General features: G+C 39.0%; 77 protein-coding genes and 1 riboswitch (2 of these 78 cut by a window edge). Of the genes, 28 read left to right on the plus strand and 49 right to left on the minus strand.

Annotation, left to right across the window (positions count from 1 at the left end; all coding sequences use genetic code 11):
* On the minus strand, nt 1-493 hold the 5' portion of the coding sequence (locus NYP54_RS01820) for a LysR family transcriptional regulator (protein ID WP_283156908.1). The gene continues 359 nt to the left of window position 1, outside the view; the window shows 493 of its 852 coding nt (coding positions 1-493); the start codon lies at nt 491-493; its stop codon lies off the left edge, out of view.
* A gap of 150 nt (nt 494-643) precedes the next feature.
* On the opposite strand from NYP54_RS01820, the gene NYP54_RS01825 reads away from it, so the two are divergent.
* Nucleotides 644-1,873: an MFS transporter gene (locus NYP54_RS01825; RefSeq protein WP_283156909.1), complete on the plus strand. Its 1,230-nt coding sequence runs from the start codon at nt 644-646 to the stop codon at nt 1,871-1,873.
* 9 nt (nt 1,874-1,882) lie between these two features.
* Here the strand turns inward: NYP54_RS01825 and dxs are convergent, their stop codons facing one another.
* Complete coding sequence (gene dxs, locus NYP54_RS01830) at nt 1,883-3,748, minus strand: 1-deoxy-D-xylulose-5-phosphate synthase (RefSeq protein ID WP_283156910.1); 1,866 nt, start codon at nt 3,746-3,748, stop codon at nt 1,883-1,885.
* Nucleotides 3,749-4,154: 406 nt separating this feature from the next.
* Nucleotides 4,155-4,354: riboswitch (cobalamin riboswitch) on the plus strand.
* A 27-nt stretch (nt 4,355-4,381) separates the two neighbouring features.
* On the opposite strand from dxs, the gene NYP54_RS01835 reads away from it, so the two are divergent.
* Nucleotides 4,382-6,436, plus strand: coding sequence for a TonB-dependent receptor (locus NYP54_RS01835; RefSeq protein WP_283156911.1), 2,055 nt, complete (start codon nt 4,382-4,384; stop codon nt 6,434-6,436).
* A 93-nt stretch (nt 6,437-6,529) separates the two neighbouring features.
* Nucleotides 6,530-7,168 carry a hypothetical protein gene (locus NYP54_RS01840; protein ID WP_283156912.1) on the plus strand — a complete coding sequence of 213 codons (639 nt, stop codon included), beginning with the start codon at nt 6,530-6,532 and terminating at the stop codon, nt 7,166-7,168.
* 283 nt (nt 7,169-7,451) lie between these two features.
* On the opposite strand, the gene NYP54_RS01845 is transcribed toward NYP54_RS01840, so the two are convergent.
* The 4 genes from NYP54_RS01845 to NYP54_RS01860 all read right to left on the minus strand — a co-directional run bounded on the left by NYP54_RS01845 (nt 7,452) and on the right by NYP54_RS01860 (nt 17,843).
* Nucleotides 7,452-7,943, minus strand: coding sequence for a hypothetical protein (locus tag NYP54_RS01845; RefSeq protein WP_283156913.1), 492 nt, complete (start codon nt 7,941-7,943; stop codon nt 7,452-7,454).
* Between the two features lie 7 nt (nt 7,944-7,950).
* Nucleotides 7,951-8,643, minus strand: coding sequence for an NrdJb (locus tag NYP54_RS01850; protein WP_151193767.1), 693 nt, complete (start codon nt 8,641-8,643; stop codon nt 7,951-7,953).
* Nucleotides 8,644-8,843: 200 nt separating this feature from the next.
* A complete protein-coding gene (locus NYP54_RS01855) occupies nt 8,844-11,927 on the minus strand; it encodes a hypothetical protein (RefSeq protein ID WP_283156914.1) in 3,084 nt (1,027 codons plus the stop codon).
* A 156-nt stretch (nt 11,928-12,083) separates the two neighbouring features.
* A complete protein-coding gene (locus tag NYP54_RS01860) occupies nt 12,084-17,843 on the minus strand; it encodes a hypothetical protein (RefSeq protein ID WP_283156915.1) in 5,760 nt (1,919 codons plus the stop codon).
* 193 nt (nt 17,844-18,036) lie between these two features.
* Here NYP54_RS01860 and NYP54_RS01865 point away from each other — a divergent pair, with 193 nt between their 5' ends.
* The 5 genes from NYP54_RS01865 (at nt 18,037) to hutI (ending at nt 24,469) form a co-directional block, all read left to right on the plus strand.
* Nucleotides 18,037-18,900, plus strand: a complete 864-nt coding sequence (locus NYP54_RS01865) for a hypothetical protein (RefSeq protein ID WP_283156916.1) — start codon at nt 18,037-18,039, stop codon at nt 18,898-18,900.
* Between the two features lie 102 nt (nt 18,901-19,002).
* Nucleotides 19,003-19,956, plus strand: coding sequence for a formimidoylglutamase (gene hutG, locus NYP54_RS01870; RefSeq protein WP_283156917.1), 954 nt, complete (start codon nt 19,003-19,005; stop codon nt 19,954-19,956).
* Nucleotides 19,957-19,985: 29 nt separating this feature from the next.
* The gene (hutU, locus tag NYP54_RS01875) at nt 19,986-21,686 is read left to right on the plus strand and encodes a urocanate hydratase (protein WP_283156918.1); all 1,701 of its coding nucleotides are present in this window, start codon (nt 19,986-19,988) and stop codon (nt 21,684-21,686) included.
* Nucleotides 21,683-23,254, plus strand: a complete 1,572-nt coding sequence (gene hutH / locus NYP54_RS01880; protein ID WP_283156919.1) for a histidine ammonia-lyase — start codon at nt 21,683-21,685, stop codon at nt 23,252-23,254. Before hutU ends, hutH begins: the two co-directional genes overlap by 4 nt.
* Before the next feature lie 18 nt (nt 23,255-23,272).
* Nucleotides 23,273-24,469 (plus strand): imidazolonepropionase, encoded by a 1,197-nt coding sequence (hutI, locus tag NYP54_RS01885; protein ID WP_283156920.1) that lies wholly within the window; start codon nt 23,273-23,275, stop codon nt 24,467-24,469.
* Between the two features lie 32 nt (nt 24,470-24,501).
* On the opposite strand, the gene ppk2 is transcribed toward hutI, so the two are convergent.
* The gene (gene ppk2 / locus NYP54_RS01890) at nt 24,502-25,320 is read right to left on the minus strand and encodes a polyphosphate kinase 2 (RefSeq protein WP_283156921.1); all 819 of its coding nucleotides are present in this window, start codon (nt 25,318-25,320) and stop codon (nt 24,502-24,504) included.
* A 159-nt stretch (nt 25,321-25,479) separates the two neighbouring features.
* Between ppk2 and rfaD the strand changes: the two genes are divergently transcribed.
* Genes rfaD through NYP54_RS01905 form a run of 3 tightly spaced genes read left to right on the plus strand, consistent with a single transcriptional unit; the run spans nt 25,480 to nt 28,631 of the window.
* Nucleotides 25,480-26,463, plus strand: a complete 984-nt coding sequence (gene rfaD / locus NYP54_RS01895; protein WP_283156922.1) for an ADP-glyceromanno-heptose 6-epimerase — start codon at nt 25,480-25,482, stop codon at nt 26,461-26,463.
* Between the two features lie 15 nt (nt 26,464-26,478).
* Entirely contained in the window at nt 26,479-27,753 is a 1,275-nt protein-coding gene (gene waaA / locus NYP54_RS01900; RefSeq protein ID WP_283156923.1) for a lipid IV(A) 3-deoxy-D-manno-octulosonic acid transferase, read from the plus strand.
* On the plus strand, nt 27,747-28,631 hold the full coding sequence (locus NYP54_RS01905) for a farnesyl diphosphate synthase (protein WP_283156924.1): 885 nt from the start codon (nt 27,747-27,749) through the stop codon (nt 28,629-28,631). Before waaA ends, NYP54_RS01905 begins: the two co-directional genes overlap by 7 nt.
* A 3-nt stretch (nt 28,632-28,634) precedes the next feature.
* Here the strand turns inward: NYP54_RS01905 and NYP54_RS01910 are convergent, their stop codons facing one another.
* The 3 genes from NYP54_RS01910 to greA are packed head-to-tail and all read right to left on the minus strand — an operon-like array spanning nt 28,635 to nt 30,868.
* Nucleotides 28,635-29,420 carry a LuxR C-terminal-related transcriptional regulator gene (locus NYP54_RS01910; protein ID WP_283156925.1) on the minus strand — a complete coding sequence of 262 codons (786 nt, stop codon included), beginning with the start codon at nt 29,418-29,420 and terminating at the stop codon, nt 28,635-28,637.
* A 58-nt stretch (nt 29,421-29,478) separates the two neighbouring features.
* The gene (locus NYP54_RS01915) at nt 29,479-30,372 is read right to left on the minus strand and encodes a DMT family transporter (RefSeq protein ID WP_283156926.1); all 894 of its coding nucleotides are present in this window, start codon (nt 30,370-30,372) and stop codon (nt 29,479-29,481) included.
* Between the two features lie 16 nt (nt 30,373-30,388).
* Nucleotides 30,389-30,868, minus strand: a complete 480-nt coding sequence (greA, locus tag NYP54_RS01920; RefSeq protein WP_283156927.1) for a transcription elongation factor GreA — start codon at nt 30,866-30,868, stop codon at nt 30,389-30,391.
* A gap of 474 nt (nt 30,869-31,342) precedes the next feature.
* On the opposite strand from greA, the gene NYP54_RS01925 reads away from it, so the two are divergent.
* The gene (locus NYP54_RS01925; RefSeq protein ID WP_283156928.1) at nt 31,343-32,725 is read left to right on the plus strand and encodes a D-alanyl-D-alanine carboxypeptidase family protein; all 1,383 of its coding nucleotides are present in this window, start codon (nt 31,343-31,345) and stop codon (nt 32,723-32,725) included.
* Here NYP54_RS01925 and NYP54_RS01930 read toward each other — a convergent pair.
* From NYP54_RS01930 to NYP54_RS01970, 9 genes are all read right to left on the minus strand, one after another.
* Entirely contained in the window at nt 32,722-33,981 is a 1,260-nt protein-coding gene (locus NYP54_RS01930) for a glutamate-5-semialdehyde dehydrogenase (protein ID WP_283156929.1), read from the minus strand. The genes NYP54_RS01925 and NYP54_RS01930 overlap by 4 nt on opposite strands.
* A 30-nt stretch (nt 33,982-34,011) precedes the next feature.
* A complete protein-coding gene (gene proB / locus NYP54_RS01935) occupies nt 34,012-35,097 on the minus strand; it encodes a glutamate 5-kinase (RefSeq protein WP_283156930.1) in 1,086 nt (361 codons plus the stop codon).
* 283 nt (nt 35,098-35,380) lie between these two features.
* The gene (locus NYP54_RS01940) at nt 35,381-37,423 is read right to left on the minus strand and encodes a prolyl oligopeptidase family serine peptidase (RefSeq protein ID WP_283156931.1); all 2,043 of its coding nucleotides are present in this window, start codon (nt 37,421-37,423) and stop codon (nt 35,381-35,383) included.
* 119 nt (nt 37,424-37,542) lie between these two features.
* The gene (locus NYP54_RS01945; RefSeq protein WP_283156932.1) at nt 37,543-38,910 is read right to left on the minus strand and encodes an RHS repeat-associated core domain-containing protein; all 1,368 of its coding nucleotides are present in this window, start codon (nt 38,908-38,910) and stop codon (nt 37,543-37,545) included.
* 132 nt (nt 38,911-39,042) lie between these two features.
* Nucleotides 39,043-40,287, minus strand: a complete 1,245-nt coding sequence (locus tag NYP54_RS01950; protein WP_283156933.1) for an RHS repeat-associated core domain-containing protein — start codon at nt 40,285-40,287, stop codon at nt 39,043-39,045.
* A gap of 73 nt (nt 40,288-40,360) precedes the next feature.
* Nucleotides 40,361-41,599 carry an RHS repeat-associated core domain-containing protein gene (locus tag NYP54_RS01955; protein WP_283156934.1) on the minus strand — a complete coding sequence of 413 codons (1,239 nt, stop codon included), beginning with the start codon at nt 41,597-41,599 and terminating at the stop codon, nt 40,361-40,363.
* 99 nt (nt 41,600-41,698) lie between these two features.
* Nucleotides 41,699-45,586 (minus strand): hypothetical protein, encoded by a 3,888-nt coding sequence (locus NYP54_RS01960; RefSeq protein ID WP_283156935.1) that lies wholly within the window; start codon nt 45,584-45,586, stop codon nt 41,699-41,701.
* Between the two features lie 14 nt (nt 45,587-45,600).
* Nucleotides 45,601-46,683 carry a hypothetical protein gene (locus NYP54_RS01965; protein WP_151192628.1) on the minus strand — a complete coding sequence of 361 codons (1,083 nt, stop codon included), beginning with the start codon at nt 46,681-46,683 and terminating at the stop codon, nt 45,601-45,603.
* A 143-nt stretch (nt 46,684-46,826) separates the two neighbouring features.
* Nucleotides 46,827-46,997: a hypothetical protein gene (locus NYP54_RS01970; protein WP_283156936.1), complete on the minus strand. Its 171-nt coding sequence runs from the start codon at nt 46,995-46,997 to the stop codon at nt 46,827-46,829.
* Nucleotides 46,998-47,214: 217 nt separating this feature from the next.
* On the opposite strand from NYP54_RS01970, the gene NYP54_RS01975 reads away from it, so the two are divergent.
* Both NYP54_RS01975 and NYP54_RS01980 read left to right on the plus strand, forming a co-directional pair.
* A complete protein-coding gene (locus tag NYP54_RS01975; RefSeq protein WP_283156937.1) occupies nt 47,215-47,913 on the plus strand; it encodes a carboxylesterase in 699 nt (232 codons plus the stop codon).
* 136 nt (nt 47,914-48,049) lie between these two features.
* Nucleotides 48,050-49,312: a hypothetical protein gene (locus NYP54_RS01980; RefSeq protein ID WP_283156938.1), complete on the plus strand. Its 1,263-nt coding sequence runs from the start codon at nt 48,050-48,052 to the stop codon at nt 49,310-49,312.
* 176 nt (nt 49,313-49,488) lie between these two features.
* On the opposite strand, the gene NYP54_RS01985 is transcribed toward NYP54_RS01980, so the two are convergent.
* From NYP54_RS01985 to NYP54_RS02005, 5 genes are all read right to left on the minus strand, one after another.
* Nucleotides 49,489-49,950, minus strand: a complete 462-nt coding sequence (locus tag NYP54_RS01985; RefSeq protein WP_349293346.1) for a hypothetical protein — start codon at nt 49,948-49,950, stop codon at nt 49,489-49,491.
* A gap of 323 nt (nt 49,951-50,273) precedes the next feature.
* Nucleotides 50,274-51,608, minus strand: coding sequence for a nitrate/sulfonate/bicarbonate ABC transporter ATP-binding protein (locus tag NYP54_RS01990; protein WP_283157503.1), 1,335 nt, complete (start codon nt 51,606-51,608; stop codon nt 50,274-50,276).
* A gap of 80 nt (nt 51,609-51,688) precedes the next feature.
* Complete coding sequence (locus NYP54_RS01995; RefSeq protein WP_283156939.1) at nt 51,689-53,491, minus strand: ABC transporter permease subunit; 1,803 nt, start codon at nt 53,489-53,491, stop codon at nt 51,689-51,691.
* A gap of 92 nt (nt 53,492-53,583) precedes the next feature.
* Nucleotides 53,584-54,849, minus strand: a complete 1,266-nt coding sequence (locus NYP54_RS02000) for an MFS transporter (protein ID WP_283156940.1) — start codon at nt 54,847-54,849, stop codon at nt 53,584-53,586.
* A 117-nt stretch (nt 54,850-54,966) separates the two neighbouring features.
* The gene (locus NYP54_RS02005; protein ID WP_283156153.1) at nt 54,967-56,331 is read right to left on the minus strand and encodes a transposase; all 1,365 of its coding nucleotides are present in this window, start codon (nt 56,329-56,331) and stop codon (nt 54,967-54,969) included.
* A gap of 220 nt (nt 56,332-56,551) precedes the next feature.
* On the opposite strand from NYP54_RS02005, the gene NYP54_RS02010 reads away from it, so the two are divergent.
* The 6 genes from NYP54_RS02010 to gshA all read left to right on the plus strand — a co-directional run bounded on the left by NYP54_RS02010 (nt 56,552) and on the right by gshA (nt 66,934).
* Complete coding sequence (locus tag NYP54_RS02010; protein WP_151193451.1) at nt 56,552-57,436, plus strand: LysR family transcriptional regulator; 885 nt, start codon at nt 56,552-56,554, stop codon at nt 57,434-57,436.
* A 307-nt stretch (nt 57,437-57,743) separates the two neighbouring features.
* Nucleotides 57,744-61,079, plus strand: coding sequence for a beta-ketoacyl-ACP synthase 3 (locus tag NYP54_RS02015; RefSeq protein WP_283156941.1), 3,336 nt, complete (start codon nt 57,744-57,746; stop codon nt 61,077-61,079).
* A 147-nt stretch (nt 61,080-61,226) separates the two neighbouring features.
* Nucleotides 61,227-63,536: a type I DNA topoisomerase gene (topA, locus tag NYP54_RS02020; protein WP_283156942.1), complete on the plus strand. Its 2,310-nt coding sequence runs from the start codon at nt 61,227-61,229 to the stop codon at nt 63,534-63,536.
* Between the two features lie 117 nt (nt 63,537-63,653).
* On the plus strand, nt 63,654-63,977 hold the full coding sequence (trxA, locus tag NYP54_RS02025) for a thioredoxin (protein WP_117002839.1): 324 nt from the start codon (nt 63,654-63,656) through the stop codon (nt 63,975-63,977).
* Between the two features lie 79 nt (nt 63,978-64,056).
* Nucleotides 64,057-65,316 carry a transcription termination factor Rho gene (gene rho, locus NYP54_RS02030; RefSeq protein ID WP_117002840.1) on the plus strand — a complete coding sequence of 420 codons (1,260 nt, stop codon included), beginning with the start codon at nt 64,057-64,059 and terminating at the stop codon, nt 65,314-65,316.
* A 100-nt stretch (nt 65,317-65,416) separates the two neighbouring features.
* Nucleotides 65,417-66,934 carry a glutamate--cysteine ligase gene (gshA, locus tag NYP54_RS02035; protein WP_283156943.1) on the plus strand — a complete coding sequence of 506 codons (1,518 nt, stop codon included), beginning with the start codon at nt 65,417-65,419 and terminating at the stop codon, nt 66,932-66,934.
* A gap of 1 nt (nt 66,935) precedes the next feature.
* Here gshA and NYP54_RS02040 read toward each other — a convergent pair whose 3' ends face one another.
* The 15 genes from NYP54_RS02040 to cphA all read right to left on the minus strand — a co-directional run bounded on the left by NYP54_RS02040 (nt 66,936) and on the right by cphA (nt 82,984).
* Complete coding sequence (locus NYP54_RS02040; RefSeq protein WP_283156944.1) at nt 66,936-67,718, minus strand: ABC transporter ATP-binding protein; 783 nt, start codon at nt 67,716-67,718, stop codon at nt 66,936-66,938.
* Between the two features lies 1 nt (nt 67,719).
* Nucleotides 67,720-68,763: an iron ABC transporter permease gene (locus tag NYP54_RS02045; protein WP_283156945.1), complete on the minus strand. Its 1,044-nt coding sequence runs from the start codon at nt 68,761-68,763 to the stop codon at nt 67,720-67,722.
* 139 nt (nt 68,764-68,902) lie between these two features.
* Nucleotides 68,903-69,775 (minus strand): ABC transporter substrate-binding protein, encoded by an 873-nt coding sequence (locus NYP54_RS02050; protein WP_283156946.1) that lies wholly within the window; start codon nt 69,773-69,775, stop codon nt 68,903-68,905.
* Nucleotides 69,768-70,490 carry an energy transducer TonB gene (locus NYP54_RS02055; RefSeq protein WP_283156947.1) on the minus strand — a complete coding sequence of 241 codons (723 nt, stop codon included), beginning with the start codon at nt 70,488-70,490 and terminating at the stop codon, nt 69,768-69,770. Before NYP54_RS02055 ends, NYP54_RS02050 begins: the two co-directional genes overlap by 8 nt.
* A gap of 10 nt (nt 70,491-70,500) precedes the next feature.
* Nucleotides 70,501-72,576 carry a TonB-dependent receptor gene (locus NYP54_RS02060; RefSeq protein ID WP_283156948.1) on the minus strand — a complete coding sequence of 692 codons (2,076 nt, stop codon included), beginning with the start codon at nt 72,574-72,576 and terminating at the stop codon, nt 70,501-70,503.
* A gap of 29 nt (nt 72,577-72,605) precedes the next feature.
* A complete protein-coding gene (locus NYP54_RS02065) occupies nt 72,606-73,019 on the minus strand; it encodes a biopolymer transporter ExbD (RefSeq protein ID WP_283156949.1) in 414 nt (137 codons plus the stop codon).
* On the minus strand, nt 73,016-73,777 hold the full coding sequence (locus NYP54_RS02070) for a MotA/TolQ/ExbB proton channel family protein (RefSeq protein ID WP_283156950.1): 762 nt from the start codon (nt 73,775-73,777) through the stop codon (nt 73,016-73,018). The genes NYP54_RS02065 and NYP54_RS02070 overlap by 4 nt, the downstream gene beginning before the upstream one ends.
* 5 nt (nt 73,778-73,782) lie before the next feature.
* Nucleotides 73,783-74,547, minus strand: coding sequence for a DUF2470 domain-containing protein (locus tag NYP54_RS02075; protein WP_283156951.1), 765 nt, complete (start codon nt 74,545-74,547; stop codon nt 73,783-73,785).
* Between the two features lie 198 nt (nt 74,548-74,745).
* Nucleotides 74,746-75,216 (minus strand): RES family NAD+ phosphorylase, encoded by a 471-nt coding sequence (locus NYP54_RS02080; RefSeq protein WP_283156952.1) that lies wholly within the window; start codon nt 75,214-75,216, stop codon nt 74,746-74,748.
* Nucleotides 75,213-75,653 carry an antitoxin Xre/MbcA/ParS toxin-binding domain-containing protein gene (locus NYP54_RS02085; protein ID WP_283156953.1) on the minus strand — a complete coding sequence of 147 codons (441 nt, stop codon included), beginning with the start codon at nt 75,651-75,653 and terminating at the stop codon, nt 75,213-75,215. The genes NYP54_RS02080 and NYP54_RS02085 overlap by 4 nt, the downstream gene beginning before the upstream one ends.
* Before the next feature lie 76 nt (nt 75,654-75,729).
* Entirely contained in the window at nt 75,730-76,509 is a 780-nt protein-coding gene (locus tag NYP54_RS02090; RefSeq protein ID WP_283156954.1) for an acetolactate decarboxylase, read from the minus strand.
* Nucleotides 76,510-76,717: 208 nt separating this feature from the next.
* Nucleotides 76,718-77,569, minus strand: coding sequence for an isoaspartyl peptidase/L-asparaginase (locus tag NYP54_RS02095; RefSeq protein ID WP_283157504.1), 852 nt, complete (start codon nt 77,567-77,569; stop codon nt 76,718-76,720).
* Between the two features lie 47 nt (nt 77,570-77,616).
* Entirely contained in the window at nt 77,617-78,438 is an 822-nt protein-coding gene (locus NYP54_RS02100) for a cyanophycinase (protein WP_151193467.1), read from the minus strand.
* A gap of 19 nt (nt 78,439-78,457) precedes the next feature.
* Complete coding sequence (locus NYP54_RS02105) at nt 78,458-80,158, minus strand: Mur ligase family protein (protein ID WP_283156955.1); 1,701 nt, start codon at nt 80,156-80,158, stop codon at nt 78,458-78,460.
* Nucleotides 80,159-80,170: 12 nt separating this feature from the next.
* Nucleotides 80,171-82,984: a cyanophycin synthetase gene (gene cphA / locus NYP54_RS02110; protein ID WP_283156956.1), complete on the minus strand. Its 2,814-nt coding sequence runs from the start codon at nt 82,982-82,984 to the stop codon at nt 80,171-80,173.
* Nucleotides 82,985-83,259: 275 nt separating this feature from the next.
* Here cphA and NYP54_RS02115 point away from each other — a divergent pair, with 275 nt between their 5' ends.
* The 3 genes from NYP54_RS02115 (at nt 83,260) to NYP54_RS02125 (ending at nt 86,174) form a co-directional block, all read left to right on the plus strand.
* Nucleotides 83,260-84,177: a helix-turn-helix transcriptional regulator gene (locus NYP54_RS02115; RefSeq protein ID WP_283156957.1), complete on the plus strand. Its 918-nt coding sequence runs from the start codon at nt 83,260-83,262 to the stop codon at nt 84,175-84,177.
* Nucleotides 84,178-84,193: 16 nt separating this feature from the next.
* Nucleotides 84,194-85,084 (plus strand): PAS and helix-turn-helix domain-containing protein, encoded by an 891-nt coding sequence (locus NYP54_RS02120; RefSeq protein WP_283156958.1) that lies wholly within the window; start codon nt 84,194-84,196, stop codon nt 85,082-85,084.
* 211 nt (nt 85,085-85,295) lie between these two features.
* Nucleotides 85,296-86,174: a helix-turn-helix transcriptional regulator gene (locus NYP54_RS02125; protein ID WP_283156959.1), complete on the plus strand. Its 879-nt coding sequence runs from the start codon at nt 85,296-85,298 to the stop codon at nt 86,172-86,174.
* 10 nt (nt 86,175-86,184) lie between these two features.
* Here NYP54_RS02125 and NYP54_RS02130 read toward each other — a convergent pair whose 3' ends face one another.
* Nucleotides 86,185-87,903, minus strand: a complete 1,719-nt coding sequence (locus NYP54_RS02130; protein ID WP_283156960.1) for a hypothetical protein — start codon at nt 87,901-87,903, stop codon at nt 86,185-86,187.
* Between the two features lie 433 nt (nt 87,904-88,336).
* Between NYP54_RS02130 and NYP54_RS02135 the strand changes: the two genes are divergently transcribed.
* Nucleotides 88,337-89,512, plus strand: coding sequence for a hypothetical protein (locus tag NYP54_RS02135; protein WP_283156961.1), 1,176 nt, complete (start codon nt 88,337-88,339; stop codon nt 89,510-89,512).
* Nucleotides 89,513-89,522: 10 nt separating this feature from the next.
* Here the strand turns inward: NYP54_RS02135 and NYP54_RS02140 are convergent, their stop codons facing one another.
* The 5 genes from NYP54_RS02140 to NYP54_RS02160 form a co-directional block, all read right to left on the minus strand.
* A complete protein-coding gene (locus NYP54_RS02140; RefSeq protein ID WP_283156962.1) occupies nt 89,523-90,986 on the minus strand; it encodes a hypothetical protein in 1,464 nt (487 codons plus the stop codon).
* Between the two features lie 133 nt (nt 90,987-91,119).
* Nucleotides 91,120-92,592: an SGNH/GDSL hydrolase family protein gene (locus NYP54_RS02145; protein ID WP_283156963.1), complete on the minus strand. Its 1,473-nt coding sequence runs from the start codon at nt 92,590-92,592 to the stop codon at nt 91,120-91,122.
* A gap of 20 nt (nt 92,593-92,612) precedes the next feature.
* Nucleotides 92,613-93,047, minus strand: coding sequence for a hypothetical protein (locus tag NYP54_RS02150; RefSeq protein WP_283156964.1), 435 nt, complete (start codon nt 93,045-93,047; stop codon nt 92,613-92,615).
* 10 nt (nt 93,048-93,057) lie between these two features.
* A complete protein-coding gene (locus NYP54_RS02155; RefSeq protein WP_283156965.1) occupies nt 93,058-94,845 on the minus strand; it encodes a hypothetical protein in 1,788 nt (595 codons plus the stop codon).
* Between the two features lie 181 nt (nt 94,846-95,026).
* A complete protein-coding gene (locus NYP54_RS02160; protein ID WP_283156966.1) occupies nt 95,027-96,490 on the minus strand; it encodes a sphingomyelin phosphodiesterase in 1,464 nt (487 codons plus the stop codon).
* Between the two features lie 284 nt (nt 96,491-96,774).
* Between NYP54_RS02160 and NYP54_RS02165 the strand changes: the two genes are divergently transcribed.
* Nucleotides 96,775-96,924 carry a hypothetical protein gene (locus tag NYP54_RS02165; protein WP_283156967.1) on the plus strand — a complete coding sequence of 50 codons (150 nt, stop codon included), beginning with the start codon at nt 96,775-96,777 and terminating at the stop codon, nt 96,922-96,924.
* Nucleotides 96,925-97,175: 251 nt separating this feature from the next.
* On the opposite strand, the gene NYP54_RS02170 is transcribed toward NYP54_RS02165, so the two are convergent.
* The 3 genes from NYP54_RS02170 to nadA form a co-directional block, all read right to left on the minus strand.
* A complete protein-coding gene (locus NYP54_RS02170) occupies nt 97,176-105,566 on the minus strand; it encodes a hypothetical protein (protein WP_283156968.1) in 8,391 nt (2,796 codons plus the stop codon).
* 522 nt (nt 105,567-106,088) lie between these two features.
* Nucleotides 106,089-106,955, minus strand: a complete 867-nt coding sequence (gene nadC, locus NYP54_RS02175; protein ID WP_283156969.1) for a carboxylating nicotinate-nucleotide diphosphorylase — start codon at nt 106,953-106,955, stop codon at nt 106,089-106,091.
* On the minus strand, nt 106,952-107,989 hold the full coding sequence (gene nadA, locus NYP54_RS02180) for a quinolinate synthase NadA (RefSeq protein ID WP_283156970.1): 1,038 nt from the start codon (nt 107,987-107,989) through the stop codon (nt 106,952-106,954). Before nadA ends, nadC begins: the two co-directional genes overlap by 4 nt.
* Nucleotides 107,990-108,147: 158 nt before the next feature.
* Between nadA and NYP54_RS02185 the strand changes: the two genes are divergently transcribed.
* Nucleotides 108,148-108,891: an SDR family oxidoreductase gene (locus tag NYP54_RS02185; protein ID WP_283156971.1), complete on the plus strand. Its 744-nt coding sequence runs from the start codon at nt 108,148-108,150 to the stop codon at nt 108,889-108,891.
* 85 nt (nt 108,892-108,976) lie between these two features.
* Entirely contained in the window at nt 108,977-112,441 is a 3,465-nt protein-coding gene (gene mfd / locus NYP54_RS02190) for a transcription-repair coupling factor (RefSeq protein ID WP_283156972.1), read from the plus strand.
* Between the two features lie 31 nt (nt 112,442-112,472).
* Here mfd and glyS read toward each other — a convergent pair whose 3' ends face one another.
* Nucleotides 112,473-114,554, minus strand: a complete 2,082-nt coding sequence (gene glyS / locus NYP54_RS02195; RefSeq protein WP_283156973.1) for a glycine--tRNA ligase subunit beta — start codon at nt 114,552-114,554, stop codon at nt 112,473-112,475.
* A 245-nt stretch (nt 114,555-114,799) separates the two neighbouring features.
* Here glyS and NYP54_RS02200 point away from each other — a divergent pair, with 245 nt between their 5' ends.
* Nucleotides 114,800-115,343: the 5' portion of a sphingomyelin phosphodiesterase gene (locus NYP54_RS02200; protein WP_283156974.1), read on the plus strand. Its footprint extends 395 nt past the window's final position; 544 of the gene's 939 nt are visible here — the first part of the coding sequence; the start codon lies at nt 114,800-114,802; the stop codon falls past the right edge of the window.

Raw genomic sequence — 115,343 nt, forward strand, 5'->3', positions numbered from 1 at the left:
TAACATCAAAACCATGATCTTTGAGCATGTTTTTTTCACCCTCATTAAGTACGACTAAGGCAACATCTACCTCATGTTTAAGCAACAACTCAATGTGCTTTGTTTTATTCTCAACAACAAGATCATAATCAAATGATTGATCAAGCTGCATAATCTGGCTGATTTTACAAAATAGACTTTGCTCAAATATTTGTGATAAGGCAATTTTAAGCGTTGGCTTTTTATGCTTTAAAAAAGGTAGCTCCAACTGATTAATGCGATCAAATTCAAGTAACATTGGTTTAATCAGCGTGTAAAAAGCATGGCCTTTGTTATTAGCAATTAATTTATTATTGGTTCGTTCAAACAATTGAAAACCAACAATATCCTCCAAGTTTTGTAGCTGTTTAGTCAAGGCTGGAGGCGTTAAAAACATTGCTTCTGCACTTTGGCGCAAGCTTTTTAACTCATAGACGGATATAAAAACACGCAACTGTTGCAAGGTATAGTTCATTTAGCTTCTCACTAGACATCGTTCAAAATAAGTTAACACCATATTAAATATTATTCAATTTTAATTAACATCAAATTTTGTATACTGCTAACAAGTTCAAAAACCGAAGGTAATTATCATGAATCAACATAACTTAACTATGGAAACCCTATGAACACACGTATAAAACTACTGATTTATCTACTTGCTTTACTGTCTATCTTAACCGTAAACATCTACATTCCAGCAATTCCGACATTACAACACACTTTCGCTACTACCAAGGCACATATTAGTCTTACCGTTAGTTTTTATATGCTTGGTTTGGCCATTGGTATTCCTTTATATGGAGCGATCGCCGATCATATCAAAACCTCTAAAGTGCTTATTTTCGGACTGACACTTTATATTATTGCGAATGTAATCGCGATATTTTCACTGAATATATCCACCTTTATCTTTGCACGTTTTATTGAAGGTTTAAGTGCTGCCAGTGCACTTTGCTTATGGCAAGTTTTAAGCTTCACCTACTTTGAAGATAAAGCAAAACATATGATTAATTCAGGCTTTATCATCATTGGTTCAATGCCCGCATTGGCCCCCATGTTTGGTGGGTTTATCCTATCGTTTAGCCACTGGCAAGCGCTTTTTGTTACCCTAACTATTCTGGCAATTATCCTCATTGCGCTGACATTAAGTCTACCTGTGCCAAAAACTGCATTGCAAACTAAAAAACCACAGCACCAGTTGGAGCAAACACATATCGTATTGTCCATTTTAAGACAATATAAACACTTGGTTGTTGATGCACAGTTTATGGTACTTGCCTTTGCCAGTGCTACGATCTACATGTCGGTATATGTTTATTTATCACAGGTTCCTTTTTTGCTAACAAAGCTTCATTTTGCGACAAAGAGTTTTAGCCTGTTCTTTATCCCGATTTCAGTAGCGTTTATTTTGGGCGGCATCTTCTCTAAATTTTTACTGAAAAAAGGCACTTCATTTAAGCAGATGTTTATGTTACCTGTCGCAGTTTCAATCATTGTTTTTATCTTGGTTGTTATTGCTCGGCTAGTTGGTGTTACTCTATCGGCATGGTTATTAGCCATTCCATTTTTTATCTTTACCATTGGGGCGGGCATTGGTATGCCAAATTTAGTGAGCCAAGCATTGTCACTTCACCCACATCGCCGCGGAACTGCTGCATCCGCTATTGGATTGGTGCAAAATCTATTTGCTTTTGCCTTTAGCAGTCTTGGGGCATATCTTACCCGCTTTGGTTATGATGGACTTATTATTTCTTATGCCATTTGGGTGGGATTACTACTTAGCTTCTTTGGTGCTTATATTGCTATATCTCAGCGCAAGAAACCATCCCTTGAGACTTGTCCTGCTACTTAATTTATTGACTTAAACCATTGACTCAACTAATTGAATAATACCCTCTACTGAAATGCCTACTTCTGCCAGTAATGCATTTTTATCACCATGATCCTGATAATGATCAGGTAATCCGATGTTACGCACTTTGATTTTACTTAATAGGTCATTAGCAATTAGATATTCACTCACCGCAGATCCAGCGCCACCCATAATCACATTTTCTTCTAATGTAAGAAGAACCTCATGCGAATTGGCCAGCTCTTTAATTATGTGCGTATCTAATGGCTTAACAAAGCGCATGTCTATCACGGTAGCATTAAGTTGTTCAGCTGCTTTAATGGCTATTGGCAGTAACGTACCAAAGTTTAAAATTGCCACTTTTTGACCTTGGCGCACGCATTTTGATTGTCCCATTTTTAAATCAAAACTTTCTGTAATCTCGGCTCCTGTGCCCGTACCACGCGGGTAGCGCACCATCGCAGGACCTTGGTGTTTAAAACCTAAGCTTAACATGTGATAACATTCGTTTTCATCACTTGGCGTCATGACAACGGTATTGGGGATACAACGCATAAAGCTTAAATCAAAAATTCCCGCATGTGTCGCGCCATCAGCTCCTACAATGCCAGCGCGATCCACAGCATAGAGAATATCTAGATTCTGTAAACTGACATCATGAATCACTTGATCATAAGCGCGTTGTAAAAAGGTTGAATAAATCGCAACAACAGGTTTATAACCCTCACAAGCAAGACCCGCGGCAAATGTCACCGCATGTTGCTCAGCAATCGCAACATCATAGTAGCGTTTAGGATACTCTTTTGAAAAGCGAATCAAATCTGATCCTTCACGCATTGCAGGCGTGATACCAACAAGCTTGTCATCTTTTGCAGCCATATCACATAGCCACTGCCCAAAGATATTTGAATAGCTTAATTTGGCTTGTGATACACCTTTAGTCGCTAAATTTGAATTAAACTGTGGATTAACATGATGAAACTTAATTGGATCTTCCTCTGCTTTTTCATAGCCTTTACCCTTTTTGGTTAAGATATGCAAAAGCTTAGGACCGTCATGATATTTAATCGTTTTTAATGCCTCAACCAAAGCCTCAATGTCATGACCATCAATCGGACCCACATAGTAAAAATTAAGTGCCTCAAATAAATTAGCCGGCACAAACATCCCCTTAGCTTGAGTTTCCAAGCGTTTTGCCAACTCAAAGGCGCCAGGGAGTTTTTTAAGAAACTTTTTACCGGTTTCACGAATATTGTTATAGGTTGAACCCGATAGAATTTTAGTCAAATGACTGGTAAGCGCGCCAACATTCTCAGAGATAGACATCTCATTATCATTTAGCACGACTAAAACATCTGAGTGCATACCACCAGCATGATTTAATGCTTCAAACGCCATACCTGCGGTTAAGGCGCCATCACCAATAATGGCAACGGATTTAGCATTTGATCCTTTGAGTTTATCTGCTTCTGCCATACCTAAAGCGGCACCTATTGATGTACTGGAATGCCCTACACCAAAGCTGTCATAAACACTTTCACTACGCTTAGGAAAGCCTGAGATACCACCTGGCTTTTTGATAGTAATCAACTCGTCAGCACGCCCTGTTAGGATCTTGTGCACATAGGTTTGATGTCCTACATCCCACACCAAATGATCATTTGGTGTGTCATAGACATAATGTAAAGCAATGGTTAGCTCCAAAGCCCCTAAACTACTGGCAAAATGCCCGCCTGAGACATCTAACGTCTCGACAAGAAAGGTGCGTATTTCAGTCGCTAAATGTGTTAATTGAGAAACGGCAAGTTTGCGCAAATCACAAGGAGAATTAATCTTTGATAACAAGGGGTAATTTGCACGATTTGTTTTTGACATAACAACAAGCAATTTGTCTATTTTAGTTCTGTGGCATAGTATCCTTTACTATGCTGGCTTTCTCAAGTAAAACCCTTAATATTCTTTGCTTTTAATGTTATTAACTCGATAGTCAATTGTGCCTTAAGCGAAGTTTAAAAGATTACTTAGCAGCAAATGAAAGCTTCGGCTAACGCTTCAGGCAATGTTTCTATCCCCCTCACCCGCGCAGCATATGCTGCACGACCTCTCCCACAAGGGGCGAGGTAATAAATTCGCAAGGTGTATTTAAGCTTATTACAACTAAGCTCCAAAAACTACCCGCCGTTCCTTGAGCGAAGGCGAAGGAAATGTAAAAACAGGTAAAGATGAAAATTGGCTAACGCTTAAGTCAACGTTTACGCTTGCTATTTGCTCTAAAGCGCTCTAATATCAGCGCCTGTTAGGTGCTCATCGTTCTTTATACATGAGTTAAAAGGGAAATTGGTGTAAATCCAATACTGTACCCGCAACGGTAAACCACGCTTTGTAAAGATAACTTAAAAAGCGTTTGCAATCATTCACTGGGCAACTGGGAAGAAGCATTTGGGATAAGTCCGGAAACCTGCCTAATAACACAACGTTTACGGGGATATAAACAACAAAGAGGGCTTCATGCAACCATACCGTTTTCGCACCTTAAGTGCCATCATACTATTGTCCATCGTTGGGCAAATAAGCTTTGCTGATCAGCAGAATAACGACAGTGATAATAATGTCAAAAATGTAAAAAATGTCAAAGCCACTAGCGATGATAAACATTCGTCAGCAACTGAATACACCTTACCAACGATTGTTATAAATTATGCGAATCATTTAAATAATGATCAAAACAAAACACGAAATAATAGCAATACCTCTAGCGCACCTATTAACATATCCTTAATGCCTAATTATGCCAATCAAAGCATTGACCGCACCATTGAGCAAAATGCTTGGGTTAACAGCAATAATAGTAGCGCAGCAAACCCCAGTTTTTATTTAAAGGGGCAACGTGCAAGTGTTTTATTAAATGGTATTCCACTGAATCAATTCAACTCGCAAGCTCAGAATATTTCTTTGATCCCACAAGATAGCATTGAAAGTATCGCTATTGATCCCACAGCCAGTAGCGTACTCTATGGCGGCATGGGCTTGGGCGGCACGATTAATATTGAACAGAAATTTATAGCTCAAGATAAATATATGATTGGTTTATCTGGTGGCTATCCATTTGGTGCTGGCGTTAATGTCTTTATTAATCAGCTATTAGATAATGAAAAAACGTGGAGTTTACAACTTGCTAATAATAGTCAAAGCATTGATGGCTATCGCGATTATTCACGTAACAATAGCAATAATGCCTATATTGCTTTAATGCACCAAACCAATACCCAAAAGTTGTCACTGAACTTCAGTGACAGTTATCAATACTTGCATTTCCCAGGAGCACTAAATCAACAGCAAAGCGATGATAATCCATGGCAAGCAACAAGTAATGGAAAAGAAAAATATATTAATCACACCGTTAATACACAGCTTAATTTTGAACAAACACTTGATAAACAGTGGCAATTTAACCTTAAATCGCAATATCAACAGCAATGGGCTAATGCCATTTTTGCCGACTCAAACTACTCCTCTAAACAAGGTAGTAGTTTATTTTATTTACGTCCAAGCATTGTATTTGACAATGATTTTGTAAAAAACACGTTTGGTACTGAGTTTAATTATCAAACCTTCAGACAAAGCGCTACCACAAATAATGCGACACAAACCAACATTGCACTATTTAACCAAAGTGACTTTACCTTAGCTAAAAACTGGCAAAGCGGTATTGGCGGGCGTTTTGAGCATAGCTATACTACGGGTGATTTTATCTCGAGAAATAGCTCAGGCTCACAAGTAATTAATATCAGTGCGGGTGACATTTATCTGCAATACAATTGGAGTAAAAGTTTTAATACGCGTGTTTCAGCTTCATATGCCTATCAGCTGCCTTTTATTGATCAATCTAATTTAACCCCAGGGACAACGACAAGCTTTGGTTTAAATCCGCAAACGGCATGGGTTTATCAGCTTGATAATACCTATAAAGACGATAGATTAACCTTGAAAAATAGCACTTATTGGATGCTGATTAATAACCAGATTGATTACAATCCTAACTTGAAAAGTGGTGACACATCTTTTGGCGCTAATATTAACTTACCACCGACACAAACCATTGGTAATTTATTCGCACTTGATTACGCATGGCTGCCGAGTTTAAGTCTTGGCGGTAGCTTTGCTTTTAATCTAAATACGTTTAGATCCGGTTTTTTTGAAGATAGCAATAAAAATAACGTTGATATCAGTAATAATCAAGTACCCGGTCAGCCACCTTTTACTGCTGAGATCCATAGCCATTGGCAATTTAATGACAAACTCTCTTTCTGGTTACAAGAGCAATACTATAGTGCAAGCTACGCCTATGGTGATTATACCAACACCCTTGGCAAACAAAGCGGTTATTTCCTTACCAACCTTAGCGCTAAATATCAGCTAGATCATTGGCAGTTTAATTTCAATATTTATAACCTGTTTAATAAGTTCTATTACAGTTATGTTTCAACCTATAATTCAACAGACCTAAGCTACTACCCTGCTGATGGTATTGTCGCCATGCTTAATATTCAATATCAGTTTTAATAGTTTGTTATGAAACGTGCAACCCTGCTTTCTCTGATTTTGCACATAAGTGTTATATTAGTTATTGCTCTTTTATATGTCATTGCCAAATATATGAGTAACACGTCAAATAAACATATTGATATTGCCCTAACCAAAGAAAGTATGCCTGCACATATTGTTTATCTTAGCCAGACCAAACTAACTACTAACACGCCAAATAGTGTAACGAATATTTCACTAGCAGCTCCTCGGACGAATACGTTAGAACCATCACCAACAATAGCTTATACGCCGCTGACAACACAAAACGCAAAACTTAAAATTGACAATAATCCACCAAAACAAATACAACCACTACATCACGAAAACAAGAACATTGAAGCAAATAAATCATCGCCTCAACCGATTAATAAAGATCCTCATACTATCAGATTGAATACAACTTCAGCCACCTCTGCCTTTAGTAGCGCCGAAGAAATAAATAACATCATGTCAGAATTGCAAAGCGCTTTAAGTAACTATCTTGCCAAACAACCAGCACCTGCTCAATCCATTAGCGTAGTGATCACGGCAACAATTAATGATCAAGGTGTCATAGAGAAAATAAGCTTCTCGCCCTTACCACCTCAAGTGCTACAAGATCTTCTTATTCAGTTTTTGCAGTCACAAAATTATACGCATAAACTTTTATTGCCTCATAGTATTGATATCAATATTCCTTTGGAATTAATCGCTGCGTCTTCCAATTAAATATCACCGCTCCCTGAGCCTGTCGAAGGGAATCTAAAAAAAGTAAAGATGACAGTTGGCTTCGACTAACGCTCAGCCAACGTACCCCCCCTCACCCGCACAGCTTACGCCGCACGACCTCTCCCACAAGGGGAGAGGTAACAAATTCGTAAGGTATATTGAGACTTATTACGACCACATGCTCCCCCTCCAATTACCCGTCGCTCCCTGAGCTAAGTCGAAGGGAATATCAAATATAAAAAGATGAAGATTTATAGGGGCGTATTGCATATGCCCGCGCCCATTAAACACCGAAAGGACGTTTAACAATAAACCGACTTAAGCCAATCCAAAGATAAAGATAGCTAAAGAAGCTTAGCCAACCGGCAAAACTACCAAAACGATAAAGCCAACTAATTTGTGACAACATGTGGTTAATATCAGCATTTGCCTGCTGCATTAACACTTGCTGCATATAGGGAATCACAAGGCTACTAAATAACACAACGACACTAAATACCACTAATAAAACTGCTGCCACAATTAAATTTTTCTGCACATTCTGGCGAGTTAGTTGAATGATTTTTTTAGGAAAAAAATACAGTAACACCACAAATTCAGTTATATAAGCGATGATCGTTAAAGTAAAGCGCCAACTAAGATCAGCATTAATCTCAGGCAAACGCACAACAAACCAACTTATCACAGAGATCGCAAGCAGCAATGCTGCCCATTTGTTCTTAAGAAAGAAACCAAGATAAATGCAAAAGGCAAGATAGAAAAAGGCATAAATCATGATTGATTTATCCGCACTTAGAATAACCGCAATTTAAGCAAGTTAAGCAATTATCCATGCGTACCATCGCTTTGGTGCTGCATTTGCTGCATAGTTGTGACTCAGGTGGAAAGTTATTGCTTGCATCATTACTTGGTTGTTGACGTTGATCCAGCTCTTGACGCTTAGCAGCGATATATTGCTTTTGTTCTTCATCTAGCTCATCATCTGGCAACATGCCAATTTTCTTTAAATGCTTTTCAATGACATCCCCAATCTCAGAAACTAATGAAGGAATATACTTCCCACCACGCTTTAAATAACCGCCATTAGGATCAAATACAGATCGTAGCTCTTCAACTAAAAAGGTAATATCACCCCCTTTGCGAAAAACCGCTGAGATAATCAAAGTCAAAGCAATCGTCCACTGAAAATGCTCCATATTTTTAGAGCTTAAAAAGATCTCAAATGGGCGACGCATCTCATGCTCAGTGCCTTCATTTAAAACGATATCATTAATCGTCACATACAGTGCATGCTCTGCCTGAGGCGGCTTAATCTTATACGTTTCTCCAAGCAATGATTCTGGACGCTTGATATTCTCACTCATTTGCTGATGTGATTTTTCTTTTTTTGTTGGTTTAACTGCAACATTGTTTGCCCCATCATCGGGTTTGACAATATTAAAGCCTGTGATTTTTTTCTCTATTTTAACTGCCATTTTTACTCTTTTAGCTCTTTTACGTTTTTTATGTCTTTTACTCTAAACGGTTAATAAAAAATACTTGTGATAAATCGCGCATCAAAAGTCGTCTTATTTTGCCTGAGCACGCCGATGAAAACAATCGATAATTCGTTGAAGTTTTGCTTTACTTTTTAAGCGTAATAGATCTTAGTGATTGCAGTTGATAACTTCAAGAATCAATGGCTATCAGTACTTACATCCAATTGCGTTGCAGCACGCAGATTATTCATAATCTCTGGGTTTTCACTTAAATTAGCCGCTGGTAAATTAGCTAATAACTGCCATTTAGCTTGTGACTGATCATAGGTATATAATCCATTACTTGCTAATACATAAACCGTATCGTTAATCATTTTCATTCCATAAATACTGGCTTGTTTGAATGGGTTAGAATCAGCACCTAAAATCTGTCTTGCCATGTTTTCGTTCGTATAATACACCGCATGAGTATTTAGTGAAGAAAAGTACACATTGCTATTGTTATCAAATGCGATAGACATGTTAGAGCTCGTATCATTTGGAAAGGTAGCTATTTGTTGCCACACATTATTCTTAAGCACTTCAACGCAAATCATATCTTGACCATTTTGAGTACACTGCATACTTTGATAAATATCTCCCGTTGCTGTTTTACCCATAGTAAAGACTTTAATAGTGCCAAGCGCTTTAGCAATCGTTTGTGTTAATGGCGAGTTGTTTTGATTGGTTAATTTATAGGTTTGACCTTGTTCAGTTGCCATGTAATATAAGTCACCTTTTTCATCTAAAGTCATTGGTATTGCTTCATTAATCGTTGATGAAACAGGTGTTGCCAACTTATTCCAGCCATCAAAATCATTGACAGAAGCTTGCGCTATATAAGCATGTGCATCTTCTGTCATGCCAACGCTTGACAGAATAATTTGCCCAGAACCATTGATTTTGATATGTGTGCTTTGACTTAAATCTCCCAATGCATCATCTAGTCCCAAAAAAGTATTCTGACCGTTAACAGACATCACTGAAGTAAAGCGCTTACCCAAAACTGGTGGATAAACATCTGGCAAAAATGGACGCTTCAATGTTTGATAGCCATTACTGATAAAAACGACACCTTGAGGGGAAATACCAACGCCTGAAATAAAGCTATTTAATATATACTCATCAGTGTTTTTCCCAGCAAACAGCACATGCCACCCTGCTTGATTATACTGATAAACATAAGGGTTTGTTTGACTATTGACACTTGCATACAGTACACCACTTGCCGTAAAGTTAAATGTTTTATCTTCATCAGCATGGGCGCCAAGCTTGTCAATCTGTAATAAGCCAGTTGCTTTATCTCCTGCATTTATATTCTGCCCTTTGACATAAATATAACAAGTGTTATCACTTTTCGTGGCGTAAGCATCAAGCATTAATGTGTTGACCTGCCCTTTTGTAAATAACTGATCACTGTTAAAACATGATTTAGGGCAAGTATTTGCATTACACCAAGCTTGCGTGCCATCGTAGATGGAAAACTGCTTAAGATTGTTGTTAGTTAATGACACCAGAATTGACTCGTTACTAAAATTGGTATTAGTGAGCTTGATCGCTTTGACACTTGGATAAACCGTATCATCATCTTGCGATATTTCAGCATTAACCCCGCTTTTGGTTAAATAGATATTACTATTAATCGCTGCCGCCATATTGGTTTGTTTTGCCAAGCCTAAACGATAACCTTCAGCATCGGGGGATGAGTTTAATTGCGTATACTTAATTCCAACATAACACGTACCATTTGCCGCTAATGTCGCGCCCGTTGTACAGGATATTTGACCATTGACTGGCGCGACAACACTCAGATAGTCACCTTGTAGTGGTTGATTTGTCGTATTTTGATATAACTGAAACGCATCCAAACTATTAGGCAGTTGCCACGCAAAGGCACCATGATTGACAATCGCAATATTCATTACGCTGTTATGCGAATCCATATTGATATAATGCGATGCTTCTTTAAAGCCAACATCCGCACCTGCAATTGTTACATCCTGATCAGAGACTTGATCTTTGGTGCTATAAGCTATTTGATCAGAAAAATAATTAATATTGGCAAAGCGCTTATTAAAATCCTGAGCTTGATAGGCATTATCTGCAACTTGATATGACAGGACACAACTTCCGCCGGCTGCCAACAAGGTATCTTTTTGGCACATATTTTGCGTGTTTTGCCTGTTTTGTGTATTTTCAAATATCACACCTTGTGGCAACGTCAAATCAATCGTTTTAATCATCATTGCCCGAGTACTATGATTGGTAAATGTCTGTTGATATTCCCCTGGTGTTTTAATATCAAGACTTGATAGAGTTGCAGGTACTGAATAGGCATTAATGCTCACTGGAATCAAGTCTTGCGCATTATCTGCAATCACCTGAAAAATGGGCTTATCATGGTATTTGTTTTGCTCAAGCGCTTGATGGAAGTATTTAATAACTGCACCTACCGTATTGTTATCATCAGCCTTAACAAGAAGCGCTATCATCATCGTTTGCTTAGGTGCTAACATTGTTGTATTAGCCGCAATCATCTTAGTCGTCTCATTATAACGCCCATCGATAATATTTTGTAAATCCAATGCATCAAAAATCGCATCTGGAGTGTGTCTTAGGTCAATCTTCACCCCTTTGACTGCTTCGTTATTAGGATTATAAATAACGAATTGTATAACGCCTCCTGGTGTCATCGTGATCGATGATTGCAACTGCAAAGCATTTGTCATCTCACTGGCAGGTTTAAATACTGTTTTGACAGGCACGTCAATTGCTGTTTCCGAGGCGCCACTTAATGCGATCTTAACATCACCATTAATGGCAGTTGGTGCTAAGGATTCAACACTATAGTAAAGATTACAACTTTGCCCTGCTTGCAGGTTTACACCAGCGCCATTTGACCAGCATGAATCTTCATGATCAGACTCAAGATGGACATACTGAGCAACAGTTGGCGATATCGACACCGATGTGATATGCACAGATCTTGATGGTGATTCAGAAGCACCGACTTGATTCATTTCAAGCGTTTGATCCATACCTACCTTTACTTGAACTTCCACCTCTGAGCTTCGATCTATTGCCGTCTCTGACGTTAATTGCTCATGCATATCACTACTGACGGCAAGAGGACTTGCTATTGGTTCCGAACCACTGCTAGTGCCACCACTACTGCCACAACCGGCAATGGCTAATACCGTCATACTGGTTAAACAAAATACTGACTTTTTAATCCAAGGCATAGATATTCCTCTTTGACTATATTTTAAATGACAGAGATAAATTTAAGATCCATAACCCTATGATTGCTATGGATCTTATTAGACTGCAAAGTGTACTAAGTACACCTTAAGAAGATAAGTGTATAAAATACACCCTATCATTTTTGACTTTAGTGATTACTGTTTTTTGATCTGCATGCCATTGATCACAGTAATATCTTGAAACTTAGGAGATGAACCTAACATTGGGATTGGATTCTCAGTCTGCCATGGTGAGTTTTTATCATAACCCATCATATACAGTTCATTGACGGAGCCATCAGTAGTCGAATGCGTAAACTCACGCCTGCCTAACATATAGATATACTGATCGACTAGATTCACAGGATTATAGACAATTTGCAGATTTAGCACACCATAATATGGGTTAACTGATTGGCTTATTAGCTGATAGCCCTCTGTAAGCTCGCCTGCCAAACTTGCCGGATCAATTAACACCATGTCGCTTGCTTGACACTGATCATTACCTGTAATCACTGATAAAACACCATTTTCTTTACAGCCCAATACGGCTTTGTATACTCTTTTCATTGTTGAATCACCGCCCTTTAGTGACGTACCCGTCGGGTGTGTACCAAACAGAATGTCATAGTGCGGCACTGGCGTTAATTGTATTCTTGGATTAACCGCCAAGGTAAAAATCTGTCCATATTGACCTGAGCCCGCCGGTGGGTTATTGTCAGGGATAGACTCCAAGTTGTTCCACTGGTTGTTACTGTATAATGCAACATTACCATTATTTTTATACTCGGAGATCATTAACAAAGTGGGTGTATCAGGATTATCATTTTTAAGTGTAAATGGTAGCGCATTTAATTCACCCAAATAATAATACCCAGATGGTGCATCATAATACTTCTGCCACGTTGGTGAGCTTGGCGCACCTGGGACGCCAATTTCATCAACAGGAATACGATAGATCTCTTGATCTTGAGACACCGTAGCATATAAATATCCTTTATTAAACTCAAGTGATGTAATGGTGACATCCTTTGTTGAGTTAGCAACCAACTGCATTCCTTGATTAGTTAGTTGATAAAGTGTCGTATAACGCCCATCAGCATAAACATTGCCATGATCATCTGTTGCTAAATCAGCAATACTAGAGCCTTCTGTTGAGGTTTGCCCTATCTCTTGCCAATTATTAACATCAAATAAAAAGCCATCTGCTTTGTCTAAAATATTATGATATAACTTATTGTCTTTCATGAGATAGAGATTTTGTAATGGTCTTAATTCATAGCTTTTCATCTGTCCTGGCAAGCCAATTGATATATGATCAATGGCAAGTGCTGGATCATTTGTTTTATGCACGTAGACTTTACATTGACTTGGTGTAATATTCTCTCCATCAATTGTTGCCGCTGGCATGAGCACCTTACCATTATCGATATCGCACGACTCAGGACAACTAACCTCTGTACACCATGGCGAATTACTACCTGTCGTTAACACTTGATAAGCATTTTGGTTTTGTGGCATGTCAATATCTATTTCTTTAGCTAGCGATGTGTAGTTGGATAAGGTAATTGCTTGCGTGTTTAAACCAACTTCGCCACCATCAACATGACTTTCAAAGCCTAACTCATCAACAACGTGCAAATTGAGCTTACCACCATCAATCGTCAAATGAAGATCCGGAAAAACTTGCATAGTATAATCACCTGCGACAACATTACTGTGCGCCTCAATCGTTAAATTGCAACTATCACCAGCTGCCAATGAGGTTAATGCAGTACAAGAATTTGTCGTGGCACCCACCACCGCAAAGTTTGCGCTAACTAGCTGCCCTGCTTGATTATAAAAATGTATATCATTTGCTAAGCTTGTTGCAGTTGGAATTTGCCAGTTAAATGCGCCTGTATTCTCAATCCTCATATTAACAGTGCTTGTTGCACCTTGATGTGGGCTAAGCATGTATAAATTACCATGTGTTAATTGCGCCTTGTTTTGTGTAAGGTTTATCGGCACATCATATTTAACACCACCACTTAAGGTGATCTCAAGCTTTGGTTTAACACCATTATTAGCGACATAACTATCAGGGTCTGCGCTTAAGCTAACACTCTTTAGATCGCCATAATGTAATGTCAATGGGTAAGTCGTATCATCATTTACAAGACTCAAACCAACACTATCTCCTGCAATCAAAGCAATATTTTCAAGCTGTGTTTGTGAGCTTCCGCTATATTCAAATTGATAGAAATGATCCCCAGGTGACTCCACATTAATACTTAAATCAGCTAAATCAAATGGTGCTTTGACATCAACTGATGGACAAACTTTATTACCATTAGATGCTGTGGCATAAATCAAGCAACTTTGTGTATTATCAAGTAAGCTATCTTTGTTGGCATTTAACCAATCAGACACACTTTGATCCATCGCAGGTGTAAAACTAAACTGATAAGACTGTGATGGTGCTAAGCTGTTAATCACTAAACTATCACTATCTCCTGTTAAGACTTGAGGGATATGAAGTCTTACACCACTTAAGCTTTCATATTGTGACGGGTTGGTGATTTCGAGGGTATTTATCTTACCTGCGGTTAGGGTTAAATCACTTAATTGCGGCGATATATAATCAGCATTATCATCACCTCCCACGGTCAGTACTTGATGCATAAACTGTATGTTTTGCCCATCGACTGTCGCATGGACATTGATAAAGCCATTAACGGCTTCAGTTAATGCTGCTTCACTATTAAACATAAGCTTTTGTCGAATAGTGCAATGCTCACCGGATTGTAATGTCATGCCATCAACGCAACTACTTATTTCGGCTTCACTTGCAAGATTAATCGTGGAGAGCCCTTCTAAGCTAAAGCTTGGGATACTATCTAATGTGATAGCATGCGTTGCATAATTTATGAGTTGATAGCTGACGTACACCGGATTTTCATCTGACCCTACTATCGAGGATTTAACCTTGCTTGGTACAAATCCTGCATCAACGGGATCAAATAAATACGCATTTGTCGTTGTTGTGTAAATCACGTTCTTTGCATCTGCTAAATTGTTTTTAGCCGCAATCTCAAGGGCGATCTGATCAGGCGCCGTATGACTTAGATCAAGTACTAATGTACAACTTTGCCCAGGCGCAATACTACCTGCACTTAAGCAGCTAGATTGCGCGGGAGCAAGGGTTACCCCTTGGGCAAGCTCATTATTTGCTAAATCAATGATTTTATAGTCAGCACTATCATCACTGGCATGCCAATCAAATTGACCATTATTGGTAATCGTTAGTGTTTTTTGTAATGTGCTACCTTCTACTAATGGTTTTTGCATCTGGCTTAAGAAGTTAGGAGCGATATTAATATCATTACTTGTTATCTGATTATCAACACTGATTTGTTTTTGCAGTGATTTATTTTGATTGTTCAGACTATAATCAACCTGATACGTCGCACTGCCTTCTGCTGAGCTACTGACTTCAAGCGGGATATGCACCGTACTATTGGCATTAATTGTTAATGGCAAGTGAAGCTCTGGATCAAGTGTTACTCCCGTTATGCCATGCCCAAAAGTCAAGGTAGTAACAACCATTGGGTTTGTTGTTGGGTTATGCAAACTGATCGATTGATTCTCAGTCGCTGTTAATGTTTGATTATCTGCCTCTAGCGTATATTTAGTCACCGCAAAGCTTGGGTAAAATGTCAACATATTTGCTGCGGTTAAGCTTAAGTCATGTGTTGTTTGATTCGTTAATAATGAATCATAATGCGCGTCAAGATATCCCTCAGCAGCAACGCTTGAGTTAAAGCTCAGTGTAAAGATATAAGACTGACCCTGCTTTAATACTGGAATTATTAAGCTTGATTGGCTTTCACTCGTTAATAAATCACCTAAATCTTGCGGTAAATGTAATGTTAAATTCACGATATCTTGATCGCTATTATTCTTCAATGCAATTTGTATACGCTCATTATTCATGCTACTTGGTGTGACTTCACTTAAGCTCACACTCGGCAATACCGCACTGGCATTATTGCTTGCTGCCGCAATCACATTAAGCGCTGCTAGATCAAGTTGCGCAATATTTTGATGTGCTTGTGTATTAATATCGGCATCAATGCTGATTTTCCCTTGGGCAAGCGCACCAAGATCTGCCGGACTAACAAGACCGACGCTTAATACACAGCTTGCGCCACTTACCAAGCTCATGCCATCTTGACAGGCATTGGCACCGGCTAAGGAATCATTAACGCTTTTGTAGCCTTGAGGCAAATGCACTTTAATATTTGTCATCGTATCCTGATCATCATTGGATAATAATAAGCGATATATTGCCTGACCATCCGTTGTATTAAGCACGTAAGGAATCAGTTGATACTGAGGTGACAATGATACCTTTTGATCAATCAAGCTTAAACTCACTGTTTTGACGCCATCTTGTGCGGCATTGGCACCCAATGGAATGTTAATAGCAGCACTATCTGGCACATTTTGAGCAATATCTTCTGTGTAACTTACATTTAACGTGCAAGAGCCACCAGGCTTAACCACTTCGCCACTTAAGCAACTTTGCCCTGTTGAAGATACGCTTACCGAAATACCTTCACCGCTCACCTCATAATCACTTGCATTTGTCGAAGGATACCAATCAAACTCGCCATTATTGGTAATCGTTAACGTTTTAACCAAATGATCAACATACGGTAGTACATGACTATTGACACTCAATGCTTGTGCTTTGATTAACGCATCAATATCTAATTGATAATCTAACGCTTTTGTTTGGTTACCAGAGTGTGTTTGATAGTCGATACGAACTTTAACAACGCGCTCGGCAACATCGCTATCAAGCTTGATATAAAGTGTTTTGGTTGAGTTAGCTAAAACACTTAGCTGGCTTTGATCAAGGCTTATCCCTTGTTGAATAACATGACCTTGGCTATCCAATAAGGCAATACTGACATGATTGTAGTTTTGATTGGTATTATTCTTTAAGGTTATCGGATAGAGTGTTTGTGTGCTATTAAGCTCAGCTGTTGGCGCCGATTCAATTTCTAAACCGCTATTGATATCAATATTTTGAATCATGGTTCTTTTCAAGTTATCCGCAACAACATAAAACTCATTCAATGCATTGGTAATTGTCTCTTTAGTCACATCATCGGGTAAGTGAAATGTTAGTGTCGCACTTTGACCTGGGGCTAATGCGTCAATAAGCAAATGTGTATCCGTGCTTACACCAGATAAAGCAGCAGGTAATACAAGCTTTAGATGACGCAAAGTCTGGTCTGATTTATTGGTCAATACAATGCTACTATCAGCGCCTAACATAATCTCTAAAGGTGTTTGTTCAACCGAATACGTAAAGTTATCACTTGCCAAAAAGGTTTGGCTCACAGGTGCACTAAGAGAAAAGTCAGTATTACTATGCTGATACTTAATCATAAGATGTGTATCTAAATGCACAGGAGAGTGACATGATACGCTAAAGGCAAGTTGACATTGCTCACCTGTTGCAAGTGCTTTGTATGATCCGTCACTTTGTAGACAACTATTTGTTGTATCCGTATTAAAGATGGCACTACACCCTTCTGGCAGCGCATCAAAATATGCCTGCTGTATTATTGCACTGCTATTTATTGCCGTACCAACACCGGTTATTGTATTGCCTGCATTATTAGCAATCGTCACGCTATCACTACAACTGGAATCACCGTTTTCTGCTGCTTGACATAAGTAATTATTGCTATTACTCGCTGCAAGTACCGCAGTTACTGGCGTGTCATTTGAGCTTGAGCTGCTACCACCTCCGCCACCGCAACCAGAAAGCACGACGGCAACGGCAATGCAACTTAATTTAATGGGTAAACCAAATTTATTAAATGGGTTAGATAAATTAGAAATAATATTGTTTTTCATATGCTCCTCTTTGAATCATTCTGATATTTAACATCACAAATACAAAACTGGTCACTGTTTGTGCCAGGGAGCATAGTTATACTTTTTTTAAATAGGACTTATTAGTGTATAAAATACACCCTGTATTTTATACTTGTGTCCTCATATTTCTCATCTAGACTTGATACAGTCAGGTGTTAACGGATGCAGCAAAATGGATAATAAACATACAAAAGATGATAGAGTTAGTGAAAACGCCAATGATGGTAACAATCATGAAAACGATAAAAACACCTACTATCTTAATTCATTTAGTCATTTATCAGAAAAAGACATGACCGCCATCTATCGCGATTGCCAATACAATGAATACGCAATTAAAGAGATTCTGACACTTATTTCACAAGATGGCATTATTGGCTTTGATTTTTTCCGCGTGACTAAATCCTATGACTTTAATTATGTTGGCAGCACCGCACCTGATGAGCTTAAAGCTTATTTTAGACTAGGGTTTTGGCAGCTTGATGCCCTTTATGGCACACTTAATCAAGAAGCCTATCGCATTATTGATTATAGTGAGTTTCCACAGCAACAGCATGCCAAACAAAACTTTGATGAATACTTAACTCTCGTCACCGAAAGACTTTATGCTGATTATAAAGATGTCTTACTTTTTAATACCACCAAAGCATCCTTTAACTTATGTAGCTTCAAGAAAAAGGCGCAATATTTCCAACGTTTACGCTCGACAATGAATCTTATCTATAAACGCATTCATATCCAACAATTATTAACGCCTTCTGCAGAGGATATCAACCGCTTAAAAGCACAGAATACACCGCAACTTGAACAACCAAGACTTGCTTTAATCCAAGCACTTTATAATCTTACCGAAGGTGAGCTCATGCATCTTAAAACCATTGCTGCAGGCGGTTCAGCCAAGGATATTGCACGCCAATCAGGACGCTCTTATCGCTATATTCAAAATATTATTCTTGAATTAATTGAAAAGCTTCAACTTATTAACAAGGATGAGCTTGAAACCATTGCCCAAATTATTATGACCTATGAAGATTAGGAGTGCATAGTATTTTAAAGAATTTAGCAGATCAAGGTTGCGATCAAGCACTTTATTGGTAAAGATATTACACATCCTGTAATTAAGTACACTTTTAATCTTATGAAATACCTGCCTGCTGATAGTGCATCAGCCTATGCTTCTCGAATGACTGATGTTAACAATGAGTATTTCCATCAACTGATTAAAAGTATTGATCTCAATCAACCTATCGACACATTCGAAAGTGACAAACAACATTTTATCCTAATTGGTTTTTGCTGTGATGAAGGTGTTAAGCGCAATCAAGGGGTTATTGGTGCCAAAGAAGGTCCTGAATACTTCAGGCGCGCATTTTTTAACTTAGCAGCGCATCTAGCGAGTAATACCATGCTGTATGATGCGGGTAATGTCTATTGCGATAGCGACGATCTTGAATCAGCACAGGAGTTATTAGCAGAATATGTCGCTAAAGTCATACAACTCAACGCCACACCAATTGTCATCGGAGGCGGGCATGAAACGGCTTGGGGGCACTTACAAGGTCTTTATAAAAAAAAGCTTAACCCAGCAATTGTCAATTTTGACGCACACTTTGATTTGCGAGAAACTTTAACAGGTAACCTTGGCAGCTCAGGCACCCCTTTCTATCAAGCATCACGTTATTTGCAAGATCAACAACTAGACTTTAATTATTATTGCTTGGGTGTACAGCCATTTGCCAATACCAACCGTTTATTTGATTACGCTCATGCGACCAATACCCAATATTTACTTGCTGAGCACATCAACAACAACTCACTAGATTTGTCATTTATTGACAAAATTACAGCACCAAATAAGCAAATCTATATCACGCTATGTCTTGATGTTTTTCAAGCAGCGCTTGCCCCAGGGGTAAGTGCACCACAAGCATTAGGTATTGATAGCCCTTTTGTTATAAATGCTTTGCGTAAGCTCAAGCAATCTAAACAAGTGATTGCTTTAGATATCGTTGAGCTTAATCCAAAAAAAGATATCGACAACAGAACTGCTAAGCTTGCAGCAGCACTTCTTGCGAATTTTCTACAAGCTTAAACTTAAACCTTATAGGAGGAATTTATACTATGTCACGCACAATCAAAGCCGCAACAGGCACCAAACTTAGCGCTAAATCATGGCTTACTGAAGCCCCTCTTCGCATGTTGATGAACAACTTGGATCCTGATATTGCCGAGCATCCACAAGATCTTGTTGTTTATGGCGGTATCGGTAAAGCGGCACGCAATTGGGAATGTTTTGATAAAATCGTTGAATGCTTAGAGAAGCTTGAAGATGATGAAACACTCCTTGTTCAATCCGGTAAACCAGTCGGCGTTTTCAAAACACACGCTGATGCACCACGTGTGCTGATTGCTAATTCAAACCTTGTGCCACACTGGGCAGATTGGCAGCACTTCAATGAACTTGATAAAAAAGGCTTGATGATGTACGGGCAAATGACTGCCGGCTCTTGGATTTATATCGGTTCACAAGGCATTGTCCAAGGCACCTATGAAACTTTTGTTGAAATGGGACGCCAGTATTATAACGATGACTTATCTGGCAAGTGGATTCTCACAGCGGGTCTTGGTGGCATGGGCGGTGCGCAAACCCTTGCGGGTGTTTTAGCTGGTGCTTGTGTGTTAGCCATTGAGTGCGATGAAAGCCGCATTGATTTTAGATTGCGTACAAAATACGTCGACTACAAAGCCAAAACCCTTGATGAAGCAATGACTATTATCAATAAAGCTTGCGCTGAAAAGCGCGCGATTTCTGTCGGACTTTTAGGAAATGCTGCTGAGATTTTACCTGAAATGGTCAAGCGTGGGATTAAACCTGATGCAGTTACCGATCAAACCAGTGCCCATGATCCATTAAATGGCTATTTGCCAATCGGTTGGAGCTTAGAAAAGGCTAAAAAAGAGCGTCAAAGCAATCCTGATCTTGTCGTTGCTGAGGCTAAAAAGTCAATGAAAGCGCATGTAGCAGCCATGCTTGAATTTGCCAAGCAAGGCATTCCAACTTTTGACTATGGTAATAACATTCGTCAAGTCGCCTTTGATGAGGGCTTGCAAAATGCGTTTGATTTCCCAGGTTTTGTGCCGGCATTTATCCGTCCACTGTTTTGCCAAGGCATTGGACCGTTTAGATGGGTTGCTCTATCGGGTGATCCTGAAGATATTTACAAAACTGATCAAAAAGTCAAAGAGCTTATGCCGCATGATAAGCACCTGCATAACTGGCTTGATATGGCAAAAGAGCGTATTGCTTTCCAAGGGTTGCCAGCACGTATTTGTTGGGTTGGTCTAGGCGATCGTGCTCGCCTTGGCTTAGCATTTAATGAAATGGTCAAAAATGGTGAGCTCAAAGGCCCTATCGTCATTGGTCGTGATCACTTAGATTCAGGCTCTGTCGCAAGCCCTAATCGCGAAACAGAAAGCATGAAAGACGGCTCAGATGCGGTATCTGACTGGCCGTTATTAAATGCCCTTCTTAATACCGCAGGAGGTGCTACTTGGGTAAGTCTCCATCACGGTGGAGGTGTCGGCATGGGCTTCTCGCAACACTCGGGTGTTGTTATTGTTGCCGATGGCACTGAAGCTGCAGCCAAGCGTTTACAGCGCGTCTTAACCAATGATCCAGGCACGGGTGTCATGCGTCATGCGGATGCCGGTTATGATATCGCCATTAATTGCGCCAAAGAGAAAGGGCTAAACTTACCCATGGTTAACGCCAACTCAAAAAATGATCATTGCACCTCAAGTAAAAAAGAGGCATTAATATGAGTGAAGTGATGAACCACACAAATACAACGAATAACAAAACATTAAACTCACAAAGCTTTTGCTTAATTCCTGGTGAGCTTAGCCTTCAGGATATTGAGTTACTAATTACGAGCGCCTGCCCTATTCATTTAGATGATCGTGCTTATGCTAAAGTAGCAACATCTCGCAACATTGTTGAAGAAGTGTTAAGTGCTGGCAAAACAGTCTATGGCATTAATACTGGTTTTGGTTTATTAGCCAATAAAAAAATTCCAACAACTGATCTTAAAGAGCTACAACGCCGTATCGTCTTATCTCACGCTACTGGCGTTGGCAAACCACTGGATAATGATACGGTTAAGCTCATCATGCTCCTTAAAATCAACAGTCTTGCACAAGGCTACTCAGGTGTCACACAACAAACCTTAGATGCGTTAATCGCCTTTTATAATCATGGCATTTATCCGGTGATCCCTGAGCAAGGCTCAGTTGGAGCATCTGGTGATTTAGCACCTTTAGCACATATGAGTATGCCACTTATTGGTGAAGGAGATGTTAATTATCAAGGGCAACGTATCAGTGCACAAGATGCCTTAAAACAAGCGGGATTAAATACGATTGAACTTCAGGAAAAAGAAGGCTTGGCTTTACTTAATGGCACGCAAGCATCAACAGCGATTGCTTTGATGGGGTTGATTAAAGTTGAGCGTAATTTCAGTATTGCCACTATTGCTGGCGCTTTAAGTATTGAGGCAACCTTTGGTAGCATGAAACCCTTTGATCCTGTTATCTCCCAGATCAAGCGCGTTGAGGGGCAAATTATTTTCTCAAAAGTCATGCGCAATTTATTGGAAAATAGTGAGATTATGCACTCACATGATCACTGTGGCAAAGTGCAAGACCCTTACTCCCTACGCTGCCAACCACAGGTGATGGGTGCGGCATGGCAAGTGATCAATGATACTAAACGCAATTTATTAAATGAAGCTAATGGCGTATCTGATAATCCATTGATTCTGCCCGAAACCAAAGAAATTATCTCAGGTGGTAACTTCCACGCTGAAATGGTCGCCATGAGTGCCGATATGCTGAGTATTGCTTGCGCTGAAATTGGTGCGATTTCTGAACGTCGCATTGCCCTTTTGATCGATAAGCATTTAAGCGGATTACCTGCCTTTTTAATTGAAAATGCCGGACTTAATTCAGGCTTTATGTTGGCGCATGTCACTGCATCATCACTAGCCAGTGAGAATAAAACACTGGCACATCCGGCATCTGTTGATAGCCTGCCAACTTCTGCCAATCAAGAAGATCATGTTAGTATGGCAACTTTTGCCGCACGCAAATTAAATACGATTGCTCAAAATGTATTATCTATCTTAAGTATTGAAGTGCTTGCTGCTTGTCAAGGGGTCTCCTTGAGAGCGCCACTTAAAACATCGAGTCTATTAGACAGCAAATATCGCCAGATTCGTGCTAAAGTCCCTTATTACGATGAAGATCGCTACTTTGCACGTGATATCGAAAATGCCACAGATGTCATCAAGCAACATGCTTTCTATAGCGATGTTCACACACAGCTTTTTTAAATATTAAAGGTGAGTAACATGTACGATTTGATCATCCAAAATGCGCGCCTTGTGACCTTTGATCAAGACGAGCGTATTTTGGATAATGCCGCCTTAGTCATTAATCAAGGCAAGATTATTGATATCTTAGTCAAAGGTTCAGCACTGCCTAAGGCGCGCGAAGTTATTGATCACAATGGTCAATTAGTAACTCCAGGACTCATTGATTGCCACACACATCTTATCTATGGTGGCAATCGTGCGGATGAGTTTGAAATGCGCTTAAATGGTGCCTCGTATGAGGAAATTGCCAACAAAGGCGGTGGCATTCGCTCAACCGTTACAGCAACACGTAACGCCTATTTAGATGCGTTATATCACAGTGCTCACAGACGCCTTAAGCAAATGATGCAATATGGCACAACCACTTGTGAGATTAAGTCAGGTTACGGCTTAGATATCGATACTGAAATGAAGATGCTTAAAGTTGCGCAACAGCTTAATGCATCAAAAGGCATCGATATTATCCCGACCTTTTTAGGTGCCCATGCTTTGCCACCTGAGTTTGATGACAAAGATCAATATATTGATTTTATTATTACTGACATGCTGCCAGTGCTTAAAAAAGAAAATCTGGCACACGTTGTTGATGGATTTTGTGAGAATATTGGTTTTTCACACGCGCAAATAAAACGCCTATTTACTCACGCCAAAGCACTTGGGTTTCAGCTAAAGCTTCATGCCGAGCAGTTATCTGACCAAAAAGGTGCCGCTCTTGCTGCTAAATTTAACGCCTTATCAGCCGACCATTTAGAATATCTCGCGATTGAAGATATTGCTAAACTGCATGCGGCAAACACGGTTGCTGTTTTATTGCCTGGGGCTTATTATTTCTTACGTGAAACCAAATTACCCCCAGTTGCTGAGCTTTTAAATAATCACGTCAAAATTGCTATTGCGACTGATGCCAATCCTGGCTCTTCACCCTTTTTGTCATTACCATTGATGATGAATATGGCATGTACCCTATTTCGCATGACACCATATCAGGCCTTTCAAGCAACAACAATCAATGCCGCTTACGCACTTGGTATCCAAGATCAAAAAGGCAGCATTGAAATCGGTAAATGTGCTGATTTAGTTCTATGGGATTGCGAGCATTATAATCAAATTATCTATGATGCAACATTGAATTATCGTAAAGCAACTATTAAGGATGGTGAGTTGTTTGTTTAAGCTGTATTGCATCTGTTAAACGTAAACTTAGGTTACTCTGGGTAAATCTCACTTGCTAAGCCAACAATCAGTGGATCAGGTTTAATCGCAATATTCATATCTTTGTTTTTATAATCCAATCGTGATAGCACAAAGCGCATCGCATTGATACGTGCACGCTTTTTATCATCTGATTTAATCACCGTCCAAGGAGCAAGCTCAGTATCGGTATGCAAAAACATACTTTCTTTGGCTTCTGTGTAATCATCCCATTTATCCATACTAGCCTTATCAATCGGACTTAATTTCCACTGTTTCAATGGATGCACAGCACGCGATTGGAAGCGTCTTTTTTGCTCTTTTTGACTGACTGAAAACCAAAACTTAAACAGCTTAATACCACTTTGCACCAACATTTTTTCAAGATCTGGTGCTTGCGTTAAAAACAGTTGATATTGCTCAGGTGTACAAAATCCCATCACTTTTTCAACACCTGCGCGGTTATACCACGATCTATCAAAAAGAACGATCTCACCGGAGGTTGGCAAGTGACGAATATAGCGCTGGAAATACCACTGACCCTGCTCACGCTCAGATGGCTTCTCTAATGCCACAACGCGCGCACCCCGCGGGTTAAGATGCTCCATCATCCGCTTAATCGTCCCCCCTTTGCCTGCTGCATCACGTCCTTCAAAGATAATCAGCACCTTCTGACCTGTTGATCTTACCCACTGCTGCATCTTCAAAAGCTCAATCTGTAATTGCGTTTTCTGCTGCTCGTAAACCTTTCTTGGCATTTTTTCCTGATAAGGGTAAATATTCTCAGTAAAGAGTTTACGACGATTTAATAAATCAAGTGAGATGTCAGTCATATCCATGTGCTTTCTTATCTATACATATCCTCATTGTAGCGCTAAAGAGAATAACTACAAGTCAGCATCTGGCGCCCATAAAAGTTAATCACAGAAATTACAGCCAACTTGCGTTTTTTTTGTTAGAATTGCCGTCGTTTTAACACATGGAGCAAATCAATGATTATTGTTACAGGTGGCGCCGGATTCATTGGCGCAAATATTATTAAGCAGCTTAACCTACGCGGACATGAAGATATTCTCGTTGTTGACAACCTAAAAGACGGGCATAAATTTGTTAATTTAGTTGATTATGAGATTGCAGATTATTGTGACCAAACACCTTTTTTACAAGCGATTGAGTCTGACTTGGCTTACTACACACCAAATACGGGCTTAAAGATTAATCCTAACGATATTACTGCCATCATCCATCAAGGAGCTTGCTCGGCGACAACGGAGTGGGATGGTCAATATGTGATGGAGAACAACTACGAATACAGCAAGATCCTTTTGCATTTTGCGATGCGCCACAAGATTCCATTTATTTATGCCTCTAGTGCTGCTACATATGGCAATAACACAACCTTTATTGAAGAGCGTCAATATGAAAAACCGGTGAATGTTTATGGTTACTCTAAATTCTTATTTGATCAATACGTTCGCAAGTTTTTGCCACATGCGCAAAGCCAAATCGTTGGTTTAAAGTACTTCAATGTCTATGGACCACACGAGACACACAAAGGCTCAATGGCAAGTGTTGCATATCACCATTACAATCAGTTTAAAGCACATAAAAAAGTTAAACTATTTGATGCCTATGATGGTTTTGCAGCAGGTCAGCAAATGCGTGATTTCGTTTATGTCGAAGATGCTGCCAAGGTTAATCTATGGTTTTTGGATCACCCACACGTCTCTGGGATCTTTAACTGTGGCACGGGCAAAGCGGAACCTTTTAACAACATCGCCCATGCTGTCATTGATTTTTACAAAGAAGGTCATATCGAATATATCGAGTTTCCAGAGCATCTTAAGGGACACTATCAAAGCTATACTGAGGCCAACTTAGACAAATTGCGTGAAGCAGGTTGCGATGTTAATTTCAGAGATGTCAAAACGGGTGTTACGGATTACTTACAATGGCTTGAAAAACATAATAAATAAAATAAATAATAAAATATGATCTACACACTCATTCGCCTAACTTACAGCCTATTATTTTGTTTAGGTTTACCCTTTATCAGTATTAAGAAATTAATTCGTAGTCGCAAAAATAAAGGCTATCGTCAAAGAGTACGTGAGCGCTTTGGTTTTACTCCCTTTAAGACAGATGAAAGCATTTGGGTTCACTCAGTTTCCATGGGTGAGAGTATTGCTATCGCGCCTTTGGTAAAAAAACTTGCTCTAAATTATCCACATAAAACCTTTGTGGTCACAACGATGACGCCAACAGGAAGTACGCAGGTGCAAAAACTTTATAAAGACTTTGACAACATCAAACACAGTTATATCCCCTATGATATCCCCTGCTTGTTAAAGCGCTTTATTAAACGCACTAACCCTAAGCTCTGTATTATCATGGAAACAGAGATTTGGCCAAACTTACTTGCACAATGCGAAAAACACCATATTCCAAGCATTTTAATCAATGCACGTTTATCACAAAAATCAGCCGCAGGTTACGCCAAGATTGGCTTTATTATGCGTCACATGCTTAAACAAATCAGTCATATCAGCGCGCAATCTGATGATGATGCAATGCGTTTTATAGCACTTGGTATGCCCAAAGATAAAATAAGTGTTGATGGCAATATCAAATATGACTTTCCAATTGCGGATGATCTTATTGAAAATGCCCAAAATTTACGTCAACGTTTTGCAAAACAGCATATCTGGATTGCTGCAAGTACGCATCAAGGTGAAGATGAGATTATTCTTGAAACGCATCGCAAATTATTACAAACAATGCCTAATGTATTGTTGATTTTAGTGCCAAGGCATCCTGAGCGCTTTAATCAAGTCGCTGAATTAATTAAAGCACACAAGTTTAACTACAGCCGTAGAAGTCTAGATCAATACCATCATAACGATGATGTCTATCTAGGAGACACCATGGGTGAGATGATGCTGTTATATGCCGCAAGTGATATTGCTTTTGTTGGTGGCAGTTTTGTCAATAACGGTGGGCATAATATGCTTGAGCCTGCAGCACTTGCTAAGCCTGTTTTATCAGGCCCATCGGTATTTAATTTCGCTTTAGTTGCTGAAAAATTACAAAATCAGCACGCTTTAACTTTAGTCAATAATAGTGATGAATTAGCCAAGCAATTACAGACACTTTTTAATAACCCGCAATTAGCAGCATCCCAAGGCAATGCGGCATTAGCGGTTTTTCAACAAAACAAAGGCGCACTTGACAAACAACTCTCAATCATTAAAGGATTTTTATGCTAAGCAAATTCACACAAATAAAGGATGATTTTGAAGACTTTGCCAAGGACTATTTCTTAGCGCAATCCATTCAAAGCCCACGTTTGAAAGAAGCGATGGCATATAGCTTTCTTAATGGTGGCAAGCGTATTCGTGCCATCTTAAGCTTCTTAAGTGGTGCCTGTTTTAACTGTGATCCGCACAACATCAAACATATTGCTTTGGCACTAGAGGCAATTCACGCTTATTCACTGATTCATGATGACCTTCCAGCAATGGATGATGATGATTTGCGTCGTGGCAAACCGACATGCCATATTCAATTTGATGAGGCCACTGCCATTTTAGCAGGTGATGCATTGCAGACACTTGCATTTCAGGCTTTGAGTGAATTAAAAGCTATTAATATTAAACAACTGCAAAAAGCGCTTTATCTGTTGGCAACACACGCAGGCAGCCAAGGTATGGTTGATGGTCAGCAATTAGATATTGATGCTGAGGGTCAAACTCAGGATATCCAGAGCATTGAGACAATACATCGCTTAAAAACAGGTAAGCTTTTAACCGCTGCCGTTGTATTGCCTTTTATTGCTTCACCTTATTACACGGATCAAACCGTTGAAAAACACCTTATTGCATTTAATCAATGTATTGGGTTAGCCTTTCAAGTCAAAGACGATTTGCTTGAAGTAACTTCTGACACGGCGACTTTAGGCAAAAACAATATGAGTGATCTTAAACTCAATAAGTCAACCTACCCTTCCTTGTTAGGTATTGAAAAAACGCAACAATTATTGGATGAGTTATTTACTCAATCCATGGCGCATCTGCAACAAATCAAAGGGCATGACACAACATCATTAGCCCAACTGGCTGAATATATTATTAGGCGCACGCATTAGTCATTACTCTATATAGCTGGTAATAATCCGCGCCAAATTAATTAGTTGATTCTTACTCTGACAATTCAGTTTCTCACACAAACTGGCAATACTGCCCTGCACTGAGCGATAGGAACGCCCTGCATGCATCGCAATCTCTTTCGCCGTGGCACCGGTTGCAATAAAGCGTAAATACTCGACATTTAGATCTGTCAATTTCAAGCGCTGCTGTAAATTCTTAGGCAAACGCACGATATCAGGCATCACCATACCATCACTAAAGTCCTTAATCTCAATTAAGGTATGAAATCGCACCACACTCATTAATAGATCAATACAGTCTGTCAAACACTGATAAAGCTTAGTTTTATCCTCAAATGTTAGCTGATTAAAATAATCCGCATTGATATCAAATGAAAAATGATCCGTATAATGGTGATAGCACCTCACAATATATAGCACCATATTATGCGCATCTTGAGTGATCAGCTTATGTTTCATCTGATCACAGATTAATTCATCATAGGTAAATACTTTAAACACATTGGTTTGCTTAGGGATAATTGAAGGATCATAACGCCATAAGCCAAGCTCAAGATAGGGCTTAATCAGTGCTTTAGTAAAGCTTGTAATCATCGCATATTGATTTGCTTCAAAACGCCGTACCCACGTTAAGGTACTAATCGTATCTTCACAAATAATATCTAAAATTTGCCTGATAATTGCCGCATTAGTGGCACTATCATAGAGCATCGCTTCAAGGTCTTCTTCTTGTATTTTTAGCAACGAAGTGATGACATGTTTTTTCATAAACTGAAATTCATTTTCAGTGTCCATGCGACCAAGTATAGCTTACTGACGAGTAATGTCAGCTTGCATTTGCGCGACTTTGGCGCTTTAACAGGCTCAATATTGGCTCAACAGCAATAGATAATAAGATCAACAAGCAAGCAAATACCATATTGATGCTAATATGGTCGCCCATAATGATGACACCAAGCAAGCTGCCAAATAGCGGCACAAGATAGTTCGATAATGAGCAAAACCCGGCACCCGCACGTTTAATTAAACTGACATACAGCACATAAACCAACCCCGAGCAAAACACACCTAAGATAATCGATGCAATAAAAGGATATAATGCAAAATGCATACCTTGTAACGAGCCATTGCCAAGGTTTATGCCAAGCATAATAATCGTGCCAATGATAAACGCATCACGTGATAGCAAAAATGCATCTTCATTGGGTAGGCTTCTGATAATGATTAACGCACTAGCAAACGATAACGCGCCAAGCATAATCGCTAACTGTGGCAATAATGCGCTTGATAGACCTGTTGTCATTAAATCAGGCGCAAATAAAACCAATAAACCAATAAAACCGATGAGCATGCCGACAAACTTAGCCTTTGTCGCGCGCTCAACACGCGTTAATAACACTAAGATAATGGTAAAAAACGGAATCGTGCCCATCAAAATCGATGCCATACTGCCTGAAACGGACTGCTGCCCCCACATCACCAAAGTAAATGGAATCACCACTTCAAGCACACCAATTGCTGCAACTTTAGACCATGTTTTAAGGTCTCTTTTATAGCGCTTTCTTTTGGCAACCAAACAAAAGACAATCAAAAAAACTGCGGCATAAAATGTTCGTAATAAAGCAAGCTGCTCAGGCGTGTAACTGGCTAATGAGAAGTCGATTAAAACAAACTGACCGCCCCAGATAACCCCGATAAATAACAGTAAAATATAATTCATTGCTAACGATCACACCTTATCGATATTCAACCGTCACAATTTCATAATCAACCACACCTGAAGGCGTTGCGATATTGGCTTCGTCACCCTCTTCTTTGCCAATGAGCCCACGCGCTAATGGTGAGCTTAATGAGATTTTATTGTATTTGATATCCGCTTCATCTTCGCCGACGATTTGATAGGTTATTTCTTCATCACTATCAATATTTATCAAGGTAACCGTCGCACCAAAGACCACTTTGCCACTATTGGTCATATTGGCAATATCAATCACTTGCGCATTACCAAGCTTCACTTCAAGCTCTTGAATACGTCCTTCGATAAAGCTTTGCTGCTCACGCGCGGCATGATACTCGGCATTTTCTTTTAAATCACCGTGCTCACGTGCTTCAGCGATTGCAGCAATCACCTTTGGGCGCTGAACACTTTTTAAATCTTGTAACTCTGCTTTTAACGCCGCTTCACCGGCAACAGTCATTGGAATTCGTACTGCCATTTTTTATCCTTAATTCTTTTATCTTTTAGTCTTTACTTTAAATCTAAATAACTGAGGTTACGCACTTTTTCTATTTCAACACCCCGCCTCGCAAGCTTGGCACCCCTCTTGAAAAGAGGGGAATTAAAATCACCATCGCCCAATTCCCCTCTTTTCAAGAGGGGTGGCAGCCGTAGGCTGACGGGGTGTTTATAAAGTCATAGTTTTTTCTAAAATGCGTAACACCAATAAATAATAAAAAACGCCCAGCATGCAACATGCCAGGCATTGTTCAACTCTTTTACTCATCTTTTACTCACTGGCATGTATTATACCGAAGCGTGCTTTGTTTGCAATTTCTAAAATGTCTATCCATCGGATCAAAATCAATCGCTAAGTTTCGCCGTATTTATGTTTAAAAGACTTTTAAGATCAGTATAATAACTGCATTGAAATGTCATTATAAATTCAAACGTCAACATAATAGGTAATAACATGTTTACTATTAAAAAAATCTCTTTGATTGCAGCATCCTCTATCGCTTTGCTAGCCACGCAACTGTCATTTGCTCAAGATGCAGAAAAAACACAATCAACACAAACAACACAAGTAGCGCAACCTGCGGCACAAAATGAACCCAATACTTATGGCGCAACATCTGTTAATTATATGGGTGTGCCACTTAATGCCTATGGTGCTGTTTCATCAAGCGCCAATGTTCCACTTGAAGTGCAAGTGCCACCTGCACCTGCGGATTTAGTACTACCGAATATTACACCTGCAACTGCGATCTGGCACAATCAAGTTGTCACACCACCTATGCTTAATGTCAAAAGCTATCTACTGATTGATGCTAAGACAGGTAATATCTTAGCTGAGAAAAATGCCAACATGCGTATTGCACCTGCCTCTTTAACCAAGATGATGCTCCTTTATATCGTGGAGCAGAAGCTAGCTGCAGGTAGCATCAAGCTTGATCAAAAAGTACAAGTTCCTGCCATTGCTTGGCATACCGCAGGATCAAGCATGCATTTAAAAGCAGCCCAAGAAGTGACTATCCAGGACTTACTAGAAGGCACCATTGTTGCCTCAGGTAATGATGCTGCAGTCACCTTAGCAATGACGCTTGCCGGTACACAAGAAGGTTTCGTCAATATTATGAACTTCACAGCGAAGAAACTAGGCATGAATAACACGCATTTTAGTGATGTTATGGGTTTACCAGCCCCTAACTTATACACGACAGCGCGTGACTTGTCTGTTCTTGCGCAACATATTATTTATGACTACCCGCAATACTATCATTACTACAAAATGTCTAGTGTTAGCATGAATGGTTTTGTTACCCGTAATTACAACAAATTATTAGATATTTATCCTTATGCTGATGGTATCAAGACAGGCTCAACAGACTCTGCGGGTTACTCGCTGGTTTCTTCAGCAGTGAAGCCTGATCATGATCGCTTAATCTCTGTAGTTATTGGTTCAACCAGCCTTTTGCAAAGCGCTCGTGATAGCCAGACATTACTAGAGTATGGTTTTTCTAACTTCCAGACGAAAACGTTCTATCCAGCTAATTACGCCTTAGGCAATATCCGCATTTACAAAGGCGAGAGTGACACCGTCGATATCGGTGTGCAAAAACCCGTAGCAATTAGCTTCCCAAGCTATATCGATGCCAAAGATATTCAGTTTGTATTACACAAGAACCCTAAAGGTCTTGTTGCACCTGTTACAGCAGGCACTGATGCTGGCAGCGTTGATATGGTTTACAAAGGTAAAACCATTGAGACATTCCCAGTCGTTGCATTAAAAGATGATGCAACCGGCTCATTATGGCAACGCATCAAGGGCACTGTGTCTTTGTGGTTTGCTTAAGCACGAACACTGCCATTACTCACTACTTGATATTTAAATGTGGTTAATTGTTTAATGCCAACAGGTCCTCGAGCGTGAAGCTTGCCTGTTGATATCCCAATCTCAGCGCCCATGCCAAATTCTCCACCATCTGAGAATTGTGTAGAGGTATTGTGCATCACGACGGCACTATCAACATTCTGCATGAAAAATTGCGCAGCTGTTTGATCTTCGGTTAAAATCGCATCGGTGTGATGCGAGCCATAATGATTAATGTGTACAACCGCTGCAGCAACATCATCAACATACTTGATTGAAACGATACTATCTAAATATTCCGTTGACCAATCAGACTCTTCTGCTTTTTCATATTGTGAAAATTGCTGCCATAAATCCTGATCAAGGCGCAGCGCACACCCTGCTTTATCCAATGCGGTTAATAGCGCGTCAATATCCTCTATTGGCAACTGTCGATCCAATAAAATCGTCTCCGTTGCACCACAAATGCTAGGACGGCGCATTTTGGCATTAACACACACATTAAGCACTTTGCGTAAATCCACTGCATGATGAACATAGGTGTGACATATCCCATCTAAATGCTTAAACAAAGGCACTTTACTATGCTTTGTCAGATATTCAATCAGTGCGCGTCCACCGCGTGGCACAACCACATCAATATATTGATCTTGAGCTACCAGATACTCGATGGCGGCTCTTTCCTGAGTTGGCAGCATTTGTACGGCATCACTGGCAATCTCTGACTTTGCCAATCCCATCTGTATTGCGCGCATAATCGCTTGATTTGAATAAAAGCTCTCGCTACCACCTCTTAAAATTGCGGCATTACCTGATTTTAAACACAGTCCAGTTGCATCAACGGTGACATTTGGACGTGACTCGTAAATGACTGCAATGACACCTAGTGGCACACTGACTGCTTTGATATCAAGTCCTGTTGGTCTTTGCACATGTGATAGCACACAATGAAGTGGGTCGGGTTGTTTTGCAATCTCACGCAAGCCATCACTCATCGCGACAATTCGCTCATGCGTTAACAATAAGCGATCAAGCATGGCTTTACTTAAGCCCTTTGCCGTTGCATTTTCAATATCCTTGGCATTGCCTTTTAGAATATTATCCGTATTGCGTACAATCTCATCAGCGATTAATGACAATGCTTGATTACGCATATCGTTCGTGCTTGACGCCAAGTGATATGTTGCTTGTTTGGCTTGTTTGCACAGTGTTTCTATTGCCTGATATTCATTTATCACTTATCTTAACTCCTAAAACTGAATTCTCTCTCAAACCAATACCATATTATTGCGATGAACAATCACTTTTGTCTCTGGCGTATAATTTTTAGCTAATAGCACCTGCTTTAATACCTCTGCATGCAACATTGCCACACCAATTGCTACCGTATTACCTTGTTCATCCTTTATCGTAAGCACATCATCGGCTTTAAAATTACCGACACACTCCATCACACCCACACTGAGTAAACTCTTACCAAGGCGCAGTGCGCGCAGTGCCCCTTCATTAATAGTAAGCGCACCACTATGTTTCACATGATGTGCAAGCCAGCGCTTTTTAGCACTTTGATCAATTTTTTGCGCCTTAAACAACGTAAATCGTCCCGCATTTTGCAAGCTTGTTAAGGGCTTAAGTGCCTTGCCGTTACAAATCAGCATATTACAACCATTATTAACCGCAATCTCAGCAGCTAGAATTTTAGTGATCATACCACCTGAGCTGATTTTGGTGTGACTCTCTCCTGCCATTGATTTGATCTCATCATTAATCACATCAACGCTTTTGATAAACTGGGCTGTTTTATCAATATTTGGGTTAGCGGTATATAGTCCATCGATATCGGAGAATAAAATTAATAAATCAGCATTAATGGTTTGCGCAACACGCGCCGCTAAGCGATCATTATCGCCATAGCTAATCTCAGTCGTTGCTACCGTATCATTCTCATTGATAATCGGAATTACGCGAAATTTGAGCAGTGTTTCCAAGGTGTTTTGCGCATTAACATAGCGTTGACGCGTTTCAATATCATCGATATTCAATAGCACTTGCGCGCTATGAATGTCAAAGGCTGCAAATTGTGATTGATAGACTTGTGATAACTTAATTTGCCCAATTGCTGAAGCGGCTTGCTTTTCTGCCAAGGTGCATTTACGCCCCATGCAGTTAAGCACCTTACGCCCCAATGCCACAGCCCCTGATGAGACAATAATGATTTCAATGCCCTGTTTGTATAACTGATCAATATCAGCGATTAAACTTTCAAGCCACTTTTTTCTGATTTCGTAATTATCATCAACTAACAGCGATGAGCCAATTTTAATCACAATGCGTTTATAGTCACTTAAATTCATAGATAATAAGCTCTTGTGCTCTCAAGTTGCTAAATTATGGTTGTTTGTGCAACATTTATATTATTTGCTGGAGCTACGCACTTTTGCTATTTCAACACCCCACCTCTCAAGCTTGGCACCCCTCTTGCAAAGAGGGGAATTAAAATTACCGTTGCCCAATTCCCCTCTTTGCAAGAGGGGTGGCAGCCATAGGCTGACGGGGTGTTTATAAAATCATAGTTTTTTCTAAAGTGCGTAATGCCAGTTATTTATGTTAAAAGAATGCTTATTATTCTGCCACAGGCTACAGATTTTGCCTAAACCAATTTGCCGTATCTTTCATCCCTGCTAATAGCTGATTAGGTTCTGAGAACTCATGTCCTTGATCACGATAGATTTTTAGTGAGACCTTTTTATGCGCTTGTTTTAAAGCATAATATAATTCTAACGATTGACTAAGCGGCACCTCAGTATCTCTATCACCCCCTTGAATCAATATGCTACCGTGAACTGAACCCACATGTAAAACCGGTGATATATTTACCCAAGGCTTAGCATCTTGCCAAAAAGGCACCCCCATAAGATAAGTCAGTGTATGATAATCTGAAGTGCCTTCAAGACTCACCAAATCATTGACTCCAGCGCCATCGACTGCCGTTTTGAAAAGACTGTCACGCTCCATTGCTACTGCTGCAAGAAAGCCACCATAACTCCAACCCCAGATGCCAATACGCTTAGGATCAACAATCCCCTCGGCGATTAAATGCCTAGCACCAAGGGTAATATCCTCCAAGTCAATTTGCCCAATTTTCTGATAGTTAGATGCCATAAATGGCACGCCATAGCCCGTACTACCATGTACATTCGGTCTAAAGATCACATAACCTTCTGCCGCCATACAGCCCACACAAAAAGGCGTATCTAGCGTATGGGGTGAGCCAATAAAGCTGCCCCACCAATGGTTAGCGGGTCCACCATGCACCGCAACAATCAGTGGATATTTATGCTCTTTCTCTCCTTTTTTATAATTTGGTGGATAGGTTACAAAGCCTTCGATACTTTCTTTATTGCTACCAAGCCAATGGATTATTTCTGTTTGCCCTAGTGCATAGGGTAGTTTTCTTTGCGGATTGATCACTTCTGGTGAAAACTCATCTAAACGACTAACGACTGCTTCAGGCGCTTTATTGCTACTCATTTGCATATAGCCAATCGCTGTTGCTTGATTGTTAACAACAGGACTAAGAACTGATACATCATGTGTTAATGGCAAAATGTCCGATGTCTTGATATTAACTTTGACAAGACGCTTCGTTAAATGATCATCTTGCACCATCAATAGATTCTCATCTTTTTGATCCCATGAGAGCAACTCGGCACCACCCTCAAACAAAGGCTTAAAACATTGCTGTTTATGATCATTTAAGTTCAAAATACACAGCTGGTTGCTGTATCTTAGAAGGTAATCTGCATATTGATAGCCTTTGGGTAATCGATTGTAGAAATAGGCGAGTTTTTTACCATCATGTGACAAAACTGGCTGATCATAATAGCCTTCACTTTTTGTTAAATTCATCACATGTCCTGCTAAATCAACACGTTTGATCGCGCGCTTTCTTGAGCGCTCTGGCGCCAATGAATGTGCACTAACAAAGATAATACCGCTACTATCCTTTAACCATGTCAAACGATCATTCATCACATAATCATCTGACTGGCTTAACGCTTTAATGCTTTGAACATGCGTTTGATCTTTTGACAGCATTAATACATAAAGTTTATTACCTGCATACATTGTCGCTGGATCAAGTACCGAAAGATTATCACGCTTATCCTCATGCACACTCACAGCTATCATTTGCCCATTGGGTGAAATTTGATAGCTTACTAATTCTTGCTCAGGCATTTGTAATGGATATAACTTGTTAAGATTGATATCGTAAACACACAGGATTAATTGATTATGCTGTTCTTTAACAAGCAGTAATTTATGCGCATCTGGAAACCAAGAGGCACTTAATACGTTAAAATTAAAAAGCTTTTGCGCGTCTGTCATAGCGTTAGCATCAATATGTTTGACGTAAAAAAGCTGATAACGCCACTGCCACTTACCCGTTTTTTTATCTTCTTGCCCCTTCTTCTGTATATAAACTGCCTCTTTAGCATCATCTGAAGGTGACACAAAACCAAACCAAGGTTGTGATAATGATGCCTCAGCTGTTAATGGCTGCATTGATTTTTCGGTTATTTTAGTTACTTTGTTTAAGTTAATATCACTTTCTTGCGCATACACTGCCAAAGTGATTATGACACTCAAACAAGTACTCAGTACAATTTTTCTAAACATTAATCACTCCAATAAAATTTACGCTGTAGATTACAATATCTTGCGCAAAATCGGAAGTTGGTGAATGAAATGCGACACAAAGAAAGTGCTGACAATCACGAGACATATCTCCTTTTGCATTAGATTAAAAACGGAATACCTACCTGAAAAACTGCCCCGCCCATATTATAAGTAAATGCATAACTGCGTACACTTTGCAAGCTATGAAAATTTAGTTCAGCCATAGTAAACATCCCACCTTCTACTGCTGTAACCCCAGAGGACATTAAGATATTTTTAATCGACATGTCATTTTCCCCTGACACTGCCGACATCACCCCTTCTCTTGCTGTCTCCATTGTTGCGCCTCGTGCCGCAAATATGCCAACAGAGCCAAGAAACTTGGTACCTGCTCTTAAATTACACTTTAAAAAAGGCTCCCACATATTCTTAACAAAAAAACCTCCCATCCACCCGCTTACTCCCCCTGATCCAAACCCACCAGCTACTCCTGAAAGCATTGATGAAGCACCAACAGTCTCAGCAGATAATGCCGTTGCCACTCCTTCAAGTCCATTATCTAATAAACCAAAAGATTTAGCCCAACTAGGGTTTATCATACCTAAGGTACCAAAAGCACCACCAATATCCTCAAGCCCCATTTCTAGATATGCAATTGGCGTCATTGTCTTTCTCTGAATAAGTGCCTGTATCCCATTGCCGACAAAAGTAACAGGGTAAGACTTTAGTCCATAACGCATTGACTGCGCTTTAAATAACTCATCTGAGCTATCACTGACACTATTATTCGCTAAAGCAATCGAATCATCTTCATTGGCAGTGACAAAACTATCTGCAGCAGGCTCATTTGCAGTTACAAAACTATCTGTAGTTTCTACTGATGCAACTTCTGTAGTTTCTACTGATGCAACTGTTGCCTCAGCTGCTGGGGCAAAAGCGCCTAACAGCCATGGAGTGGCAATACCCGCCAATATTAGTGATATACCCAATATGGTATTGATTGCTTCTTTACTCATATGTCCACTTGGATCAATATTCATAATTGGATTGCTATCAGCAAAATTATACTTATTCCAGACATTGGCATTATCTTGCGTGATAAATCGTTGTGTTCCTGCATCATAGTCACGTGCTCTTAAATACACCAAATCAGAGCTAGGGTCTTGATATTCTCCATTGTAGCTAAAATTCGTTGCTACATTGGTGTTGAGCGTATCAGAATGCACGCCATAGGCTTGATAATCCGTCGTACCTTGGATAGCAATACTTGCATTGCCATTAATTGGTTTAATCAAAGTTAAGCTATTACTTTTGCCATTATTAGCATAATATAAGTTAACTGCATTATTATTGTTAATCCAAGCCTCTTTAGAAAATGAGCTTTCAACACTGACAATAATACCTAAAATAATAAGATAAGGTAACCAAACTGAGAAAACGCCGCTAATCATCGACTTCTTTCTTATAAGCTGAATTCTAAATTTCATAACCTACCTTCCTTATTCAATTTAAGACGTTTTTAATTTGCTTCACATATATCAAAACATACAACCTAATCAAGGCACGAGATTATCCGCTTCTATCTAAATTTCTACAGGCAAAATAGATGTTCATTTCAATCATAACTCAGATATATCTCCACTAAGCAAAGCACCAAATATTGGTGTCTTTAAATTAAGATAAGTAAATCTCATCGCTTTTGCTAACCTACTATTGGGATAATTACCTAAGTAAGTTTGTGAGAATCCAGAATATGCGCCCATAAGTGGTGCCGCAGCAAGATTAACTGCTGTATTTGTCCAGTTAATATCATGACTAATTGCACTATTAATCATATTGCCTGTCATGCCAACCGCACCATTAAGCGTTGTTCTTAATGCCCCATAGACAATTTTTTTAACCATGCCATTAGCCTCGCCCATTCTACCACTCACCCATCCGTAGATTCGACCACCTGCAAATCCTGTTGCACCATTGATTAATGTAAATCTTGCAAAGTCACTCAAGTTAAAATGATTCCCATCGTTGTCTTGATATGTTTTCAATCCTGAACCAACACCTAATAAAAGATTTGATCCCGCACTACTTCTAGTCACTTTAGCCGCATTTAACTCTTCACTATGGATATCTATATTATCAATGTTTATATCTGCTTCCTCATCGACAGATAATTGTCTAGTTTGTCTAGATAGCAAAGCTTTTCTCCCTAATGGAAATATACTATCCTGGGCTGAATAGACACCGATCATACCACCTATAGCCATAGCAAAATCGCCAGCTGCAGCATAGTACCTATGATGAATTATGTCACCAATACCAAACAAAATATTAGAAACACTTGCTCCTGTTTCAGCTAACATCATCAAAGAAGTTCCATTTGTAACAGGAACGCTAGCTAAGGATACAACAACTGTCATTAACAGCCCAATAGTGTTTAAACTGATATGCCCACTTGGATCAATGTTCATAATCGGATTGTTATCAGCAAAGTTATATTTATTCCAGACATTAGCATTATCTTGCGTGATAAATCGTTGCGTTCCCGCATCATAATCACGCGCTCTTAAATACAACAAATCAGAACTAGGATCTTGATATTCACTATTATAGCCAAAGTTTGTTGCTACATTAGTATTTAGCGTATTAGGGTGCATACCATAGGCTTGATAATCCGTCGTACCTTGTATAGCAATACTTGCATTGCCATTAATTGGTTTAATCAAAATTAAGCTATTACTTTTTCCATCATTCACATAGTAAAGACTGATGCTAAGTCTTGCTGTATGAGCGTAACTTATTTGTGTTGTTATTAATGCTATAAGATAGATACCGATAGTTACCAAAATAATTGGTAGTTTATTCATAAGTTTCATCCGTAACCGTTAGTTCTATTGACGCTTTCAATAATAACTTGTTTACCGTTATGCAAATTGATTCCTAAACCCAATCAGGCAAATCTTCCCCATGATTAGTCGCATCATAAACAGCATCAGCGCCTGCATAACTCGCCATAAGAAATGGTGTTTTCACGGTCATATACGCCATTCCTGCAGAAGCTGAACGAATAAAATTCGTTTGAGCAAAGCGTCCAAAAGGCATTCTATACAATCGCATAACACCGTTTGCTGCACGCAACAAATAATTTGTTGTCTGACTTGCATTTTCAACATAGTCTGCAAATTTCAACCCTTTTATCAATCCAAATGCAGCACCACCACCAAAATAGTCTAAAAAACCCCACACTCCTTCGTATTTTTTTAAGAATGGCGAAAAATGACTGCCATAGGTGCCAATCACGCCAACCGCACTTAATGCTTCACTAAATAAACCAAAACGCAACTCGGTTTTGCGTGATACACATGAAAAAAACTTTGCTTCATTTGGGTTAGTAGCTTCGGCACTCCCACCCTCCTGTGTACCAACAACAGAATGCTCTTGTGCATCGATATCAGCTTCTTGAGTATCAACTATCCCATTAGCATCCTCACCAGCAACACTATCATTTGCAGATTGCGTTAATGCTGCAGATGATCCTTCCGCTACATCAGTTGACTCTGCAGTAGCAGTAGCACCAGCTTCAAGCCCTTCTGTGGCAACTCCTGCTGCCTCGGAAGTCGCAACACTCTCAGCACCTAAGGCAGCAAGCTCAGCAATACCCAGATATCCTCCAGTAAATATAACGCCAGACATGATCAGTGTCATCAAGAGTCCACTTGATGAATGTTTCCATACATTGGTTATAGAAAAATGCCCACTTGGATCAATATTCATAATCGGATTGCTATCAGCAAAGTTATACTTATTCCAAACATTAGCATTATCTTGTGCGATAAATCGTTGTGTTCCTGCATCATAGTCACGTGCTCTTAAATACACCAAATCAGAACTCGGATCCTGATATTCGCCATTGTAGCTAAAATTCATTGCTACATTAGTGTTAAGCGTATCAGAATGCGCGCCATAGGCTTGATAATCTGTCGTGCTTTGAATGGCAACTTCTGCATTGCTATTGAATGGCTTATCCAAGGTTAAACTATTACTTTTGCCATTATTCACATAATAAATCTCATTTGCACCTGTTGTTAACGATTCTTGTGCAAAACTGATCTGAGCAGTTAGCATTGCTAACATACAACCAGTTATTACCACAATTTGTTGATATCGTATATTATTCATTTAGCTCACCCCTCATGACTTACCATTATTTGCTTTTTTAATTTTCTATCCTTGGTTTATACCCATGGCACAATAATTTATGGTGAATACACATCAAACTTAGCTTACGCTATAGGCATGAATGCGACTCTTACCATCCAAAAAGAAGCTAACATTATCAGGGTGTGTTAAGTCATTGACTGCACTTATGGTATCTCCCGTATAGTAATAACGGTAATGATCTTGAAGAATGCTGTTGGTATCTAATCCTGTGCGATCTGATCTTAAGCCGTTGGCATAATAACTATATTCAAGATGCATCGCTTGATTTTGCACACCAATCAGCTGACTTATGCCATTAAATTGATAGCTTGTGCCCTTGCCATCATCAACCTCATCACCATTGGCATTATATTTAGGCGTGTATGTACTACCATCCTCGGTATAAGAGATCAATTGATCGAGATTATTATATTGATACGTCGTTATTTTGCCATCTTTGGTTTTGCGAAGAATGTTACCATTACCATCATAAGCGAAGCTTGTACTTGTTATTGGTTGCTTTTGCAAACTATCCGACTCTTCTTTAATTAATTGATTAAAATCATCATAAGTATAGTGTTTAATATAGTTAACATTGGGATCATTTGGCGCCTTATCCGAAGTCGCGATAACGTCAGTTAACATACCCTTTGCGTCAAAGGTATTAACGATATCAAGAAGTGTCGTGCCTAAGCTATCAATTTGTTTTAACTCATGCTCTTGACCAAATGCATCTGCTGTAAATTGCTGTGTATAAATCCCCTGATAGTCCTTAGCAATAAGTGCGCCATATTGATTATTCTCGTTTGGCTTATCTTGTGTGCTATACAAATAAGTCACTTTGTCTTGATTGTTACTCACCGTATTGAGTTTGCCATCTTTAAGATAGGTCATTGTTGTTTGTTGAGCATTGACATCCGTGCTTGATAGCAGTTGTCCATATTTATTATATGTTGCCGTTGCCACTTTGCCATCTGGATAGCTAATCGCCGTTTGTAATCCTGAAAGTGTATAGCTTATCTTAATACCTTGACCATCGAGACTTTCAAAGACCTTATTGCCATCGGCATCATAACTATAATTGTAACTATGTTTGCCACTGTTATCGGTATATGTTTTAGTGATCAGATTGTCATTTTTATCATAAGCAAAGTGCACCACCGTGCCATCAAGGCGTGTCTCAGTGATTTTATTACCATCCTGATCATAGCTATAAGTAATCGATTGACCTGCTTGATTGGTTTCAGCTATCAGTTCTCCTGCCGCATCATAGTTAAAATGGTCGCGATGCGTAATATAATGGTGACTACCAGTAATATCACTAAAATCCAATGTTTTTGTTTTATCAAGCACATCATCTAATAGATCATACTCTGCTGTTATCGTTTCTTTGGACTGCCCACTTTGTAAGATCTGGCTTTGGGTTTTGCCATCAGGTGTATAACTGCTAGTTAACGTATTAAGAACGGTCACCGCTCCGCTATCATCTATTTTATTATGTGTTGTTTCCAGCACTTGATTATTGCCATCTAAAGTTGATATTTCTTCCAGATGATAATGTGGTTGCAGTGGATTATGACTATTTGGGTAGCTTATTGTCTTTAATGGTTTTTTATCTGGGTTATAGATAACCGTCTTAGTTTTGATACCATTGACAAAACTTGTTTGACTTAAGTGCGCAAGATCATATTGCATTGTCGTTACATTACCATCGCTATCGGTTTGAGCCGTTGGTAAGGAGAGTGCGTTATAGCTATAACTTGTTACATTACCCAAGGCATCCTTTTTCTGAACTAGCTCACCGTAGGAATTATAGCGATCAGCTTCTTGCAGTACCATGTCATTAATATTATTGGGATCGGTGTTGCTATATGTTGCTATTTTGTGATTTGATGCGTCATATTGTGTTGTGGTTTTAGCGCCCAATGGCGAAATTTCAGTTACGGCATTTTGTTTATCTTTTTGGTAATCCTCATATTGATACGTAATGCTTTGCCCTGCTGGCAGCGTCTTTCTCAAGACTCTTCCATCCAAATCATAACTTGATGTTATGGTATTACCCAATGCTGAGCTCTTACTCAGGACATCTCCTGTTATACTATCAACCGTTTGCGTGGTGACACTCCCTAAGGCATCAGTATGTGTTAGTGTTTCCAAACGTTTACTTAGATCATAACTAAAGCTATTTTTGACTGTACTAGATTGCACCCCAGTGTGACCTGCTTGGCTCCACTTCACCGTACTTTGTATGACAACGCCATGATTGTCATAGCTATAATTGGTACTTTTCCAGGCGTTAGTAGCATTAATATCCCCATCATACAGTGTACTTTGAAGCACATTTTTATGATCATTTGACAAAGTATTTTGCACAGATTTTGTATCAAATGCATTGGTTAATGGGTTCCATGTCATGTTAGTCGTTGTCAAGGGTTGATTAAAGCTTTGATCATAGCTATTGATTGACTTAGTTGATTCAACCAGTTTTTGTGTCAGAGGATTGTACTTAAAGACATCTGTTGTCAATGTATTGCCATAATTATCGTACGTGTAGTCGCTCTTGCCTAGCGTTATATATCCTTGAGTAGCAGCATCATAAATGGCACTAGTTTCTTCTATCGGCTTATTATAATTAACCGTTCGCAAATGCTTGCTATTAATCAATTGATATTTATTTTTTGTTCTATACGTCGGGGTATTCTCCCCTGCTAAATACACATCTTGCTCAACCGGCTCACTCATCGCGTTATAAATCGTCTGTGTTTTACGAATATCCATACTATTACTCGCTGTTTTACTGTGTTCGTTAACCTTGACCGTGACCGTATAGCGATAATCTGGATTATTACTTTCCATTAAACTGTCTTTATCATCCGATAGTGGATAATTATTTGGATATCCTGTGAAATTGTTCTGACTAAACTCATAGTCTGCCTCTGCCAAGACCTGATCAGCATTAGCATGATCAATATGATTAATTGTTGCCACCGCATTTAAAGCACCTATCTTATTATCAGGTGTTTTAAAGTGTAGATCTTGATAACTGATGTCCGTTTCCAATCCATTAGGATAAAGAATCTGATTAACGACTGGGACGCCATTACGTGTCTGATAATTTAACTGAGTTATAAAGCCTAACGAATCGGTATATGATAATATGCCATTTTGATTGTAGGCTAAGCTCTGCATATGCGATCTATTTTGACTATCGATATAACTAATACTTAGTTCATTAGCACTATAGCCAAAGTTAAATACTTGCCCCAAGCTATCGGTAATTGATTTTAGATAGTTATGCTGAACACCCATCTCTGGATCGTTATAATCATATCGAATATGATTACCAAAACGATCCCCCTTGGCAATCAGCTTGCCCGTTGCATCAAAGTAATCCGCTGAACCATCTGGCATACTCAAACAATAACGATAAGCTCTTGAATCAGCGAAACTTGTAGGTAATGGCGTATCGGTCAACATATCTTTAAACAACACACCATGTTGATTTAAATATTTAAGCCCTGATTGATAACCTGTGCTATCACTCCAATTAAAATCAATCACATAAGTTTTACCATTAAATGTCATGGATTTTCCTGGCACCACATAATCAATGTTAAATTGCCAACCATTAGGAAGTCCTAACATTCCAGAACTGCCTGCACTGAAGCTCACACTGACATCTAAAGGAATAAAGCCCTTAACCGATAATAACGGCAATGAAATACTTAGAGCCCCAGTTGCTGGATTTACACTCTCACTTAAGCTTTTAATTGTTTTATTGTCTGCCTGCGAACCTTTATAGTTTGATTTCTCATCATCTTGAGATGATGTATTTCTTGGGCTTTTAAGTGATGCTTTATTATGATGAACAGCAACTGGTGCTGATACGCTTTCAACACTCGTCCCATAGCTAACAGCTGACAAAAAAAGGCAGCCCATCAGACTTAACTTAAATTTATGAATCATCTAAAACCTCAATATCAATTATTTGGATTAAATGTAATGGTGGTATTTGAACATACGCCTTTTGCACAGGATGATGCCTTAGGGTAAAGTTTGATATTTGCATCATTTGGTACAATGCTAAACTCTCCATCCTGCGTTGCTAGCCCTAACGCATAAACACCATTCACTGTCTGACCTTGAGCATCTGCTATATTCACATATGGTCTAAGAGTAAAGCTATATCGCTTACCAACGGCATCGTTAACATCTATTACCAATTGAGCAGCATTGATCCCTGTATTACTCGAATTACTTAACAAATCATGGCATGCTGTTGAGCTTGTTTTGAGATAAAGAGGTTCTGTTACACACTTCACTCCCTCGTCACCTTGATGAAATAGCACTGATCCCAAGTTAGTGCCTGATGAATTTGGCAATGTAATTGTTGTGCGATCTGCAATTTGTGGATGTAGCCACTTACTTAAGTCATCACGATCAACAAAGCCATTAGCGCTATCAATCTTAAATGTATACGCCGTATCAGCACTAGCTGGCGTTACAAGCTGCACACACAGATTAACCTTTGCTTCTAAAGTGCTTGGAAATAAATAAGAATATCCAAAATTATCCGCATCATCACTATATGCTTTTCCATTTGGGTCTGGTATAGCACACGCAATTTGAGGTGTTGCAAGAGGCTGACCTTGCGCACTATTATCAGAACCAGTTTCCATAAACGCATTTGACTTATTTGGATCGTTAACTACTTCATTACTACTGACAAAGTATGATTCTTCATGACCCGCATCATGCCCCGTAATCTCAATTGCCCCACAGTCATGTCCATCTTGATTACACCCCTGTTTATCCATCACCAAATAATTATCTCCACCATCTCGACCGAGCACTTGTTGTGTGATGAGCTCGCCACTACTAGGGACATCTATCGTCTCATATCTATCATGATTATCACTATCTGGACCATGTTCCCAGCTCATACTATCAAGAACATAACCTGTATTGTTAATTAATACAAAATTTGCCTGAGAACCATAGCCACCAATACATGCCAATACACTGAATGATGTTATAAGTGTAATGTGTTTTTTTAAGCGCATGCCTATTCTCCTATTTATATTCGCTTAATACATAATGATCAATATTCACTTATCCAATGACGCAAAACCCCTAGCGCATATCCTTTAATTCATACCAAAGTGGCTTAAACAATAGAGATAACCATAAATCAACCAACATTTACTCAAAAGCAGCCAAATGGCAGGATATGATCAAACCTATTTACACCTACAGATTTAGCACTTGCCGTTGTCTTTATTTCTTTTTGAGTAACTAACTGACAATATGCATTTAAATACGTTGTGCTAGCTATCAGCAATACTAAAACTGATGCTGATAATAATTTTTCCCTCATCGTAATACATTCCTTATTTTTCATTGTTATATCCACATAATCAACAGACGTTAATACAGAAAAGCATTAGTCACTCTGAAATTTAAATGTATAAATTTTCAATTAATTTGTAAATTAATTAATATTTAAGGCTTTTTAACTATAAATTAATTTACAAAGCATCTATCTCTGAGGATACTGCCAAAGGTCATCAACAGCTTATGTTTAAATTTATTTCATGCGTAAAAAAAGTATTATTATTGAGCCAATAACTCAAGCTAGATCATGCGTTATATGGTTGCATGGTCTTGGTGCAAGACGTGATTTTTCAAAGTTAGTCCCTGAGTTTGACTTACCTATTAATCATAGTATTCGCTTTATTTTCCCATTTGCAGAAATAAACTCGCTAACGATTAATAAATTTGAGTCCATACACTCTTGGTATGATATTAAATCTGTTTGCAACACTACCATGGTCAGAGAAATTGATATTACATCAGCCTTGTATTCATGTGCTTACATTCATAGCATTATTGATCAACAAATAAAACTTGGCATTTTACCTCATAACATCATACTCATAGGCTTCTCTCAAGGCGCACTTATTGCAGGACTGTCGTCATTAACCACAAAACATGCACTTGCTGCAAGTATGATAATATCGGGTTATTTACCTGAGTGGTCACTCTTTGCGAGAAATATTCAAATACCTCACAAGCATACTAACTACATCTGTATGCATGGCATGCAAGATACAATTATTCCGATAAAGCTTGGCACCATAGCTAAAGATATGCTGATCCAGCATGGTTATAATGTCACATGGCACACCTATGAAACTGGTCATGAGTTATGCTTTGACGCAATTCAAAAGATTCGTTCTATTTTGGCAGAAAAATTAATAGATATAAGCACACTACAGATCAATAGCCACTGAATGCCCCTTTATTTTTAAGCGTTTTCATAAAACCAACTATCCATGATCAGATGTTATTACAAACTAAAAAATAATAAATGTCCGCAAATGAAAGGTTAAATTTAACACAACCAACCCCAACCATAGGAGTATAATAATGAAAAAAATGAAGAATACGTTAATCATCGCAATGATTGTCTCGAGCCTATCTAGTTCTGTAGCTATTGCTGCAGACCCATGGGATGATTGTCAACACTGGACTGGATTCACTAAATACTGTGAAGATGGTGATTATGTCGCTGGAAGCTTTACGTGTGATCTTCATGGGGCAGGTACTAGCACAGCGTGGCATGACAATATCCCTGTTGTCTGTAGGACGGATGTGACCGATTATAACTGTAATAATGGCAAAGGGATGTGGATTGATCAAGGAGACAATAAATATGTCTGCGATTATCCTAAATATAAGTTTTATATTTACAATGATACTGCGTATACAGTTTCTATGTATGGTTTTTCTGGTGATTATAGCGGACCTTACAAGCCTGGATATGACTTTGTTCATGTAAATACTGCAAGCGGGGAAAAATTCCAGACAGATCCAGGCATGCCAGGGGATTCTCAGACTGCGAAAGAGAAAGATGGAGTAGTAGGTAAATTCAGATTATATAGTAGTATTTATTCCATTGACCCCGACTATCCTATCAGTGGTTCTGATATGATTGCAGATAATCCTGATAATCCTCAGTACTTTACATTACGCTCTACAGCTAATGATTATCATGACAAACAGTTTAAAAATTTGGCATGCATTATCAAAACAAACAAAAGCAGCTGGAGCGATCAAAAAAATCAAATAGGCTCATTATATTTATATCCAAATATACTAGAAGCAAAAGTAAATTTTTGTGTAAGCTTGGCAACTCGCGCATCTGAAGCTGTACAATATCAATTTAAATTAAATGATTTTAATAGTATTGAGACTGCAGATACTAAGCTATATCCTAGCATTGATGATCAAACCGAAATTACGCCTATCTCTCCCAGCACGAGCCTTGGGATAGTAAACTTCTCTAAAGATCAAGGTGGCACACAGTGTATCAGCACCCCACTATACTTTAAAACACAACATAATGATTGCCAAAATCTGATTACTAACTCTCAGTCTTCTGCAATTAATAGTGCATCTATGAATATTAGCGTTACTGATCCATCAGGTCATACTCACTATATGACACTAAGACCTGCAGCTAAAATTCAAACAAATGATAGTGATGTAGTGGGACTTTACACCTTAACACTGACAAGTGATGAGAACAATATTAGCTTAACGCCATCAGATGCTGGGGATAAAAATAGCTCACGCTGTGATAACGGAGTATGTAAGACCGAAGTAGTGACTTATAATCCACAAAGTTAGGCTAAGACTAAATGCTCACCCACACGTGCTCACCGTACCCTGAACGTAATCCAACTTGGTAAGCAAAATTTCTGAAACGTAGACAGTATAATGCTTTGCGCCATACACAAAGTTGAGTTAAGGCACTACAGATTTTTTGTGTTTTTTTGATTTTTTGTGGAGACGTGATCGATGCGCTATAGCGTTGTGATGATCTGCTTTAGTGGAATAGCTGGTGCATTACAGGCTTTATAAATCTTAGCCTGCTCATGATTGGGCTTAGTTGACTTACGAATATGTAAGGTTTTCCCCTCTTTGGTTTGCATCGTTGTCGTGACACGATAATGCGTGCTTAATTTTAACAAAATAGTCTCCCAGCTATCATGTATGTCAACTTTCTTAAGCTGAAAACGGATGCAATGCAAAATATGATAGGCAAGTATACTAATAAAAATATGACCACTTATGCGCTCTGTGGTTTGATGATAAACAGGACGCATCCCTAAGTCACTTTTTAATACTCTAAAGGCAGCTTCAATATCATTGAGCATGCGATAGGTTTGCCATATTTGTTGATTATTTAAATGGGCTTGATTGGTGCGAATGCAGTAAATCCCCTTGTTTTTATTCGCTCGAGTTTCCTTGTCATGCCAAGTCAAGGATAAGGCATTTTCTTTGTTGGCATCTGCTTTTAACTCTAACTCAAAATGACTCGCTACTTTGCTGTATTTTTCTTTTAATCTCCCCAGCTTTTCGCAGACTTTATCATATTTCTTGGTGCAGCCTTTTTTGCTTAACCCTACTTTTACCTTCTCTAATTCCTCAATAAAGCGTTGCTTTAAATTTCTTGGGGTATTATATCCATTTGGTTTTTGAGTTTTTAGGCAAAAATATGTACATCCATGCGGTTACTGACTTCAAAAAATTCATGCTTTAAAGTGCGTCTCTATGCATTGACAGCGCTTAAGGTAGTGCCATTAGTTTATGTATTAGTTTCATCCAGATTTAATACACCAAGTGCCGCATCATACTCAATAATCTCAGCATAACGCGCCCAACCAATAAAGGTATTAAATACGCGTGCTGCTTCATCATCACTCAAATGATCTTCAAGCTCTGATAAGAAACGTGATTCAGGTGCTTTTTTATTTGGGCGCTCTTTTAGCACTTTGACCACATGGCGCGCTAATGGAATATGCTGCACTAATAATTTAGAGAATATCACTTTACGCTCTTCAATGTCGGCATTCATAAACTGCTTACCTAAAGCCGTCATCGTGATATCCCCGTCGGAAACACTCGCCAAATGCAGTACAGACAACGTTTCAATAATCGGGAATAAATCATCGATATCCAAACGCACGTGATCTGCCAAGTCTGGTAAGTCAATCGATCCTTTGGCTTGAAGATCATCCATCTCGGTTAACAGACCTGTTAACTCAGAGACTTCAGCATCTGGTAAGCGATAACCGATATTCAGTGCTTTGCGTTTATTCATGCGCTCTGTTAACTCACGCGTTTCTGCCGTTGTCATCATGCGATAGACTTCGTCAATGAGATCCTCAACCGCTTCGTCATTTGAGTTCCTAGGATGTGTTAAATCAACCTTCAACTCACCACGAATAAAGCCAGGGTTACTACCAAAAATAATGATTCTATCCGCGGTTAATACGGCTTCTTCAATGTTATGTGTAACATATAAAATGCCCTTCATCGCATCATTTTTTTCCCACAGCTCAAGCAAATCCTCACGTAAGTTTTCAGCCGTTAGCACATCAAGCGCTGAAAATGGTTCATCCATCAACAACAGATCCGGCTGTAAAACTAAAGCTCGCGCAAAACCAACACGTTGACGCATTCCACCTGAAAGCTCTTTAGGATAGGCATTCTCAAATCCATCCAAACCAATCATATCAATCGCTTTGAGCGCTTTTTCCTTACGCTCTTTGGCGTTGATATTACGCGCTTCAAGCCCTAGTTCCACATTTTGTAACACAGTAAGCCACGGCATGAGTGCAAAGCTTTGAAAGACCATCGAAATATCCGGCACAGGACCTGAGACTTTTTTCTCGCGATATATCACTTCACCTGTTGTCGGTGCGGTCAATCCGGCAATAATTCTAAGTAGAGTTGATTTACCCGAACCTGATTTACCTAAGAGTGCGACAATCTCACCCTCTTTCATCGAAAAATCAACATGATCCAACACCACCAAATCTTGACGATCCGCCTTTCTAAATGCTTTAGAGACTTTATCTACATTCAATATAATTTTATTTGTGGTTGGTTTTACCTTACTGATTGCTTCAGTTGTCATCACAATGATCCACCATTTTTTATTTTTTTAATTATAAATTTTTACGTTTTCAAATTCTGAAACTTGCTAATATTTAACAGTTACATATTCATGCTGAAACGTTTCTCAGCATAGTTATACAATCTGCGCCAAAACAGCTTATTCGTTAGTACGACTAAAATACACATCACAACGACACCCAATGCAATATTGGCAGTGTGATCTCCTGGCGCGTTATACTGCTTAGAAATATAAGCACCAATACCTGAAGCCATAATCACCGAGTCTTTGCCCCAGTTGATATACTCACAGACAATACTGGCATTCCAAGCACCACCTGCGGCAGTAATCGCACCTGTAACATAAAACGGCATCACAGCAGGAAATAAAAACTTAAACCACTTAACCATGCCTTTTAATTGCATGTTTTTAGCTGCCATCTTTAGCTCATAAGGTATGGCAGAGGCACCGGCAATCACATTAAATAAGATATACCACTGCGTACCTAGTGCCATAAGCAAGATACACCAGATATTAAAATTTAAATTAAACGCGATAACAACGGTACCAAATAATCCATAAAGCACATTCACAGGAAAAGCGGCAAAAATCTGTGCGTAAGGCTGCACTTTCTCAGCAACCTTTGGTCTTAAACCAATCCAAATCCCAATGGGCACCCAGATAATTGAAGCTAAGATAATAAGCACAAAAACCCTCACTGCGGTTAATGCGCCATAGCCAAAGACTTTAACAGTCTCGGCAAAGGTGATGGGATCCTCTTTATTACCATAGATAAATTGCCAAGATAAATATAAAAACAAGGCAACACTTAACGCAACGCACAGCTGCCAAATAGCGGCTTGTAGTCGAGAGTTTTCACGCTCATTTTTTTGATGCTCGATTTGATTATAGTTTTTACTTAGGTCTTTTTTAAGGTATGAAATATTCACCAATCGATTGGCTTGCACTGCCATAAAATGACTAAAGCTTTGCAAAATCGTTGAGCGTTGTAATAACGTTAAAAACCATGAGTTTGAACCGGTTTCTTGCTGCATATCACTAACGACAAACTTCTCAGACCATTTAACAATTGGACGAAAGATAAGTTGATCATAAAGCACGATCACAATCAGCATAACAACAATGGCAGCAATAACTGCTGTGAAATTTCTTTCATTATTTGCCTGATCGATAAAAGTACCTATCCCCGGTAAATTAATAGCCGCTGACGTTGTCGCTGAGAAATTAACGACAATGCTTTCAGATGCGACAATCATAAACCAGCTGGCTGACATCGACATCATCGTATTCCAGATAAGCCCAGGCATTGAAAAAGGTACTTCAAGCTTCCAAAAACGCTGCCAACCTGATAATTGATACATATCAGCCGCTTCACGCAATTCCTTGGGTATTGTCTTAAGCGACTGGTAAAAACTTAACATCATATTCCAAGCTTGCGCAGTAAAAAGTCCAAAGATTACTGCCAGCTGTGCGCCCCATAACGAATACGGAAAAATAGCTAAAAAACCCGTGATAGTTATAGCTAAAAAGCCCAAAATCGGAATCGATTGAAATATATCGATAATCGGGATAATCACGCTCTCAGCACGTTTGCTCTTAGCTGCCCATGCACCGATAACAAAGCTAAAGATAAATGAGCAAAAAAGGGCTATAAACATCCGCACCGTGGTATCAGCTGCATATCTTGGTAGATTCCACAAATCCATCGAAATATGCTCATATTGCGTCACGCTAGTAAGATTACGATAATCAACACTACCACCTAACGAGCTACACACCCAAGCGACAACAAACACCATTGAAAGTACAAAAAATAAAGAGAAAAGATCCCACTTACTTGGCAGAAGCCGTGTGGCAGGAATGTTGTAGAATGATTTTTTCATTGTTATAGGTCTTAGCCTTCCATCATGGGATGAGATTCTACCTGAAGCGCTTAGCAAAGGAAACAATAGGATATTTGGTTTTTTGATATCCCCTATTTATGATCATTACTTTCTTTTTCTTCGATTAACTGCTGCTCGACCACGGCTTCTGTCGCAATAGATGCTTCGGCAACCACTGTTTGGAAAGCCACTTTTTCATCATCCTTAGGCGCCTCACGTGCACGCAAGCGCCATAAAGTATAAACACCTAATAAGAAGCAGATAAAGCCGACAAAAGTAAAGAAGCCATAGGGTCCAAAAATAGACATAAACCACGTCGTTAACAATGGCCCCACCATAGAGCCAATACCATAAGATAGCGCCAAGATACCAACGATACCCACCAGTTGATCGGCATCTAGATAATCACTCGAGTGACTAATCGATAATGGATAAAAGGTAAAAGTAAGCCCCCCTAATAAAAAGGAGAAAATAGCTAACTGCCAAGAACTTCCATGCAAGATACAAATAAGGATTGAAACCACTACAGAGCCTATGAGCATGACTAACAATACCAATCGCCGATCAATAACATCCGATATTTTGCCAATCGGTAGCTGCAGCAACATGCCACCAATAATAATGGCAAACATCATATAAGAAATCGTATGCACAGGCACATCAGTTTGTTTCAAAAACAATGGATAAATAGTGTAAATACTCCCTAAAATCATGCCTGCGGTCATCGCTGTCCAGATACCAAGTGGCGCTTTTCTAAACAACACAAAAGGTGATAAGAGCTCAACATGCTCTTGTTTTGGCGTTTCAAAGCGTGTCAAACAAACAGGAATAATCGATAGAGTTGCCAAAATTGAAATAAAACAAAATGCTAATAGCACCGTCTCAAAGGGAATATTTAATAAAAACTGTCCTGATGCCTGTACAAAGTAATAGATAAAAAGATAAATCGATAACACCAATCCTTTATGTTTGCTGCCAGCGCCTTCCAAGCACCATGCTTCAACAACGATAAATAATCCCGCTAGCGCATAGCCACAGATAAAACGCGCTGCCGCCCAAACATTCACATCATAAAAGATACCTTGAGACATCGCACCTGCTGCCATTAATGTCGCAAATAGTGCATAGGCGCGAATATAACCAATGCGCAAAATAAGTCGTTGGGTAAAATATGAGCCTAACACCATCCCTGTGAAATAAGCTGCTGAAATCAAACCGACAATAAAATTACTCTGCCCCATCCGCTCAAGTTCAAGTGTGGTATAGGTCGTATAGAAAGTATTGCCGATCGTTAGGATACACATACTCAAAATCGGTGCAAACAACATCGCAAATCTAGCTGGCTTATACTCAGACATCTTTTATTTTTCCAACTTTATATTTTCCTTGGTTCCTTGAGTTTCAGCTTAAAACAGATCGTTTATATGCTCAATATAATTTTTATATCTTTTTTAGCTGAACTTTCCCAAGTTTTGTTAAGCGGCAAGCCCAATAATCATTTGAATCCATGAATTTCTATGATTTTTTAGCTCAGATTCACCATTTTGACAAACCCTGAGTTTATTCTGACGCTTTATCAACAACTTTCGTGCCGCAGAAAAGGTGTATTGCGGCTTAGTGCCATTATGTGTTAGCTCATTGACTGCATCACTTGGAAGATGCATGACAGCGATCCAAATAATCGTAATGGCAAGCATGCACATATTCAAGTGGTTTATCACCGAATGCTCCAATCTTACTTGGGCTTTTTGGCTGCCGATGTCATGTTTGAGCTCTTTGAAACCAGACTCGATCTTCCACCGTGCGCTATAGTACTCCAATATCTGCGTTACGCTTAAGCTTAAGTCTGTTGTTGCTAAAGCAACGAAGTGATTTTTGTAATAGGCAAAGACAACTTTTATCGGGCATTTAAAAGCTTTAGACATGAAGTTTTTCTCGTAGACAAGCATGTCACGCTTTTTACCATAAACAAAGCTTGTGACTTTTTGGGCTTTAGCTTTATATTCATTTGCCAAATCCCTAACAGAACCTGCTTTGGCACCATATTTTGCAGGACGCCCACATGTTTTACCTTCGATAACCTCAGGAAAACCGTATAAAACACTGTTTTTGCGTAACATGGTGAGGATATGGACTCGATTACCTAGTTGATCTTTTAACGGGTTGTACAATTTACCATTACCAAACCATGAATCAGTCACAATAAGAATGGGGGATTTTGTCCAGGTGCTAAGCTTAAGAATCATTTGGCAGGCCAGTGTAATTTTACTGTTAAAACACTCAGCCGCTGCTTTGTTGCTAGAGTGATAAAATCGCGTCAACAATGGCAAAAATGCCCAACGGGTATGAATGAACTTTAAGAGCCCCAGTTGAACAAAGCACTGTGACCAAGGGTATTTACTTTGATTGTGCTTGGCTGCATGATCAAAGAAATGCTCACAACCAAATATTTCCTTACCGCTTTTAGGCGTGGTAGAGTCATCTAAGGCTATGATAAGGCGTCCATCAGTCAATGGTAATGGAATCAGTTTGAATATAGCTTTCCAAATCACATCCCAGTTAAAGCATTTACTTGCCATAAAGCGATAAAAGCGTGTTCTGCTAAGTGAGTAACCTATTATCTGAACGAGTTTACGATAAATTTGACTACTGATACCAGAACCGATAGGTATAATCATTGCTAAAATCACTGCACTAAAAAGCCGTCCTTTTTGAGTGCTTCTTTTAAAAAGTGCTTGCAAGTGATTAAGTAAAGGTTGTAAGGTATCCATCGATGAGTTGCTCCTGTTTTTTAGCAACCCTAAGATATAGGGATAAACTTTGGTCTGCAGCTCATCCATAGCAAATTCTTACAAAATTCGGGAAAGTTCAGTTTTTTAGATCTTTCACTGCATTTTATAATGCTTTAATTATATGCCGCTATCGGTGTGAACTTTGATGAAACGACCGTTTCGTAGATGTTCATTATAAATAGGTTATAAAATGGACTTATAGAATTATTTTGCTATTGTCTATTTATAGAACAAAAAATGCGTAACAAAGACGTTTAAGGTGATTACAATGGATAGCAGTGATTTAATGATTTTGCGGCATCTTCTCATTGAAAAGAATATTAGTGTAACTGCTAAATTAATGAATGTATCACAACCTGCAATTACCATGCGTTTAGGTAAGTTAAGAGGCATGTTTAAAGATGATATTTTAATACGCGATGGCAATAAGATGAAATTAACGCCTAAAGCTGAAGATATGGTGAATCCAATTATTAGAATCACCGATGAGATGCTAAGTTTAATGCCCGCTCACGATTTTGACCCCTACACGACACCGACGCATATTCAACTACAGATCACCGAAGCGGTTTCTGAAACAAGCACCAAAGCACTTATCGATGCTTTTTTAAAATATAATAACCAACATAAAATAAGTATTACCACCCTGTCTTATACTTCACTACAAGCCCACGATCAAACCCTTAAAAATGTCGATGCCGTCATTGGCATTCCCACGCATATTGAAGGATTTAATGACGAAATTTATAGCTATGAGACAGGTGTTTTGATGTTTGATTCTTTTTTTGATGATGCTAAAAAATCTATTTCTTACGATGAGTATTTACAACTTCCTCATATCGTTTTTTCCCAAGGTAGTAGCAATCAATTACTCTTGGATATTTTAGGGCATCCTGACCCACGTAATCTATGTTTACAAATCAGTAGTCTGCGCGCAGCCACCGAGCTCTTACAAGATAAATATGTCATGACTGCCTCAACGATACTGGCACGCGTCTTTGACAAAAAACATTTACCACTGCCTTTTGATTTGCCTGGGCTTCCCTTTAAGCTATCGTATCCTGAACGCTTGAAACATGACAAAAAAAATCGCTGGGTACGTCAGGTCTGTAAAGAAGTGATGCAAGCACTCTTAAAAAAATACAGCTTATAGCGGTTCAAGTGCTTTATTCATCCACAAGCGTTCACCGTACCCTGAGCGCAAGCCGAAGCGGTGCACTGAGCATCAGTCGAAGTGGGTAATCTTGCGAAAATCACACTTCATAGAGGCTTCAACTGACGCTCAGCCAACGCTTACACAATCAAAGTGGTCAGGAATATGGTCACAGCCCTATTTCTCGCTGCTTTTTTGACATTTGCGTGATTTATATTTGACATTAAGGGCGAACTTTACCAATATTTACCACACTAAAATCCAGATCATCAATATTGTGGATACTTTTTTTAAGGAACAAACTTTAATGAACGCAACAACTGCGAACTTAGATATGCTAATTAACTGCTATCAAAAAATGTATAGCATTCGTCAAATTGATAATACCGAAGCTGAGATGGTTAATAGTGGCACTGCCAACTTCCTAGCCTCATCCAAGGGTCATGAGGGTGCGGCTATTTTTGCGGAATACTTAAAACCTCAAGATTGGTTACACTGCCATTATCGTGATAAGCCTTTAATGCACGCCCGCGGAATGGAAGCCAAAATGTTTTTCTACAGCTCTTTGTGTAAAGCTGAAGGCGCTTCCAATGGTCGCCAAATGGTGATTGGTGTGAGTGAACGCAAACTCAACATTGTCAGCATTATCACGCCTGTTGGCAATCAGGCTTTGCCCGCTGTTGGGATTGCGCAAAGTGTTAAAGATGATGTAGATAGCCCAATTGTTTACTGTGGCATGGGCGATGGTACGACACAACAAGGTGAAGTATTAGAAGCCTTTGCTGAAGCTAAACGCCGCACATTACCTGTGCTATTTGTTGTGCAGGATAATGATTATGCGATTTCCACACAAACCAAGGGTAATACCTTTTTCTCATTACCTGATCACTCACAACCTAATGAGTTTTATGACATTCCAATTACTTATATCGATGGCACTAATCCATTTGCTTCGCATGAAAAAGTTGGAAAAATTATTAGTGATATGCGTCAAAATCGTGCCCCACATATTATTGTTTTTAAAGTGGAGCGTTTAAACAGTCATAGTAATGCAGATGATCATAGAATCTATCGCAGTCGTGATGAATTAACTAACATTGCACACAATGATCCTGTTTTGTTAAGCCGTCAATTTTTATTAAATGCCGGTGTCAAAGAAAGCTTCCTACAAGAGATTGAAGCAAAGACATCACAAGCAGTTAGACAAGCGATGGAGCTTGCCTTAAAAGGCACGACACCTAAAGCTTCTTTTAATGCCGAAGCACCCTTACCGGAGCATTTATTACCAACCGCACCTGAATATCGTGGCGACTTCTCACAAGAAACACGCCTTGGCATGGGTGCAGCCATGCGCGAGGTATTTCGCCAGCGTTTATTAAATGATGATCGTGTGTGTTTATTAGGTGAAGATATTGAAGATGACAAAGGTGATGTTTTTGGTGTAACCAAAGGCTTATCAACCCAATTCCCAGGACGTGTCATTAATAGTCCTTTAGCTGAAGCAACCATTATGGGCGTGTCAATCGGTATGGCATTAACTGGCAAACGCCCTGTTGCCTTTATTCAGTTTGCTGATTTCATGCCGCCGGCATATAACTTGCTGTTTACCGAGCTTGCTACCATGTATTGGCGCTCAAATGGTGATTGGGAATGTCCAGTTATTGTCTTTGCTGCTTGTGGTGGTTATCGCCCAGGCTTAGGTCCCTTTCATGCACAAACCAATGAAGGCACTTTTGCTCACATTCCCGGCATTGATGTCTATATGCCATCAAATGCCGCAGATGCCGCAGGTATGCTTAATGCTGCTTTTGAGTCTAATCGCCCTAGTGTTTTCTTATACCCTAAAAAATTACTTAATAATGCCAGTATTGCTGATACCACATCAACGGATGTTGAAAAACAGATCATCCCTGTTGGTAAGGCACGTATTGTCAAAGCAGGTTCTGATATTACCTTTGTTGGCTGGGGTAATACCGTCTCATTATGCCAAGAAGCCGCGGAAACCTTAGAAACGGTTGGCATTGATAGTGAGATTATTGATTTGCGTACCATTAAACCGTATGACCTTGCAACGGTACTTGCCTCAGTGGAAAAAACCGGACACATAATCGTCACACACGAAGATAATCATACCTGTGGTGTTGGCGGTGATCTGATTGCCTCAGTTGTTGAACATGCTAAAAGAGCTGTTAGAGTCAAGCGTATAACACGCGCTGATACTTATGTGCCCTGCAATTTTGACAATCAAATGGAGGTTTTACCTTCTTATGAGCGTATTTTAACAGGGGCTGCAGAGTTACTTGACTTATCTCTTGAGTGGGAGATCAAAAACCGCAATGATGCAGGGTTTTATAATGTTGAAGTCATTGGTGCGAGCCCATCTGACGAGAGTGTTCTTATTACCGAGTTACACGTTAAAGTCGGTGATGAAATTAAGGTTGGTGATAAATTAGTTGATCTTGAGGCCAGTAAATCAGCCGGTGAAATTCTATCGCCAAGTAATGGCACGATTGAAGAGATTTATGTCGAAGAATCAGAGCGTGCAACCGTTGGTGAGAACTTATTAAAACTACGCCTACCAGCTGGTGCTCAAGATAAGCAAAAAATCCAAAAGCGCCCTATTTTAACACGCAAAATTCAGCAGGAAATTGCCAAGCAAAATAAGCAACATAGCATTTACCCCGTAGGCATTAGCACGCCTTCATTTAAAACCGGTTCAAGACTGGTAACCAATGATGAGCTTTTACAAAATTTCCCTGAGCACACCTCACGCGATATTATTGATCGCACCGGAATTGAATCACGTTTCTGGCTTGCTGATCATGAAAATATCGTTGATCTAGCGACTGACGTTGCCAAAGATGCTTTAACTCGAGGCAATATCAAACTCTCAGATATCGATATGCTCATTTGTACGACCACAACGCCTGATCAATATATCTCGCCTTCTATGGCTTGTTTAATATTAGAGAAACTTTACCAAACCTATGGTGAGCATAATGTGCCTGCTTATGATATCAATGCGGCATGTAGCGGTTACCTATATGGCTTACAAAGTGCGCGTGATTACTTACAAACACGTCCGAATAAACGTGTGTTATTAATTAGTGCCGAGTATATGACCAAACGTATGGATCAAAAAGACTTTGATACGGCATTTTTATTTGGTGATGCGGCAACTGCGACGATTATTAATGGTGATCAGCATCAAGCGGATTCTAAAGCTATTATTGATGAGATTTCATTAACGGCGATTGCTGAGAATGGCGATGTGCTTAATATTCCAGCCGATGAGTCAAAATTCACACAACTACAAGGTAAAAAGCTTTTTACTTTTGCAGTTAAAACCATGTCAATGATTATGCATAAGTGCTGCCAGCAAGCAAATATTGCCTTAAACACGGTTGATTTAGTCATCCCACATCAGGCAAATCAACGTATTTCCAATGCAGTTGAGAAGCGCTTGAAAATGCATCCAGGCACGCTTTATAGCAATATTGCACGTTTTGGTAATACCTCATCGTGTACTATTCCAATTGCTTTGGGCGAAACGTTAAACGCTCAAGCGCCTGATAAAACTGTCGCATTATGCGCGTTTGGCTCTGGCTTTACCGCAGCAGCTGCACTTTTACGCACAAAATAGTTGGCAAGTCGCAGCTAACTCGTTAGATTAATTTTAAGCTTATGGTTCTGTTTGTTGATCATCAGCCCCTGAAACAACACAAAATAAAAATAAATAAAGTAAATAAAAACAAATTAAAAATATTATTTAAGAAATTAAGAAAAAACTATGGCAAAAAACCTTGTAATTGTTGAGTCACCTGCAAAGTCAAAGACAATTAAAAAATACTTAGGCAATGATTTTGAAATTCTTGCCTCTTATGGACATGTGCGCGATCTTGAGCCCAAAGAGTCTTCAGTCGACGTTGAAGATCATTTCAAAATGAAATATCAACTGATTGAACGCAATAAGCGTCATATCGATGCGATTAAAAAGGCTGCCAAATCAGCTGATGAAATTTATCTGGCAACGGATCCGGATCGTGAAGGTGAAGCGATTTCATGGCATATTTATGAGCTTCTAAATAGTGCTAAACTCATCAAAGACAAACCCGTGCATCGTATTGCATTTAATGAGATTACCAAATCAGCGGTGAATGCCGCTGTTGCTAATCCACGTGAGTTGGCGATGGATCTTGTTAATGCCCAACAGGCGCGACGCGCTTTGGATTTTCTGGTCGGTTTTAAACTATCCCCTTTACTTTGGAAAAAAGTTCGCCGAGGACTTTCAGCCGGACGCGTGCAAAGTCCAGCGCTTAGAATGATTGTTGAGCGCGAGCTTGAGATTGAAGCATTTGAATCTAAAGAGTATTGGAGCATCACTGCTGAGCTTAAAAAGCGCAAAAAATTCATGGCAAAACTCTCTATTTTTAATAATCAAAAGTGTGAGCAATTTAGCTTCACCAATGAAAACGATGCGACAAATGCACTTGATATCATCAAAAAAGATGCCAATGGCGAGTTAATCGTTCATAGCATTGAAAAGAAACAAAAGCGTCGCAATCCACTGCCACCTTTTATCACCTCAACACTTCAGCAAGATGCCGTGCGTAAACTTGGATTTACCACCAAGAAAACGATGATGTTAGCACAGCAACTATATGAAGGTATTGAGATTGGTAGCGAAGGCGCTGTTGGTTTGATTACTTATATGCGTACTGACTCAACGAACCTTTCACAAGATGCTTTAAATGAATTACGTGACTTTATTGTCAAGGAATATGGTCAGGATCACCTGCCAACAAGTGCGCGAATTTATAAAACCAAAAATCAAAATGCCCAAGAAGCACATGAGGCAATCCGCCCTACTTCAGCTTATCGTAAACCTGAAGATGTCAGAGCATTTCTATCCAATGATCAATTTAAACTATATGATCTGATTTGGAAGCGTACCGTAGCCTGCCAGATGATTCATGCATTAATGGATACTGTTGCGATTGACTTTATTACTGAAAATAAAGCACATACTTTTAAAGCAACGGGATCAGTCGTTGCTAAACCTGGTTTCTTAGCAGTGTATCAAGAAGCCAAGGATGAAGATGCTGCCAGTGATGACAGTGAGGGCTTAATCCTGCCTGAGTTCAAAGAAGGTGAAAAAGTGCCGGTGGTTGATATTATCGGTAAACAGCACTTTACTGAGCCTCCACCACGCTACACGGAAGCATCTCTTGTAAAAGCGCTTGAAGAATACGGTATTGGGCGTCCATCAACTTATGCGACAATCATCTCAACCCTGCAACAGCGTGATTATGCGCTATTAGAGAAAAAGCGTTTTAAACCAACCGATGTTGGTCGTATTGTTAATAGTTTTTTAACCGATTATTTCTATCGCTATGTCGAGTATACATTCACGGCGAAGCTTGAAGATGAGCTAGATAATATTGCCGATGGTAAGATCGAGTGGGTGCCGGTGTTAGAGAAATTCTGGCAGCCATTTATCAAGCAAATTACCGAGATTGATGCAACAGTCAAAAAAAGTGATGTGACACATGAAGAAATGGATGAAGACTGCCCTGAATGTGAACACAAGCTTTCTATTCGTTTAGGACGCAGTGGTCGCTTTATCGGTTGTACGAATTATCCGGCTTGCACTTATACGCGCGCCATTGCCAAAGATGGTGAAGAGCCTCAAGAAAAAGTAGAGCCTGAGGTGGTCGCAGATCGTAAGTGCCCGGCATGTGAGTCAGATCTTTTAATCAAACAAGGTCGCTATGGTAAATTTATTGGTTGTTCTAATTATCCAAAATGCAAACATATGGAGCCATTAGAAAAACCAAAAGATACTGGTATTGAATGTCCAAAATGTAAGAAAAACAACTTTGTTGAGAAAAAATCCCGCAAAGGCAAAGTATTCTACGCTTGTGCTGGTTTCCCTAAGTGCAAAAACTCATTCTGGTATCCACCAATTGCCGAGGAATGCCCAAAATGTCACTCACCAATCCTTTTGCATAAAACCACTAAAAAAGATGGCGAGCAAAAAGTTTGCCCTAATGACGAGTGTGATTATGTGGTTAACTTGGCACCAACAGAGCAAGAATAATCTACTTATCTTCAAGCTTTATAAATTGGCATGAAAGTGCATTCACCTGAAGCACCTTTTCTGCTAGAATCCAAAACAATCTTTTTTGACAAACTTAAACATTAAAGGAATTTAATTATGTCACAATGCGTAAATATTACTGATAGCGAATTTGAATCAGCTGTTGTTAACAGCGAGCAACCTGTTTTAGTTGATTTCTGGGCGCCATGGTGTGGACCTTGTAAAATGATTGCACCGATCTTAGATCAGGTTGCTGAGCATTATGGTGAGAAACTTAAAATCGTTAAGATCAACGTTGATGACAATCAAGATACCCCTGCTAAGTTTGGTGTGCGTGGTATCCCTACGCTAATGGTTTTCAAAGATGGTGAAAACGTCGAAACCAAAGTGGGTGCAGTACAGAAATCACAATTGATTCAAATCCTTGATAAACATATTTAATTTCAACTATAAAATAAAAAATAAACTTTTCGTTCAACCCGAAGGGGTTCCCCTTCTTCAACATTCGTGAGAATTTTCAATGAATTTAACCGACTTAAAAAACCGATCCATCCCTGAATTAATGGAGCTTTCGCGCTCACTTGGTCTTGAAGCCACAGGGCGCGCGCGTAAGCAAGAGATCATTTTTGGTATTTTAAAAGAGCATGCTGACAAAGGTGAAGACATCTATGGTGAAGGTGTGCTTGAGGTGTTGCAAGATGGCTATGGCTTCTTGCGCTCCTCTGATACGTCATACTTTGCTTCCCCTGATGATATCTACGTCTCACCAACCTTTATCCGTAAATTAAATTTACGCACGGGCGACAGCATTATCGGTAAAATTCGCCCACCTAAAGACAACGAGCGTTATTTTGCAGTAAAGCATATTGATAGTGTGAACTTTGACTCACCTGAGCTTGCACGCACTAAGGTGTTGTTTGAAAACTTAACCCCTGAATACGCCAAAGAACGTTTGTCAATGGAATTAGGTAATGGCTCAAGTGAAGATATTACTGCACGAATTATTGATTTAGCGGCACCTTTTGGTAAAGGACAACGTGGTTTGATCGTCGCACCTCCTAAAACGGGTAAAACAATCATGATGCAAAATATCGCCTCATCGATTGCTAAGAAATATCCTGAGTGTTACTTGATTGTGCTATTGATTGATGAGCGTCCTGAAGAGGTAACTGAAATGCAACGCTCTGTGCGTGGTGAGGTGGTTGCTAGTACCTTTGATGAACCGGCAGCGCGTCACGTGCAATTAGCTGAAATCGTTATTGAAAAAGCAAAACGTCTGGTTGAGCATAAGCAAGATGTGGTTATTTTATTAGATTCTATTACGCGTCTGGCGCGTGCTTACAACACCGTATCCCCTGCTTCAGGTCGTGTATTATCAGGCGGTGTTGAAGCCAATGCTTTACAAAAACCAAAGCGCTTCTTCGGTGCAGCGCGTAACACAGCTGAAGGTGGTAGCTTAACAATTATTGCCACAGCGCTTGTTGAAACAGGCTCTAAAATGGATGAGGTTATCTTTGAAGAATTTAAAGGAACCGGTAACATGGAACTTCATTTGGATCGTAAAATTGCTGAAAAACGTGTTTATCCTGCGATTAGTTTTGGACGTTCTGGTACACGTCGTGAGGAGCTATTAACCACACAAGAAGAGCTGCAAAAACTATGGATTCTGCGTAAGATTCTGCATGAAATGGAAGATACGCAGGCAATGGAGTTTTTAACAGAACGCTTGAAAAAAACGCAAACCAATGAAGAGTTTTTTAATATTATGAAGCGTGGTTAAGCTCAAACAAAAAAATATCATTCTATCTACTTGAGATAACCTAGCAAGTGACACTCTTTTGCCGTAAACTGCAGGAAGTTTCCACTTAGCTAGTGACACGATGAATTTATTTTCAAACTTAAATCAATATCAGCATAAGCGCGGCATTGAGCGCGAAACCTTACGTATATTACGCTCAGGCAAAACAGCCACCTCAGATCACCCTAAGGCTCTTGGTTCAAAGCTTACCAATAGCAATATCACGGTTGATTTTTCAGAAGGTTTGCTTGAGCTTATTACCGAGCCATATGACTCTATTGATAAGACGTTCACACGTTTAGAGCATATCTTGGCTTTTTCCACACAAAACTTACCTGAGAATGAGCTTATTTTAGCAACCAGCATGCCATTAACAACCACAGAGCAAGAGATTAAAATCGCTGATTTTGGCAGCTCTAATTCAGGCAAGATGAAAGAAGTCTATCGCCGTGGTTTGGCCAAACGTTATGGCAAAATCATGCAAGCGATTTCTGGTGTGCATTATAATTTTTCATATGATGTTAATCTTATAAATGAGTTTACTCAAACACGTAAAATGACCAGTGATGCGCTATATTTCTCAGCGATCAATCATTACTTTGAATTTATGTGGCTGATACCCTACTTATTTGGTGCTTCCCCCATTTGCGCTAAAACTTCTGTGAAGCAAAAACCTGACTATCTAACATCATTTGATGATGAGTTTTATATTGGAGAGTATGCCACTAGTTTGAGAATGAGTAATTTAGGCTATCAAAGTGCCGCACAAGAGAATCTATTTATCTCCTATGACAACTTGCAAAGCTATGTTTATGACTTAGTCAATGCCACTAAAACCCCTTATTCTGTATTTGAGGAAATTGGTTTATTTGATGACAATGGGTTGCGTCAACAGCTTAATGGCAGCATTCTACAAATAGAGAATGAATACTACAGCAGTATTCGCCCAAAACAGATTGCTAAGCGTGGCGAGCGCCCTGCTTGCGCTTTGCTTAATCGCGGTGTGGCTTATCTTGAGGTTCGTGTATTGGATGTTAATCCGTTTTCACCACTTGGGATAGATAAAGAGACAGCACATTTTATTGAAGCCTTATTAATGACCTGCTTGATGCTGCCAACTAAGCAGTATTCAAAAAATAATATCGCACGCAACAAACTAAACTTCTCAAAAGTTGTAACACAAGGACGTAATCCTCAGTTGCAATTGATTAACAGCCAGGACAAACCACAATTATTGCAAACTTTAGGCATGGAGCTTCTTGAGTACATTGCCCACACAGCAAAAAATATGGGTGAGCAATATGAACAAGCCGTCAATAAACAACTCAAAAAATTAATCGATCCAACAAAAACGCTTTCCGGTCAATTGATGGATGCCGTTAAAAATGGCTATTTGAGTGAGGTACTTAATCTATCCGTATCAAATACAGAGCATTTGCAAGAACTCAGATTAGATGACAAAGAGCACAAAGCATTTATGCATGAAGCACAAGCTTCACTTGCCGCGCAATCACAGCTTGAACAAGGCGATTGTTGTGACCTTAATACCTATATCGATCACTACTATCTATCTGCCGATTGCTCGCAAGTAGCCAAGTAAATTAAGCAAGCACAATGACTTTCTTATTATTTTGAGGTCGATGAATAATATCCGCTTCAACTTGAAATGCCGTATAAATATGCTCTGGCGTTAATACCTTTTCCGTTTGATCGAAGTCTAACATCTGACCATTTCTCAAAAGAAGGCTTTGATGATAGTAACTAAGCGCGATATTTAAGTCATGACCAATCACAAGCACGGCCAAATCATGTTGCTGGACAAGCTCACTTAAAATTTGCAAGGTTTGACGCTGATAATAAACATCCATATGTGCGCTATATTCATCTAATAGCAAATACCCTTGATAAATGTCATCATGTTGGTTCAATTGCAGTAATGCGAGCGCTAATTGTACACGCTGGCGCTCACCACCGGATAATTGCTGATATTTCTTTTGACTAAAATGCTCAGCTTTTAATAAGGACAAAACACATAAGGCTTTTTGATACTCTTTTTGTGAAAAGTTGCCTTTGCAATAAGACAGTGCGCCTAAGAGCACATAATCAATGACATTAATGTCTGTATAAATTTCTTCGTGTTGGGTGACATAAGCCATTTGCATGCTTTTTGTCACGGGACGGATCGCTTTTATATCCATCTCATCTAATTTCACCCATCCACTATAATGTAAATGCTCGCCTGAAATCACTTTCATCAACGTCGATTTACCTGCGCCATTTGCCCCTAAAATACCAGTTATTTGCCCTTTTCTAACTGTCATTGAAACATTATCAAGCAGGGTCTTTTGTGATAACTTTAAACTAATATTCTCAAGCGTTAACATCTTAGACACCTCGCTGTAATTTTTGACTAAACAACAAGTAAACGAAATAAGGCGCACCAATTAACGCCGTCATTAAACCGGTGGGTAATTCAGCAGGTGCTAATACCACTCTGGCAACAACATCAGCAACAGTCAGTAACAACCCGCCAAAGATACATGAAAAAAGCAGTAAATGACGATGTTCATTGCCTATAAGAAAACGAATAATGTGTGGCACAACCAAACCAATAAACGCCACCGGACCTGCAACGGCAGTACTGGCGCCAACAAGCAAAGCAATGGCAATAATGCTTTTGAGCTTTTGCCGATGAATATTAACACCAAGCATGCGCGCATACTGCTCTCCAGCAATCATCGCATTAAGATACTTTGCGGTATTTATTAATAACATAAATGCTACGAAAATACATGGCAATAGAAACAACACCTGACCCCATGTAATATTAGCAAAACTGCCCATACTCCAAAAAGTAATACTTCTTAAAATACTGTCGTTTGATAGATACGTCATCACACCAATCAACGCACCACACAATGCATTAATCGCAACCCCTGCCAACACTAAAATACCTAAATTACTGCGACCCTTAGTGATCGATAGTAAATACGTTAAAAAGGTAATTACCAAACTGCCAACAAATGCGCTTAAACCCAATCCCCAGGTAATTAAAAAGCTTGTTTGTACCAAACTTGCACTAAGTAGCAAAAATAAAATAGCAAATAATGACGCGCCACTGGTCATCCCTAAAAGGGCAGGATCCGCCAAAGGATTACGAAAGAGCCCTTGCATGACAACACCAGCAACAGCAAGTGCACTACCAACAACCACGGTTGCAATTAAGCGCGGCAATCTAAGCTCTAATGCTACCTTTTGCATAAAACTGCCATCGACAAATAATTGTGAAAATTGCAAATTTAATGCGCCAAACAACAGCGATAATAAACAAGCCGCAATGAGCAAAACCATAAATACGCAAAACCAAAAACAGTATTTCTGGCGTTGCAAGGTAAATAGGGATTTAGCGGCTATATTATGTGTTTGCATTCTCATTCTCTTTTTTTTGCTATGAAACTACACACTCTAATTCCCTCCACTATGTAAGCGTTGGCTGAGCGTAAGTCGAAGCCTTTTTTAAATCACCCTTCGACTTCGCTCAGGGTACGATCAGTCTATATTTCATTTTCTATAAATAAACCTTCTGCGCTAGCAACAATTCAGTCTGTCCAAACTCAGCACCAAAATTATCAATGCGTGATGCGTCAATTGTCACAATTTTAGTGTGATATTTTTCATGCAGATAGTCTAAAACCTGAGGGTAAGGCTTGAGCATGTTTGCTGAAGCCTGCGCAATAACAATCACCTGTGGCTTTAAACTCATCAGCCCTTCTTTTGACAATGGGCGCATACCACTAAAGGATAAAATATTATGCGCTTTAATAAGCTGTAGCCAACGATCTGATTGAGTATCCTTGCCGAGCATATAAGCACCATTGGCAGAAATCTGCAAAAGCATTAGCACTTGTTTTGGCTTGCCCTTACCCTCTTTAGCATACGCATTGACAATCTTGTTAGTTTGCTTAGTTTGCGCTTGAAGTGTTGTGATTAACTGCTGTCCCTCTTTTTGCTTACCGAGTTTATTGGCAATCTCTTTAATATTTTTTTCAACATCACTTAGGCTTTTGACCTCAGTCAATAGTGTTGTTTGCACATCAAATGCCTGCAGACGTGTTAACACCGACAAAGGGGAAATAGACGCATCCGCAATCACAATATTTGGCTTTACACTTAGTAAGCTTTCAATCGTCAATGCGCGCATATAGCCTACATCCTTTACTTGCTTATTTTGTTTATTTTGCTTATTTTGTTTATTTTGCTTATTTTCCGCTTCCTCTAGCAGTTTAACGCTCTCAGTATCACTTGCCGTCACATCAACACCTAGCGCACTAACAATGGAACTAGCACTTGGTCCAAGTGTAACCACAGTTTGTGCTAAAGCTAAATGCATGCTCCCTACTAGCAGCACAACTGACATGATAAACATTATAATTTTACGCACTTTTTTGCTCCTGTAAGTTAAATGAAATCACTTGCACCACACTTGCAGTTACTGGCGTTTTGCCACTTTGTGCAGGTTTGAAATGTAACTTCTTAAACCATGCAATTACCGCTTGATCTAACACGCCAAAACCACTGGATTGAATAATTTTGACATCGGCAACCTGCCCTTGTGCATTAATAACCGCCTTAACTTTAACCTTGCCCTCTTCATTATTTTTAATCGCTGAGCTAGGATATGTTAATTGAGGCGGGGTAAATGCCAACTTTGGCGCTTGTGTAATTTTGGCAATGGCTTGCTGCTTTTTAACATTCTGCCTTGGTATTTCTTTTGCTTCTTTTGCTTCTTTTGCTTCTTTTACTTCTTTTACTTGAGTTTTCTCTGTGCTCTTGTGAACTTCAACTTTATGTTCTTTTGGTTTAACGATCTTTTGTGGCTTTTTCTCTTTTTCCTCTTTTTCCTCTTTTTCCTCTTTTTCCTCTACAGCAACATTGGCTGTTTTTAAGTCTTTAGCAACCGGTGTGGTGCTTGCAGCTGCTGTGGTTTCTGTGAGCTGCAAAGCCTGCATTAAAGACGCAATACTCTGCGCCTTTAAATCAGTTTTCCCCAAATGCCATGTTGTTTTTGGTGTACTGTTTAATGCTGCCCAAATTGAGAAATTAATCGCAATAGACCCCGTAATGGCAATAGCAATTTTAAATACTCTGAGCAACATTCAATCTCACCTAAAAACGATAGTTAAGCTGTAAATAAATGCTTCGACCCATAGCAGGCACCAAGGTGCTGCCATCATAATCCTGATAATACTGATCAAATAGATTATCAACTCCTGCACTCATTGTGAAACCTTTGACAAAGTTTGGCTGCCATTGATATGCCAAGCTTAAAAGCGCATATCCTGGGACTTTAGGTGTATTATTTGGCACATGGTTTTGTGCTAAAGCATAATCAAATCGTGTTTGAACCGCACTGTCAATAACCCTAATCGGCACAGCGAATGCCACCATCCCTTTGGCTCTAGGGATAGGTAAGGCACTACCCGCAGGAATGGTATTGCCATTTTCATTACGATATGCCGATTTTGTTTTCCCACGCGTATAGGTAAAATTCGTCATTACTTCAAACCAATGATTTTGGTATTGTGCAGAGACGTTATAACCATATAGTTGCGCTTTGGAAATATTGATGTTTTGATTAATTGCTGCTCCTGCATTAAAGCCAATATTACTATTTAAAATATAGTTATCAATATCATTTAAAAAAATATTACCAGAAAAATTAATCTTTTGATCATGTGCTAATGACTGTGCATAGATAAATCCAAGCGTTTTATTATGCCCAATTTCTGGATTTAAATTTGGATTAGGAACAAATTTTAAAAATACATAACCTGAATTAGGATGATCCCCACCTAAATATAGATCTTGTAATGATGGAATACGATACCCTTCGGTATAACCTAGGTAAACCTTTAATGGATCAATCACCTTATAGCTAATACTCGCTTGTTTGGTAAAGAATGAGCCATCATTATTCATATTGCCACTTGTGCTTTGGTAGCCATTAAATCGCCCACCAACAGTTATGTTTAGCTTAGGCAAAATATCCCAACTATCTTGTAAGAATGCACTATAAAGTTGCTGATTTGCTGTCGGAAAATTAGCGCTTGTTTTACTGCTATACCCATCATAACCATTGATATAGCTATACTCTGCCCCATAATACAAGCGTTGCCTATAAACGGTGGTGACATTCGATAACTGCATACCCGTCGTGTTGACATGCACATCTTGTGGTAAGGCAAAGCCTCCACCATTATTGGTTGGTGATGAGCCCAAATGATTTTCGTTGTAATATAATTTGGCTTTAAGATCAATATACGGATTATCTGGATTCCAATGATAGTCCAACATGCTTTGCGTTTGGAAGAAATTAAAATTTGAACTTGGGTTCTTTGAGTAAGTTTCTTTATTTACCGTTGCTGGATAAAGACCAACATTCTGCATTGATAAGAAGGATGCCTTCAAGGTTTGTGCTTTTGAGATATCCCAAACCGTTTTAAGTAAATATTGTAAATTATTACTAGCAGAATCTGCTAAGGTTTGACCATTACCCAAACGCACATTATTACTACGTCCACCAACCACATCAACCAAATAACTGACATCACCGGTTTTAAAAGCAACTGCAGCATTGGCATCACCGCTATAATCTCCTGTCGCACCGCCTAATCCAATCTTACCACCAACCTCTTTATCTTTACCCAGTAAATCACTTGGATCTAACGTTTCAAAGTTAACTGCCCCACCTAAGTTGCCATTACCATAAGCAATATTACTACCGGATTGACTCGCTGTGACTTCTTTATAAAGCGCTGAGCTTAATAACTGACGTGACTGATTATGCCCAAAGGATGCCAAATTATTATTAATACCATCAATCCCAACAAAAACGCGATCATCAGAAAAGCCACCCATGCTAATACTTTGTGTGGTTGGTCGATTACCACCAACCATTTGCACACCTGCCATTTCATTAAGCTGCATAGCCGTTGATTGAGTTAGATTAGTACCACCACCTTGCTGCACTGAAATATTAGGTAAAGCACTACCCGTTTCAGGTGCCACATTGATTTGGCTTATTCTACTTTGTTTCTCAGGCATGCTTGGCAAAGCTTTCTTAACAGCAACCACCTGAATTTCACCTAAATCTACCGCTTGCGTATTTGCTGATTCTTCACTTGCATACATAAGCTGAGCAATGCCTGTTAATACAAGCACACTTAATAATTTTGTTCTCATTTTTAACACTCTCTCCCGAGTCATCATCACTAATGATTAACTTGTATATCTGCTGCCGTTAAACCTGTTTCTTTTAATACAGCAAATACCTGTAACATTGTTTGTAACGGAATATTTTTATCCGCTGCCAAGGTGATTTGCGACATTGATATCGTATCTTTTTGTGATAATAAATAACTTTTAAGTGTATCAATACTCGTAAAATGCTCACCATTGATCATATAATCGTGCGCCTTTAAATAAAGTATTGTCTGAGCAGATTTGGTTTGCGTAACACTTGCCCCCTTTACATCAGGCAAAGGGAGTTTAAGCAAATGCTGAATGGGGCCAGCTAACAGTACAAACATTACCAAAAGCACCAACATAAAGTCTAACAATGGAATTAAATTAGGCTCATCCACCTCCAAACTATTATGCTCATGATGGTTTAAACTACTGATCATAAGAGAGCCTGTTCATATAAATTAACCATATTGGTTTTGTTATTTATCTTATTTGCTTTATTTACCTTATTTACTTTATTTATTTCAGTTAAGTCGCTCATTTCAGCAATTTCTTTTTGCTCTTTTTGCTCTTTTTGTTCTTTCTGATCTTTTTTACGCGCTTTTTGTCGATCTAGGCTTAAAATCAACTGATTTAATGCTTCTTCTGCATTTGCTAAATAACGCTCACTAAATTGTCGAAAACAATAAAATGCCAATAAACTCACTAAAGCCAACACAATACCAAATGCCGTTGCATACATTGCCTCAGATAAGTACATAATCATATTCTGCAAACCATTGCCACTTAAGGACTCGGCTAATGCAGCAAATGAATGACTCATGCTCCAAATCGTACCCAAAAGCCCGAGCATTGGTGAAACAACAGCAAACAAATTAAGCCAGATTAATGGACGCTGCATGCGTTGACGTTGTTTGCGCATTAACAAGCACACTTCACTTTCAGCAAGCTCTTTAGGCTCAGTGATCAAAGGTGAAATATATCTTAATATGGGCTTAGCCAATGCGTTTAATCTTAGGTTAAGCGTCTTCTTATCATCACGATTAACCGCATTAATCAAACATTCTACCTTACCTAAATTAAGCTTCGGTAAACTGATAAAAGTAATTATTCGCTCGATACAAATCGCAACAATCAAAAAACTCACTGCCAACATAGCGTAGCTGACTAAACCAAATTGACTAAAGAAATGCCCCATAATATCTAAACTGCCTTTTCCATTAATGCTTCTTCATTACTCGCTATTTGTTGTCTTGCCTTTTTTGACATTGCCGCAAGTACCGCTCTTAACATCGAAAGATTTGTCACATCATGATCAAATGGAATATAGTGATTTTTATATTTACTTTGTAGCCACATCCCTTCTTGATCAAAGTAGACCATCTCAAGCGAGCTATCTTCTGTTAAGGCAATACCCGCACATTGACAATAAAGTGCCAATGCATCTTTATGATCTTCATTCATATGCTTGATAGCACCATTAATCTCGTCGTCTTTAAAGACTTGCTCGATACAGAAATTCTCTTTGTTGACCCAATTAATATCACCAAAGCCACCGATAAAGCGCACTTTCTCAATGTGTAATTTATAAAAGTGAAAATCATGGGTTTTGTCTTGATAATCTTTTGATTCTGGGAAAAACCGCGTATAAACACTTGCTACCTTTTCTTCATCTTCCAAACGATTTAATCTTCCCAAAATGGTGACACGCCCTGCCTGTTGAATATCTTCTTTTTCATCTTCAATAATCGTTAATGACACTTTGTCATCTTTAGCAACATTACGTGTATGCTGAGCAAGCTTACTAATATAAACAAGCACCTCACCATCGGTATCAAATGCATACGCCACCAATGAACCAAAAGGATAGCCAGGCATTGCGACAGATTGCGTTGCTAATACGCCATATAGCTTCTGTTTGGTTAATTGTCTTGCTCTTAGTGCCGTTTCAACTTTATTTGTTTCCATAAAAAAACCCTATGATTTAAATGATAATTATTGTCATTTGCGATAACAAGCGTAATGATAACCACTATCAAATATAAGTCAATAATAATAAGCAAATTTTTTATATACCCATCGTAAACCATTCTGTGGTTTTTGATGTCGAAGAAATTCAATGGCAGAAATACTGCAAAATGGTTTGGGGCGGGTAAAGTGAAATACTTACTTTGCTAATCGCGTATCAAAGCTAAAGTCTAATACTTTGGCTTTTTTGACTACCTTTGCAAATCCTTTATGCAATGGGTTTAGAATATAATTATACTCTCTTGGAACGATAACGCTTGGTACAGCCAATATTAAAGACTCACAACGTTTAAGCCATTGATCACCAATATCCGCTGTTTCAGGCGGTGCGGGCTGATCTTGCCATGAATGTGGTAATAGCTCAGGCTTTAAATAGTTTATCTCTGATTTTGGCAACTCAATTTGAAATAGTGTGTAATTTGGCAAAATAGCATAGTCTTCTAAATGGACAAATATTTCTAATATTGCGAGAGATTCTGAGCCTGCGCAATATACGCAAGGACTTCCTTTATTATTCCACCTTCCTCCATATATTCTGGCACCATCACCCGTAAATGCATCTTGTGCAAATTTGCTTTTCACCAATCTATAGGCAAATACTTTGCTCATACGAAAACGCCATGCTCAAGTCTGCCAATGAGATCAAGTACTGCTTTTGTTTCAGCAGATGTCCTAAGCATCTCAATCGGCTTTCTGCCACCCAATCCATTAACCGGAGACATTAACCAATGCAGTGCTTTCTGGTCGTGTCCTTCAAATAAATTCAAAGCTGATTTATAAACTTCTGCATAGCGATATAATCTATCACTTTCAGCTTCAGTAAAAAAACCTGCTTTATATCTTCTATTAAGTGAAGCCGGTGCTATTGTGGTAATTTTAGCAAGCTGGTTTTTCTCAATTCCAGAAATATCAGCCAATTTACTAAAAACCTCACAGCTAAAGCCCTCATGAATTGCCTGATAGAGACGCTCACCACGTGACGGAATACCAACGGCATCCCAAAAATTATTTTGATTACTTTGATTACTTTGATTACCCTGTTGCATAGCATCACCTTGTTATCGTTGATATATTAAGAATATATCATATGATTGAAATTATGCAACTTTGGATATTTTTAGCTTATTGTGCATTTTCAATTTTGTGCAGTTGTGTTAAGTCTGCTTCTTTTGCTGTATTTTTGACATCACCAACTCTTAGATTAATAGCGTCAATCGGCATTACTTCAACTTTGACCTTTTCAATCTCAGCACTTAATACATGTCCACCACTTTTCTTATCCGCAGTAACAAAATGCGCATGAAACCCAGGCACGCCAAACCCTTCTGTATATTTAGGTGAGAAAAACATAACCATCGTCCCTTGCACATCATGATAACTAAAACGATGTTCATGCTCTTTTAGCCATTCAACCAATGGTGTATTAGTTGATTTGTCAATTTTCTCACTACGCGCTAAGATTTCCTTAAATGTCCCAGTTAACTTAACCGCATAAGTTAGCTGATTATTTGCTAGCTTTGTTAATAGTTGCTGCTGAAATGTAGTCAGTTCTATAGATTTATTAATGTCAAAACTGAGTTTTTTCAGTGGTTTGAAATCAACAGCCGTTAGATAAGACAGTCCACTTTCTGGTTTCATTTGTGTAAACTTACCGTCCATGTTAGCCAAATAGTACTTACCATCCAATACAATAACTTCACCCAACCCCGCACCTGCACCAAGACCAAAATCATTACCGGATGCTTTTGCAGATTTAACATTTATCACTGAATGATAATTCCCCGACATCAATGCTGTAATCGTTCCATATTGATATAGTGGCACATCTTTTGCAAATACACTGGCACTTGCTGTTGCTAATAATGCAACTGTTAAACCGATTTTTTTAATCATTCTAGACATTCCAATCTCCCTTTTAACTGGTTATTTGCTCACTAGGGTTGCGCACTTTTTCTATTTCAACACCCCGCCTCGCAAGCTAGGCACCCCTCTTGAAAAGAGGGGAATTAAAATCACCGTCGCCCAATTCCCCTCTTTTCAAGAGGGGTGGCAGCCGTAGGCTGACGGGGTGTTTATAAAACCATAGTTTTTTCTATATGCGTAACACCAATTACTCATAAAAAGTTTTAGCTTCCTCACCATCATGATAAGCAAATAATGTTTGTGCAACTTGAGTTGAACCAGTCGAAATATTGCCCTTTTGATCTAATGCAATCAAACCCACATAATCATTCAAAGCATCACTTTCTTTAATACTCTTAGCAACCGCCTCATCCAAAGACATTCCATCTTTAACACGAGTATGTACTTTTGCTGCAACAGCTTGATTAACAATATGCTCACCAATACCCGTGCATGATATCCCCATAATATTTGATGCGTAGTTACCAGCAACGGTTGGACTATCGCCCACACGCCCTGGCACTTCAAAACCTGCTCCACCTGTTGAGGTTAATGCGACAATACTGCCAGAGCTATCTAATACGACAACACCAATAGTGCCTGTTAAACCCTTTTTAAGCTCAAGGTATTCTTGATAACGATGCTCTGTTATTGGGTTATATTCTGGCATTTTTAATGTCTCATGCGCAAAGCGTGTTGCCTCATTGGCTGCGCGCACACTGTGATGCTCATTTAAAAGTGCCAAAGCCACTTCACTGGGATATTGGATATTTTGAATATTAATCACGCCTGCAAATTTAGCTTTTGCACCATCCATAATGGAAGCTGACATGCGCACTTGACCATCTTGCTGCAAACGCGAACCCGTACCGGCATTAAATATGGGATCATCCTCTAATAATTTCGCCGCAAAAACAGCAGTTTTTAAGGCATTATCATAGGTTTTAAGAAAGGCGTAGGCTTCCTCAACAATAGTTAAAAGATGCACATGGTAATCACTAAAGGGGGTATTTTTATCCTCTCTAGCGCCACATCCGCCATGAATAATAATTTTTTGCATTTTTTGCTCTTTCTGCTCTTTTTGCATTTCCAGCCCCATCTTTGCGATTAATTAACAACCTCAACTTCATGGGCATTTGTGTCATATTTACTGCCTTCAAGTAAGAGATGCATACGAATGCCTACCAAACTAATGGGATCATCATCGCGCGCATGTGGCATCGATGAATGCTCAATATGTGACATATCAATAATCGTTAATGCGCCACTACCTACAACCTCAATTACGCCATCATCAGCAAGAAAGGCACCTGTGTCCTCATCGATACCAACACCGGTTACAAAGGGATTATAAGATAATGCCGTTAATAAGCGTCCCAAACGATCTCGTTGTGAGAAATGCTGATCAACGAGTATTTTGTTAGTTAGCCCCAAGCCTGGTGCCATATTGACCATATTATAGCGTGGCATAAAACCAGTCGCACCACCAACAATCATATGCTCAGAGATAAAAGCAGCCCCTGCCGAAGTACCTGCTACATGCACACCCTTGGCATTACAACGACGAATCATGCGTGCCACTTTAGTACCACCAAGCACGGTTGATAACAGTAGCTGATTACCACCGGTCATAAAGATACCTGTTGCTTTTTCAAAGTGCTTAAGATAATCCTCATTATCGGTATCAGCACGCGCTTGAATCTCAAGGCTTACCGCATTTTTAACGCCCAGAGACTTAAAGACTTTGACATATTCGCTGCCCGTATCTGACAGCTTAGATGCCGTTGGAATAATCACAATATAGGCATCCTTATCACCAGCTAATTCGACAAACCGCTGTAAAACTTTTGGGGAAACCAGTTTATCTTCGCGTCCACCAATTGGGATGATATATCCCCTTTTTATACCTGAAACTGTTGGTGCAGGCATGCTCACTCCTATTTCTTTATTAATTACAATATGTCTTGACTAAGGCACCAACATCAGCAATCCGATCATGACAACAAAGCACGCAAACATCGCCCTGCTGTAATTGTGGAAGCATCAACTCAGCGCCAGATAATTCATCTTCAACTAAACGTATTGTATCTTTTTCCTGACCAAAACGAACCAGTGATGCTGCAATTTGCATGGGAATTTCTCCCTCATTGGCACCACGCAAATATTTCTTAAGCTCTTTGATCACAACCTCATGCGGCTTATACTTAGCAATTACTTTTGAGCTATCATCAATCAAATTGATTCTGTCGCCCGTTGTGCCAAATAACAAACTAAGCTTACCGTCTTTTGTTTGATACGCTTTCGCCAAGGATAAAATCGCTTCAAATCCCGCTGGATTATGTGCAAAATCAATAATCACTTTCGCGCCTGATGTGAGTGTGTAGATATTAGCGCGCCCTTGATTTTCTTTAGCTGTGTTTTGATAAGCACATAGCGCGGTGGTTATCTTGTCAAAAGAAATACCCAAAGCAAAAGCCAAAGCTATTGCGTGTAAAGCGTTCTCAATATTATGTTTTGCATGACCATTCATCGTTAGCGGCACATCATTGATATGAACTAATGTTTTTTCTTTGCCCTGATGCCACCAGATAAAACAATCATCGGCAACATAACAAGCATGATCATTGTTTGTTAATTGGTTTAACACCAGAGGTGAAATTTTTGTTTGGCTTATTAAAATTTTAGGATGTGCTAGTTGGCTAGCAAGCTCACGCAAAAGCGCATCATCCATGTTAATCACCGCAAAACTGTTTTCTTTGGCTAACGCACGATAAACAATACATTTAGCATCGAATAAATCGTTTAAGGTCTCAACACCATCCTCACCCATATGATCATAAGAGACATTGGTCACCGTTGCCGCTGAAACTTCTGTCTCAATCAAACCACGCTTTAACAAGCCACCACGCGCTGATTCCAAAACAGCTACTTCAACTTCTGGATTAGTCAGCACAAATTGGTGTCCCGTAGGTCCTGAATAATCGCCGCGATCAATAATCTCACCATTAATAGCTACCCAATCCGTTGAAGCATAACCACTTACTTTACCAGCATGTTGACAGATGAAATTCGTCAAGCGCACTGTTGTCGTTTTGCCATTGGTTCCGGTAACAATGACCTGTGGAATATCATAAATATCCTGCCATGGCAGTGATAAATAATCATCGGTTAATAATGATAACTTATAGCGCCCAACACCAGAGCCAACATAAGCGTGATCTTTTTCTCTAAAGATATTTAAACCATGTGATTTGGCATTAGCATGCAGTATACGATAGGCAAGATTTTGCTCTTCTTGAATTGCTTGAAGTAAGCTTGCCTTTTGCGATTCATCCAATGCCAAAACATCATTATTTAAAAATTCATAACATGCCGCTTGCCATGTGTAATCAATAACATCACAACTGGCAAGCAAGATATCACAAGGTGCGGTAAACGCTAAACGCAAACCCTCGCTATACGCCTTATGCGCTAGCTTATACTCAGAAAAACCAAGTAAAGGTAACAGTCGTTCACAATTTTTTTGCCATAACTTAATAAACTTTTCTTGATTGGTCTTAAGCGGGATATCAAGCACAACACCGGTTTCATTAAAAAACAAATTAGGTCCAACTAAACGCCTTGAATAGCCTTCAGGAATTTTATGCATCTTTACACCTACTTAATCGGCATCTTCTTCAACAACAGCAACAAGGCGCACACCACGCTCATCGGCAATAATGCCACCTTGCATCATCTGTACAATCTCTTGTGCCAAACCATGATTTTTGCTTAATTCAATGGTTGTATTAGTCTTTGTTGTGACGGTATTTTCCGAAGCTTCACCTTCTTTATTGAAATGAATAATTTGCTTCCAGGTGCGTTTGATATTATCTGCAAATACCACCAATAGATCACCAGCGTTGGCATGTTGCAATGCATAATCAACTGCTTCTTGCTCGCTTTCAATAATCTGAATGTTATTCTCAGGAATTCCAGCCTCTAGCAATGCTTCTTTTAATTTATGTGGAACCTCACCAGACTTACGCCCTCTTAGACCATCATCTTGCTTACAGATAAACCGATCAAAATAAGGAGCTGCCGCTTTGGCAATATTGGCAATATCCTGATCACGTCTATCCCCGGGAGCTGCAATCACGCAAGTTTTAATGCCCTTAGCATCAATCTGCTCAACTAGCTTACCCATTGCTAAAACAGCCGCTGGATTATGACCATAGTCCATTAATACCTTAAATGGATGCTCATCAAACCAGTTCATACGCCCTGGCGCTTGATAAAATGAGGTTGTAAAGGTTCTAAGTCCATTTTTAATATCATCTAAGCTCATATTCATACTATAAGCAATCGCCACAGCAAACATGGCATTTTGTACATTGTGAACAGCTCGCCCTTCCATTGTTGCAGGAATCAAATGTGTCCATAATACCGGCATGTGAATATGATTATCAAAGATGGTGATCATGTCGCCATTAACACCTTTCTCAATGACAACGGCCTTACCGCCTGCGCGAATATGCTCTTTGACCAAAGCATGCTCTGGATTCATTGTCACATACATAATATGCTCAGCTTGTGTATAAGCGGATAATCTTAAACAATGCGGGTCATCGGCGTTTAATACAGCGACATCGCGTGCTGCATCAGTCACAATACGCTTCACTTCCGCTAATTCCTCTAAGGTATTAATACCCTTAAGTCCCATATGATCCTCAGCGATATTAATACAAGCACCGACATTACAATAATCATAGCCAAGACCACTTCTAAGCAGACCACCACGTGCCGTTTCAAATACAGCCACATCAACATTAGGGTCACGCAGCACCATTTGTGCGGACTTAGGCCCTGTCATGTCACCGGCAACACTTAATTTACCGTTGACATAAACACCATCAGTTGTGGTAAAGCCCACGCATTTACCAGCGATCTTCCACATATGGGCAACCATACGCGTTGTTGTTGTTTTGCCATTGGTGCCCGTAATGGCTGCAATTGGAATACGCGCGCGCTCTGTATCAGGAAATAACATATCCATCACCGCACCTGCAACATCGCGTGGATAGCCTTCACTTGGTGATACATGCATTCTAAAGCCAGGAGCTGCATTAACCTCACAAATCCCACCTCCGACTTCTTGATAAGATTGGGTAATATCAGGGGATAAGAAATCAACCCCGCCAACATCCAAACCAATGGCGGTGACCGCACGCTCTGCCATCTCACGATTATCCGGATGCACTACATCGGTTAAATCAATCGCAGTACCTCCAGTTGAGAGATTCGCTGTTTTGCGTAAATAGCAAATTTCACCCATAGGCAAAACACTCTCTGAGGTTAGTCCGGCTTTTTCTAATAGCGTCAATGCTTGGTGGTCAAGCTCAAGACGCGTTAATACCTTCTCGTGCCCAACACCGCGCCTTGGGTCTTCATTGACAATGTCAATTAGTTCCGCAATCGTATGCTCACCATCACCAACCACATGCCCAGGAACGCGCTTTGCTACCGCGACTAATTTACCATTAACAACCAACATGCGATGATCAAAACCTTCGACATACTGCTCTAAAATAACCCAACGACCATGCTCTTTTGCTACTGCAAATGCTTGTTTTAAAGTTTCATCATCTTGAATATTAATGCTTATGCCACGACCATGATTACCATTTAACGGTTTAACGACTAATGGGTAACCTAAGTGACGGGCAACGGATAACGCATCACTTTCATAGCGCACACTGCGTTGCTTAGGCACAGGCAAGCCTAAACCATTTAAAATCGTATTGGTTTGCTCTTTATCACAAGATATCTCAACGGCAATATGCTTAGTCTCACCGGTAATTGTCGCTTGGATACGATTTTGATACTTACCATGACCGAATTGCACTAAAGACTGGTCATTTAATCGAATATACGGGATATCGCGCTTTGTTGCGGCTTCCACTAATGACCCAGTACTTGGACCAAACTCTTTGCTTTGGGCAAACTTAATAAAGCGAATTTTCTCTTCTTCAAAATCAAAATCTTTAAGATCAACATTAAGCGCTTGCTGTAGCTCTTGAGGTAAAAGAGAAATCAGTAAATCACGTGCTAAGAAGCTCGCCTGCAAACCAACATCTTTTTGCTTATACTCAAACACCATATTGTATTGTCTTGGCTCACCAGTGCTGCGCGTTTTGCCAAAGCTTACATTGCTACCTGCAACATCCTGAAGCTCAATTGCTACATGCTCCCAAATATGCCCCATCCATGTACCTTCATCTTCACGCATGCGTCGTATAAAACCACCTGGCTCACGATAGGAGCAACCATGCTCTTTCAGCCCCGGAAGCGCCTCAACCAAGGCATCAATAAAGTCAGCACCGAGCTTTGCCGATGGCCACTCTTCTAAAATACCCAAGTCAATAACATGTCTTATGACCGGAAAGCTGGCATAGATGTTTGGTCCAATATAGACATTTGTGGATAATATTTGCATTGCATTCTCCCTGTTTGTAATTTTTCTCCAAAGACACTAGTTGTTAGGATAATCAAAGTTAAACCCTTTGTATAGCAGACATTGACGCTTCCTATGTCAGAATTTTTGTATTTTGCAATTTTAATGATTAAGAAGACAACAGGCTGAAGATATTTCATGCAAAACAAGCTAATTGGTTTCCCAGTATTTTTCCCAGTGGATCAAAACCTCATGCCAACATACCATAAATAAACAGCAAAATGAGTTTGCTTTAATCACAAAATAAGGAGCTTTTTATGAGTGTTGCTACAGTTCATGGGGTATCTAGCAATTCGGGCATAAGTATAGAAGATCATATTGAAGATTTTTGTTATAAACTAAATATCGTCGCTATTTGCTATAACGATTTAGGGGACCCCATTAAGACCACAGCAAATTTTGATCTAATTAATTTGCCATTAAATGAATTTCACAGCTTAGTTTCATTTGAGAGTCTATCGCGCTTAGGCACCCAGTACATAACACATGAAGCAAATAACCAAGTAGTCACGTTGCGCTTAAATGTCATTTATCAATGTAAACATCATTATTGGATAGGTATTAATATTGCTGAGCTTATGAAGCTACCTAAATCTTATCAACAAATTTTAAAACATTTTGCCAAGCAAATCCCTATTGCCAATTACGTCAAAGATGCAAAAGGCATTTATATGTACGGCAATGAATATGTGTGCCATCTTGCAAATGTAAAAAGTATCAACAATAAAACCGATCATGACCTCATCTGGCATAATCATGCCGAGCACCTTACCCAAAATGATTACAAGGTTATTGGCGATATTGCACCGAATTACTTTTTTGAAACCGTTACCATTGACAGCAAACAAACAACGTTCTTATCAATCAAAACAAGTGATGGCTTAGATCTTTACGGCTCATCAATCAATCTTAGCTTTATTCATGCCAAACTTTTACAGCAAATGGAGCAAATTCCGATTGATGTCAATGATACATCACTCTCGCCACATGAGTTTGAATGCGCTTACTGGATGTCTCAAGGCAAAAGTGCTTGGGAGATCGCCCAACTGACAAATCGTTCACAAAAAACAGTTGAATGGTATCTTGCAAAGCTTAGAAAAAAACTACACTGCAAAAAAGCATCAAGCCTTGCTTTTTTGCTTGGGAAATATCATACCAACTTTGTTAAACATTGATATCTTATGTAACGCCATGATCAATAAAACAACTACCACGCAGTGTTATATCGATTTTTGTCAAAATATGCAAATTCCGCTTATCGTCTGTCGACACGATTTTTCTGTGGCATATTATAACCTATATATTCCGAATATTTTTGATGACTCCCTACAACGAGAATTAAACCTAAACGCCACGCATATCGAATTACTCACTAAAGGTGAGACTTTCTATAGTATGATTGCCAACAAAACGTATGATTTCAAATTGCGCTGGGATTTGCTTAGTAGTGATCAAGAGTATTATTGCTTTAGTATTCGTATCGTTACTAAATATCTGAAAAATACCCACATGAAACTTACCAGCTTATTTGAGACACTACCAATATCAACTTTTATGAAAACAGCGCAAGGTGTTTATGTTTACAGCAATACTTATCATAACCGACTCGCAGGCTTTGACTCTCTTATTGGGCGCTCACATTATGATGCTTTTGGTGATGAGGATGGCAATAAAATAGCACAGAATGATTTAAAACTTTTGCAAAACAAATCCAGTCTCTTTGTATATGAACACGTGCATAATGCGCTTGTGCTCACCATGAAATTTTATACTACTATCGATGGCCAAGACTATATTTATGGTGCTGCCCTTAATATGTCCAAAGCACATGAGGCATTACTGACATCTGAGGTTGCCCAAGCAGACGCCCCTGACATTGACATCAACCTAACCGAATCAGAAATTCGTTGTGTTAACTTCATGGTTAAAGGTCATACTGCATCGACCATTGCCAATCAATTAAATATATCCCATAAAACCGTCGAATTTCATTTAGATAATGCCAAGCGCAAACTAAATTGTTATAAGACCAGTAAGTTAGCATTTATGATTGGCAAATATCACGCCCACTTTATGAAGTAATAAAAGTGATAAAACTTTAGAATATTTACCGCGATTATAATTTTTACAATCATATGGTTGACTGCTGTTGAACGCTTATTTTATCAAGCTTTTTAGGTGTTTTTATGAAAATTTTACAGCGTGTTTTTTTAGCCCTATAATCCGCCAAAAATATCACCTACACACTTAATTTATGGACACCCGACAGACTATTATTTCGTTCTGTGACAATATGCATATCCCACTAATTATTAGCACACCAAACTTAAATATTACTTTTTATAATGACTACGCCAAGATGCTGTTAGATTTACCCATCAACTTACGTCATGCTGCTGATAACATTGAAAAGCTACTAACACATTCCCACAATGAGCTTACAAGTTATCATAATACGACGGATGAAACACTCACATTAAGATGGTATCAACATCATCAAGGTATCAGCGAACGTTATATTAGTATTAAAGTCGTAAAACGTGAAAAGCGTAATCATGGTGACAAACAAACGATAAAACAACTGATTGCGCACCTACCAGCTTCAGTACTTATTAAGGATCAATCTGGTAGCTATTTGTATGCTAATGAACACCATACACAAGCTGCCAGAGCAACAAACATTGTTGGGCGTAAAGATGTCGATTTACCGTGGTGTGAATCAGCGCATAAATTTCTTGAGCATGATGCATTTTGCTTTACTAAAAATGAAAATGAGCCCTACTATTTTGTTGAGCAGCAAGCATATCGTAACGACAATAATCAACTCATTCACAACACCATGCTTTGTGCAACGCATCATAAAAATAATCAACTTTATGGGTTTTCGATGAATCTGCGCGATATTCACCAAAGTCTTTTTGTAAAATATGCACAAACCAGAGGAGCCACTGACGCTAATATCGACTTATCAACGCGTGAAATGGAATGTATTAATTGGCTTGTCGAGGGGAAATCCAGCAGTGAAATCGCCACTATCTTAGGGATATCACGCAAAACCGTTGAGTGGCATATTGCCAATATCAAACAAAAATTTGGCTGTTATAAATTAACAAAACTTGCCTTTTTAATCGGCAAGTTTCATGGGTACTTTATTGAGAGGAATGTGAGCTAATTAACAACTATTAACACCATGTTTTAAGTTTATCAGTTAAAGCACCAATAGCTATGTTACGGCTAGTTTCATTCTCTGAGCTAAATATACCCTGATAAATATTATCTTTTATTGTTGGATTGTCTGCTATTGCGCTAATTACTTGATCTATCTCACTAAGTTTACTTTCTTCATGAAGCATTATTAGATGAGTCATTAACTGATTAGCTAATTCCCTTCTTTTGATACTCCTGGTGCCCGTCCATTTTTTATAAATGTACGAACCAAACCTCCAAAGCAATAAACTTAACCCAAGTAATGTTGCTAAAGCACCTAAAATTAAAGGAAGAATTCCAGCTGAAATTCCACTAAGACAAATAATGCTCGTCACACCTGAGACGATACCAATCGCACCTCCTAAGGCTAGTATTAGCGCCCGTACACCCTTTTTTAAATTAATTTCTTTAAGGTCTCTATAACAGCTTAGATTATGATCACTTCTTAGTCTCTTAAATGTTTCCCATCTTGAGAACATCCTATATGAGTTTTTTGTTCCTACATATGTATAGCCCATAGAAAGAGGAAGTGAACAGATTGCAGATGAATAACCAGCAACACTATTCATGCTCTCCATAATTTTTAAGTCTACAAATAGTTTAACAATATTTATACTATTCTTTGCAGTTGTTAAAATTGTTGCTGTTAGCATGCTGATATCATTAATAGTCATCCCACCCTCGCTATACAACTTTCTGCCTAAATATATAAAATTAGCAATATCCCCAACAACAGATAATACGGTATTTGTTCCATTAATAGCTGGATCTATAGTTTGAGTATAAAAAGCATCATTTAGTGCTGCAGGCTTTAGCTCATCAGGAAGATTTGCTAATATCTCTATTGGAATAGCGCCACTTAAAACTGATTGAGGCGTTGATATAGGTGATGCACTCCAAAGCTCCATACATCCAGCTAATATTTGCTCTGCTTTTTCCTTATAGTGAATTTTTAAAAGTGAATATACTTTAGGCGCACTATCAATTAATGAAAGAAAATCAACACTATATCCCTTTCGTCCAAAAAGCAACTGATCAATAGAAACCACCAGCTCAGAGCATAGTCTTAGTTTACGAGCAACTCTATCTTTTTTTCTTGACACCATTATGGTTTGAGTTTTTGCCTCAATATAATGTAAAGCGCAAATCTGAGTTTCCTTCAAAATATTGTAAATACTTTGATCAAGGCAGGTAGAGTTAAAATTTTCTTTCATCAATTTAAATGCTTTATGACTTAGTTGATTCAACTTAGCACTGTGCTCACTTCTATTCACGAGGTTTCTCGACCTATCAGTCTCATACTGCAATGCTAACAATTCTATTTTCAACTTGGGCAAAATTTCTAACTGTATATTATGTTGACACGCATCAAAACTAGAAGTGTTCCCTAAATCAATAACAAGTGAAACATCCTCCCCAATGATATTTAATTCCTCCTCTGATTGACCTAATTGCGCTTGGTACTGTGCAGGCATTTTACTCAAACTTTTTTTCAACTCTGAATTTGATAGGTTTATCATTGCGTTATTCGCATTAGTAATAATACTACTTGAATCTGACACTTTAATCACATTTCCTGAGGTTATGTATACAGGATTAAAATTTCCCGCCCGCTTGCTCTTTAGTATATAGGCTTCATGTTCTGCGCTTCCAGTTATAACCCATTTATATCCTATATTTACATACCTATTCATGCTATTTATTCCTTTTCTATAAACTGATAAGACCTAAACTGAAAGTAAAATCGTATAACTTACCAATATAATTTTTAACAAGGCTGATATATATGTGAAGAATATCATTAATATCAACTTCTATACTTAATCCGAATCTCATATTTGAATTGTTAAAAGTTTTTTTATCTACTAAAAAGTAATGCTTATCTGGTTCATCTTTTTGCTACCAATATGTTATAAAATATGTCACTTAGCATACCAATCTTTAAAAACCCGATCAGCTAGTAAAAATACCAATCAAATGTAGTGTATCAACACCAATCTACAACCTAAAAACATTAGGAAAATCACTAGCTATTATAAAACCAAAAAAGAATTAAGATGTTGATTCTGACTGTTGTCATGCCACTATAAAACCAGCAGCTTATTTAAATTTTTTGAGAGGTTATTTATGCCATTTAATTATAAAAAGATTCCACCGGAATGGCTACACTGCACAGAAGATAAAAAGACTCGTGATGCATACTACTATCATATTACTCGCTTATCTACATTTAGAGAATTTATAGAACATTCTGGACTTACTACGTCATACAATCGCACTTTCAAACTTCATGAAAATGAAAATGGTGCGTTGGCTGAAGGTAAAACTAGGCGAATTCAAGAAAGCTATAATCGATTATTGAAAGAATGCAGTCAAATGCTTATGGATGCAGATATCCCAACAAACGAGCTAAGTCATAAAGTATCTGAATTTATTAACACCCCTATATTTGATAGGATGGTTAAAAGCTATCAAACCCACGACTTAAATCTGCAAAATTTAGCAAAAAATGGACTCTATTGCTCAGACTTTGTAGCAGACCTTGAATGTGCGTTTAAAAATGATATTAACCAAATCATTGTCAATAAACAGACACTTACCAAACAATACAGAAAAAAACCAATTAATTTAACTATTTTTTGCCAGCTTCCTACTGATTCATTTGAGCACTTTCAATTAGCATTCGACACCCTTTCCATAATTGAAAAAAATAAAATTAAATATGCCAGCATCAGCATCATGGCTTTGTATGAAATGATTCAAGCAAATAAACAGCGCAAAAGTATATTACAAGCCTTAATATTTGATAACCCTACTTCAATGTTTACTTCAGCTTGTATGGTCTTAGCTAAATTAAACTGGAATGCAGAGGTTTATATGTGTTCCTCGCATATATATTTTTTTGATCTATGCGGATTAAAAGATAATTTTTTTACCTATGCAACAAACCATCTTCAAGGTAATGATATTGTGCTGATACGCGTCAAGAAAAAAGATACACTTGTCATTCCCGACCCCCAACAGTTTAATGCATTTATCTCGAGCCAAAACTTGCCATCTTGCTTACTTGAATATTGTATTTTTAGGGAACCAAATGTAGGTAATGACATTGCCAATAACATCCAATGGATTAATACTGCAGCAAGATTAAATAGTGTAAACATGGATTTTGGTGAGGAGCCATCTTATGAACAAGCTCAATTAATTTATAGCCAAATGAAGAAAACTAATAATGATATAAACCCTGTTTTAAAATTTTATCAACAATTCACGCTTAATAAAGCGCGATTCCGACTTATTTAAAACATGCTCATTAAAACAAATCCATCACATCAAAACCAAAGTGATCACTAATTTTTTGGTGTGCATTTTTAGCATGATGCCAATTAAGCTTGCTTTGGCTCCATTGCTCAACCTTCTGCTGATTTGGTTTGCCAAAATTATTGTTACTTGGATCGCAATACATCGCTAAATAAAAGGCTAATGAACCTTCTTGCTTAGCATTAGGCAAGTATGGATAAAAAACCTGATAGGCATTTTTAAAGCTCTCAACATAGTAAAAAATATTCATCATTCTATCTTGAGCATTAATAGGATCACTACCTGATCCATGCATGTAATACTCATACTCTTGCGCCACTAACATCAAACTGTTGTATGTATAAAAACGAAGTAAATAGGCACGAATTTGCCCACTGATCCCATGGCGATGTATCCAACCATAACCTTCTGACTTAAATGCCATATCAATTAATTTACCCAATACTTTACTTGCCTGATTAATAACGGGAATATTGTTTGATATTGCTTTAAGTCCACTAATTACGTATGGCACAGGATTATTACCAATTGCCCCACCTTTTAGAATACCCTCGGTTTCAGGGGCGTTTTTTAGATCATGCTCAGCATAAGCTGATAAAGCACCAATATCCGCTACTGAGCGACTGCTTGGCGCTTTTATCCCCGTATTATTAGCAAACTTCGTTATATATTCATCAATTGCCCATGTCAAACTAGCACAAACACCAACAAAATTCTGAGTCTTAAGCGATGCGCTGGAGCTTGAGTTTGGTGGAGCTAAATCATCGATATAACTTGATGCTGTATCAAAATGGATCTTTTTAAATAATGTCAACTCGTCTTCATTAAAAAACTTTTGAAGATCCTCTGCAGCGCATTTGCTCAGTGCACAGTAACACATATACTGCATTTTCTGTTGATCATTCAGATCTGCATATGCTGTTATTTGAGAGGTTTTAACCGCTTGGAAAGTATTACTATTTGCCCCATTTAACAAAGTCATCATCACTTTGATTAAGGTTGATAAATCAACTTTATGACTTGTTTTAACCAAAGCAATACACTTCAAGTACTGTGTCAGATTAAATGCCTGAGCATCATGATTTTGTGGCGTGATGATCACATGCGACGCCTCTGATAAGAGGCTATGACAAACCATAGTAATCATTGAGCTTACCGTGCTACTGGAACGCTTTGTTTCAATCTCCAAAAATTGTTTTAATACTTCTTTGACATACGAAGCTTGATCTGACATAGGCATGGTCATCTTTTTCTGCCAATTTAATGCCCGTGCAACACTGCTTTGTGATATATGATGCAAGCTATAGCCAAATTGTGTAGCTCCAGATAAAAATTCATTCAGTCTCGATTTATTGGATTGTATCTTATATAAATCGATATAAAAATTAAGCCCATTTAAAAATGCTTGCTTAACCTTCTCAGCTGATCGGAAAGCTTTTAACTTTATATAGATCATATTCCCTCTCTTTGGTAATAATGGATATTCAGCTCAAGCCCGAATAGGACAACTCGCGGTTATTCTCGGACTTGATCCAAGAATCTAAAAAACACCTAAAATAATATGTGCATAACTTTATTGCTTTAAAAAATCATTTAACCCCAATCTGGTGCATTACATACTGATACAGTGCTTTTTGTACCTGATACGTTGGGTGAACATGATCCCAGAAGACATAGCGCCATGGGTCATTACACATTTGTCCACTGGTTGAAGCCATAATCGTTGCTTTGATATCAGCAGATAACGGTACTTTATTAACGTACTCTAGATTATTTTCACCTGTTGCATTCTTCATTAACAACATTCGATAAAAAGCATTTGGATCCTCAGATTCGGCATTTAAATGTGTTGAAAAATATCCACCTTGCCAACAAGATTGCCCTATGACCTTAGGATCTAGCCGCGTGTGATAGGTTTGATTGAACTGCTCTGGGTCTTTTAACATTGATTCAAACATCTCATCAATACCAATAAATTTAACATTGCTCTGAGAGGCTGCAAACTGCTTTAACAAGTTGTTGTGTAGATTGCTCATATAACTTAACACAGATTCATTGCCTAGCTCTTTTGATTCAATGGTTAAAGCTAGATTTGGCAGCCCAATAATTAACGCATTATCTGCACCAACTTCACCAATTGAGGAAATAATCTTACCAACAACCTGACTCACCGCATGATCCATTGCTTCTTTGCTCATCGATTTATCAGCTGTGAGATAGTCATTGGCACCAATAAAGAAGATTGCCAGTTTATTCTCACCTTGTGGCCAGCTTCGCTTATCTAACTGATACATTTTAACTTCTGCCGCTAGATTATAAGGTAAGCCTTGGCTTGCCCAGCTTGGTGACAATACAACCGTGGCACCACCAACTGAGTAGTTACTCACTTCAACGCCATAAGGCTTAAGCATATTTTTAAGCTGCACTGCCCATACATTGCCATTAGAAAACATGCCAGTATAGTATGGGATGGATTTTGGAATTAATCCGCCTGAAAACTTATAAATATTGCCTTGATCACTTAAACTATCGCCAAAAATTAAGACACGATTGACATGTTCAAGCGCACTTCCCTTGATGCTTAATGAGCTTGAGCAAGCAGACACGGTAAAGCTTGGAATATTATAGTTACCTGACAAGGTGTAACTATGCCATGATTTTTGATAATCCTGAGCAAGATTACCATGCTCAACCTCAATCTCACCATTGAGCTTCTTAAAGGTTGCATTATTACTTGTCCAACCATTATTTAACAAGTACTGGACGCTGCCTGATCGTGCCTTGGCATATGTAGAAGGCGCAAAAGATATATGAATATCTGAAGTCGTATGGCTCAATGTATTGCTATTAGTATATCTACCGGCTAAGTGGTATTGATTGGGCGAAACTTCTGTACTGAAACTTGATCCGGCATTATCGCCATCTATTTTAAAAGTCACTGGATAAGGGCAATTATTCTCTAAGATCAATTCGGATCTTGCATCCGCATTACTTAGTGCTGCACATCCCATTAAAGATAATGCCATAACGGCTGATAATGATTTTTTATTTGTACGAAACATATATGACTCCTTCCTAGACTTTAACAAACATTGATGCGTACTTTTGGCGTGCCACTTGGACGGTTCCACCAAGTTGATGTCTCATTGAGATTTTCTGTCCACCAATCATAAACAGACATCGTCAGCGCACCTTGTAAAGGTGCAACATACATGGCATTAGTCCACAGCCCTGGCGTTAATGTCAAGCGGATTTTGCCGATGATATTGACAATCGAATCCCCCGATTCTTTAACTATAATTTCTTCATTTAACGGTGGTGAATCATAACTTGCTGTTGCAAGTTGCCCTAATGACACCTCGCTATCTTGCGCAATAACTTTTTTTAAGTGTGTTTCTTTCGCTGTCACCTCAATCGGATTAACACAATTGTTTTTAACCATGACATCAATTCCAACATTCGCCAAGGCTGCCACAGGTAACAAACAGCCTAAACTATATATATATTTCATCTTCATTTTGCAGTCCTTAACTGACGATATGCTCGATAATATCCTGATAATCACTATTGTTTTTGATGTAGTGATAATTAAATGATAGCAGTCCTCCATAGCCATAAGTATTGTAAGGATCCCATAAATAAACCGTGGCACTCTTTGTTGGAAGACCATTGATACCCAAACTTGTCGCCTCAAATTGCAAACCATCTTGTGATAACTGATCAAAGGTTAAATAGTAATAATGACCATTGAAATTAAATTCATCTGCATTCTGCGCATAGAAATCTTGGTTATCATAACGTTTGCCAAGCTTAGCAACAGGTGCGATCCCTTGATAAATATAATTACTCTGTGTACCAAAATCCCCGGATAATAACACTCGTTTTTGAGCACTTGCATCGGCTTGATCAACAGAATTTTTCACGGCCACAATCCAGCTTTGATTACTTGGTAGTAATGATGTCCATGGATAAAGCGCATATTGTTTGAAGTTATTTTTTAACACACCGACATGCTTAAATAGCTCTAGCGCACTAAGGGAGGACTTATCATATGTGGCAAGCTTCACATCTGCATTACAATGATCAAAACCTGATTCACCCATACATTGGTTTAAATTGTGCTCAATGGTGGTCATATTACTTTTGGCAGTTTCTTTAAAATGGGTCAATATGCGACGCAAATCACTACCATCCTCTGTGAGACTTGATAAACTTTGTGCTGCCGAATAAATGCTTGCCTGCGCATTGTATAAATCAAAGAGCTTTTTTGACTTCTCATCAAAATACTCTGGTGCTTTGGCATCCTCAACAATACTACTACTGTCAATCTCTGAAGGTAACCCGATATTAACTGCACCAGCTGATTTTAACTGTGAATACGTTTTTGCTTTGTCAATTTGCTGTAACTGATACGAATAACCCGTGGTTGTTTTATCATCAGCAATATACTCCATAATCGCATTGGCAACCCCAATACACTTATCCATGTTATCGGCATTACAATATAAAAATCCGTCTTTAACGCCCGCTTTATTTAGAATCGAATTAATTGATGATGGATTGCCGCCAACTTGCTTAATCGTAATGCTAATGCTCGTCTTAAGACCAAGATTTTTTGATGCTGCTTTAACACTCATCAATGCATCAACAAAGGTGGCATAGCTGATATTAAGTTGCGATTTAAACTCACTCATAGCAACAGAAGATTCCATATCGATATTGATTGACGCTAACAAATATGAACCTAATGACTGCCCAACGACAATGCTACTACCACAACGCTTTGCAAATAGCTGTGGTGTCTGGCGATACATCTGACCATCTTGATTGAGTTTCACACGTGAATTTAAACGCACTTTGCGATAGGTTTTTGATAAAAAAGTAAGCCTTAATGCGTTACTTTTATTTTGCTGTGAACTCAGATAGGAGGCCTGCAAACTACCCGATAGTAATCCGTAATTACCTTTAATTGTTGAGTTGATATTAAGCTCCTGAGCAAGCTCTTGTTCTTCTTTTATAAATTTCAAGCTCAGACTCCCTTCAGAAACACCAAAAGAAACCTCATCATCTTTGGGTAACTCGATACAATTAACCGCCGCTAATGCATTATCTAGCGGCATGACACCAACACCAAGCTCAGCATAGTCAATCACCGCCAGTGGGCTGCCTACAAGTGATTTGGACTGCATGATATTCGTTTGATCACCCTCTATATGATGACGGATCGTTTGATATTGTTTAATAAGTTCAGTCGCATTGCTAATACTTACACCTGAGATCATTGCTAATGCAATTAATGTCATATTCCTTATCATTTCCATTCTCCTTTTATAACGATATCTTATTTACTATTACCCCTATTGCTCTCTCCTGAGAAATTCTGAGAAATTACTTCTATTATTGGACTTACGAACTTTTGCCATTTCAACACCCCGCCTCGTAAACAAAGTGCATAACTTCAGCTATTAGTCTGATATTTAGAAAATTATAAAATCATTAATAAATAAGCTGGCTTTCTAATGCAAAATGATCCGATAAATCAAGCATCCCATAAGGTGCATACGGCACTTTAAGCCCACCATCATACATCGCATTCTCATCTGGTGCTCTTAACACCAAAATTTGTGAGGTTTGCGTTATTGGCTGCTCGTAATCCTTGATTGCTAAAATATAATCCAACATTTCGCGTGAGTCATCGGTATTCATCTTATTCTTAGTGAAGTCAGATGAGTAAGGTACTAGTGTTTGGTTAATCCAATGCGCTGCTTGCAATACATGCGGCATGATATTGCGGTTATACTGCACTTTATCTTTTTCCCACCAATTTATATTTAGATCTCCCATCAATAATACTGGCTCAGTATTTGGAATATTTCTACTTTGAATAAAGCCATATATTTGTTGAAACTGTCGATCTCGTGCTGCTATCGCCTTTTCATCATTCCATGCTTGAGTATGCGTGCCAAAGATATTGTAAAGCTTGCCTTTTTTATTGATTTTAACCCACTGAATCGCCTTGTGAGCACCACAATCTGAGCCAGTACAATCACTATAGATCAGTGCATCGTTTTGCACAATTGGCCAACGGCTAAATATAACCACACCACTGGTTAACCTTGGATCAACCTCACTGGGGTATACTGGACCATAATGGTAAGGGTAGGATTTGCTCATTCCGGCAATAAAGTGCTCACGATGTGATTTGTCAAATAACTCCTCAGCAACAACAACATCATAATGCTGAATTTTATTCGGGATAATCATTGCCCTTTCACTGGCCATATTCATACGCGTATTCCCTACGGCAAAGTAAAAAGGGTTTAACTGCACATTATAGGTTAAAATGTTTAATACATTAGCTTCTTCATTAACTTCAGATGCCAATGACTGCTGTGGCGCATCAAGCACAAAGAAAATATCATCGGTACTTTGCACACTAGCACCGTGATGTACAATGCCTACATATAGATTAAAAGCTTGCCCATCATGTGTAAATATCTCTTTTTTGCTAATAAGCTGAGTATTATAAGGAAAGCTTCCTGGTGTTGGTTTATGATCAAAAAGTGTTATTTTGCTACGCCCATCATCAGTGTGCACTTCACTATCAGAAGACATAACACTAGAGCCCACCCAGTCCCCTCTAACACATAGATTAAAATCAATATGATTAAATGCTTTTTGATGACTTAGATCCGTTAATGTACTGACAAAACAATATGTCTGACCATTTTTAATCCCTTCGTTATAGTTAATATCAAATAAAGGTGCATAGCCATAAGGTGAAATATCATTATCATATCCCTTGTATGCACTGGTAGAAATTGCTTGTGATGATGCACCGGCATTGAAAGAGGACTGCGCTTTTACTGCCCTATTTGTATTATTAATAAATTCAATATGATATTCCGCATATGACAAACCGCTACATAATAAACTGAATATTAAGATAGATTTTTTCATCATTGTTTCCTTTTATCCTTTTTTATTTTCAACCCATCATTGGTTTAATAAAATTCTAATCACTTAAAAAATTTTAAATAACTAGTAAAAGTACTCAATCGTTATGAAATCACATATAGCTATATCTTAGGGGTTTTTCCCTGTTAACCATTTATCGGTTTTTGATTATCTTATCACCGCATAACCCAATCACAAACTATTTGTGTATTTGGACAGCAAATGTAGCTACAAATAAGTATGTTGCATTTATAAATTGGAAAATAATAAATAAGGAGAAAAGTGTAATGCACTATTATGCATGGAGTATATTAAGATCAAGTAGCGACCTTAATCAAAAAATGACAAAACCTGAGATGAAAGTAATTTGGACTATTGGTGGTGTCTGCGCCATATCTGTTATAGCAATTGCAGCTATTGCTATTTTTTTGTTGTAGTCATCTTGTTTTATATACTAATGGCACTACCTTTAGGAGGATTGATAACCATCCATGGCCGCTTCGCATTGGATCCTTACGCCATCCTGGCTCAGGATGACAAGTCAGGGGCGTCATTGCGAGCATGGATGCGCGGCAATCCAGTTTGCCAAGGATGGTTGATGTCTGCTTTTTGCAAAGCTTATATTCACAAACCACTTCTTAAGGTAGCCGCATTAGTTTTATATACCATTTATCAGACATATCACTTACTAACGTGAAACAGAATAATCAAAGCGCCTAGTTATAACAAGGCTCGGATATTTTTTGTTTTTTAACTTAAACGTTAAATGATAATCAAACGGCGTGGAGTTCCAATTCCAAAAATATGGTGCAACTGTTTTTAAATCATGATACAAATCATCTCTGGCACCTCCGCCATAGTAGTAACTATATTTAATTTCCCTATCACCCTCCACCCAAGTTAGTACACCTTGTTGCGCCTGTGATATTGGGATATTTTGAAAATCATCTATTGTCCCCCTATCATTAGTAAATTTCACACCGTACGTTTCGATATACCAGTTAGAAAAATAAAATAAAATCCGAGTATCCAAATTAAATTTACCATCTGAAAAAGTTTCCATACTTGTGCCTAGCTTAGGCTCAGCCACGGAAGCAATCTCTTGAGTGGCACTCGAGCTAAAATCTAAACTATCCTTCACTTGCACACTAATAATGTTATTACTTACAACACTTGGTGCTTGTAATACAATTTTTGCGCTAGTTTCACTGCCTGAAATCAACTTCCAATTATTTGGAATTGTCCATAGATAAGGTTGTGCTGCCAGTTGTCTCTTCCCTTTTGCGCCTCCTTGTGCCTCAAGTATTAATTCAGAACCGATTACTGTTGCTTCATGCCCAATAATTTTCACACTTGGGCTCAGCTGTGGGTCTGCTTTAATGCTATATTTAACAAAAGCTGTACTGCTACTTTGACCACTATCATCTACAACTGAGACTTGTATATTGTATTGGTTACTATTCAGATTATAATCAGGCGCAGTAAACATTGGATTATAGACATTGCCCGCACTTAAACAATTACCACAGCTCGCACTCCAATAATAATTATTACTCGGGATACTACGGCCTTTTCCAGCGGTTGCTTGCGCATTTAAGCGTATGCTTTGACCTTCAAGAATCTCCTGATCTGTGCCTAAAGTAACACTTGGCGCTAGTGCGGGATCTGGTTTAATTGCGATTGAATGCTGTGCATTTGCTTTAAAGCCTTCACTATCTGTCACCTCTACAGAGATATTAGTAGTTTGCCCTGCTGATTTATATTGAGGTGCTTTAATGGTAACTTGTGCTTGATTGGCACCACTAATGATTTGCCAAGATGATGGAATATGCCAGGTATAATTGCCTATACTTCGCCCACCTTTAGCTTGTGCGCCAGCATTTAAGGTAAACTCTTGGGATTCTACAATAGCACTCTCACCACTGATATTAACTGTCGGTAAAAAATCATCATTAGGCGTTACTTGATACGTCACTTGCCCAGTTGATGATTTACCATAAGCATTTGTCACCGTTAAAGTGAATGTATATTGATTGTTACCATTAGCATGGTAAGCTGGCACATCAAAGCTTGTGTTTAATTGATTCGCATTATTGATTACGATATGAGGATCTGATGCCTGCCAATGATAGCTAAGTGTTTGATCTGGCGCACTTGTATCGCCCTGAACCGTAGCGCTTAACGCTTTATTAGTTTGCTCAGTGATATTACCATTATCTGGCATTGTAATGCTTGGGGCTTTATATATTATGACGGTTAAAGCCACATCATATGTCAACTGATAACCCAAATCAGGAGCTTTGACACTCATTAATACATGCCCTGTATAGCGACCCGCGTGTGCTTGATCATAAGCGGCTGTTTTCACCAACTGAAAGACCATTTGGTTTTTATCTAACATTTGATCAATTACCCTATTTAATGGGAACCAACGACTGCCATCGATAAGACTTCTATAACCTTTAAAATTAAAGCTGACAACTTTGCCTTGCGCATTTTTAAGCTCTGCGCTAAAAGCCGTGTGATCAGGATTACCAGTGGCTTCTTTATCGGTCAACTTACTTGGTAAACCAGATACCAACGTATTTGTAGTTGCTTGCAGATCAGCTACATTTACATAGGCAAGTAATTGTGCATTATCATTGATAAACTTATCTTTATAGCCCAAAGTAACACCGGAAAAACGCCTGTCACCTTCTTTTGCAAAGTCCCAATGTAAAGCTTCAACTTCAGTAGCCACAGTACTTACAGCACTTGCCATCATCTGTGCCTTATTTGTATACACTACTTTTATCGTAGGCGTATACGCACCTTTAGTCGCTGTTTTAAATACAGCAGTAATCTCACACGAGTTACTGATGCCTAAGTCTTGAGAGCAAGTACTACTACTTTGCTGCAAGCCATCAGAGAAAACAATATTCCCTAAGCCTTTGGCAATTCGATTGCCTTGATTTATTAAGAGAAACTGTACTGTGTAAGATTGATTAATCATAATATTTTCAGGTAATGGTTTTGTTGCTGCTATTTGTAATTGCACATTTTCAAGCACATTAATTATTATCGATTGCTCAGTTTGCACTCCGGCATTATCGGTAACGGTTAATTTAAGCGCATAGCTATTTGTACCACCTTGATTAAACATCGGTGCAGTAAACTGTTTATGCGTATTGTCTCCTGTTGTATGTGCCATAGCAGTTCCAGACCACTGATAGTCTTCAATATTTCGTCCAACACCCGCATTGACTATTGCGTTAATATTTATTTTCTCTCCTTCAATAACACTATGGTTTCCGCCTAATACCACCGTTGGCTTAAGTGTATCATCAGGATTAACGGATATGCTCAAGGTTGTTTGATCACTACTTACCCCTGCGCTGTCGATAACTGTTAACCCGATCTCTCCTTGTTGACCTGATCCACTATATGCCGGTGCTTTTAAGGTAATATGCTTTGCGTGTTGATCTCCTATAAACGCCCAGCCCTTAGGGATTAGCCAACGATAATTATTCTCTGGAATATTGCGCCCACCCTTTGCTTGTGCATTAGCATTTAAGGTGATCTCTTGGTTCTCTATAACCTGTTTATTTCCTTGGATTGTGACCGTCGGCTTTAAACTGCTATTGGCTTGTATTGTATACTTCACTGTATTAGCAATGCTTTTAACCCCTGTATTATCGGTAACAACCAATGATAAATTGTAGCTATCTGAGACACCCTTATATTCAGGCGCTGTAAATACGGGTGCCGCTGTTTCTCTCCCTGATGTTAAATGCTGTGCACCATCACCACTCCATGTGTAAGATTTAATATATCGACCACCTTTTGGACTGCCTGAACCTGATACTTGGCGAGATTGACCTTCCTCTATTATTTGGTTACCTCCTGCATTGGCCGTTGGCTTAAGTGCATCATCAGGATCAACGGATATGCTCAAGGTTGTTTGATCACTACTTACCCCTGTATTATCAATAACGGTTAATGCAACCTCACCTTCTTGACCCAGTCCGCTATACGCCGGTGCTTTTAAGGTAATGTGTTTTGCCGTACCACCCCCCTTAATCACCCAGCCCTTAGGAACCAGCCAATGATAGCTATTCTCCGGAATATTGCGCCCACCTTTGGCTTGTGCATTAGCATTTAAGGTGATCTCTCGACTTTCTGTAACTTGTGTATCACCTTCAATCGTTACCATCGGCTTTAAACTGCTATTGGCTTGTATCGTATAAGTCACCGTACTAACCGCACTGTTAACGCCTGTATTATCAGTAACAACCAAAGACAAATGATAGCTATCTGCCCTACCCCTATATGCTGGAGCTTTAAATACGGGAGTCGCGGTATCTTTCCCTGATATTAAATGCTGTGCACCATCACCACTCCATGTGTAGGATTTAATATATCGGCTACCTTTGGGATTTGCTGAACCTGATATATTATAAGAACGACCTTCTTCTATTGTTTGATTACCGCCCGCATTTGCCATTGGTCTAAGTTCGTCATCAGGATTAACAGATATCGTTAATATTGTTTGATCACTACTTATCCCTGAGCTATCAATAACCTTTAACGCAATCTCACTTTCCTGACCTAGTCCACTATATGCCGGTGCCCTTAAGGTAATGTTTTTTGCTACTTCACTCCCCTCAATTACCCAGTCCTTAGGGATCTGCCATCGATAGTTACTCTCTGGGATATTACGCCCACCTTTGGCTTGTGCATTAGCACTTAAGGTGATCTCTCGGCTCTCAGTCACTTCTGTACTGCCTTGGATCGTTACCGTAGGCTTTAGAGTGCTATTAGCTTCTACAATATAGTTAAGTATTTTTGTTGATATCTGCCCTGTTGAGTCAGTCACTGTCAGCTCCAACTGATATTCATTACCGTTTAATTGGTAAGCTGGCGCTGTAAAACTGGGATTTAAGGTGTCTGAGCCGTTTAACTGAATACCACCACTAGCTATCCATTTATAGCTGGTAATTTGACGCTGCCCTTTTGCTTGTACCATAATGTTATCAACATTAATCCGCTCACCTTCTGTTACTTTTCTTAGAGGATTAACCATAATAATTTCAGGTTTCAGTTTTGAATCAGGCATAACAATAATAGTGTGATGAACTGTCGCACTTGATTGCTGTGTGTTATCGGTGACAAATACACTCATCTCAAGCTCATCTTCAGATGACCCCTTATAAGCAGGGGCTTGCAAATGAAGCTCACGTTCATCACTTGCCCCATCTATTTTCCATGCCTTATTTTTTATTAGCCAATGATAGGCATTGGCAGGAATACTTCTACCATTACCAGCTTGGGCATGCGCTATTAAAGTAATCTCATCACCTTCAACTACCTCACTGTCCTTATTATCACTAATACTGCTTACAATAGGATCTTTACTGCTATCAGACGTTACAATGATATTAATAGATGCAGGCTTACTTTGAATTCCAGTATTATCAATTGCAATCACTTGCAATTGATACTTATCCTCACCACCTAAAAAACTCGGAGCTGTAAAGACTCTTTCTTGATCTTGTCCTTTCAAATGTGCTACTGCTGAACCAGAGAACTGATATTTACTGATTGATCGACCATCACCTGCTTGGGCAACTGCATTAATAGTAATGCTTTGCCCTTCAATCACCGTGTGATCACTACCTAAACTCACCTTTGGTTGTAAACCTTCATCTGCCATGATTTCAATACTATGGTCTGCTTGAGCACTCTTGGCGCCTACGCTATCAATCACCGAAACTTTAAAGCTTCCTTTAATACCTGCTGTTGTATATTTAGGCACTTTTACTGTTAATTGTTTATGATTGCGATCACCTACAATTTCCCAACCTTCAGGTACTAGCCAATGGTAGTTACCCTCAGGGATACTGCGCTGACCTTTTGCGGTTGCTTTTGCTTCTAATGTTATCTTCTGCCCTTCTGTTACCTGTGTATCCGCTACAATCTCAACACTTGGTTCTAATAGCGCATCTGGCGTTACCGTATAAATAACACTACTAGGCTCACTAACAATGCCTGAATTATCCGTCACACTCAATGTTAGTTCATACTTATCTTGCAAGCCCCCTTTATAAGAAGGTGCTGTAAAAATGGGTTGTAATACATTGGGATCACTTAAATAACTTGCACCATTGCCACGCCAATGATATGAGCTAATAGATCTACCTTCTCCAGCAACGGCGCTAGCAAGTATTTGGTGTGTTTTACCTTCCTCTACTGACTGAGCTAAACCAGCATTTGCTGTTGCTTTCTTTTTGCTATCGACCAATACCTCAAGTGAGGAGAAAACCGTTTGTTTATTGCCTTTGCTATCGGCAACAACTAATTTAAAGTCATAGATGTTATGATCTTTACGGTATGCCGGAGCTATTATCTGTACTGTTTTTTGCGTACTATCTACAACATGTACCTCTTTTGCAGAATCCCACTGATAACCTAAGTTTTTATCCTCTGGGAAAATAACCGGTGTCAGTGAATAATTCTGCCCTTCTTGCAATGTGATTTTTGGCGGTAAATAGACTGCATAATCCTGTGTTGAGATGACACTTTTCTTCACTGACTGCATAAACGCAGGATTATTGCTCAAAGACATCATCACTTTGTTGCTCTTAGCCTTTTCTTCTTGAGCTGGCGATAATTGACTAACATCATAGGTTCCACCATGGTTTTTAGCGCTATAATAAACGCCTTGGTTTGCTAGGGTCATATGCTGATAATTACTTGCACTTTGATAAACCTCTTTGACATTACTACCTGCCGTAAAATAAAGTAAATATTTACCAGATTGAGAACGTAAATTACTGATATAAAACGCATCACCAATACCAGTAATTGCACTTAATAATCCATATGGCAGAATATTCGAGACTTCAATTGAGCGCGATATCAGCTCACCTTTGTCTGATAATTGATACCATGTCAACTGCCCCATCAAATTCACAAGAATATTAATCAGTCCATTCTGACTTGATAGCGCCATAATATAGCGCGGACTATCAAATAAATGTATCAGTGGCGCTATATGCGTTTTGCTTGCATCCTGCGCTATAGTAATATATCGCACCCCACTGTTACTTGATGTGTTAATCGCAAGTAGCGCTTGCTCTTTACCAACTAAAATCAATGATTGAATAGAGCCTGTAAAACTCGCAACTTTGGTAACGCTACTGAAGTCACTGGCAACCTGATAAACACTATTTAGCTTAGTCACAGGATTATAACTTGTAACAAGTATTACCTGCATACTATCAATATAAAGTAAGTGTTGCAGAAATTGCGGGTAGGTTTGAGAGAGTGTTAATGGAAATAATTGCTCATTACTATACTTAAATAGCGTATTACTTACATCGTCACTTGCAAAATAAATATCTCCATGCTCATCTGCTATGGCACTATGTATTGATTTGATCTTAGGATCTAACTTAGCAACATCTATCGTTTGACTGTCTTGTGAATCTTGTGATAGCAATATATGAATTTGACTACCCATATTTGCCAAAACACCATATATAGGGAAAATATAATCTCTGGTGTTAAATAAGTTGTTTTTGATATCTAATGTTGCCGGTTCACTGCCGGCTTCTACCTTAAACTGGCAGACCCCATGACTTGCTAAAGTAACTTTTTGATTTACAAACTCACAAGCATGCCTTTTTAGCTGACTACTAACGCCAACACCCTTACTCAGTATCTCGGTGCTAACAGGTGTGTCGCTGCCATTGTAAAGCGTGTACAAATAATCAGTATCATTTATTTTATGATAAAAGCGCCAAAACTTTTGCCCAATGGGTTTAACATAAACAGGAATCTCGGTATCAGCTTGTAAGTTGCTATCAAGCGCATTAATTTTTAGATAATAGGGCTCGCTATCTTGTTGCTCTTTTTGCGGTGGTACGTAGCTATAATATAGCTTACAGGCTTCGTTTGGTTTAAGTGATGTCAAATGTAAGCAATCCTGTGGCTGGGGAAGATAGGAAAAGCGCTGATCTTTCACAAACTCATTATCATCAAAATTGACTTGAGAAAACCCCTGCCAAGCAAATGGCGAATCATTATATATTGTGAAATAGTATGATTTACTATTGCCTGTGAATATTGGTACGTCCGTTTGTAATTTTATTGGCGCCACCATAATTTTACCCGTATATACTTCAGTTTGCTGATCAAACTGTCCTGTTACACTGATAAAGCCTGAACCAAAGCTATTGGTATCAGCAACAAGCCATAGACTATAACGTTGATTTGCTTGCAAGATGCCGCCAACAAATAAAGGGTTATAGCCATCAATCCTCACACCCTTTGGCAACATGATATTCACAGCACTTACTTTTAAGTCATGTTTAGGTATGATCGTCATTTCATAGCGTTGACTCGGCTGGCTAATATAAACATTATTAAGCGAAAATGCCTGACTGTTATAAGTTTTCAGCTGAATATCATCACGCATATTTGAAGCGCTAATCGTAAACACACCTTGGCTTAATGATGAGCTTAAATAATCTGTATTAAGCGAAATATCTGCAGTAGCTAGTGCGGGGATGACCTGCTGCCTTGAGACAATTTTATCATTATAAGACAAAGTAACGTTGTTTAAAGGGATAACACTTGGATTAAATAGTGTCACGCTCTGTGTGTCATGACTTAGAAAAATATCATTATTATGTGCAGATAAAAAATTCAGTATTGGTTCATCCAACAGCGCATTACCTTGCGGCTTAACCGTTGTCGAAAAATGCTTATCAAATATTTGGTTTGTTGTCGTACTCACACTGACATCAAAATTAAGCGCACCTAACTGGCTTGCCGTAACATAAAGAGGGATTGTGCACTCATGTGTAAAATGCTTAAAAACACCCAGATCATTAAAGCAAGTTTCTGCACTTGCTAAATCTGTAGCTAAACTCACTTCTTTATTGTTAATAAAAATATCTGTGATTTTAACGTCATGACTCGTATCCGAATGACTGCCGATAATTAAGGGATCGCCATCATCATTGGAGAGTTTCAAGACGACTACGGCTTTACTATGCTCCTTGATATAGTGTGGCAGACTAACATTCGTACTCATGGATACTCTAATTTCATCCGTCCCGTCACCTTTTACGCCACACCCAACAATAAGTAAAAGATATGCTGCAAAACATAAATATCGCACATAGTTAAAACAAAACATGTTAAAGACTACCCCATCGTATCTGTTTTTTTAATCAAATAGTTTCTGCAAACAGATTATATCGGGCTAAATATTTGATCATACCTAGGGTTTTTACTAATGAGCTTGTTACAGACACATATCAACTATCATATGATTAGAAAGATACTGTCCTTTAACTTTTAGCAAGAGAGTCATTTTTAGTCATTTGTAATCAAATCAAGAATTGGTTAAATTAGCACCAAGCAGCAAAGCATACTGCTTAATTAAATCGCAACATTAATATATTGAGGAGTCATACCGCACCCGTGGAACGGGAGCGGTATGATTCTCAGTGCATCCCTTATGTTTTATTCCATGCTAAGCCAACAACCAACTCTCAGGATGGCGATCAAATCACAACAATTAATTGGAAATTACAAGGCTAAACTGCCAACATCATATAAACCGCATTGACAAATCAATCGCTTGAATGTTTTTAGTCAATGCACCAATCGAGATAAAATCAACACCGGTTTGTGCAACCGCATAAATACTATCAAGTGACATATTACCTGAGGCTTCAAGTTGTGCTTTACCCTTAGCGATACTAACGGCCTTTTGCATATCTCTCAATGAAAAATTATCAAGCATAATCACATCGGCATGCGCTTTTAGCGCTTCATTAAGCTCATCAAAGTTTTCAACTTCTACTTCAACCATTTTCTGTGGCGCGATTTCCCGCGCTTTTTCAATCGCCCTAGTAATGGAGTGGTCACAAGCTGCAATATGATTTTCTTTAATTAAAAAAGCATCAAATAAGCCAATGCGATGATTCATCCCACCACCACAAGTAACGGCATATTTTTGTGCCAAGCGGAATCCTGGAATCGTTTTGCGTGTATCAAGGATTGTACACTCAGTGCCTTTAATCGCTTTGACATATTCGCGCGTTTTTGTGGCAACGGCTGAGAGCATCTGTAAAAAATTAAGCGCATTGCGTTCAGCAGACAAGATACTGCGTGCTAAACCCTCAACTTCAAAAAGTGTTTTATTAGCAAAAACCTCATCACCATCATGATGATACCAATGGATTTTTAAATTAGGATCAACCTGTCTGAAGACTTCATCCACCCAATCATAGCCACACATCACCATCGGCTCACGTGTGATCACGCGTGCACGGGCTTGTTCATGTTCATTGATCAATAAAGCATTAATATCGCCTTGATCAATATCCTCAGCCAGTGCTTGTGTTACCATTGTTGTCACAAGCACCTTAGGGACTTCGGTAATTTGTTCGGTTTGTAAGTGTGTATGACTCATTTATTGTTAAACTCCACCATTCGCGTTAATGGCACCATTGCACGCTCACGCACATCATCTGGCACGATAATTTCATTATCACCTTTCTCTAAAACTTCAGCGAGATTTTTTAAGGTATTCATCCCCATCCACGGACAATGCGCACAGGATTTGCATCTCGCACTATTACCCATGGTTGGCGCTTCAATAAACACCTTATGTGGTGAAGCTTGCTTCATCTTATAGAAAATACCCGCTTCAGTCGCTACGATAAAAATAGGATTTGGCAATTTTTTTGATGCTTCCAATAATTGTGAGGTGGAACCAACGGCATCAGCCAGTGCCACAATCTCTTGAGGAGATTCTGGATGCACTAACACAGCAGCTTCTGGATATTGTGTCTTTAAATCAAGAAGCGCACGCGCTTTAAATTCCTCATGCACAATGCAGGCGCCATTATAATGCACCATATCCGCACCCGTTTGCTTCTCAATCCAACGTCCTAAATACTTATCTGGCGCCCATAGAATCTTTTGACCTTGATCACTCAAATACTCACAAATTTGTAAGGCATTGGATGAGGTAACCGTCCAATCAGCCAAAGCCTTAATACGCGCTGAGGTATTGACATAAACGACAACCGTGCGATCAGAATGCTCAGCAATAAACGCTTTAAATTCCTCCTCTTGACAGCTCACATCAAGGGAGCACTCAGCTTCTAATGTTGGCATAATGACTTTTTTATGCGGAGATAAAATTTTTGCACTCTCGCCCATAAAGCGCACACCGGCAACGACTAGTGTTTCCGCTGGGTGATCCTTGCCAAAGCGTGCCATAGCGAGGGAGTCGCCTAGCATACCACCGGTTTCCTCAGCCAATGCTTGAATATCCGCATCGACATAGTAGTGGGCAATTAAACAGGCATTTTTTTCTTTTAATAATCGTTTTATTTTCTCACGATAAAATATTTTTTCTTGTTCATCTGTTACTTGTAAACTTTTAGCTTTTGGCCAAGCTTGAGCAACGCGTGATTGAAATTCGACATCACTGATCATAATTGATAGGACTTCAATATACTAAGTTAAAAGGTTTCTGGAGTGTACCACAGACCATAAAAAATAAGAAAAAATAGCAGCATTTTTCTTGTTTTTCTTGCTTTCAGTCACTTTTTCTTTACAGTTAACAGCCATAAATAAAGCAATCAAGTTTCGTTATGACCTCAAAAAAAACCATTATTATTACCGGAGGCAGCCAAGGCATTGGCAAGGCGTGCTGTGAGCTCTTTCGCGCCAATGACTATCAGGTGATTAATCTTGATATCGCCCCCTGCGAACATAAAGGTATTGATTATATTCAAACTGATTTAAGTCAAGTTGCGGCAATCAGTGAGTCTTTTAAGCACATTAAAGAACAATATCCACGCATTGATGCGCTTATTTCTAATGCCGGGATTCACTTCTCTGCTAGCATTGAAAACACCTCAGAGAAAGATTATTTTCGCGTATTAAACACCAACCTTACCTCATGCTTTTTTGTGCTTAAAGAAACCATTTCATTGATGAAACAAAACGTGGATGGTGGACGCATTATTACTATCGGCTCAGATCAGTCTTTTGTTGCTAAAAATAACTCAGCGGTTTATGGCTTAACAAAAGCTGCTATCGCTCAGCTGACCAAAAACATCGCCCTTGATTATGCTAAAGATCATATTACTGCCAATTGTGTTTGTCCTGGCACGATTGAAACACCACTTTATTGGCAAGCAATACGAAACTATTGTCAAAAATCAGGCGCGGATATCAACGCCATTCACAAAGAAGAACAATTGCTACAACCGGCAAAGCGCTTAGGACAGCCTGAGGAAGTAGCGAGTTTAATCTATTATCTGATTGATCAAGCAGGCAGCTTTTTATTAGGTAGCAATATTGCCATTGATGGTGGCTATACCGCGCAATAATTGCCATCTTTTCTGGTATTGTCTGGTATATGCTAAGCCAGTTCGCTAAAATAACGCCACGCAATATTCTAGATTTAAATTTATCATGCAGATTCTGCCAAAAGCGACACGCAATATTTATGCCAACGCCATTCCTACGGCACTATCGCTTGCCTTAAATGAATACATCTTGGCAAATGATCAAAAGCCTCATTTATTAGTGTGTGAAAGTGCACAAGTCGCACTACAACTATATGATGAGCTGTGTTTTCTACTGCCACAAAAAACCATATTGCACTTTGCTGATCTTGAGATTTTGCCTTTTGATTACTTCTCCGCCAGCGAAGATGTCATCTCATCGCGTTTAAATACCTTAAATCAGATTCAAAATAACCCCAATAGCATTATCATTGCCAGTGTTAATACGCTGACTAAATATCTACCACCAAAGTCCTTTTTGCATGCTAATGCCTTTATGATTAAAAAAGGAGACAAGCTTGATCTAACGCTAAAAAAACGTCAACTAGAAACAACAGGCTATCAAAATGTCACCCAAGTGAACAGCCGAGGTGAGTTTAGTGTGCGTGGCAGTATCTTGGATATTTTTCCGATGGGATCGGATGACGCCTATCGTATTGACCTATTTGATGATGAGGTTGACAGTATTCGTTGTATTGATGTGGAAACACAACGCTCTCACTCGCCAATTGATGAAGTCAACATATTGCCAACACAAGAGTTTGTCCTTGATAAAAAAACACTCGATCAATTTGCACTAAACTGGTATGAACTGATACCGCACGCGGATACCCAAAATCAAATTTATCAAAGTATCATGAAAGGGCAGATAATCAGTGGTATCGAGTTTTATCTGCCGCTATTCTTTGAACGTATTAACACGCTCTTTGACTATTTACCACAAGATACGATCATTCATAGCATTTATAACTGCCAATTGTCATTAGAGAAATATCACACTGATATTTTGACAAGGCATGACCAGTTAGCGCATGATCGCGAGCGCCCTATTTTACAACCTGAGCAGGTTTTCTTGTCCCCTGCTGCATTTAATGGCTTAATCAAAGACTTCACACATATTAAATGGTTATCTCAAGATAAAACCAAGGCAAATAACCTTGAAGTTGAGGCGCTACCTGATATTCATGTACATTATCAATATAAAGAGCCCTATCAAAAGCTTCTGGATTTATTAACAAATACAAGCTTTAACAAAGTTATTTTTTGTGCTGAAAGCCCAGGCAGAAAAGCACTTATGTATGAAAACTTAAGTAAGTTGGGCTTAAAGCTTGATACTTATGTCAACTTCAGTGATGCGCTTGAATCGGGATCAGCACGCTCAATTACTGTCGCGCCCTTCACCCAAGGCATTATTACCCACAATAAGACAAATAAAACACTCATTGTTACCGAGTTTGATCTCTTTGCAAATCATAGTGCGATTAATCTACGCACACGCATTAAACAAAAAGATCAAAGCATACCGACTGTCGCCCTTAAAGACTTATCGGAATTAAGTCTAGGCAGCCCCGTGGTGCATATTGAACATGGTGTTGCGCGCTTTGATGGCTTAACTAAACTTGATTTTGGCGCACAAGACACTGAGTTTCTAACGCTTAAATTTAAAAATGATGAAAAGCTATATGTACCAATCTATGCACTACACCTAGTTAGTCGCTATAGTGGTACCGAGCTTGAAAATGCACCTATTAGTAAGCTTGGCACCGATACTTGGCAAAAAGAAAAAGAAAAAGCGGCTAAAAAGATCAATGATGTTGCCGCTGATCTTTTGGCAATTTATGCAGAGCGTGCGCTCAAACAAGGCTATGGCAATATCTTCCATGAAAAAGACTATCTGGCATTTTGTGAAGGGTTTCCCTTTGAGGAGACACCTGATCAAGCCATTGCAATTAATGATGTCATCAAAGATATGATTTCAGATAAACCAATGGATCGCCTAGTGTGTGGCGATGTTGGTTTTGGCAAAACAGAAGTGGCGATGCGTGCCGCCTTTATTGCGGCAAGTAACAATAAACAAGTGGCAGTTTTAGCACCTACTACCTTATTAGCACAACAGCATTTTGATAACTTTAGTGATCGATTTAGTGAAATGGGTGCAACTGTTGAAGTACTGTCACGCTTTAAAACAACCAAAGAGCAAAATGATGCGATCAAACAAATCAACGATGGTAATATCGATATTGTGATCGGTACGCATAAATTATTATCTGAGAAAATTAAGTTCCATAATCTGGGGTTGTTAATTATCGATGAAGAACATCGCTTTGGCGTCACCCACAAAGAAAAAATGAAAGCAATGCGCGCTAATATCGATATTCTAACGATGACGGCAACCCCTATTCCGCGCACCTTAAATATGGCATTTTCTAATATCCGCGACTTATCAGTGATTGCCACAGCACCTGCTAAACGCCTATCGGTTAAGACATTTGTTAGACAATATAACAGTGGCATAGTCAAAGAAGCCGTGATGCGTGAGGCGTTAAGAGGTGGGCAAGCCTACTATCTTCATAACAGTGTTAGCACGATTTATCATAAGGCTGAGGAATTGCAAAAGCTTTTTCCTGATATCAACATTGCAGTAGCGCATGGGCAAATGCGCGAGCGTGAACTTGAGAAAATCATGTTTGAATTTCAACAGAATCGCTATCAAATTCTGCTATGCACCACGATTATTGAAACCGGTATTGATATTGCTAATGCCAATACCATTGTGATTGAACGCGCAGATAATTTTGGCTTAGCACAGTTGCATCAGCTGCGGGGTCGCGTTGGACGCTCACATCACCAAGCTTATGCTTATTTACTGACACCACCTGAGGCATCATTAGCAAAAGACGCTAAGAAGCGCCTTGAGGCGATCTTAGAAACCGAGTCATTAGGTGGTGGTTATATGCTGGCTAACCATGATCTTGAGATCCGAGGTGCCGGTGAAATGCTTGGTAAAGAGCAAAGTGGTAATATGCAAGGCATTGGCTTTAATCTGTACATGGATTTACTGCAAAAAACCATCTCAGCACTACAAAAAGGCGAAACATTTGATGCAACCAAGATCAATCAATCCTTCCAGCTGGATGCCCAGATTGAGCTTAGGATCCCTACACTTTTCCCTGAAGAATATATCTACGATGTGCATACGCGTCTTGGGCTTTACAAACGCATCTCCAGTGCAGAAACACACGATGAATTAGATAGAATCAAGGTTGAAGTGATTGATCGCTTTGGTTTATTGCCCGAGCATGCGCAGTATCTATTTGATATAACCCATTTGAAATTAAGTGCAACACACCTTGGTATTCATAAAATCGAAATGCACTCATCAGGGGGCAAGATAGGTTTTAACACACCACTTGAGTTTGATCCTATTCATCTAATCACTTTAGTACAAATGCAACCGCAAGATTTCCAGTTAAGTCAAGATCAAAAGCTTATGATTAAAAAATCCTTGCCCCAAGCCCAAGAAAGAATTGCATTTATTAGCGCGTTTATCGATAAATTGCAGTCAAAAATAAAGCACACCATTAACATGTAGGGGCGTATAGCATACGCCCTGCTATTTCTTGTTACAAAACAGATAAATCAGCTACTTGACGAAATAGGTACGCTATTTTTTGTAAGATTGCCAAACGGTTGTTTTTAATCTTTTCATCCTCAGCAATAACCATAACATGTTCAAAAAACTCAGCAATTGGTTCATCCAGTGTTGACAAAATCAACAACGCCTCTTGGTATTTTTTGTCACTGATTAACGTAAATAATTTGCTTTCAACTGAGTGCAACGCTTCAAACAGATTAATCTCTACGACTTCCTGTAGTAAGTCTTGATCAATACTCAACACCTCATTCACATCATTTATGGCATTTTTTGCCAGAATATTGGCAACACGTTTATTGCTTTGTGCCAAGCGCTCGCATGCTGCATGCGATTTAAAGGCAATCAGAGCCTTAATACGCGCATCAAAATCAGCAACATCAGCATGATCAACAGCCTTGACCGCTTCAAAGATTTCTCCAGCTACACCCTCTTCTTTATAGATCACTTTCAAGCGATCAATAAAGAATTGCTTCAAACTATCTTTTAAATCTGCTTGTGCGCTTAATTGACCCGCTTGGAAGGTGTTGATCGATAACTCAATCAAGCTTGATAATGAGATCGCTAAGTGATGCTCTTTTAATATACGTAGCACACCAATCGCTGCACGCCTTAAAGCAAATGGATCCTTATCCCCTGTTGGCTTTTGTCCAATGCCAAATATACCAACTAAAGTATCAATTTTCTCAGCGATGGCTAACGCTTGTGCTATTTTACTTTGAGGTAGCTTATCGCCTGCGTATTTTGGCCAATATTGCTCTTCAATTGCCTGACATACTGCATCATCTTCGCCATGTGCTTTGGCATAATATTTACCGATAATGCCTTGTAGATCAGTAAACTCATAAACCATATCGGTCATGAGATCTGCCTTACTTAAGTAACCCGCGCGATGCGCAAGCATCTTATCAGCACCAATGACCTTAGCAATCGCTTGCGCCAATAACGCGATACGCGTTGTGCGATCAAATACAGAGCCTAACTCTTTTTGGAATGTGACAACTTTTAGCTTATCAACATACGTTTCTAACGGCTTTTTAACATCGGTATCATAGAAAAACGCGGCATCTGATAAACGAGCTGCCATTACCTTATTGTTACCTTTAATCACCGTTTGTGGGTTGGAGCTCGCGATATTACTCATGGTAATAAAATGATTGATCATCTTATTGTTATCATCAACCAAGGCAAAGCACTTTTGATGTTCTTCCATGGCTGATATTAATGCTTCTTGTGGCACGCGCAAAAAGCGCTGATCAAAATCACATAATAAGGCATGCGGATACTCGACAATGGCTGTAACCTCTTCAACTAAATCATCATTTAGCACTGCATTGGCTTGATGTTTCTCTGCTAATGCTTTGGCAGATGTGACTACTTTATCTTTACGCACTTGCCAATCGACGAGCACATGTGCCGCTTCTAATTTATCCACGTATTCACTGGCATTATTAATATGTATTGCCTCTGGTGCGTGAAAACGATGACCATAGCTGATATGCGAGGTTTTACAACCATAAAAGGAAGCATCAACCAGCTCATCAGCAAAAAGCAATATTGCCCAATGCACAGGACGCACAAATTGATATTCCTCATCGCCCCAGCGCATCATTTTGAGAATCGGTAATTTCTTCAAAGCGCCATCAATAATCTCAGCAATAACCTCTTTGGTTTGCTGCCCCTTTTGTGCCACTTGATAAAAAAGGCGCGCGCCTTTGCTATGCTCAATGGTGGTAAGCTCATCAAAGCCCACACCACAAGACTTTGCAAAGCCTAAAGCGGCTTTAGTTGGATTACCATCCGTATCATATGCTTTATCGATAAAAGGACCTTCTTTATCGATTAATTTATCTTTTTGCGTTGTTTGTAATTGTTCAATCACAAAAGACAGACGTCTTGGCGAGGCATAAAATTGCTTGGTTTGATAGCCAATCTCTAACTCATCTAATGCTTTACTAACATTTTCTAATAGTTTTTGTGCCATATTTTTTAAGGCTTTCGGTGGCAGCTCTTCCGTGCCTAATTCAAATAATAAATCCGCAGTATCCAACATAAATCAATTTCGTTAATTTCATCACTTGCAATGGGGCTGTATTTTAACGTCAATAACGAGCAAAAGTAAGTAAAAGCGTTAAAAACAATAAAAACAGCAGAAAAAGTAAAAACCTGAAACTCTAATGGAAAAATACTATTTTCACCCTGCTTTAATGTACTTCACATCATTTTCTTCTACACTGTCCTTGAGCATATGAGACGACATGCTTACCCCAACTTAAAAGGAAATTAAAGGAGAAGACAATGAAACGATGGAAGTTAATCATCAGTGCTTTGATGTTAGTAATCACATCCTATCTATTTGCTACTGAGATCAAAGTGATGACGTATAATGTGAACTTATTACCCAACATCCCTACCCCATTAACCACGAATTTAAATAAACCTTATCAGCGCGCTTATTATATCCCTAAAGAGATTGCCAAACATAATATCGATGTTGTCGCACTGCAAGAAGCAATTGCGCCGATTTCTTTTTATATCTTGGATAAACGCATGAAGGCTTTTGGCTATAAATATCGGACAAATGTCGTGGGTCAGCCAAGTTTAGAGCATCTAAATCTGCTTAATGGTGGCGTTGTTATTTATAGTAAATACCCGATTGTTGGTCAGCCTCAATATGTTGTTTTCTCACGCTCTTATGGGCTTGAAGGCATTTCCAATAAAGGGGCAGTATTTGTTGCCATTGAAAAAGATCACCAAGTATATAACTTCATTTCACTACATGCACAAAGCTTTAGCGGCACTATCGATGATAATGAATTTAATGTTTGGAAAAGACAAATGG

It is taken from the genome of Cysteiniphilum sp. QT6929, from assembly GCF_030035755.1.
Lineage (GTDB): Bacteria > Pseudomonadota > Gammaproteobacteria > Francisellales > Francisellaceae > Caedibacter > Caedibacter litoralis.

What these genes read in the sequence shown, in the direction of transcription:
- NYP54_RS01825 (WP_283156909.1), top strand. Translation starts at nt 644, where the DNA reads ATGAACACACGTATAAAACTACTGATTTATCTACTTGCTTTACTGTCT.
- dxs (WP_283156910.1), bottom strand. Translation starts at nt 3,748, where the DNA reads ATGTCAAAAACAAATCGTGCAAATTACCCCTTGTTATCAAAGATTAAT.
- NYP54_RS01835 (WP_283156911.1), top strand. Translation starts at nt 4,382, where the DNA reads ATGCAACCATACCGTTTTCGCACCTTAAGTGCCATCATACTATTGTCC.
- NYP54_RS01840 (WP_283156912.1), top strand. Translation starts at nt 6,530, where the DNA reads ATGAGTAACACGTCAAATAAACATATTGATATTGCCCTAACCAAAGAA.
- NYP54_RS01845 (WP_283156913.1), bottom strand. Translation starts at nt 7,943, where the DNA reads ATGATTTATGCCTTTTTCTATCTTGCCTTTTGCATTTATCTTGGTTTC.
- NYP54_RS01850 (WP_151193767.1), bottom strand. Translation starts at nt 8,643, where the DNA reads ATGGCAGTTAAAATAGAGAAAAAAATCACAGGCTTTAATATTGTCAAA.
- NYP54_RS01855 (WP_283156914.1), bottom strand. Translation starts at nt 11,927, where the DNA reads ATGCCTTGGATTAAAAAGTCAGTATTTTGTTTAACCAGTATGACGGTA.
- NYP54_RS01860 (WP_283156915.1), bottom strand. Translation starts at nt 17,843, where the DNA reads ATGAAAAACAATATTATTTCTAATTTATCTAACCCATTTAATAAATTT.
- NYP54_RS01865 (WP_283156916.1), top strand. Translation starts at nt 18,037, where the DNA reads ATGGATAATAAACATACAAAAGATGATAGAGTTAGTGAAAACGCCAAT.
- hutG (WP_283156917.1), top strand. Translation starts at nt 19,003, where the DNA reads ATGAAATACCTGCCTGCTGATAGTGCATCAGCCTATGCTTCTCGAATG.
- hutU (WP_283156918.1), top strand. Translation starts at nt 19,986, where the DNA reads ATGTCACGCACAATCAAAGCCGCAACAGGCACCAAACTTAGCGCTAAA.
- hutH (WP_283156919.1), top strand. Translation starts at nt 21,683, where the DNA reads ATGAGTGAAGTGATGAACCACACAAATACAACGAATAACAAAACATTA.
- hutI (WP_283156920.1), top strand. Translation starts at nt 23,273, where the DNA reads ATGTACGATTTGATCATCCAAAATGCGCGCCTTGTGACCTTTGATCAA.
- ppk2 (WP_283156921.1), bottom strand. Translation starts at nt 25,320, where the DNA reads ATGACTGACATCTCACTTGATTTATTAAATCGTCGTAAACTCTTTACT.
- rfaD (WP_283156922.1), top strand. Translation starts at nt 25,480, where the DNA reads ATGATTATTGTTACAGGTGGCGCCGGATTCATTGGCGCAAATATTATT.
- waaA (WP_283156923.1), top strand. Translation starts at nt 26,479, where the DNA reads ATGATCTACACACTCATTCGCCTAACTTACAGCCTATTATTTTGTTTA.
- NYP54_RS01905 (WP_283156924.1), top strand. Translation starts at nt 27,747, where the DNA reads ATGCTAAGCAAATTCACACAAATAAAGGATGATTTTGAAGACTTTGCC.
- NYP54_RS01910 (WP_283156925.1), bottom strand. Translation starts at nt 29,420, where the DNA reads ATGAAAAAACATGTCATCACTTCGTTGCTAAAAATACAAGAAGAAGAC.
- NYP54_RS01915 (WP_283156926.1), bottom strand. Translation starts at nt 30,372, where the DNA reads ATGAATTATATTTTACTGTTATTTATCGGGGTTATCTGGGGCGGTCAG.
- greA (WP_283156927.1), bottom strand. Translation starts at nt 30,868, where the DNA reads ATGGCAGTACGAATTCCAATGACTGTTGCCGGTGAAGCGGCGTTAAAA.
- NYP54_RS01925 (WP_283156928.1), top strand. Translation starts at nt 31,343, where the DNA reads ATGTTTACTATTAAAAAAATCTCTTTGATTGCAGCATCCTCTATCGCT.
- proB (WP_283156930.1), bottom strand. Translation starts at nt 35,097, where the DNA reads ATGAATTTAAGTGACTATAAACGCATTGTGATTAAAATTGGCTCATCG.
- NYP54_RS01940 (WP_283156931.1), bottom strand. Translation starts at nt 37,423, where the DNA reads ATGTTTAGAAAAATTGTACTGAGTACTTGTTTGAGTGTCATAATCACT.
- NYP54_RS01945 (WP_283156932.1), bottom strand. Translation starts at nt 38,910, where the DNA reads ATGAAATTTAGAATTCAGCTTATAAGAAAGAAGTCGATGATTAGCGGC.
- NYP54_RS01950 (WP_283156933.1), bottom strand. Translation starts at nt 40,287, where the DNA reads ATGAATAAACTACCAATTATTTTGGTAACTATCGGTATCTATCTTATA.
- NYP54_RS01955 (WP_283156934.1), bottom strand. Translation starts at nt 41,599, where the DNA reads ATGAATAATATACGATATCAACAAATTGTGGTAATAACTGGTTGTATG.
- NYP54_RS01960 (WP_283156935.1), bottom strand. Translation starts at nt 45,586, where the DNA reads ATGATTCATAAATTTAAGTTAAGTCTGATGGGCTGCCTTTTTTTGTCA.
- NYP54_RS01965 (WP_151192628.1), bottom strand. Translation starts at nt 46,683, where the DNA reads ATGCGCTTAAAAAAACACATTACACTTATAACATCATTCAGTGTATTG.
- NYP54_RS01970 (WP_283156936.1), bottom strand. Translation starts at nt 46,997, where the DNA reads ATGAGGGAAAAATTATTATCAGCATCAGTTTTAGTATTGCTGATAGCT.
- NYP54_RS01975 (WP_283156937.1), top strand. Translation starts at nt 47,215, where the DNA reads ATGCGTAAAAAAAGTATTATTATTGAGCCAATAACTCAAGCTAGATCA.
- NYP54_RS01980 (WP_283156938.1), top strand. Translation starts at nt 48,050, where the DNA reads ATGAAAAAAATGAAGAATACGTTAATCATCGCAATGATTGTCTCGAGC.
- NYP54_RS01990 (WP_283157503.1), bottom strand. Translation starts at nt 51,608, where the DNA reads ATGACAACTGAAGCAATCAGTAAGGTAAAACCAACCACAAATAAAATT.
- NYP54_RS01995 (WP_283156939.1), bottom strand. Translation starts at nt 53,491, where the DNA reads ATGAAAAAATCATTCTACAACATTCCTGCCACACGGCTTCTGCCAAGT.
- NYP54_RS02000 (WP_283156940.1), bottom strand. Translation starts at nt 54,849, where the DNA reads ATGTCTGAGTATAAGCCAGCTAGATTTGCGATGTTGTTTGCACCGATT.
- NYP54_RS02005 (WP_283156153.1), bottom strand. Translation starts at nt 56,331, where the DNA reads ATGGATGAGCTGCAGACCAAAGTTTATCCCTATATCTTAGGGTTGCTA.
- NYP54_RS02010 (WP_151193451.1), top strand. Translation starts at nt 56,552, where the DNA reads ATGGATAGCAGTGATTTAATGATTTTGCGGCATCTTCTCATTGAAAAG.
- NYP54_RS02015 (WP_283156941.1), top strand. Translation starts at nt 57,744, where the DNA reads ATGAACGCAACAACTGCGAACTTAGATATGCTAATTAACTGCTATCAA.
- topA (WP_283156942.1), top strand. Translation starts at nt 61,227, where the DNA reads ATGGCAAAAAACCTTGTAATTGTTGAGTCACCTGCAAAGTCAAAGACA.
- trxA (WP_117002839.1), top strand. Translation starts at nt 63,654, where the DNA reads ATGTCACAATGCGTAAATATTACTGATAGCGAATTTGAATCAGCTGTT.
- rho (WP_117002840.1), top strand. Translation starts at nt 64,057, where the DNA reads ATGAATTTAACCGACTTAAAAAACCGATCCATCCCTGAATTAATGGAG.
- gshA (WP_283156943.1), top strand. Translation starts at nt 65,417, where the DNA reads ATGAATTTATTTTCAAACTTAAATCAATATCAGCATAAGCGCGGCATT.
- NYP54_RS02040 (WP_283156944.1), bottom strand. Translation starts at nt 67,718, where the DNA reads ATGTTAACGCTTGAGAATATTAGTTTAAAGTTATCACAAAAGACCCTG.
- NYP54_RS02045 (WP_283156945.1), bottom strand. Translation starts at nt 68,763, where the DNA reads ATGCAAACACATAATATAGCCGCTAAATCCCTATTTACCTTGCAACGC.
- NYP54_RS02055 (WP_283156947.1), bottom strand. Translation starts at nt 70,490, where the DNA reads ATGTTGCTCAGAGTATTTAAAATTGCTATTGCCATTACGGGGTCTATT.
- NYP54_RS02060 (WP_283156948.1), bottom strand. Translation starts at nt 72,576, where the DNA reads ATGAGAACAAAATTATTAAGTGTGCTTGTATTAACAGGCATTGCTCAG.
- NYP54_RS02065 (WP_283156949.1), bottom strand. Translation starts at nt 73,019, where the DNA reads ATGATCAGTAGTTTAAACCATCATGAGCATAATAGTTTGGAGGTGGAT.
- NYP54_RS02070 (WP_283156950.1), bottom strand. Translation starts at nt 73,777, where the DNA reads ATGGGGCATTTCTTTAGTCAATTTGGTTTAGTCAGCTACGCTATGTTG.
- NYP54_RS02075 (WP_283156951.1), bottom strand. Translation starts at nt 74,547, where the DNA reads ATGGAAACAAATAAAGTTGAAACGGCACTAAGAGCAAGACAATTAACC.
- NYP54_RS02080 (WP_283156952.1), bottom strand. Translation starts at nt 75,216, where the DNA reads ATGAGCAAAGTATTTGCCTATAGATTGGTGAAAAGCAAATTTGCACAA.
- NYP54_RS02085 (WP_283156953.1), bottom strand. Translation starts at nt 75,653, where the DNA reads ATGCAACAGGGTAATCAAAGTAATCAAAGTAATCAAAATAATTTTTGG.
- NYP54_RS02090 (WP_283156954.1), bottom strand. Translation starts at nt 76,509, where the DNA reads ATGTCTAGAATGATTAAAAAAATCGGTTTAACAGTTGCATTATTAGCA.
- NYP54_RS02095 (WP_283157504.1), bottom strand. Translation starts at nt 77,569, where the DNA reads ATGCAAAAAATTATTATTCATGGCGGATGTGGCGCTAGAGAGGATAAA.
- NYP54_RS02100 (WP_151193467.1), bottom strand. Translation starts at nt 78,438, where the DNA reads ATGCCTGCACCAACAGTTTCAGGTATAAAAAGGGGATATATCATCCCA.
- NYP54_RS02105 (WP_283156955.1), bottom strand. Translation starts at nt 80,158, where the DNA reads ATGCATAAAATTCCTGAAGGCTATTCAAGGCGTTTAGTTGGACCTAAT.
- cphA (WP_283156956.1), bottom strand. Translation starts at nt 82,984, where the DNA reads ATGCAAATATTATCCACAAATGTCTATATTGGACCAAACATCTATGCC.
- NYP54_RS02115 (WP_283156957.1), top strand. Translation starts at nt 83,260, where the DNA reads ATGAGTGTTGCTACAGTTCATGGGGTATCTAGCAATTCGGGCATAAGT.
- NYP54_RS02120 (WP_283156958.1), top strand. Translation starts at nt 84,194, where the DNA reads ATGATCAATAAAACAACTACCACGCAGTGTTATATCGATTTTTGTCAA.
- NYP54_RS02125 (WP_283156959.1), top strand. Translation starts at nt 85,296, where the DNA reads ATGCATATCCCACTAATTATTAGCACACCAAACTTAAATATTACTTTT.
- NYP54_RS02130 (WP_283156960.1), bottom strand. Translation starts at nt 87,903, where the DNA reads ATGAATAGGTATGTAAATATAGGATATAAATGGGTTATAACTGGAAGC.
- NYP54_RS02135 (WP_283156961.1), top strand. Translation starts at nt 88,337, where the DNA reads ATGCCATTTAATTATAAAAAGATTCCACCGGAATGGCTACACTGCACA.
- NYP54_RS02140 (WP_283156962.1), bottom strand. Translation starts at nt 90,986, where the DNA reads ATGATCTATATAAAGTTAAAAGCTTTCCGATCAGCTGAGAAGGTTAAG.
- NYP54_RS02145 (WP_283156963.1), bottom strand. Translation starts at nt 92,592, where the DNA reads ATGTTTCGTACAAATAAAAAATCATTATCAGCCGTTATGGCATTATCT.
- NYP54_RS02150 (WP_283156964.1), bottom strand. Translation starts at nt 93,047, where the DNA reads ATGAAGATGAAATATATATATAGTTTAGGCTGTTTGTTACCTGTGGCA.
- NYP54_RS02155 (WP_283156965.1), bottom strand. Translation starts at nt 94,845, where the DNA reads ATGATAAGGAATATGACATTAATTGCATTAGCAATGATCTCAGGTGTA.
- NYP54_RS02160 (WP_283156966.1), bottom strand. Translation starts at nt 96,490, where the DNA reads ATGAAAAAATCTATCTTAATATTCAGTTTATTATGTAGCGGTTTGTCA.
- NYP54_RS02165 (WP_283156967.1), top strand. Translation starts at nt 96,775, where the DNA reads ATGCACTATTATGCATGGAGTATATTAAGATCAAGTAGCGACCTTAAT.
- NYP54_RS02170 (WP_283156968.1), bottom strand. Translation starts at nt 105,566, where the DNA reads ATGAGTACGAATGTTAGTCTGCCACACTATATCAAGGAGCATAGTAAA.
- nadC (WP_283156969.1), bottom strand. Translation starts at nt 106,955, where the DNA reads ATGAGTCATACACACTTACAAACCGAACAAATTACCGAAGTCCCTAAG.
- nadA (WP_283156970.1), bottom strand. Translation starts at nt 107,989, where the DNA reads ATGATCAGTGATGTCGAATTTCAATCACGCGTTGCTCAAGCTTGGCCA.
- NYP54_RS02185 (WP_283156971.1), top strand. Translation starts at nt 108,148, where the DNA reads ATGACCTCAAAAAAAACCATTATTATTACCGGAGGCAGCCAAGGCATT.
- mfd (WP_283156972.1), top strand. Translation starts at nt 108,977, where the DNA reads ATGCAGATTCTGCCAAAAGCGACACGCAATATTTATGCCAACGCCATT.
- glyS (WP_283156973.1), bottom strand. Translation starts at nt 114,554, where the DNA reads ATGTTGGATACTGCGGATTTATTATTTGAATTAGGCACGGAAGAGCTG.